At 55.3% G+C, this 111366-nt stretch carries 111 protein-coding genes, 1 other RNA gene and 1 pseudogene (1 of these 113 running past the window's edge); 51 read left to right on the top strand and 62 right to left on the bottom strand.

What is annotated here, in order from left to right:
* The 3 genes from ACW9KT_RS15700 to ACW9KT_RS15690 all read right to left on the bottom strand — a co-directional run.
* Positions 1 to 963 (bottom strand): hypothetical protein (locus ACW9KT_RS15700; RefSeq protein ID WP_457082047.1); only part of this gene is annotated, 963 nt, incomplete at its 3' end.
* Between the two features lie 20 nt (positions 964 to 983).
* On the bottom strand, positions 984 to 2642 hold the full coding sequence (locus ACW9KT_RS15695; RefSeq protein ID WP_457082045.1) for a glycosyltransferase family 39 protein: 1659 nt from the start codon (positions 2640 to 2642) through the stop codon (positions 984 to 986).
* 126 nt (positions 2643 to 2768) lie between these two features.
* Positions 2769 to 4853: a DNA polymerase III subunit gamma/tau gene (locus tag ACW9KT_RS15690; RefSeq protein WP_457082043.1), complete on the bottom strand. Its 2085-nt coding sequence runs from the start codon at positions 4851 to 4853 to the stop codon at positions 2769 to 2771.
* 377 nt (positions 4854 to 5230) lie between these two features.
* Here ACW9KT_RS15690 and ACW9KT_RS15685 point away from each other — a divergent pair, with 377 nt between their 5' ends.
* The 6 genes from ACW9KT_RS15685 (at position 5231) to ACW9KT_RS15660 (ending at position 9856) form a co-directional block, all read left to right on the top strand.
* The gene (locus ACW9KT_RS15685) at positions 5231 to 7420 is read left to right on the top strand and encodes a prolyl oligopeptidase family serine peptidase (protein ID WP_457082041.1); all 2190 of its coding nucleotides are present in this window, start codon (positions 5231 to 5233) and stop codon (positions 7418 to 7420) included.
* Positions 7421 to 7600: 180 nt separating this feature from the next.
* Positions 7601 to 7971: a transfer-messenger RNA gene (gene ssrA / locus ACW9KT_RS15680) on the top strand.
* Positions 7972 to 8023: 52 nt separating this feature from the next.
* Positions 8024 to 8257, top strand: coding sequence for a DUF2442 domain-containing protein (locus ACW9KT_RS15675; protein WP_457082039.1), 234 nt, complete (start codon positions 8024 to 8026; stop codon positions 8255 to 8257).
* Between the two features lie 319 nt (positions 8258 to 8576).
* Entirely contained in the window at positions 8577 to 9194 is a 618-nt protein-coding gene (locus tag ACW9KT_RS15670) for a hypothetical protein (protein ID WP_457082037.1), read from the top strand.
* Between the two features lie 171 nt (positions 9195 to 9365).
* Positions 9366 to 9584, top strand: coding sequence for a hypothetical protein (locus tag ACW9KT_RS15665; RefSeq protein WP_457082036.1), 219 nt, complete (start codon positions 9366 to 9368; stop codon positions 9582 to 9584).
* Positions 9585 to 9622: 38 nt separating this feature from the next.
* On the top strand, positions 9623 to 9856 hold the full coding sequence (locus ACW9KT_RS15660; RefSeq protein WP_457082034.1) for a hypothetical protein: 234 nt from the start codon (positions 9623 to 9625) through the stop codon (positions 9854 to 9856).
* Positions 9857 to 9916: 60 nt separating this feature from the next.
* Here ACW9KT_RS15660 and ACW9KT_RS15655 read toward each other — a convergent pair whose 3' ends face one another.
* The 8 genes from ACW9KT_RS15655 to ACW9KT_RS15620 form a co-directional block, all read right to left on the bottom strand.
* Positions 9917 to 10750 (bottom strand): hypothetical protein, encoded by an 834-nt coding sequence (locus ACW9KT_RS15655; protein WP_457082032.1) that lies wholly within the window; start codon positions 10748 to 10750, stop codon positions 9917 to 9919.
* 31 nt (positions 10751 to 10781) lie between these two features.
* Positions 10782 to 11312 (bottom strand): hypothetical protein, encoded by a 531-nt coding sequence (locus tag ACW9KT_RS15650; protein ID WP_457082030.1) that lies wholly within the window; start codon positions 11310 to 11312, stop codon positions 10782 to 10784.
* An 8-nt stretch (positions 11313 to 11320) separates the two neighbouring features.
* The gene (locus tag ACW9KT_RS15645) at positions 11321 to 11719 is read right to left on the bottom strand and encodes a hypothetical protein (protein WP_457082028.1); all 399 of its coding nucleotides are present in this window, start codon (positions 11717 to 11719) and stop codon (positions 11321 to 11323) included.
* 6 nt (positions 11720 to 11725) lie between these two features.
* Positions 11726 to 12028 carry a hypothetical protein gene (locus tag ACW9KT_RS15640; protein ID WP_457082026.1) on the bottom strand — a complete coding sequence of 101 codons (303 nt, stop codon included), beginning with the start codon at positions 12026 to 12028 and terminating at the stop codon, positions 11726 to 11728.
* Between the two features lie 170 nt (positions 12029 to 12198).
* A complete protein-coding gene (locus ACW9KT_RS15635; protein WP_457082024.1) occupies positions 12199 to 14121 on the bottom strand; it encodes an SGNH/GDSL hydrolase family protein in 1923 nt (640 codons plus the stop codon).
* Between the two features lie 8 nt (positions 14122 to 14129).
* A complete protein-coding gene (locus ACW9KT_RS15630) occupies positions 14130 to 15626 on the bottom strand; it encodes a hypothetical protein (protein ID WP_457082023.1) in 1497 nt (498 codons plus the stop codon).
* Positions 15627 to 15650: 24 nt separating this feature from the next.
* Positions 15651 to 17690 carry a hypothetical protein gene (locus tag ACW9KT_RS15625; protein ID WP_457082021.1) on the bottom strand — a complete coding sequence of 680 codons (2040 nt, stop codon included), beginning with the start codon at positions 17688 to 17690 and terminating at the stop codon, positions 15651 to 15653.
* Positions 17677 to 20499 carry a hypothetical protein gene (locus ACW9KT_RS15620; protein ID WP_457082019.1) on the bottom strand — a complete coding sequence of 941 codons (2823 nt, stop codon included), beginning with the start codon at positions 20497 to 20499 and terminating at the stop codon, positions 17677 to 17679. The genes ACW9KT_RS15625 and ACW9KT_RS15620 overlap by 14 nt, the downstream gene beginning before the upstream one ends.
* A 124-nt stretch (positions 20500 to 20623) precedes the next feature.
* Here ACW9KT_RS15620 and ACW9KT_RS15615 point away from each other — a divergent pair, with 124 nt between their 5' ends.
* Complete coding sequence (locus ACW9KT_RS15615; RefSeq protein WP_457082017.1) at positions 20624 to 20908, top strand: hypothetical protein; 285 nt, start codon at positions 20624 to 20626, stop codon at positions 20906 to 20908.
* Positions 20905 to 21354: a hypothetical protein gene (locus ACW9KT_RS15610; protein ID WP_457082016.1), complete on the top strand. Its 450-nt coding sequence runs from the start codon at positions 20905 to 20907 to the stop codon at positions 21352 to 21354. The genes ACW9KT_RS15615 and ACW9KT_RS15610 overlap by 4 nt, the downstream gene beginning before the upstream one ends.
* On the opposite strand, the gene ACW9KT_RS15605 is transcribed toward ACW9KT_RS15610, so the two are convergent.
* The 12 genes from ACW9KT_RS15605 to ACW9KT_RS15550 form a co-directional block, all read right to left on the bottom strand.
* A complete protein-coding gene (locus ACW9KT_RS15605; protein WP_457082014.1) occupies positions 21351 to 24263 on the bottom strand; it encodes a phage tail tape measure protein in 2913 nt (970 codons plus the stop codon). The genes ACW9KT_RS15610 and ACW9KT_RS15605 overlap by 4 nt on opposite strands.
* Positions 24264 to 24281: 18 nt before the next feature.
* On the bottom strand, positions 24282 to 24506 hold the full coding sequence (locus tag ACW9KT_RS15600) for a hypothetical protein (RefSeq protein WP_457082012.1): 225 nt from the start codon (positions 24504 to 24506) through the stop codon (positions 24282 to 24284).
* A 113-nt stretch (positions 24507 to 24619) separates the two neighbouring features.
* Complete coding sequence (locus ACW9KT_RS15595) at positions 24620 to 25003, bottom strand: hypothetical protein (protein ID WP_457082011.1); 384 nt, start codon at positions 25001 to 25003, stop codon at positions 24620 to 24622.
* A gap of 73 nt (positions 25004 to 25076) precedes the next feature.
* The gene (locus tag ACW9KT_RS15590; protein WP_457082009.1) at positions 25077 to 25550 is read right to left on the bottom strand and encodes a hypothetical protein; all 474 of its coding nucleotides are present in this window, start codon (positions 25548 to 25550) and stop codon (positions 25077 to 25079) included.
* 5 nt (positions 25551 to 25555) lie between these two features.
* Positions 25556 to 25930 carry a tail completion protein gp17 gene (gene gp17, locus ACW9KT_RS15585; RefSeq protein ID WP_457082007.1) on the bottom strand — a complete coding sequence of 125 codons (375 nt, stop codon included), beginning with the start codon at positions 25928 to 25930 and terminating at the stop codon, positions 25556 to 25558.
* On the bottom strand, positions 25930 to 26424 hold the full coding sequence (locus ACW9KT_RS15580; protein ID WP_457082005.1) for an HK97-gp10 family putative phage morphogenesis protein: 495 nt from the start codon (positions 26422 to 26424) through the stop codon (positions 25930 to 25932). Before ACW9KT_RS15580 ends, gp17 begins: the two co-directional genes overlap by 1 nt.
* Entirely contained in the window at positions 26424 to 26840 is a 417-nt protein-coding gene (locus tag ACW9KT_RS15575; RefSeq protein ID WP_457082003.1) for a head-tail adaptor protein, read from the bottom strand. Before ACW9KT_RS15575 ends, ACW9KT_RS15580 begins: the two co-directional genes overlap by 1 nt.
* A complete protein-coding gene (locus ACW9KT_RS15570) occupies positions 26837 to 27412 on the bottom strand; it encodes a head-tail connector protein (RefSeq protein WP_457082001.1) in 576 nt (191 codons plus the stop codon). Before ACW9KT_RS15570 ends, ACW9KT_RS15575 begins: the two co-directional genes overlap by 4 nt.
* Before the next feature lie 6 nt (positions 27413 to 27418).
* Positions 27419 to 27652, bottom strand: coding sequence for a hypothetical protein (locus ACW9KT_RS15565; protein WP_457081999.1), 234 nt, complete (start codon positions 27650 to 27652; stop codon positions 27419 to 27421).
* A 90-nt stretch (positions 27653 to 27742) separates the two neighbouring features.
* Positions 27743 to 29050: a phage major capsid protein gene (locus ACW9KT_RS15560; RefSeq protein WP_457081997.1), complete on the bottom strand. Its 1308-nt coding sequence runs from the start codon at positions 29048 to 29050 to the stop codon at positions 27743 to 27745.
* A gap of 22 nt (positions 29051 to 29072) precedes the next feature.
* Positions 29073 to 29705 carry an HK97 family phage prohead protease gene (locus tag ACW9KT_RS15555; protein ID WP_457081995.1) on the bottom strand — a complete coding sequence of 211 codons (633 nt, stop codon included), beginning with the start codon at positions 29703 to 29705 and terminating at the stop codon, positions 29073 to 29075.
* Positions 29680 to 30996 (bottom strand): phage portal protein, encoded by a 1317-nt coding sequence (locus ACW9KT_RS15550; RefSeq protein ID WP_457081993.1) that lies wholly within the window; start codon positions 30994 to 30996, stop codon positions 29680 to 29682. Before ACW9KT_RS15550 ends, ACW9KT_RS15555 begins: the two co-directional genes overlap by 26 nt.
* A gap of 203 nt (positions 30997 to 31199) precedes the next feature.
* On the opposite strand from ACW9KT_RS15550, the gene ACW9KT_RS15545 reads away from it, so the two are divergent.
* Positions 31200 to 31580: a hypothetical protein gene (locus ACW9KT_RS15545; RefSeq protein WP_457081992.1), complete on the top strand. Its 381-nt coding sequence runs from the start codon at positions 31200 to 31202 to the stop codon at positions 31578 to 31580.
* 512 nt (positions 31581 to 32092) lie between these two features.
* On the opposite strand, the gene ACW9KT_RS15540 is transcribed toward ACW9KT_RS15545, so the two are convergent.
* From ACW9KT_RS15540 to ACW9KT_RS15440, 21 genes are all read right to left on the bottom strand, one after another.
* Complete coding sequence (locus ACW9KT_RS15540) at positions 32093 to 33904, bottom strand: terminase large subunit (protein ID WP_457081990.1); 1812 nt, start codon at positions 33902 to 33904, stop codon at positions 32093 to 32095.
* Positions 33901 to 34380 (bottom strand): phage terminase small subunit P27 family, encoded by a 480-nt coding sequence (locus ACW9KT_RS15535; RefSeq protein WP_457081988.1) that lies wholly within the window; start codon positions 34378 to 34380, stop codon positions 33901 to 33903. Before ACW9KT_RS15535 ends, ACW9KT_RS15540 begins: the two co-directional genes overlap by 4 nt.
* A 2-nt stretch (positions 34381 to 34382) precedes the next feature.
* Positions 34383 to 34682, bottom strand: coding sequence for an Acb2/Tad1 domain-containing protein (locus tag ACW9KT_RS15530; RefSeq protein WP_457081986.1), 300 nt, complete (start codon positions 34680 to 34682; stop codon positions 34383 to 34385).
* Positions 34683 to 34862: 180 nt separating this feature from the next.
* Positions 34863 to 35009 carry an HNH endonuclease gene (locus tag ACW9KT_RS15525; protein WP_457082053.1) on the bottom strand — a complete coding sequence of 49 codons (147 nt, stop codon included), beginning with the start codon at positions 35007 to 35009 and terminating at the stop codon, positions 34863 to 34865.
* Complete coding sequence (locus ACW9KT_RS15520; RefSeq protein ID WP_457082055.1) at positions 34981 to 35670, bottom strand: hypothetical protein; 690 nt, start codon at positions 35668 to 35670, stop codon at positions 34981 to 34983. Before ACW9KT_RS15520 ends, ACW9KT_RS15525 begins: the two co-directional genes overlap by 29 nt.
* 71 nt (positions 35671 to 35741) lie before the next feature.
* The gene (locus tag ACW9KT_RS15515) at positions 35742 to 35924 is read right to left on the bottom strand and encodes a hypothetical protein (RefSeq protein WP_457081984.1); all 183 of its coding nucleotides are present in this window, start codon (positions 35922 to 35924) and stop codon (positions 35742 to 35744) included.
* A gap of 54 nt (positions 35925 to 35978) precedes the next feature.
* Positions 35979 to 36362 carry a VRR-NUC domain-containing protein gene (locus tag ACW9KT_RS15510; protein WP_457081982.1) on the bottom strand — a complete coding sequence of 128 codons (384 nt, stop codon included), beginning with the start codon at positions 36360 to 36362 and terminating at the stop codon, positions 35979 to 35981.
* 185 nt (positions 36363 to 36547) lie between these two features.
* On the bottom strand, positions 36548 to 39016 hold the full coding sequence (locus ACW9KT_RS15505; protein ID WP_457081981.1) for a BT4734/BF3469 family protein: 2469 nt from the start codon (positions 39014 to 39016) through the stop codon (positions 36548 to 36550).
* Positions 39013 to 39195 carry a hypothetical protein gene (locus ACW9KT_RS15500; protein ID WP_457081979.1) on the bottom strand — a complete coding sequence of 61 codons (183 nt, stop codon included), beginning with the start codon at positions 39193 to 39195 and terminating at the stop codon, positions 39013 to 39015. Before ACW9KT_RS15500 ends, ACW9KT_RS15505 begins: the two co-directional genes overlap by 4 nt.
* Entirely contained in the window at positions 39192 to 40622 is a 1431-nt protein-coding gene (locus tag ACW9KT_RS15495; protein WP_457081977.1) for a DEAD/DEAH box helicase, read from the bottom strand. Before ACW9KT_RS15495 ends, ACW9KT_RS15500 begins: the two co-directional genes overlap by 4 nt.
* Positions 40615 to 41166 (bottom strand): hypothetical protein, encoded by a 552-nt coding sequence (locus ACW9KT_RS15490; RefSeq protein WP_457081975.1) that lies wholly within the window; start codon positions 41164 to 41166, stop codon positions 40615 to 40617. The genes ACW9KT_RS15495 and ACW9KT_RS15490 overlap by 8 nt, the downstream gene beginning before the upstream one ends.
* 2 nt (positions 41167 to 41168) lie before the next feature.
* Positions 41169 to 41615 carry a hypothetical protein gene (locus ACW9KT_RS15485; protein WP_457081974.1) on the bottom strand — a complete coding sequence of 149 codons (447 nt, stop codon included), beginning with the start codon at positions 41613 to 41615 and terminating at the stop codon, positions 41169 to 41171.
* 1 nt (position 41616) lies between these two features.
* Positions 41617 to 42750, bottom strand: coding sequence for a DNA polymerase III subunit beta (dnaN, locus tag ACW9KT_RS15480; RefSeq protein ID WP_457081972.1), 1134 nt, complete (start codon positions 42748 to 42750; stop codon positions 41617 to 41619).
* A gap of 7 nt (positions 42751 to 42757) precedes the next feature.
* Positions 42758 to 42988: a hypothetical protein gene (locus ACW9KT_RS15475; protein ID WP_457081970.1), complete on the bottom strand. Its 231-nt coding sequence runs from the start codon at positions 42986 to 42988 to the stop codon at positions 42758 to 42760.
* Positions 42989 to 43033: 45 nt separating this feature from the next.
* Positions 43034 to 43279, bottom strand: coding sequence for a hypothetical protein (locus ACW9KT_RS15470; RefSeq protein WP_457081968.1), 246 nt, complete (start codon positions 43277 to 43279; stop codon positions 43034 to 43036).
* Between the two features lie 99 nt (positions 43280 to 43378).
* Positions 43379 to 44032: a hypothetical protein gene (locus tag ACW9KT_RS15465; protein WP_457081966.1), complete on the bottom strand. Its 654-nt coding sequence runs from the start codon at positions 44030 to 44032 to the stop codon at positions 43379 to 43381.
* A gap of 62 nt (positions 44033 to 44094) precedes the next feature.
* A complete protein-coding gene (locus tag ACW9KT_RS15460; RefSeq protein ID WP_457081964.1) occupies positions 44095 to 44268 on the bottom strand; it encodes a hypothetical protein in 174 nt (57 codons plus the stop codon).
* Between the two features lie 36 nt (positions 44269 to 44304).
* On the bottom strand, positions 44305 to 44610 hold the full coding sequence (locus ACW9KT_RS15455) for a hypothetical protein (protein ID WP_457081962.1): 306 nt from the start codon (positions 44608 to 44610) through the stop codon (positions 44305 to 44307).
* A gap of 102 nt (positions 44611 to 44712) precedes the next feature.
* Positions 44713 to 44952: a hypothetical protein gene (locus ACW9KT_RS15450; RefSeq protein WP_457081960.1), complete on the bottom strand. Its 240-nt coding sequence runs from the start codon at positions 44950 to 44952 to the stop codon at positions 44713 to 44715.
* A 4-nt stretch (positions 44953 to 44956) separates the two neighbouring features.
* Positions 44957 to 45304 carry a hypothetical protein gene (locus ACW9KT_RS15445; protein WP_457081958.1) on the bottom strand — a complete coding sequence of 116 codons (348 nt, stop codon included), beginning with the start codon at positions 45302 to 45304 and terminating at the stop codon, positions 44957 to 44959.
* A 78-nt stretch (positions 45305 to 45382) separates the two neighbouring features.
* On the bottom strand, positions 45383 to 45553 hold the full coding sequence (locus ACW9KT_RS15440) for a hypothetical protein (RefSeq protein WP_457081956.1): 171 nt from the start codon (positions 45551 to 45553) through the stop codon (positions 45383 to 45385).
* A gap of 129 nt (positions 45554 to 45682) precedes the next feature.
* Here ACW9KT_RS15440 and ACW9KT_RS15435 point away from each other — a divergent pair, with 129 nt between their 5' ends.
* The 6 genes from ACW9KT_RS15435 to ACW9KT_RS15410 all read left to right on the top strand — a co-directional run bounded on the left by ACW9KT_RS15435 (position 45683) and on the right by ACW9KT_RS15410 (position 53910).
* Complete coding sequence (locus ACW9KT_RS15435; RefSeq protein WP_457081954.1) at positions 45683 to 46414, top strand: LexA family transcriptional regulator; 732 nt, start codon at positions 45683 to 45685, stop codon at positions 46412 to 46414.
* 33 nt (positions 46415 to 46447) lie between these two features.
* The gene (locus ACW9KT_RS15430; protein WP_457081953.1) at positions 46448 to 47371 is read left to right on the top strand and encodes a hypothetical protein; all 924 of its coding nucleotides are present in this window, start codon (positions 46448 to 46450) and stop codon (positions 47369 to 47371) included.
* 3 nt (positions 47372 to 47374) lie between these two features.
* Positions 47375 to 48730, top strand: a complete 1356-nt coding sequence (locus ACW9KT_RS15425; protein WP_457081951.1) for a phage integrase SAM-like domain-containing protein — start codon at positions 47375 to 47377, stop codon at positions 48728 to 48730.
* Positions 48731 to 49112: 382 nt separating this feature from the next.
* Positions 49113 to 50783, top strand: a complete 1671-nt coding sequence (locus tag ACW9KT_RS15420; protein WP_457081949.1) for a DUF4394 domain-containing protein — start codon at positions 49113 to 49115, stop codon at positions 50781 to 50783.
* A 667-nt stretch (positions 50784 to 51450) separates the two neighbouring features.
* Positions 51451 to 52371: a glycosyl hydrolase gene (locus ACW9KT_RS15415; RefSeq protein ID WP_457081947.1), complete on the top strand. Its 921-nt coding sequence runs from the start codon at positions 51451 to 51453 to the stop codon at positions 52369 to 52371.
* A gap of 309 nt (positions 52372 to 52680) precedes the next feature.
* The gene (locus ACW9KT_RS15410) at positions 52681 to 53910 is read left to right on the top strand and encodes an RICIN domain-containing protein (protein WP_457081945.1); all 1230 of its coding nucleotides are present in this window, start codon (positions 52681 to 52683) and stop codon (positions 53908 to 53910) included.
* 386 nt (positions 53911 to 54296) lie between these two features.
* On the opposite strand, the gene ACW9KT_RS15405 is transcribed toward ACW9KT_RS15410, so the two are convergent.
* Positions 54297 to 54974: a hypothetical protein gene (locus ACW9KT_RS15405; protein WP_457081943.1), complete on the bottom strand. Its 678-nt coding sequence runs from the start codon at positions 54972 to 54974 to the stop codon at positions 54297 to 54299.
* Positions 54975 to 55078: 104 nt separating this feature from the next.
* Positions 55079 to 55348 (bottom strand): hypothetical protein, encoded by a 270-nt coding sequence (locus ACW9KT_RS15400; protein ID WP_457081942.1) that lies wholly within the window; start codon positions 55346 to 55348, stop codon positions 55079 to 55081.
* Between the two features lie 254 nt (positions 55349 to 55602).
* Here ACW9KT_RS15400 and ACW9KT_RS15395 point away from each other — a divergent pair, with 254 nt between their 5' ends.
* Complete coding sequence (locus ACW9KT_RS15395; RefSeq protein WP_457081940.1) at positions 55603 to 55731, top strand: hypothetical protein; 129 nt, start codon at positions 55603 to 55605, stop codon at positions 55729 to 55731.
* Positions 55732 to 56826: 1095 nt separating this feature from the next.
* On the opposite strand, the gene ACW9KT_RS15390 is transcribed toward ACW9KT_RS15395, so the two are convergent.
* Together ACW9KT_RS15390 and ACW9KT_RS15385 are read right to left on the bottom strand one after the other, a co-directional pair.
* On the bottom strand, positions 56827 to 58317 hold the full coding sequence (locus tag ACW9KT_RS15390) for a right-handed parallel beta-helix repeat-containing protein (RefSeq protein ID WP_457081938.1): 1491 nt from the start codon (positions 58315 to 58317) through the stop codon (positions 56827 to 56829).
* Positions 58318 to 58876: 559 nt separating this feature from the next.
* Positions 58877 to 59035, bottom strand: a complete 159-nt coding sequence (locus ACW9KT_RS15385; RefSeq protein WP_457081936.1) for a hypothetical protein — start codon at positions 59033 to 59035, stop codon at positions 58877 to 58879.
* A 492-nt stretch (positions 59036 to 59527) separates the two neighbouring features.
* On the opposite strand from ACW9KT_RS15385, the gene ACW9KT_RS15380 reads away from it, so the two are divergent.
* Positions 59528 to 60202: a hypothetical protein gene (locus ACW9KT_RS15380; RefSeq protein ID WP_457081934.1), complete on the top strand. Its 675-nt coding sequence runs from the start codon at positions 59528 to 59530 to the stop codon at positions 60200 to 60202.
* A gap of 70 nt (positions 60203 to 60272) precedes the next feature.
* Here the strand turns inward: ACW9KT_RS15380 and ACW9KT_RS15375 are convergent, their stop codons facing one another.
* The 3 genes from ACW9KT_RS15375 to ACW9KT_RS15365 are packed head-to-tail and all read right to left on the bottom strand — an operon-like array spanning position 60273 to position 63941.
* Positions 60273 to 61319 carry an adenylate/guanylate cyclase domain-containing protein gene (locus tag ACW9KT_RS15375; RefSeq protein ID WP_457081932.1) on the bottom strand — a complete coding sequence of 349 codons (1047 nt, stop codon included), beginning with the start codon at positions 61317 to 61319 and terminating at the stop codon, positions 60273 to 60275.
* Between the two features lie 10 nt (positions 61320 to 61329).
* Positions 61330 to 61719, bottom strand: coding sequence for a response regulator (locus tag ACW9KT_RS15370; RefSeq protein WP_457081930.1), 390 nt, complete (start codon positions 61717 to 61719; stop codon positions 61330 to 61332).
* Positions 61716 to 63941, bottom strand: coding sequence for an ATP-binding protein (locus ACW9KT_RS15365; RefSeq protein WP_457081928.1), 2226 nt, complete (start codon positions 63939 to 63941; stop codon positions 61716 to 61718). Before ACW9KT_RS15365 ends, ACW9KT_RS15370 begins: the two co-directional genes overlap by 4 nt.
* A 339-nt stretch (positions 63942 to 64280) precedes the next feature.
* Here ACW9KT_RS15365 and ACW9KT_RS15360 point away from each other — a divergent pair, with 339 nt between their 5' ends.
* The 5 genes from ACW9KT_RS15360 (at position 64281) to ACW9KT_RS15340 (ending at position 69205) form a co-directional block, all read left to right on the top strand.
* The gene (locus ACW9KT_RS15360; protein WP_457081926.1) at positions 64281 to 65759 is read left to right on the top strand and encodes a sensor histidine kinase; all 1479 of its coding nucleotides are present in this window, start codon (positions 64281 to 64283) and stop codon (positions 65757 to 65759) included.
* A gap of 301 nt (positions 65760 to 66060) precedes the next feature.
* On the top strand, positions 66061 to 66585 hold the full coding sequence (locus ACW9KT_RS15355) for an RNA polymerase sigma factor (protein WP_457082051.1): 525 nt from the start codon (positions 66061 to 66063) through the stop codon (positions 66583 to 66585).
* Positions 66575 to 67507 (top strand): HEAT repeat domain-containing protein, encoded by a 933-nt coding sequence (locus tag ACW9KT_RS15350; protein ID WP_457081924.1) that lies wholly within the window; start codon positions 66575 to 66577, stop codon positions 67505 to 67507. Before ACW9KT_RS15355 ends, ACW9KT_RS15350 begins: the two co-directional genes overlap by 11 nt.
* Complete coding sequence (locus ACW9KT_RS15345; protein WP_457081922.1) at positions 67455 to 68324, top strand: DUF4097 family beta strand repeat-containing protein; 870 nt, start codon at positions 67455 to 67457, stop codon at positions 68322 to 68324. Before ACW9KT_RS15350 ends, ACW9KT_RS15345 begins: the two co-directional genes overlap by 53 nt.
* Positions 68321 to 69205: a DUF4097 family beta strand repeat-containing protein gene (locus ACW9KT_RS15340; RefSeq protein WP_457081920.1), complete on the top strand. Its 885-nt coding sequence runs from the start codon at positions 68321 to 68323 to the stop codon at positions 69203 to 69205. The genes ACW9KT_RS15345 and ACW9KT_RS15340 overlap by 4 nt, the downstream gene beginning before the upstream one ends.
* A 120-nt stretch (positions 69206 to 69325) precedes the next feature.
* Here ACW9KT_RS15340 and ACW9KT_RS15335 read toward each other — a convergent pair whose 3' ends face one another.
* Complete coding sequence (locus ACW9KT_RS15335) at positions 69326 to 71455, bottom strand: carboxy terminal-processing peptidase (RefSeq protein ID WP_457081918.1); 2130 nt, start codon at positions 71453 to 71455, stop codon at positions 69326 to 69328.
* A gap of 262 nt (positions 71456 to 71717) precedes the next feature.
* Between ACW9KT_RS15335 and ACW9KT_RS15330 the strand changes: the two genes are divergently transcribed.
* The 8 genes from ACW9KT_RS15330 (at position 71718) to ACW9KT_RS15295 (ending at position 79502) form a co-directional block, all read left to right on the top strand.
* Entirely contained in the window at positions 71718 to 72215 is a 498-nt protein-coding gene (locus tag ACW9KT_RS15330) for a MarR family winged helix-turn-helix transcriptional regulator (protein ID WP_457081916.1), read from the top strand.
* Positions 72216 to 72446: 231 nt separating this feature from the next.
* Positions 72447 to 74864 (top strand): outer membrane beta-barrel protein, encoded by a 2418-nt coding sequence (locus tag ACW9KT_RS15325; protein ID WP_457081914.1) that lies wholly within the window; start codon positions 72447 to 72449, stop codon positions 74862 to 74864.
* Positions 74865 to 75009: 145 nt separating this feature from the next.
* Entirely contained in the window at positions 75010 to 75549 is a 540-nt protein-coding gene (locus tag ACW9KT_RS15320) for an RNA polymerase sigma factor (RefSeq protein ID WP_457081912.1), read from the top strand.
* Between the two features lie 5 nt (positions 75550 to 75554).
* Positions 75555 to 76403, top strand: a complete 849-nt coding sequence (locus ACW9KT_RS15315) for a zf-HC2 domain-containing protein (RefSeq protein WP_457081910.1) — start codon at positions 75555 to 75557, stop codon at positions 76401 to 76403.
* Positions 76404 to 76554: 151 nt separating this feature from the next.
* Positions 76555 to 77325 carry a DUF4097 family beta strand repeat-containing protein gene (locus tag ACW9KT_RS15310; protein WP_457081908.1) on the top strand — a complete coding sequence of 257 codons (771 nt, stop codon included), beginning with the start codon at positions 76555 to 76557 and terminating at the stop codon, positions 77323 to 77325.
* 121 nt (positions 77326 to 77446) lie between these two features.
* A complete protein-coding gene (locus ACW9KT_RS15305; protein WP_457081906.1) occupies positions 77447 to 78160 on the top strand; it encodes a hypothetical protein in 714 nt (237 codons plus the stop codon).
* Between the two features lie 432 nt (positions 78161 to 78592).
* Positions 78593 to 78910, top strand: a complete 318-nt coding sequence (locus tag ACW9KT_RS15300) for a hypothetical protein (RefSeq protein WP_457081904.1) — start codon at positions 78593 to 78595, stop codon at positions 78908 to 78910.
* A 238-nt stretch (positions 78911 to 79148) separates the two neighbouring features.
* On the top strand, positions 79149 to 79502 hold the full coding sequence (locus ACW9KT_RS15295; protein ID WP_457081902.1) for a hypothetical protein: 354 nt from the start codon (positions 79149 to 79151) through the stop codon (positions 79500 to 79502).
* Between the two features lie 76 nt (positions 79503 to 79578).
* On the opposite strand, the gene ACW9KT_RS15290 is transcribed toward ACW9KT_RS15295, so the two are convergent.
* The 5 genes from ACW9KT_RS15290 to ACW9KT_RS15270 all read right to left on the bottom strand — a co-directional run bounded on the left by ACW9KT_RS15290 (position 79579) and on the right by ACW9KT_RS15270 (position 83393).
* Complete coding sequence (locus ACW9KT_RS15290) at positions 79579 to 79938, bottom strand: hypothetical protein (RefSeq protein WP_457081900.1); 360 nt, start codon at positions 79936 to 79938, stop codon at positions 79579 to 79581.
* Between the two features lie 27 nt (positions 79939 to 79965).
* Entirely contained in the window at positions 79966 to 80883 is a 918-nt protein-coding gene (gene uvsE, locus ACW9KT_RS15285) for a UV DNA damage repair endonuclease UvsE (protein WP_457081898.1), read from the bottom strand.
* Between the two features lie 78 nt (positions 80884 to 80961).
* A complete protein-coding gene (locus tag ACW9KT_RS15280; RefSeq protein WP_457081896.1) occupies positions 80962 to 81642 on the bottom strand; it encodes a carboxypeptidase-like regulatory domain-containing protein in 681 nt (226 codons plus the stop codon).
* 111 nt (positions 81643 to 81753) lie between these two features.
* The gene (locus ACW9KT_RS15275; RefSeq protein ID WP_457081894.1) at positions 81754 to 82002 is read right to left on the bottom strand and encodes a hypothetical protein; all 249 of its coding nucleotides are present in this window, start codon (positions 82000 to 82002) and stop codon (positions 81754 to 81756) included.
* Positions 82003 to 82154: 152 nt separating this feature from the next.
* Complete coding sequence (locus ACW9KT_RS15270; protein ID WP_457081892.1) at positions 82155 to 83393, bottom strand: metallophosphoesterase; 1239 nt, start codon at positions 83391 to 83393, stop codon at positions 82155 to 82157.
* A 124-nt stretch (positions 83394 to 83517) separates the two neighbouring features.
* On the opposite strand from ACW9KT_RS15270, the gene radC reads away from it, so the two are divergent.
* The 9 genes from radC to ACW9KT_RS15225 all read left to right on the top strand — a co-directional run bounded on the left by radC (position 83518) and on the right by ACW9KT_RS15225 (position 95350).
* Positions 83518 to 84261, top strand: a complete 744-nt coding sequence (gene radC, locus ACW9KT_RS15265) for a RadC family protein (protein ID WP_457081890.1) — start codon at positions 83518 to 83520, stop codon at positions 84259 to 84261.
* Between the two features lie 288 nt (positions 84262 to 84549).
* Positions 84550 to 85170 carry a DUF1684 domain-containing protein gene (locus ACW9KT_RS15260; RefSeq protein ID WP_457081889.1) on the top strand — a complete coding sequence of 207 codons (621 nt, stop codon included), beginning with the start codon at positions 84550 to 84552 and terminating at the stop codon, positions 85168 to 85170.
* A 161-nt stretch (positions 85171 to 85331) separates the two neighbouring features.
* Positions 85332 to 87752, top strand: coding sequence for a phenylalanine--tRNA ligase subunit beta (gene pheT / locus ACW9KT_RS15255; RefSeq protein ID WP_457081887.1), 2421 nt, complete (start codon positions 85332 to 85334; stop codon positions 87750 to 87752).
* Positions 87753 to 87989: 237 nt separating this feature from the next.
* Positions 87990 to 88286 (top strand): hypothetical protein, encoded by a 297-nt coding sequence (locus ACW9KT_RS15250; RefSeq protein WP_457081885.1) that lies wholly within the window; start codon positions 87990 to 87992, stop codon positions 88284 to 88286.
* Positions 88287 to 88314: 28 nt separating this feature from the next.
* Positions 88315 to 88605 carry a cell division protein ZapA gene (locus ACW9KT_RS15245; RefSeq protein WP_457081883.1) on the top strand — a complete coding sequence of 97 codons (291 nt, stop codon included), beginning with the start codon at positions 88315 to 88317 and terminating at the stop codon, positions 88603 to 88605.
* A gap of 112 nt (positions 88606 to 88717) precedes the next feature.
* The gene (rny, locus tag ACW9KT_RS15240; RefSeq protein ID WP_457081881.1) at positions 88718 to 90385 is read left to right on the top strand and encodes a ribonuclease Y; all 1668 of its coding nucleotides are present in this window, start codon (positions 88718 to 88720) and stop codon (positions 90383 to 90385) included.
* A 169-nt stretch (positions 90386 to 90554) separates the two neighbouring features.
* Positions 90555 to 91967 carry an FAD binding domain-containing protein gene (locus ACW9KT_RS15235; RefSeq protein WP_457081879.1) on the top strand — a complete coding sequence of 471 codons (1413 nt, stop codon included), beginning with the start codon at positions 90555 to 90557 and terminating at the stop codon, positions 91965 to 91967.
* 142 nt (positions 91968 to 92109) lie between these two features.
* A complete protein-coding gene (locus tag ACW9KT_RS15230; protein ID WP_457081877.1) occupies positions 92110 to 94416 on the top strand; it encodes a xanthine dehydrogenase molybdopterin binding subunit in 2307 nt (768 codons plus the stop codon).
* Positions 94382 to 95350 carry an XdhC family protein gene (locus ACW9KT_RS15225; RefSeq protein ID WP_457081875.1) on the top strand — a complete coding sequence of 323 codons (969 nt, stop codon included), beginning with the start codon at positions 94382 to 94384 and terminating at the stop codon, positions 95348 to 95350. The genes ACW9KT_RS15230 and ACW9KT_RS15225 overlap by 35 nt, the downstream gene beginning before the upstream one ends.
* Positions 95351 to 95511: 161 nt before the next feature.
* Here ACW9KT_RS15225 and pucL read toward each other — a convergent pair whose 3' ends face one another.
* Positions 95512 to 96378, bottom strand: a complete 867-nt coding sequence (gene pucL, locus ACW9KT_RS15220) for a factor-independent urate hydroxylase (RefSeq protein ID WP_457081873.1) — start codon at positions 96376 to 96378, stop codon at positions 95512 to 95514.
* A gap of 76 nt (positions 96379 to 96454) precedes the next feature.
* On the opposite strand from pucL, the gene allB reads away from it, so the two are divergent.
* From allB to ACW9KT_RS15185, 7 genes are all read left to right on the top strand, one after another.
* Positions 96455 to 97789, top strand: coding sequence for an allantoinase AllB (allB, locus tag ACW9KT_RS15215; protein WP_457081871.1), 1335 nt, complete (start codon positions 96455 to 96457; stop codon positions 97787 to 97789).
* Positions 97790 to 97793: 4 nt separating this feature from the next.
* Positions 97794 to 99038: an allantoate amidohydrolase gene (locus ACW9KT_RS15210; protein WP_457081869.1), complete on the top strand. Its 1245-nt coding sequence runs from the start codon at positions 97794 to 97796 to the stop codon at positions 99036 to 99038.
* Between the two features lie 6 nt (positions 99039 to 99044).
* Entirely contained in the window at positions 99045 to 99791 is a 747-nt protein-coding gene (gene allE, locus ACW9KT_RS15205; RefSeq protein WP_457081867.1) for a (S)-ureidoglycine aminohydrolase, read from the top strand.
* 168 nt (positions 99792 to 99959) lie between these two features.
* Positions 99960 to 100466 (top strand): 2-oxo-4-hydroxy-4-carboxy-5-ureidoimidazoline decarboxylase, encoded by a 507-nt coding sequence (gene uraD / locus ACW9KT_RS15200; protein WP_457081865.1) that lies wholly within the window; start codon positions 99960 to 99962, stop codon positions 100464 to 100466.
* Positions 100463 to 100801, top strand: a complete 339-nt coding sequence (gene uraH, locus ACW9KT_RS15195; protein WP_457081863.1) for a hydroxyisourate hydrolase — start codon at positions 100463 to 100465, stop codon at positions 100799 to 100801. Before uraD ends, uraH begins: the two co-directional genes overlap by 4 nt.
* A 51-nt stretch (positions 100802 to 100852) precedes the next feature.
* Positions 100853 to 102289: a DUF6986 family protein gene (locus ACW9KT_RS15190; protein ID WP_457081862.1), complete on the top strand. Its 1437-nt coding sequence runs from the start codon at positions 100853 to 100855 to the stop codon at positions 102287 to 102289.
* Between the two features lie 215 nt (positions 102290 to 102504).
* Complete coding sequence (locus ACW9KT_RS15185) at positions 102505 to 103203, top strand: hypothetical protein (protein ID WP_457081860.1); 699 nt, start codon at positions 102505 to 102507, stop codon at positions 103201 to 103203.
* A gap of 125 nt (positions 103204 to 103328) precedes the next feature.
* On the opposite strand, the gene ACW9KT_RS15180 is transcribed toward ACW9KT_RS15185, so the two are convergent.
* Together ACW9KT_RS15180 and ACW9KT_RS15175 are read right to left on the bottom strand one after the other, a co-directional pair.
* Positions 103329 to 104102, bottom strand: coding sequence for an FkbM family methyltransferase (locus ACW9KT_RS15180; protein WP_457081858.1), 774 nt, complete (start codon positions 104100 to 104102; stop codon positions 103329 to 103331).
* A gap of 118 nt (positions 104103 to 104220) precedes the next feature.
* On the bottom strand, positions 104221 to 105615 hold the full coding sequence (locus tag ACW9KT_RS15175; protein ID WP_457081856.1) for a mercuric reductase: 1395 nt from the start codon (positions 105613 to 105615) through the stop codon (positions 104221 to 104223).
* A gap of 153 nt (positions 105616 to 105768) precedes the next feature.
* Here ACW9KT_RS15175 and ACW9KT_RS15170 point away from each other — a divergent pair, with 153 nt between their 5' ends.
* Positions 105769 to 106515, top strand: coding sequence for a hypothetical protein (locus ACW9KT_RS15170; protein ID WP_457081854.1), 747 nt, complete (start codon positions 105769 to 105771; stop codon positions 106513 to 106515).
* Positions 106516 to 106794: an Imm27 family immunity protein gene (locus tag ACW9KT_RS15165; protein ID WP_457081852.1), complete on the top strand. Its 279-nt coding sequence runs from the start codon at positions 106516 to 106518 to the stop codon at positions 106792 to 106794.
* Positions 106795 to 106879: 85 nt separating this feature from the next.
* Here ACW9KT_RS15165 and sucD read toward each other — a convergent pair whose 3' ends face one another.
* On the bottom strand, positions 106880 to 107773 hold the full coding sequence (gene sucD, locus ACW9KT_RS15160) for a succinate--CoA ligase subunit alpha (protein ID WP_457081850.1): 894 nt from the start codon (positions 107771 to 107773) through the stop codon (positions 106880 to 106882).
* A gap of 383 nt (positions 107774 to 108156) precedes the next feature.
* Between sucD and ACW9KT_RS15155 the strand changes: the two genes are divergently transcribed.
* The 3 genes and pseudogenes from ACW9KT_RS15155 (at position 108157) to ACW9KT_RS15145 (ending at position 111128) form a co-directional block, all read left to right on the top strand.
* The gene (locus ACW9KT_RS15155; protein WP_457081848.1) at positions 108157 to 109485 is read left to right on the top strand and encodes an erythromycin esterase family protein; all 1329 of its coding nucleotides are present in this window, start codon (positions 108157 to 108159) and stop codon (positions 109483 to 109485) included.
* A gap of 176 nt (positions 109486 to 109661) precedes the next feature.
* Positions 109662 to 110636: pseudogene (locus ACW9KT_RS15150) on the top strand (PLP-dependent cysteine synthase family protein); the annotation flags it as partial.
* A gap of 60 nt (positions 110637 to 110696) precedes the next feature.
* Positions 110697 to 111128, top strand: coding sequence for a response regulator (locus ACW9KT_RS15145; protein ID WP_457081846.1), 432 nt, complete (start codon positions 110697 to 110699; stop codon positions 111126 to 111128).
* 196 nt (positions 111129 to 111324) lie between these two features.
* Here the strand turns inward: ACW9KT_RS15145 and ade are convergent, their stop codons facing one another.
* Positions 111325 to 111366, bottom strand: partial view of an adenine deaminase gene (ade, locus tag ACW9KT_RS15140; RefSeq protein WP_457081845.1) — the 3' portion only. Its footprint extends 1626 nt past the window's final position; the window shows 42 of its 1668 coding nt (coding positions 1627-1668); its start codon lies off the right edge, out of view — the gene reads right to left on this strand; its stop codon occupies positions 111325 to 111327.

Below are 111366 nucleotides of genomic sequence, written 5' to 3'. Positions count from 1 at the left end.
CGTGAGTAAGCCCAAGCCAGCGGCTAGCAGGTAGGGCACGGGCGTAGTCAACCCGATCCAAACCGGTATGTAGTGCCATGGTATCTGATGACCGGGTAGATACTGGCCGAAGTAAAGCACCTTGGAGTGCCAACCGAAGCGGCTCATGCTCTTGAAAATCGCCACAAAATTGGTGAGTGGAGATTCCCAAAGCGCCGGCCACCCAATAACTACCAACAGAGCCGCAGCCAACAAGTAAAGCGCTGCGTTTCCGACAAGTTGCAGCTTCAGTTGGAGTTCATTTTTTGGCCGCAGCAGCACCTCTAGCCCAACCATTCCGAGAGTAAAAGCGACAAGCATAACTCCTGGTATGCGCACATCGATAGCAAGGGCCGTAGCCAAAGCGTGCAGTAGCGCGCGACCGGAGGTAGGACGGCGCAAAAACCAAGTCAAGGTATAGACGCCACTGGTAAAAAGCGCCATGAACACGATGTCCTGCCCATTGTAGAAGGCATCGGCAAACAGGCGGGGCGAGAGTATTAGCACCAAAGCAGCCAGCAAGCCCCAGCGCCAGCTTTGAAAGCGCAGCTTAGCTAGGGCATACAGGGCGTACACCCCCATTACGAAAACCAGGAAGATACCCAAGTGCCGGAGCCAGTAACCTGCCTGCGGATTATTGCGCGTAAAAGCCAGATTCAGTAGGGCCATTGGTACCTCAAAGGCTACGCCGTGGTCGTTCTCGCTGTAGCCTTTCAAAGGCGGGATAAGTCCGGTGCCAGCTTGGCGACGCACCAGCTCCGGGACCACTAGCTCGCCCACGTATTTGATGTTGACCATCGCGTTAAGCCGGTGGCGCGGCTCGTCCACGGAGACGCCATAGTCGCGGTGCAGCAATAGGCCCGTGAGCACCAGCAGTCCAAAGAACAAGACAACCGCTCGGCGCGTGGTGAACAGCGACTGTAGAAACGAACCCAATGAGGACATAAAGCGAAGAATCAGGCCACTTACCAGCGCTTAAATACCGAAAAGATGCGCAAGCCATCAGCCCGGATGGTATGTACCTCCCGGCCCAAACTGTCTGGGTACGTCTTGGGGCGCCCGCCGTAGTAATGATACGCCGTGAGAAAATAGCGCGCTTCCGTGGGTGTTTCGGCCCGGCTGGGAATGTAGCGGAGGCGGGCGCGCTGGCTGGGGGGCAAAATCAGCATGTTGTTGTCCAGGTAGCTTGGATTGCCGCTAATAGTTATCTCCGCGCTGGGGTCGTGGGCAAGTACCCATTCCAGCCCTTCCCGATAAGAGAGGCCCCAGTAATCAAGCTCAAACAGCCGCTCGGCCGAGTTGGGGGGCAAAATGCTGAAATAAACGTACTGGTGCGGATGCAACTTCACCATGCGCACGACAGTGTAAGCTCCTTCCAATCCAACAGTAGCTAGTAGCAGCGCAGCCACCCAGGTCCGCGCCGGCGTCGCGCGGCGCGTCAGTCGATACAAATATTGCAGGCCCCGAGCCGCCATAATCAGTAAGGCCGGATAAATAAAAAACAGATGCCGCCAGGCATTATACAGTATTGAGTTCAGCCCAATAACCAGCAAGGGTGGCACAAGCAGCCACAGTAGCAACAGCAGATTCTGACGATGCTCGGGGGCTCGCAGATAGGTGCGCCAAGGTTGAAGTAAGGGCCGAAACGTGAGCAAAAAGCCCCCCAGCGCCGCCAGCGTATAAGTCAGCGGCGTCGTGACCAGAATCCAGCCTGGAATGTAGTGCCAGGGCAGCGGATCAGCGGGAACTTGAATGATATTGCCCCAATACAACAGGGAGCCCCGAAAAGGGTATTTACTTAAACTGCGAAAGGAGTAGAGTAGATTGTCAATCGGAGCCTCCCAAAGCGCCGGCCAACCGACGAGCACTAGCACCGGCGTAATAACCGCATACAGCAACGTGCCCAATAGCAGCGGTCGGTTAGTCGTGCGTTTCTGGGTTGGCAACAGCAGTTCTAAGCCCACCATACCCACGGTAAAAGCGGCCAACAGCATACCCAAAATGCGGATATCCACTGCTAGGGCCGTGACCAGGGCGTGCAGCAAAGCCCATCGGTAAGAAGGTCGCTGTAAGAAGCGTAGCAAGGTGTAAATGCCAGCGGTAAACAGCGCCATAAAAACGATGTCCTTTGCATTATAAAAACCGTCGGCAAAAAGGCGGGGTGAGAGCACCAGCAGGAGCGCCGTGAGCAAGCCCCACCGCCAGCTTCTCAGGGAAAAGCTGCTGAGCCGGAACAGCGCGTAGGTACCAGCCACGAAAATCAGAAAGATGCATAGGTGCCGCAGAAAATAGGCACTTTGCGAATCGCCCCGCGTAAACACGAAGCTTATTAGCGCCATTGGTATCTCAAACGCTACGCCGTGGTCGTTTTCGATGTAGTTTTTGAGCGGTGGTATAAGGTGGCCGTCAGCCTGATTCTGCACGATGCTGGGCGCCACCAGCTCCGCTATATACTTCACGTTTACCATCCCGTTCAGCCGATCAACCCGCTCGTCAGCGGAGACGCCGTAGTCGCGGTGCAGCAGCAGACCTATCAGCAATAGCAATCCGAAGAAAAGGCCAGTAATAAGTCGCTGATGGCGAGTAGGCAAAAGCTTGTCAATCAGATCATCAAAGAAAGTCAAGCTGATTTAGGGATTAAATGGTAGTAGACACACATACTTGTGTCTTGTCTTTGAAGGATTAAAAACGGATCATCCAGTAACCAACAGCGATGCGAATACGCATCTCTACTAAGTTTGGCCAGTTTGTTAAAAGTCCGTGTCGAGACCTAGGCGCTGCTTCATCTCGCGCAGGGAGGGAAACTTTTCGGCTAGGTACTCAAACTTGTCGGCGGAGGTGTACAGCTTACGCGTGGTCTGAACTTGCTCGGGCATAACAGGCTGCACCGTGAGGCGCGGGTAGCCCGTGCGGCGGCGCAACTCAGTCAGGAACTCCGTGCGAAAATCGTTGAACTGGTCAATCTGAATCGGATTATCAACCACCAACTCAATCACGTGCTGCTCGTTGGCCGTCACGGCCCGGTTCAGAACCGAATACTCGCTCATGCGCTCCTGAGCACGTTTCTCCTCCTTTATTTCCTGCCATACACGCTGCAGCAACTCTCCGTCCACAGTGGGCAGGCCTAATGTCGGGCCACCCGGTTCAGCGAACTCCTGGGGGGCATTTTTGACCTCGGCAGCCTGCTGGGTCACCTGCGCTTTCAAGTCTTTGAGGCTCGGAATTTTGGACGCGCCATTCCGTGGCATCAGCGACGGAGCCAGCGCTGGGGTGGGGGGCAATTTGGGAACCGGTGCCACATGCCCCGGCTCGTGGCCAGCCACGCTGGGCGCGCCGATTTCTATGTGGGGGACTGTGCCGAGCACCTGATGCTGGGTCGTTGGCAAACCGGTTTCTTCGTCCTCAATGCTGGGCGTATCGTGTATCTCCTCCACGCCGCTCTCCACCGGAATTATTTCCTCCGGCTCGGCTGGGGCCGAGACAAGTCCTGCACCCGATAAAGCCGCGCTGGGGGACATTTTGGTCGCTCCGTTGCTCGAAGCTGAGGCTACCGCAGGGGAAGGTGCTGCCGGCTGCACAACGGGCGCATTAGCTACGGCGCCAATGACAGCGCCGGTAGCCATCGGAGCAGCGGCTATACCAGTAGGCTGGGAGGTATTTTGCGGGGGGGCGCTGGTTACACTACTTTTTTTTTTAGCCTCACCGTTGGAGCCAGCACCCAACTCGCGAGCAAACTGCACAGCTCCGTTGAGATATGTTAGCTTCATCAACGTCAGCTCCACGTGCAGGCGCTGATTTTTGGCTTGCTTAAACTCCCGGTCGCACTGGCTCACTAGGTTCAGGGCCGAAAGCAAAAAGGCTAGCGGGGCCGCCTGAGCCTGCTTCACGTAGCGCGCCCTAATGCCCTCCGACACTTCCAGCAGCTGCACCGTCACGGGGTCTTTGCACACTAGCAAACCGCGCAGATGCTCGGCCGCGCCCACCACAAAATTGTGCAGGTCGAAGCCGTTTTGCATGATTTCTTCCAGCAAAAGCAAGGACCCGGAGAGGTTTTCGCTCACCAGAAAATCGACCAGCCGGAAGTAGTACTCATAGTCCAGAATGTGCAGGTTCTGCACCACATCCTGATAGCGCAGGGAATTGCCCGAAAACGTGACCATCTGATCGAAGATGGACAGCGCATCGCGCAAAGCACCATCGGCCTTTTGCGCTACCAAGTGCAGGGCGTCGGGCTCGGCGGTAATTTGCTCTTGCTTAGCAATGTAGCCCAGGTGGCCTACAATGTCATCAACCCGAATTCGGTTGAAATCGAAGATCTGGCAGCGCGATAAAATCGTGGGAATGATCTTGTGGCGCTCGGTGGTAGCCAGGATGAAGATTGCGTAGGAGGGCGGCTCTTCCAGGGTCTTCAAAAAGGCATTGAAGGCCGCGTTGGAGAGCATGTGTACCTCGTCAATAATATAAATCTTGTACTTGCCAGTCTGGGGGGCATAACGCACCTGCTCCACCAGCGAGCGAATATCTTCTACCGAGTTGTTAGAAGCCGCGTCGAGCTCGTGCACGTTGAACGAGGCGTTCTGATTGAACGAGCGGCAGGATTCGCACTGGTCGCAGGCTTCGGTTTCAGGCGAGAGGTTCTGGCAGTTAATGGTCTTGGCCAGAATGCGGGCGCAGGTGGTTTTGCCTACCCCGCGCGGACCACAAAACAGGAAAGCCTGCGCTAAATGGTTGCTGACAATGGCATTCTGCAGCGTGGTAGTTACGTGCTGCTGCCCTACCACGCTCCGAAAAGTGGCAGGACGATACTTACGGGCCGAAACGACGAAATTTTCCATACTTCTTATCTACAAAGATAAGCAATCAAACCGGCGCATCCGACTCCGTTATGGGCATCATACCCCATCAGCACTAGTCCACTATAGCCGTGACAACTACAGTATTGTAATTATATTATATTATTGAATAACAGTGATATAGTAGATTTCTGCGGTAGGTTTCATCAATTTTACAACCTACCTTTTCCGTAATAATGTGCCTTGTGATATTAAGTAGAGAACTAAATGGATAGTTGCCATTAGAATCTCGACTTCAGTGGCACAGCACACATATGCAGGCTTGGCGACAGCATCACTACCCAGTCTCATTCCTCTTCTAGCCCAGACTTTTAACAGTTAATGCCCGAGTCCCATTTCTACTATCAACCAGCACTGTCATGAGAAAAACATTATTGGCTTTTTGTCTGCTTTCATTTCAAGCAGTTGAACTAACATGGGCTCAAACTAATCCGCCAGCGGCGCCCTCAGTTCCCGCTACTGATGAGTACTTCGGTATCAAAGTAGTCGACCCGTACCGCAACCTTGAAAATTTGACTGATCCAGCAGTCCAAACCTGGATGAAGGCTCAAGCTAACTATGCTCGCCTGACACTGGACGCTATTCCGGGTCGGCAACAGTTGATTGATAAAATGAAGGAATTCGACGCACGCAAGGCAGCTCGAGTATCTACGCCAGTAGTTTCCGATAACGATCGGTATTTCTATCTCAAAACTCGCCCCGAGGACCAGCAACCGAAGCTGTATTGCCGCGACGGCTTCAAGGGCAAAGAAGTGTTGCTTTTCGACCCCGAAAATTTCGAAAAGGGGAAAGTGTATACTATCAACGGTTTCTCGCCTTCCTATGATGGTAGTAAAGTAGCCTTTGCGCTGAGCGAGAAAGGCGCTGAATTAGGAGAACTGCGCATTATAAACGTGACCACCCGCCAACTCTTTCCTGAACGGGTTGAGCGCACATCTTTTGGAGATGCTGGCAGCTGGCTGGCCGACAATAGCGGGTTCACTTATACGCCTCTGAACACTACTGACGTGAAGGGTATGGCAGCACGCCTAAATACGCAGAGCTACCTGCATCGCGTTGGCACACCGCAGAGTCAGGACCAACCGGTGTTTTCAGCTAAGCTTTATCCTAAGCTTGACATTAAGTCTGCTGAATATCCCTTTACTGTTATCGACCGAGATACTAAGCTTGTGTATGGTATCCTTAGCAGCGTAGACCGCTATTTATATGGCTACTATGCCCCAACGGTAGCCCTCAATAAGGCGAATATTCCGTGGGAGCCGCTGTGCAAGCCCGAGCAAGAAGTAACCAACTTTGCTACGGACGAGCAGTTTATGTACTTCACAACTTCCAAAGACACCCCGCGCCAAAAAATTATGCGCACTTCAGCTAGCAAGCCCAGCGTAGCGACGGCTGAGGTGCTGGTACCCGAAAGCACTGATGAAGCCATTGACGACGGCCAACTCAGAACTACCAAAGACGGTCTGTACTTTGTGCGCACCAAAAATGGCGTTCAGGCCAAGCTTTTCTTCGTACCCAAGGGTAGCAAAACCGCTCAAGAAATTAAACTTCCTCAGGCAGCTGGTAGCCTCACCTTGGAAACCAAAAATGCACAGTCTAGCGACTTGTGGGTGAACTTGACTGGTTGGACCACTGATCGACTGCGTTACCGCTACGTGGCCGCCACAAAGCAGTTTGCACCTGAGCAGCTATCCTCCGAAGCGAAGTACCCAGAGTATGCCGACTTAGTGGTGGAAGAGCTAATGATACCGTCGCACGATGGCGTGCTGGTACCCCTTTCGCTAGTGTATAAGAAAGGCACACCTCGCAATGGTACAGCCCCAACTCTGATGTATGGCTACGGCGCGTACACCATTTCGACGTCACCAGCCTTCAATCCTTCTCGCCTATTGTGGACCCAGCAGGGTGGGATTGTTGCTTATCTGCACGTGCGTGGCGGGGGTGAGCTAGGCGAAGCGTGGCACAAAGCTGGACAGAAAACTACCAAGCCCAATACTTGGAAAGACCTCATTGCCAGCGCCGAATACCTAGTGAAGAACCAATACACCGCACCGGGCCGCATCGCCATTAATGGTGGTAGTGCGGGGGGCATTCTGGTTGGCCGCGCCATGACCGAGAGGCCCGATTTATTCGCAGCAGCCATTCCACAAGTAGGGTGTATGAATGCTGTGCGCATGGAAGCCTCACCCAACGGGCCGGTGAATGTGCCCGAGTTTGGCACTATAGAGAAGGAGGATGAGTTCAAGGCCCTGCTGGAAATGGATTCATATCATCACCTGAAGGCAGGCACTAAGTATCCGGCTACGCTCGTCACGGCAGGCATGAACGACCCACGCGTTATTGCTTGGCAGCCGGCTAAGTTTGCCGCCCAGTTACAAGCAAGTAATGCTTCGAGCAAACCCGTCTTATTTTTCACTGATTACGAGGCCGGTCACGGTCAAGGCAACTCCAAGCAGAAGCAATTTGAGAGCGTAGCCGATGTACTAGCTTTCGGCCTGTGGCAAACGGGTGCGCCAGCATTTCAGCCAAAAACTGCGGCCTTCAAATAAGATGATAAGCCGCACTGTTGCCTTCCATCAACAGTGCAGCCTAAGCCACCTAATCCTACATCTTTTGAGTATAGCCAATAGAGATTTAGAGGAACAAAAAAGCCCCCCAGCAACGTTTTCTTACTTAGATGCGTACATTCGCACCCCGCTCTTCGGTGCGGGCATCGTTCTTTCTAATTTGGGGCTGACTGGAATTGACAGCTTGTGCAGGTCGCGAGTAAGCGTGTCAGGAGTTGAATGGATCTCCTGTTAAAAAGTCATTCGAACAGTAAATGGCGAGTATAGCTACGCCATGGCTGCTTAGTCTAGGTACTAAGTAATGCCATCGTTCCGCATCCGTCTTCCTTTTCACGGGTGAGCACGGGACGTCGTAAGTAAAGGGATAGTTTGGGCAGAGGTGTGATGCTCAGGCGAAAACAACTGCATCTAAGGGAAATTCAAAGGCCTGATGTGCGCCCGGATTTCCCCGACAATTCAAGCATAGATACACACGTAGAAAGCTCGTCGGTTTCCTTGTCTGGACCAGGGTTCGAATCCCTGCAGCTCCACTGAATAGGCCTTCCTGGTATCGGGGAGGCCTATTTTTATTTATTACCCCCATTTATGTCCCCATTTTACCCCATGGCTACCATCACCAAAGTAGATGTCTCAAAGACCATGATCATGTTTCATCTGTCGGATCACCGTATTCGGGGCTTCACCATTGCTGACCCGGTAGTCGCCTGGCTCTACTCGGCTAGCATGGAACAGCGGGAGGCCTGGGACATCGTGGAGCAAGGCACGGTCGTTAGTTGGCCGGCGCTGAACTTTCAGGTGAGCGTGGAGCAGCTGGGGTAATATTTTTCTTTGAACTATATCCTAGTAGCCAGTGCCTAGAAGGAAAAAAAAGAACCCGCCGCAGAAGCCACAAGGCAAATGCATTTTTTGCCAAGAACCAGGCTTAACCAAGCAACATATCTGGCCGAAATGGATGAGCAAGGTCGTGCCAAAGCATCCACAACACACTCAGTCCTTAACCAAATTAGGCTCAGTTTCGAGCGTTGGGTCCTCCTTTGAAGTCGTTCATCCTACTAGGGCTAAACTCCGACAGGGGAATATAGGCTCTACCAAATTGCGGATGGTATGTCAACCCTGCAACAATGGCTGGATGAGCCGAATGGAGGAGCAAAACAAAGACCTCATTGTCGCTTTAATGATGGATGAGCCTCTAGTATTGTCGGGTGAGCAACAACTAATGCTCGCCTCATGGATTGGGCTAATGACGATTGTCGCTGAGTTCACGGATATTCCGACACACGCTATTCCGTTTAGGGAACGACAGTATTTCCTAGACCACAAACGTCCACCCTCTGATTGGGTCATCTGGATTGGAAAACACCAGTTTGCAGAAGCGTCTAGTTGGGGTTGGCGCTACCTGCATTATGGGTTCAGGATGGAAGCAATCGAAACAACGGGGTCTGAATTAGGGGGGATAGTTCAAAAAGTGGCGGACGAAAACAATGTCATCAATTGCAATATCCAGTCCTCTACCTTTTGTGTCAATGGTTTTGCTTTCATTGCCCTGAGTGCTACTGACGTGAACAACAAAAGAATTATCTCAGGATTTGATATCCCTAGTATGGTAAAAATATGGCCTCCAACGAATACCGATGTGCCTTGGTCATCGGTCGTAGCCATGACGGATGCAGACTTAGAATACCAAAGCGGGGCCCTCTACTATTTCTTTAAGGGCTTGGCTCGTAAAACACTATTGGATCGCGGTATCCCTGGTTAATAAAATAATAAAAAAACCTCTGCCTGGTAAAGGGCAGAGGTTTGAAGGCCGATCTAAGGATAGGATTCGAACCTACGTACTGAGCGTAAAGCCCCGCTGGTACCTACTCCAGTCTACCTCCAATCAGCGTAAGCAAATATACGTTACATTCTGACTGACAGCTAACTTACTGTGTACCCTAACGAGTACGACTTCGAACTAGGCTCAGCGGTGCGTTTCCCGGAGAATGCTAAGCGCTGGTACAAAGTCATCTGGCGGGGCAAAGTGAAGCTCCACACCGGCGCCTTTGCCTACGTCTACCAGCTCGATGACAACCACTGGGATTGCTACTACGCCGATGAGCTATGGGATATGCGGGTTGGCAAGCAGCTGGTCTATGCCCCTAGGTAAGCGGAACACCTCAACTACTACTGCCGTATCTTAGGCCCATGGCTACACCCGAAGAGATAGAACACGCCACGCAAACCCTGCGTCGGTACCCCGCTACGTTTTCTGGCCTGCGTGCCGAAGTACCCGTCTCGGACAGCCGGGCCCTGCAAGATAAATGGCGGGAGAACGTTGATGAGAGCATGCTCGATACGCCCCTGCTCAGCCGGGAGCTGATCTTCGAGCGGCCGACCGTAGAAGCACCCTGGGTGTACATCGATGACGTAACGCGCTAAGCAAAAAGCCCTGACAATGCCGGGGCTTTTTTATACATAATAATACATCACTAGAATAAATCACCCCTTCCGTCTGTGATGCTTGTTGAAGTAGCGCTGCTGTTCCCGGTGCTTGCGCCGCAACTCGGCCAGCTCCCGGTTCTCCTGGCGCTGGTACTGCCGGCGGCGGTAGTTGAGATAGTTCTGGGTAAACCGGGCTTGCTTGTAGCTATAGTGGAAGATGGGCTTGCTCAGTTGAATGGGCCCCTGGGCTTTGGCCGGGGCGCTGAGCAGCAGCAAGGCAAAGGCCACACCCATGCCCGCAATCTGGGCCGGACGCTTGAGCCAACTTAACTTAGTAGAGAAGTTGACACCCACCCAGACGCCCAGCGAGAAGATGATGGCAGCGATAATCGCATACAGGATAAAGGGGCCCGCACCTCTCTTGGCCGTGGCCGTGGCTGAGCTGCCTGCCCCGGGTGCCGCTGCGCCGCCCCGTTGCCCGGCCTTGGTATTGTCCGTGGCCTGAGCATTTTCACCCACTGCTGCCGGCGCTGATTTATCGCCGACTACGGCGGTGGTATTCCCCGTGCCGTAGTTATTGACAACCGTGCAATTTTTGCACTTCGAATTGTCGGTTTTGTTTCCAGACTTTTTGCCCTTCAAAAAAGAAAGCACGCCTTTTTTGCGGGTAGAATCCGCAGCGGGTTTCGTGGTTTTAGTAATAGGCTTTGCACCAAACGGGCTCAGCCACTGGGGTCGACGCACGCGCTCTACTGGCTCGGCCACGGTACCGGTATCGGGCGCAGGGTAATACGTGGGCGCGGATGGCGGTGCACCGCTGGCGCTAACCAGGGGCTTGCTCACAGCGCAGCTGAAGAGCAGCAGGGTAAAGAAGAGGAGAAGTGCTTTCATCGGTCAGAGGAAAAAAGGATACAAGGAATCGCTAGCGCGTGGCCACCTCGCTTAGCACGCCCTCAGGCGAGAGCAGGATCCGGCGCACTGTCGCGGGCTGGGCGATCTTCCAGGGAGTGCGCCGCGCGCCTTTCAGGCTGGCTTTGGGAAATCGGTCGATACCGTGGCGGTTGTTCTGGTTGCCTCCGGCCGTGTGGTAATGCGTGGCATCTTCGCCCACATAAATGCCGACGTGGCTAAAGTCGAACACGAGCACGTCTCCGAGCATCGGCACTACCACGGGCACTCCCCAGGTAAGCCACCAGAACGCCCGCGGCATTTCAGGGTGGCGCTCCGCTACACCGGCCCGCACGGCGGCGATGGCCAGAGCCGTGCCGCACCAGGGCGTCTCGTCATTCTTTATCCAGTCGAAGCGCAGCTCTTTTAGCCACGACATAATAGCTGGGCTATTTTGGCCCCCTACTATTTCCTTTGTGCCCACGAGCTTGAGGACCTCCAGCAGCAACCTAGGGGCGGGCTCGGCTACGAGCCACTGGTATTTTTTGGGTAAGGAAATAGCCATACGCGTGCTTATTCAATAGAGGGAGCGGTGGTACCAGTGGTGCTGTTGGGTCCGTCGTTATAGCCAGAAAGCGGACCGACCTGGGGCATAAGCTTAGCCTTGTCTTCGGGGGGCATGGGCTGGGCAAGCGCGCCGTCCTCATCCTTGGTTTTGCGGTTGAGGTAGAGCTGGGTGATCTTGGCGGAGGTTAGTCCCAGGCCCGTCAGCAGCAGCAGCAGAATGGGGGTATTGTCCGTTTGCTTGCCCTGCACAATGGCGTTGGCCTTCTCCCAGCTCACCAGGACAATGGCCACGTAGTAGCCCAGCAGCGCGAACAGGTTTTTGCTGCTCGGCTCCTTGGTCACAGGATTGTTGACCAAGGCATCGAAGTGGGGTACCAGCAGACGTAGGAGCCAGAGCAGCAGCATACTCGCTTAATTAAGAGGGGTGCGGGGTACGGCCTTCAGGGCTTCCTGCACGGCGATATGCTTATCGATGGCCGCGTGGGACGAAAACAGCGTTTTGTTTTCCCGCTTCAGGTGCTCCACGTCTGACTTCAGATACTTGGTTAGTTCCGAGTAGCCGGCCATTTCCAGTTTCATCAACTCCACGGCCGCGCAGGTGGAGTCCATTTTCTTGTCAATGCCGTCAAGGCTGCGCTTGAGCAGCGAGGTAATGATGCCAATGATGACCGAGGCGATGAGACCGAGAATAAATAGAAGCCATTCGGTAGTCATAAAGCCATCGTAGTTAGCGTAGTATAGTGGCAGCGAAACTACGGGAGCCTCCCGCTGAGGGAAAGGAAAAGTGCAATTTTGGGTAGAGCAGAACCACCTAGCACAAAAAACCCCAGCCTAGTGCTAGGCTGGGGTTCGGTACTCGGGGGCATTCAGACGGAGAGAAGGGGTTAAGCCGTGCGCAGGCTGATGCGGGACAGGTACAGGCCCTTGGTGTTGTCGGCCTCCGCGTAGGCCGTGCCCGGCGTGCCGGCCTGATTCAGAATCTTGAGGAACATCCGCAGGGCGCTGTTGCCGGCTGGGTTCAGGAAGGCCAGGCTCGCCCGCTGCCAGCCGTCGGACTCAGCGGCGAAGGTGGTCGTGTTGCCCGTCTGCCCGGCCACGGCGCCCGTGGCGAAGTTGACCCGCCCCCCGGCGATGAGGGTGCCGAAGTCGGAGGTATAGATTTCGTACGCCAACCAAGGGTAGCCGTTCGCTGAAGGTTTGCCGCTCAAATGCAAGGTCAAACTGGCCCCGGCCGTGACGGCGACCGCGTTGGCCGGGAAAATCTGGTGGTCGGCGGTGGAGTTGGTGCTCGGGCTGAGCATATCCACGTAGGAAGTGCCGTCCGTGTCAAATATGGAAGGAATACCCGCCTTCAGGTTGGCCTTACTCCAATAGGTATTAGTCCAATCGGAGGCGCCGGCCGGCAAGACTTCCGTGCCCGACACGGTGCTGGCGCCTGTGAAGGCGGCGAGGCTCTTGGCAACGGCCGACGCCTGGCGCACATTCGCCAGCGCCGCGTAGCGCACCTGCGCCCCACCGATAGCGATGGCGACGTTGCCCACCGGGTGGGGGTTGGCCGAGGCAGGGTTCCAGCTCGTGCCGTTGTTTAAGCTTACTTCGGCCGCGCTGAAGGTCAATCCTCCCGCGTCCGTCCAGCCCAGCATATTGGTCGTGTCATTCACCGTCACGTTGGTGGGCGGCAGGGCATACGGAACCGGGGCAGAAGCCAATCCTAAGAGCGCCAACAAATGACCTTTGGTTTCGGCGGCCAGGATAGCCGAGCCGGTCTGGGTGGGGTGGATGCCGTCCGTGGTCCAGGTAGCCGGATACGCCAGCTCGGGCACGATGGCCAGATCATTCAGGCGGGTATTAGCGGTCGGGGTCCCGTAGGTGGTACGTAGCCAATTGTTGAAGTCTGCCCGCTGACTTGTGAATGAGGCGCTGTTCTGGTAGTCGCTGGGCGTCAGCGTAGAAAGTAAGACCTTATAGCCCTTGCTGACGGCATCGGTGACAATATCAGCAGTAATCGTTTTTACGGTGGCCAGGGCCGCGTTCAGAGCGGTCTGGTCGGTGCCTGCTACGTGGAAGTTGTTGATAGCGCCCTCTAAGAGCAGCACTTTAACCGCGCCGGGGTTGGCGGCGACAAAAGCGTCGGTGGGCGTGTACACGTCCGCCTGTATCCGTCCCTGAATCTGTTGCAGGGTGTTGGCGCTGATGCCCTTGTCAATCACCGTAAACGTGTTGGGCAGCAGAGCATCTAACTGATTGGGGGCACTCTGCGCGAAGTTGCTCATCACAATGGAATCCCCGATCCAGGTCACGAAGTAGGTTTCGCCGGTGCTGGTCGTCAGGGCTATCCAGGTAAAGCCATCGGCCGTAGCCGACAACACCTTGCCGGTCGCGTAGCCAGGCAGGGATTGCAGGCGGGCCAGAAAGGCCGCGTCTTGCGCCGCCGGGGCCAGGGCCGTTGTGTGCTGCTGCTGGGTAGCGAGCAACGCCGCAATGCCGGTCTTATCACTTTCAGCGGCGGCAGCGAGTTCCAGGAACGTATCGTAGGCCGCGGGCGCCCCGTCTTTGAGGCCGTTGATGGCCGCGGTAATGTCCGCTGGGCTGGCCTTACTGTTGGCGACGGAGAGGGCGTTGGCCGCAGCAGCGGCCGCGTTGCTGGCCGTGGTGGTAGTGGCAACTAGTTCAGCTTCATTGTCGTTGATCGCCGTTTTAAACTCGACGTAGTCGGCTAGCCGAAACTTCTCGTTGTCGTTGAGCTGCTCGTAGGCCACGCCCGGCCGGGCCGCGACTTTGGTAGTAAGAATTCTCTTGGTGGGCATGGACGTAATTAGTTAAGGGGAAATTCAGAGGAGTAGGAGCCGAAACCGGCGCTGGTACTGGAGGTGGGGGCGGCGTTGCTGCCACCGGAGATAGCAGAGGCAGGGCCAGTGAGGATGCCGGCCTCCGCTTTCTTAGTGAAGTGTTGCTGCTTGGCTGCTTCCTCCATGGCCAGGGTCGGCAGCATATCGCGAGGGATATTGTTGGTCTCCGCGAAGTCCAGAATTTTAAAGGTGCCGTCGTTGCACAGGATCTGATTGGTAAAGCGGTCCTGGTTGCAGAACTCACCGGGCGTGTATAGGTCATTGCGCGAGGGCAAGACGAAGGGCCGGCGCCATACCTTATCATCGGGGTTACCGATGCGGTTGGTCTGGTGGAAAGAGACGGCCGCAATCTTATTGTGCGCGACCAGGGGCTTGTTCCAGGCAGGGTTCCACACGGGGATGCGGTCGGCGTTGGCATAGCACTGAATGCCCACGTTGGCGTGCAGCTGCACCTCTCCGGCATACAGCCCTTCCCGGTGCACGCCCCCGTTCACAATGGTATTGTAGCTCATTTCCGGCGCTTCCTGCCCCTGGTAGGAGTAGGAGTTGACCATGCCAATGGAGTAGTTGGCGCAGCGCAGCAGCGTATTGTAGCGGAATTTGAGCGGGCCGCGCGCTCCCTCGCTCAGCAGCCCACCCCCGGCATAGGAGTCGTAGTCGTTTTGGCCCGGCGTGTTGGGCCGGGTGTCCAGGGTTTCGCGGTTGGGCACGTTGAAGTAAGTGCCGTCAATCAGGTTGTGCTCGCAGAAAAACCAGAGGTAATCACCGTAGTAGAGGTTCAGCCCATCCTCCATGCGCGAACCCTCCGGGGTATTCCTCACCTCATTCCAGCTCGTGCGGCCGGTCAGGTTGGTGCGGTTTTCCCCGACAATCTGGAAGTACTGCCACTGAGAAGGCTTCTGGGTCGAGGGCTCGGCCCGCCGCCCGTCGATGTCCAGAAACTGGTTCCGGTTACACTCGTAGTAGCCGTTGTTGGCGGCCCCTACCTTGAAGCCGCCGCCGCCGGTGGCGTAGTTGCTGTTGAAGCGCGCCTGCGATACGTCGTCGCGGTCAAAGATGCGGCCCGGGGCGTTATTGCCCGCCGTGGGCTTGAGGAAGAACACATTGTTGCGCTCCATGGTCGCCCGGCAGTTGCCGGCGGGGCCCCAGGCCACGTGGTCGCGCACCCGAAAGTTATTCCACTGGGCGTTGAAGAGTTGCCCTTGGTTGGCCGTGAGCGCAAAGGCCGAGTCAATCACGGCCGTATCGCCCAGGTACTGAATATTCTGCCCGATGGTGTCGAGCTTGCCATCAGCTACCAGATTATTAAACTGGATAGGGCTGGCCAGCGTCACCCAGTCAATCTGGTTCGGGTCCGGCGGCTCGTACACGCCGCCCACGTGCCGCCCCCCGTTGAGGTAGCGGCCATTCGGCCCGCCCACCACCGCCGGCCCCGAAAACCAGGGCCGCGAGGGAGCAAGCATGGAGCTGCGGCTGCTAGTCATCGCTTAGAACGTGTGATTAATGGAAGCCGGCGGGCTGGCGATACCGGCCGCCGTGTAGGCGATGACAATGAGCGGATACGTTTGGCCCACCGTGGCCCCGTAGAAGCCGTGGCCCTCGCTGTTGAGCGCGTTGATGTTGCCGCCCTTCTGGTTGGCTGGCTCCGTGTTATTGATAAATACTCGGAAATAAGAGCGGCCCGCCACCTCATTCCAGTGCAGGATGGCGTCTTGCTGATTCCCCGGAACGGGCACCACATACAGGCCCGTCGGAGCATCCAGGCTGGTGGGCGCAGGGGGCGTTATGGGTGGGGGAACCACGCTGTCGGTCAGCACCGCCCGGTACCTGAGCTGGCAGGAGGCGGGGCTGCTGGCGTCCAGCGCCGCCACGTAGAAGCGGATAGTATAGGCGTTAGCTCTCTCGGCGGCGCTGCGGTCAAAGATGGCCTTGTTGACCGCCTGCCAATGGGGCGAGCGCGGCAACCATTGGGTACTGCCCTGCCACACTTCGTAGCCGACGCCCGTTTGGCCGTTGCTCTGATCCACGTTATCCAGCTCAAACGGTGCCTCCTCCAAGCTGAAAGGCCCGATCACGGGCAGCCGGTCGGGCCGGTCGGGATACTGGGCGCTGCGGAACGCCTCGTACACCTGGCTGGCGGCCGCTCCGCCGCCTTCCCCTTTCAGGGCGTACTTGGCCTCGGCCTGAACCTTGGTTTCGTAATCGTTGAACTTAGCCAGCAGCGCGCTGCCGCGATCCCACAGCTCCGACAAGGCCGCCCAGACGGTGCTGAAGTAGGCCCCGCCGTAGCTGGTTTTGTCGCCAATCTTGACGGCGGGGGCCAGCTTGGCGTCGGTGATGGAATTGTCGGCCGGTGTGCCACTACCGCCCGCGTTGATCTTATCGCGCAGGGCTTGATCCAGCTTGGCCTCGGGGATGCTACCATCGGGGATGATGGCTGCGTTGTTCTCATCCTGCACCACGACGCCCGCCGCCTTGCTGTTGCTCCACGTCAGCGAGGCACCATTGCGCAAAATAACGGTGCCGGTGCCGATGATGACAAAGGCATTGATGGAGGCTTGGGGCCCATCCAGAATCAGCGTGTTCCCGCTGTTGAAGCGCAGCCACGGGGTGCCCGTTATCCGGGAGTTGTAGAGCGTAACGTTGCCATTGAAGTACACGTTTTCGCCCGAACTGCTGGGCATCTGGAACGTGGTATCCTGCACATACGACGTATTAAAATACAGGGCGCTGATGCCCCCGGTCATAATAATCCGCGCCCCGTTGCCCAGGATGCGGTTATTGGCCAGGATGGTCAGCGACTCGTTGGTCAGGGTCTCCTCCCGCGAAAACAGCACGTAGGAAACCTGCGCCGAGTTATCCGCCGAAATGGCTCCTTTCAGCGTGTTGTGGGCGGTGAGCGTATAGGCGCCCGTGGTGAGGTTGCGGGCGATGCGGTTGACCGGCGAGAGCGCCGCCCCGCCATTACCTGCGCTCAGGCGCGGGTCGTTGCCCTCCACAAAGGTGCCGGCCGTGGTGCCGAAGACGATGCCGGCCAGCTTGTTGAGCAGGTCTGTGGTGAAGTCATTCGTGCTTAAGCCCTTGCCCGTAACCTTGTCTACTTTGCCGCTGAGCCCGTCGCTGAGCTGCTGGGGGCTGACCGTATCAAGCAGGATATCCCAGTTGGCGCCCTGCACCGCCGCGGCCACGGCATTGAAGTTGGCCTTGGGAGCCGCCAGCCGTTGCTCAGAGGTATAGAACCAGCCCAGCTTCACGGGCGTGCTCACGCCCGTCACCAGCTTGCCCCCGTACTGTAGGCCCAGGAGTTCCTTGACCGCGTTGCGGGCCTGCGCATCGCTGTAGCTACCCCCATTGCCGTCCCCACTGGGCACAAAGCCCAGAAAGTAAGCCACCAACTCCGCGATGGTCCAGTTGCCGTTACGCAGGGCCGGGTCCGCTTCGGTGGGGCGCAGGCCCGTGAGCAGGTCCGTGGGCTGCACCTCCTGGAAGGTGCGCAGGCCGGATAATTTTTTCTTAGGAGGCAGCATCTTCGCTCAGCAGGTAAGGGGCTTGGGTACTGGCGCGGCCTTCGGCCACGAGCACAAAATCATCTTCGGTATAGAATGCGCCCACAGGCACGGCCTCGCTCACGCCCAGGGGCAGCAGCGTGCGCAGCTGCACGGCGGTAATGGTCCACTCGGCCGTCTTGACGTTGTAAGTGGCGGTGGGCAGCAGGTACACGGCGGGCCGCAGCTCCATGGGATCGGTGAGCAGATCGCCCGGACGCAGCTCGCCCTGGAGCGGACCGCTGAGCACCTGGGCCGGACCCGACTGCCAGGAGAATCGGTCGCGCACCAGAAAAGCGTGCAGGGGTGCCAGCACGGCGGGCGCACTGAGCAGAAACCACTCTTCGGTAGGAAAGCCGCGGGCGTCGAGCAAGCTGCCGCGCAGGCGCACCTGGGGCGTGTCGGTATGAAAGAGCACCTGGCTCTCATCGTGGCGCGTCACCAGCAGCTCACTCTGCTCGTAGGTTTCATCCACGTACTCCTCCTCGTAGCCCAGCGTGCCCCAACGCAACTCCAGGTTACTGATCTCCACGTCGTAGGCCGCGCGGCCCGCCGGGGCTGTGACCTGTAAAAAGCGCAGCACCACGGCTTCCGCTTCCTGGGTAGTACGGCCGTAGCCGCCCAGCTCCACCGTGACGGCCTGATCCAGTTTGTCAAAGGTGTAGGCCACCAGGCGCTGGGCCCCGATGCCGGGCGTGGCGCCCATGCCCAGCCACTGCTGCCCGTGGCGCAGGCCTACGAGCAGGCGCGGCAGTAAATTCTGGGGCGTATCGGCCGGCAAGGGTTGCAGGCTGCGCAGCGTGGCGGTGAAGCGCACCTGCAAAGGATACAGAAAGCTGCCACCCGTGGGCACGGGCAGCGAGGCCGGGGTTTGAATAAAGTCTGCCGCCTCGGGCGTCGCGCCGGGCGCGGCCCCGCGCAAGAGCAGCGTGCCGGATTCGTTTCGTTTTTGGGCGGGCAGCACCTGCACCGGGGCCGCCCCGCTCCAGCCCTGGGGGCGGCCGGCGGCATCGACCTGTGCGGCATCCAGGGCGTAGTCAGCCAGCAGATTGACCAGCTCGCCCGGCTCAGCCTTGACCAGCACGGACTTGATGGCCCCGCGAATGCTTTTGGTTTGGGCCGCGCGGCGCCAGGCCAGCCGGTTTTCCAGCACCGTAGGCTGGGTAACGGTGCGCAAGAGCGTGCGGGTCAGGGGCGCGAGCTGAGTGCCATCGGGCGCAAACACCCAGTAGGTGAGCGCTTCGGGGCTCAGATCAGCCAGGCGCTCGAGCCACCAGGCCCCGTCCTGCTGCAGGAGGCGCATTTGCTGAACCCCGAGTATTTCCTGCACCACCTTGCCGCAGGAAAAGGGCTTGCCCTTCTCATCCGCGTACTGGGCCACGTCGACAAAGGCTTGCGCCAGTGGGCACTGGCTAGCGAGCCCGCCCCGGGGCAGCAGGGTGCTGAGCACGTGCAGGGGAAAATTCAGATCCAGGCGGGCCAGGCAGTGTTGCAGGACTTGCAGCAAACTCCACTGCCCGCGCAGGGGCCGGCCCTCAGGCCCCGCGAAGGGCACGCCCTCCAAGGCGCCCAGCCCGTCGGTGGCGCGCAGCACGAAGGTGACGGGCGGGGCCAAATGGGCTACCGTGTACTGCTCGGGCAGCAAATAGCCGCGCCAGAATAAGTTGTTATCCAGCAGCAGCTCCACTTGGTAGAGGCGCTCATCGCCCGAGAAGGTGTCGAGCATCTGCCCGGTGTAAGTGAGCAGCAGGCGCAGCTCGCACTCACTGCCCCGCAGCAGGGTGGTGTGCACGTGATCCAGCGCTCCACCGGGCCAGTCCACCGTAACGGCATCAGCCTGGCCAATGATTTTCTCCTCGGGCCCTAGGTAGCCGCGCTCGCGCAGCAATAGTGTTACCCGGCGCTGCTGCTGATCGCGAAAGCACAGGCGGTAGCGCACCCCGTACTGGGCCGTAATGGTGACGCGCACGGTGGCCGAGCAGCCATCGGGGCGCGTTTCGAATACGCGCAGATCGTAGGTGCCGACGGGCAAATCCACAAACACGGGATTGACGCCCTGATCCGCGGGCTGGCCCACGCGCTGGAAGCGCACTTCGCCCTGGGCTCCCAAGGGCACGAGCGTGGCGCTGCCCAGGCCCGAGAGGCCGGCCGGGGTGACGATGGCCGTGACGGTGAGCGTGCAGGCCGGGCGCTGGCAGCTGAGCACATTATCCACATCCTGTGTGAATAAGTCGTTGAGCCCATCAAAGAAAACGCGGCGCTCGGTAAAGGGGGCTACGCCCGGCTCTAGGCAGTAGCGGTCCACTACCTCGTCGCTGGGCTTAGTGTAGACCGTGCAGGTGTCGGCTACGTAGCCAGTAGCTGAATTGAGCGAGACGATGGTGCGGGTCGCCGGGTCGTAGTACTTGTCGGTGTAAGTGAAGCCGCCCCCGAAAGCGGGCTTGCACTGGCGCTTGAGCAGCACGGCATTGGCTGGTGCGTTCGGGTCATTGTCCAGCCCGCCGGCCCCGGTGGGTGGACCCGGCTCAATGGGCGGCAGCGGAGGAATCGGGCACGCCTCCAGATCATTCTGGGTGGAGACCAGGCGGGAAGTGCCATCCAGCGCATCGGCGTGGAAGACATCGATGCGGGTGGTGTGGCGGCAGTAAAAGCCTTCGCGCTGCGTAGTGGAGCCCACGTAGGGGCCGGGGTTCTCCAGCTCCGCCGTGGTTTTTACCTCGTCGCTGTAGGTTTCGGTGTTGTGCACCCAGGACGTGACGCTGTAATCCGCTCCCGAGGGAGTGGGTTTCACGCGCACGGTCCGTTTTAAGAGTATCAACGCCATCGTCCACCAAAGCTACCGGGCAGGGTTGCCCTCGCAGGGGGTGAACAGTGGGTTTTGGTAGAGCAAACAAAAGGGTATTATCTTGGAGGCTATGAAAACTATTCCTCTCTCTTCTGGCGAAAAGCCAGCCGCTACGTTTGCGGTGGAACTGCCTGTAGCCAGCACTCAGGCTTTGCTGTATGCATTAAGTCAAGCTGTAATTAAGCAGCAAGCCCAAATTGACCTCCTAATAGCGACCACCTCTGTTATACTTTCTGAGCAGACGAATACTCCCCTTGCTGATATCGAAGCAAAGGGACTAGAAATGCTACTGGAAAATATGAAGCAAGCCAACGAAGAGTTTAGTCGTGTTATCAAATCTGTTGATAAACGATGAAACTACTAGCCCTACTATTCGCCCTATTATGCAGCTTTGCCTCGTTGGCGCAAACAAACCAAACGGCCCCGTTCAAGGGGGCAAATGTGATTGTTATTCAAACCTCGGATAGCGCCCATATAGCCTTGAAAAAGCTAACTGTTGCTTTTGCAGAACATGATTACGTTATAGAACCAAGCAATTCAGAGATAATTGCTTTGACTTCTAAACCCAGGTCGCTGCCCGGCAATGCTATGCCTGTTGTAACCGTTATGGCTACAGCGACGCAAGGAGGAATAGCTATACGTAGTCAGTACACAGTAACGATGTTAGGCGCAGGCACCTCTACTGGAACCGGGCAATATACAGGGTGCGAGAAGTGTCCCAATAAATTAGTGTTTCGCGAAGGAGAGACTGTAGCGAAAAGCTACCCTAGCGCACAAGGCATACGTTACGAAAAGCGCTAAGGCCCTACCACCCGACCAAACCGGTCTGTGCTATAAGCGACCATTGCGCGGAACTGGGCCGGGCTAATATCGAGTACCATGCGAAGGGTTTTTTCCATCGCCGCCTGCCCCTGAGGGGCTAGCGCGGTGGGCCGCGCAGCAGCTGGAGCAAGCGTGCGCGGTGCGGGAGGAGCAAGACTACCGCCGCCGGTGATTTTTCCTAGGTTAGCGGCGCTGCTTTTAGCAACGGAGCTGGCCACGCCGGCCAGCGCCACCAGACCAATACCCGCCGCAATAGCGGCTGGGCCACCCGCAGGACCGGAAGCAAAGAGCTTATCCAAGCCCAGCTTACCGATACCAATAGCAATGAGCTGCTTACCAAAGGTGCCCATAAAGCCAGCGATAGATTGCAGGATGCTGCTGAATAGCCCTTTGAAGGCATCGCCAGCGGAGGAAACGCCGGTAATGATATCGCCAAAGGCCGTCGCAAACTGTAACCCAACGTCTGCCAACAAAGGGGCTACGGCGGAATTCATCTGCTCCAGCAAGCCTTCCATGCCGGTGTTAAATTCTATCTGCGACTGAATGGCGGCGAGCTGCGCGGGCTGAAGCGAGGCGATGGCAGCCTGGTATGCGGCCGCGGCTTCTTTCGCCTTCTCGGCATAGGAGGTATCGACTGTCAGCGCCTTTGGCAGTGTGGTATCCAGCTTGAGCGGGTTATCTAGGCGAACCTTGCCGATATCCCCATCTTCTGCCTGCTTGGCCGCAATGCGCGCCGCAAACTTTTCATACTCCGTTTCTAGCCCGTTGAGCTGGTTAACAAAGGCACTGACTACTTTGCTATTCGGGGCAAAACCCGCAGCCAGCAAGTCAGGGATTCCCCCACTCAAAATCTTTATCTGATCCTTTATAGGATCAAAATTGACACCCGCCTTTACTTCATTATCGATCTGTTTAAGGCCGTCCCGAATTTTGTCGAGGGCCTTGGTCATTTCATCGCTGGCGCCGGTACCTCCTGTTTTGACAAGGGTTTTATTTAACTCATCGACCTCCTTTTTCGTCTTTTCCACGACGGGCGCAATGCCCTTGAGTTCATCAATCAATCCGCCGACGCCTTTGCGCTGGAATCGCAACTCCTCCAGCTTGGCTTGCAGGTTCGTGATTTCTTCCGCCGTGAGGGGCACAAAGCCGCCGCCCGACTCGTCGAAGAAAGGCTTGACCAACTTGCCGTTCTGGAAATTCTTCAGCGCATTCTGAGCGCCATTTATTTCACCAGTTAGGCGCGCATACTCCTCCCGCTGCTCTTTGAGGTCCTTTTTGTTTTTGATCGCTAGAATAGCCCGCTGCTGCTCAACAAAGCGACGAGCAGCATCCGAGCTGATATCCATGGCCTTGCCGTAGGCATCGAACTGGGTGATGGCAGTGGGGATCTGCTCGCCTACTTTCTGCACGATGCTGCGCAACTCCTCCTGCTCTTTCTTGGTCAGGCTGGTTTTAGCTTTCAGCTCATCGTAGCGCGTGAGCAAGGGGTTGATGCCTTTTTCCAGCGCCTGAAATGCAGTCTGCTGCTCTTTAAAAGAGCCGGCTGTTTCCCTGCTGGAGGCAGCAACAGCGGCCACTGATAAGGCTAGGACGCCAAACGCGGCCACGGCGATACCAACCGGCCCCGCCAGCAAACTAAAGCCGGCAGTCAATGCCGGCAGTGCGACACCTAGCGAGCCCACCGCCACTAGTACCGGACCTACGGCCGCGACCAGGGCGCCGAACGCAACCCCAGCTCGCAGAATACCAGGGTCTAACTGCGCCAGCGAGCTGAGTATCTCAGCCCCCATTTTGGCGATCTTGGTGCCCAGTTCCAAAATGCCACTCTTGGACAACGCGATCTGAAAGCCTTCGAAGGCACTTTTAAGTGCTTCCTTAGCTCCTACAAATCCTTTGTTGAGAATACCACCCTGGGCCGCCGCATTTACTTTGTCAATGCTGGCAGCCATCTTATCGAAGCCCTCGGCACCATCTTTAGCTAAGAGCAGCGCCGTGCGGATGGAGTCGGCCCCAAAAATTTGGGTTCCTAACTGCGTGCGCTGCTGATCGCTAAGGCCTTTAAAAGCCTTTTGCAACTCGCCGGCGATTTCACGTAGCGGCTTCATCTTGCCCTGGGCATCAAAAAACTTGAGCCCTAATTTCTCCATGGCGGCGGCAGCCTCTTTGCTCTGAGGTACCAACCGCTGGATGAACGTCTTAAAGCTGGTGCCAGCATCTGAGCCGGAGCTAAAGCCAGAGGCGGTGATAGCCAGCGCCGTATTGAAATCCTCAAACTGGACGCCTAGCTGCCCGGCAACGCCTCCCGCCTGCCCCAAGGCATCCTTATACGCATCGATAGTAAGCTTACTGGCCAGGGTAGTTCCGGTGATGCTGTTTACCAGACCCGGCAGCTCAGCGGCTGTTCGGTTGAAGTTCTGGAGTACATCGGTAGCAATATCGGCCGACGTGGCCAGCGTGCTCCCCGTCGCCGTCGCCAAATTCACGCTTGCGTCGGCCGCCCCATTGAGAATGTCGGCGGTCGAGGCGCCATTCTTCGACAGGTTTTCAATAGCGGCAGCCGCCTCAGTAGCCGAAAATTTGAGCTTGGGGTCCAAGGCAATATTCTCGGCTTTCTTTTTCAGCTCCGCCAGTTCCTTGCCCGAGGCCTGGGTGGCCGCCTCTACCCGGTTGAAGGCTGCCTCAAAGTTGCCTCCTACGACCCCTGCCGATACCGCCAGCGCCGCTAGGGGTGCCGAGATGGCCACAGTCATTGTCTTGCCAACGTCCTTCATGGCCTCGCCTGCCTGCACTACGCCGCGCAGCTCCCGCTTGGCAGCGGCCATTTTTGCTTTGAATTCTGTTATCTCAGCACCAACTACGACGGAGACGCTGGCTAAAATATTGGCCACAGGAGTAAGGGTATAGAGTTAAAGTAGATCTGCGTCCATTGCATCCATGCGCGCTTCCTGCTCCGCCTGCTCTTCGGGCGTAAGCGGAACGGGCGGCACAAAGGGCGGATCCTTGCGCATCGGCCAAATCTCTTCGGGCTCATAGCCTGGGTGATCGGGCGCGCGGTTGATGTTGGCAATCAAGCTGGCCAGCTTGCGGATAGGCTCCTCCTGATCTTCGAGCCGGCGGAAGTAGCCGCGCACCATGCGGTAATAAGCGGCGGGCGTCAGCTCATCAAATACATCGGGCAGCAGTTGCAGCTCGCCAAAGGCAAAGTCTTCAATTTCCTCCCAGGTGGAGGGCGCTTTGGGCTCGGCTACTGCGCCGCTTTGCTCAACGTCGCCCGGTTCGGGTTTCCCAGTGCCATTGCCCCCAGCATCGTGCTCTGCACCAAGTCCCAGTCGCCCTGGTACATCTCGTCAATCCAGTCTCCCAGCATTTCTGGGGAGAAATCTTCGGGCAGATTGTTCTCGTTTTTGCGCACCTGTAGGCCGCAATAGGCCATGTCACGTAAGGCGCCAATAAGATCTTGGGAAAGCTGCTCGCTAAAGTCGCCGGGCAAATCCTTATGCAAACGAGCATAGGCGCTCAGCGTATTCATGCCAAACTTAAACGTGCGCATTTCGCCACCAATTTCAACAGTGATCACACCGCGGCGGGTATTTACTTCAGGAGCAGGAGTAGACTTGGAAGCTTTCATAAAAAGGGATAGAAGGTGCTAAAGGAGGCAAGCTGAATTCCCTACCCAGCGCACCAGGTAGGGAATCAGGAGCTTAGCCAGCAGGAACTAAAGATTTAGTGAGCGGACCGTCTCCACGAAAGGTGGTGGCGAACTTGCCAATCTCCTTGGTGGTGCCCGACAGGCCATTTTTGGTGAAAAAGATTCTGCCGCTGTAGCGGGCACTGCCTTCCACTGTGCCCAGCGTGAAGCGCAGGAGCAGCTTGCGGCCACCCAGCTGCATGTCGAGCAGGTTTTCGCTGGAAATGTTAGCGTCGGCATCCGCGCCCGTGATCTGGCGCATGGCGCCATTGATAGCACCAGTCCAATCCACGGCGCCGGGCTCGAATTGCTTGAAGCTCACACCGGTTTCCTCGTCCGAGTCGTCGCAGGTCGAGACCTCAATCTCTTCCGTGTTCACGTCTACGCTCACATCATCAGCGCAACGAATACGTGTGTAGGTGCCCGAGCCAGCAGTTTTCTCTAAGTATATGCCGACGTCTTTGCCTTTAATGTTGGTCTTTGCCATAATGGTTAACTAGTAAGAGGGTTGGGAAAATCAAGGAGGTAATCGTGGTGGCGGCTGTAGAGGTCCGCCGGGTTATCGAAGCCATCGATTTCCTGATCGAACTCGATGTAGATCTCGCCCTCTTCGTAGCCGTGCAGGGCCCGGCGCACAGCGCGGGCCAACTGGGTAAGCACCTCGTAGGAGGAGGCATAGAGCGTGAGCTGGTAGCGCAGCCGATCGTAGCCATCGCAGCGGCCGGGCACGCAGGAAATCTGCTGGTAAATGATAGCTGGGCGCGCCAGCCCTTGCGCCAGGCGCAGGGGCTGAATGCGCTGGGCCACGAGGGCGGCCACGGCGGCATTCTCTTTTAATAGCTTAAAAATGAGTTGGCCCGGCTCCATTAGAACTTGATGTTTTTAAAGCCTGTGGCGATGATTTCCGCTACTTCGTCTTTGATGATTTGCACAGTCTGCCCATTCTTGGCATCGAAAGCTGGCCGCATAAAGGGCTGGGCCGCCGTACCGGGATGGTTGACGCCGGCGTAGGCACTACCGCCATAGCTTAGGGCCTTGCCGTTAATGGGCTTGATGCGGTGGGGCGCGGTGCCGTATTCGAGCAAATGGCCGTGGTAGCCCTTGAAGCCCCCACCGCGGCGCGGGCCTACGTAGACCTGCATGCCTTTGCCCCGGCCCCGGCCGTTTATGGCCCCGATGGAGCGGGTCAGATCACCCGTCACGTCGGCATTGGAGGCCAACCGACGGGCTTCCTCGACCATGGGCTTTGCTCCTTTTTTGAGGATGCCCAGCACGGTTTGCGGCCCCAGGCGGCCGGGCAGCGCGTCGAGCACTTGCCCCAGCTCCTTGAAACCCTTAAACTGAAAACTGTTCTTAGCCATTAGCTGAGGGCGAAATCAAACGTGTAAGTGCCGAAGCCTCCCGAGGGAGCATTGACGGGGGGCAAAGCGGATTCAGGTACCTGGCCCCGGCTCACGGCCCGCAGCAGCAGGCCTTGCTTGCGGCCGATTTCATTGACAGCGAGCAGCTGGTAGACCTGCCCCTGGTAGATGACCAGCCAGGAGGCCTGCACGTCGCGGCGAAAGCGGATGGTCATTAGCTCGCGCTGCAGCTGCACTCGCTGCTCAGCCTCGAATACTTCCTGCTGGCCCTGGCTCGTGTCGGCGCGCAGCCCGCCCGACACCGTGGCCACCAGCGCATACTGCGTCAGCTGCGGGGCCGTAGCCCCAAAGCTGTCCGGGGGCTGAGGCACGGGCCGCAGCAAGTCAAAGCGCCGGTCGAGCAGGCCTAAGGTCATAGCACGGGCTCGCGAATCAGGTTCATCAGGTAAGTGGCCGTCAGCGGAATCGACTGCATGCGCAGGGCCGTTTCCACCGGCTGGCGCGAATCGTACCAGTGGCGCACCATGAACTTGAGCCACTGCTTCACGATTTCGGGCACTGCTTCAGCCGATGCGTAGCCGGCCGTGTAGTACACGCGCACGGCCTCGGCAAAGCCGGGCTGCGAGGCGGGTAGCGGCCGCTGGTGCACGTAGAGCACGTCGGGCCGAAACTCACCCAGGGCGTAGGCGCTGGCTTCCAGCTCCACGGCTGGCGTGCCGGCAGCGGGCGTGTAGGCCACTTTGCTCACGGCGCCCACGGGCTGGCGCAGGCCATCGAGTTGAGAACCGAAAGCGGGCCACACGCTGATGTAGGAGGCCTGCATGAGCGCCTGATTGCTTTCCGCCTCAAACGCTTCGCCCGCCGCCCGAATCAGGGCCGTCAGGTAGTCATTGTCTTCGTCGCCATCCACCTGGCAGTGGGCTTTCGCCTCTACCAGGGTCAGGGCCAGGAGCACGGGCAGCGTCAGGCGCTTGGTCAGGGCGTACATCGCAGCTTAGGCTTTTTCAGCGAAACCACCCACAATCAAGGTCTCGGCAAACCGCGCGGGCAGCTCGCCTTCCTCTCCGGGGAAATAACCATAGGACGGATGCGAGCGAAGGAATTTAACCTTCGTCAATTCGTCCGCCGGTGCGGGGGGCACCGTGGGCGTAATCGTCGGCGCAGCACTAGCGTTTTCCGTTACTGGCGGCGCAGTAGCCGTTTGAAGCTTGGTAGTTGACTTTCCCATAAAACACAAGAGAAATGGATGGTTTGGCACCTAAAAGGCCCCGACTGCACGAGTGGCAGCCGGGGCTTTTTAGCACCTAATGGGGTTTGCTTAAGCAACCAAGGCGTCTTTCATGGCCGCGAACGACTGGGCGTTGCGGATGGCCTCGTCGAAGAAAGTCCAGGCGTTGATGCGGATCAGGCCAGCCTTATCCTTGGCGTAGGGGTTCACCAGGAACTCGATACCACCCCACTGACCCATGAGCAGGTCGCGGAAGTTGCCGTAGATCAAGGCCGAAGCCACAGCGTTGGCCGTGCCCTTGGTCAGGTTGCTCGGCACCTGGGTGCTCACGGCGGCGCGGTAGCCGTTCAGTGGGCTTTCGCCGGCTTCCCACACGGGCTGGCCATTCGAGCCTTCAAACTTCTGGGTTGTCTTGAGCTTACCGCGCACCTTGGGGTTGGTGAGGTAGCCCAGCGTGCCGTAGTCAGCGTTGGCAGCGGCTACGGCCGTTTCCAGCGCTACGATGTTCTCCCAAGTAGGAGCAGCACCGTTAGCGCCACCCACGACTGAACCGATGCCAGCCTCATTGAGGATAGCCCTGATGGCCGATAGATCCATCACGCTGGCAATCTGGAAAGCCAGATCATCGCGCAGCATGGCTTCTACCGAGGCAGAGGTTTGCACCAGCAGCTGGCGCGATACTTCCGTGAACACGGGCAAGCGGCGGGGTGACAAGCTCACCTTCCCGATCGTTGGGCTGGATTCGTTGGAATCTTCGTTTTCACCCTTTTCAGCGGCGTTGTCGTTCGGGATGAACTTGGGGAAGTCCACGTTACCCACCAGGCCGTCGAGCATGGTTGCGCCCATCTGGCCCATCACGAGGCGAGCGCGCAGGCGCTCAATAAAGGAGCCGATGTTGGTGGCGATGGCCATGCCGCCCTGATCACCAGCGACGGTGGTCTGACCGGTAGCGGTCATCGCGCGCTGGCCTAAGCCGGCACCGGCGAGCACGGACTGAGGAATGAGCAAGTTGCCCTGAATGTTCAAGCCCGCGGCGCGGTACTGGCGCTCGGCTTCTTGGTGCATCTCGCCCTCGATGCCGTCCAGGGGACGGTCATTCAATTTAGAGTTGATGGCGCGCAAAAACGAGTAGCTGTTTAGATCGCGCTGATCCTGGGTAGAACCACCGTGACGAACGGCCTCCGACGAAGAGCCGGCGTTGATGGCGCGCACGTCTTCGATTTCTTTGGCGCGGGCGATTTTCACGTCCAGCTCTTTTACTTCTTTGGTCAAGGCGTCGAAGCGCTGCTCTTCCGCCTCCGTCAGCTCCCGCTTCTCGGTTTCGGCGGCATCAGTCAGGGCGCGGGCTTCGCCAAGCTTTTTGGCGCGGTCTTCCGTTAGTTCTTTGAACTTTTTCATGGGAAAATGGGGAGGTGAGAAATTAAAAGGTGAGGAGAGTAAGCTGGCGTTGACGCACCGATAAGGGCACACAGGGCGTTACCAGTGGAATGATATTTTCTTGGAAAGCTTCGAGGCTGCGCTTAGCGGCTGAGCTGTCGGCGTAGGCTGGATCCGTGACGGGGCACACATCGGCTACGCGGCTGATTTTCTTCACCGTGCGCACCCACAGGTTGCCGGCTTCGGATTCTTCCAGCACCCAGTCATCGCCGCCCGCGGCCACGCGAAAGGCAAAGGAGGAGCCGACCACGTCGCCGCGCATGATTTTGCGCATCACCCGCACGTGGTCCGGATCCAGCGCGTCGTAGGCTATCTCGTAGTCCAGCCCGCCGTCGGCGTTGCGCGTGAGCTGAAGGGTGCCCGAGCTCACCCGGCCCAGCAGCGTGTCGCGGTTGTGGTTGAAGACGCCAATGCAGTCCGACGTGTCGGCCTCATCAAGGGCCTCCTTGGCGATGATTTCCACGAAGCCGCCCAGATTCTTGGAGCGCACGCCGCAGACAATGGCCTGCCCGGTAAAGTGGGTGGGCGTGCCGTCAGCAGCCAGGCGCAGCTCGACCTTGCCACCTTCTAAAAAGCGTCTTTCCTCGCCGCTAGGCAGCGTTGGGTTCTTTTTCATGTCCTCTTTTAGTGGCAGGCTTGAGCAGTACTTTTTCCAGTAAATCGGTGGGCACCATGTTCAGGGGCACGTAGCGGCGGTCGCCGTCGGGCACGTGGTCGATATCCTCCATGTCGCAGATATCGTTGGGGCTGAGCACCCCGGCCTGGAACAGATCCTTGTAGAACTGGCCCCGCGCGGCCACGTCGCCGCGCAGCAGCGCCGTCGTGTTGTGCTTGATGGAGTAAGTGAGCTTCTGATCTTCGCGCAGCAGCTTGCACTCTACTTCCTGCTCAAAGCGCTCCAGCCAGGGGCCGATGGTGTCCGTGACGAACTCCAGACCCTGGTGCTCGATGTTGTTGTTGGTGGAGCGGGTCAGGATACCAATCTTGTGCTGGGGCACGCGGAAGCCGCGGGCGATGTGGATATCCTGCACGTCGCGGGTTTGCAGAAACTGCGCGTCCGCCGGCGGCATGCCGATGCGGTTATACTTCATGCCCTCGTCGAGGATGACCGTACTGTGCGAGTTTTTCAGCCCGCTGTATTGGCTGTTGAATTGGGCGCGCAGCTTTTCCAGCGCTTCTTTGCTGAGCTTATTGGGGTGCTCAATGGCGCCCCCGACGTTTGCCCCGTTGTTGTAGAAGTTGGAGCCGTACTGCTGGGCCGAAAGACCTAGGCCGAAGTTGTCGCGCATGACGCTCAGCACCGAGCGGCCCGTCACGCCGTTGAAGCCCAGCCCGGCTACGTGCAGCATTTCGTAGCTGTGGCGGGGCTTGGCTTCGCCCAGGATCTGGTAGTAGAGCTCGCCCAAATATTCAATCACGGTGACGTTGCGCGGGTGCACCCAGTGCAGGCCGATGGGGCGCAGCAGGGCATCAAACTCAATGATGGCGTAGGCGTTGCCCCACAGGCAGCACGTAGCGATCATGATCTCGCGAAAGTTGAAAGCCGTCTGGCGCGGGTTGGGCTTCTTTTGCAGCAGCCGGTAGGCGGGGTGCTCAATGGCCTTGCGCTTGCCTCCCTTACCCGTGTCTTCGAGCACGAACAGTGGCAACTGGGCCACCGACTCGGCAATCACGCGAATGCAGGCCCAGACGGCCGAGAGCGTCACGGCCGAATTTTCATTCACCGCAATGCCGCTGCTAGTAGCCGCCGTCAGGTGCCCGCCGGCATCGAGCCAGGCCATAAAGCCCGCATCGGCCGAGTCGTAGCCGCCGGCCCCGACCTGCGTAATGGCGCCGGCCGGTTGGTTCGGGTCGCCTTGCAGCGACTGAGGAGCAGATTTACGGGAGAGAAAGTCGAACAGACCCACGGGCTATGCTTGCTAAGTGGAAGCAAAGTACCCGCAGCGCTGAGCCTAATTCTAGTAAGTCAATCCCTATTGGTAGAGCAAACCATAAAGCACTAGTCGGCTATGTAAATGCGCTAAAATTCAGTGGTAGCACCGATGCTTGGAGGAGAACAAATTGCTTGATTCACTTCCAGTCAGGCAATTTATTATAGATGACTATGACAATGATGCTTACTCATTTGCTGCTACTGCTACAGGCAGGAGACTCTGCTGCCAGTGCAATCCCAAAGGCCCAAGTGCCGACCAATAGCGGCCCCCCAGTCCTGCCTGTTCCCAGTCATATTGAAATTTCTTTATCTGAACAGGTACTGTACTTCGGTTTCTTTTTGATCATTATCGAAGCCCTGTTAATCAAAATAAGGAACATAGAGGACAGTCATGCCCTGCGCTTAATCACCGTAACGCTCATCATCACTAGTATCCTTTTCTTAACGACTGCAGGTTATGGAGATCGCCAGTTAGCGCCTGCAACGGGGCTACTGGGAACGATCGCGGGCTACTTATTGGGCAGGAATAGTAATCAACCGTCAACACCACATGCATGAAAACCTTCTTCCGTTTTCTACTATTTACATGCCTATTTCAAGGAGGATACATAGCGGCATATGGCCAGGGTGATCGCGGTAGGGATCGACCTGAGCGACCTGAGCGACCTGAGCGAGATTTGCCAGAGCGTAATTCGCCAGAGCGTAATATGCCAGGGCGTAATAGACCAGAGCCTATTATGCGAGCACCACCGCCACCGCCACCGCCACCGCAAATACCAGAGGAGAGCATGAAATACAAAGTGTGTCTTCAGAACAATTCCTCAGTTCCAGCTCAATTTTCGTTGAGCTTTACCCAGCAAAGCTGGGGGAGTTTTTATATACCCATAAATCAAAAAGTTTGCTACGACAGCTTCCTTGGAAGTCAGGTTTTCGACACTTTATACATCTATGTGGCCAACCGTGTCTACACACTTACCAGAGGCAGATCATACCAACTGTATATGACGGCAAATGGCTTTCAGGTTGCAACAATGGAGTAAAGTCAATACTACATAACCGCTACAAGGCACCTACAAAAACACGAGATCTTCCTCCTCATACTTGCTAGGGCCTTCTTTGACGTCTGTCATGTACTCGCCCAGCGCCATCACTAGGGCTACCATGCCGTCGACTTTATCCTTGGCTTTGCCCTTGTCGATCTTGATGTTGCCGGCCGCGTCGCGCTGCAGTACTACGTTGCCGTTCATCCAGCTAAGCACCTCATTGCCGCCGTGGTGAATCATGCCCTCCAGCACCAGGCGCTCCAGCTCTTTCGTGGGCGAGCCCATGGAAATAAAGCCCTGCCCAAAAGGCGACATGGCAATGCCTTCAGCCGTCAGATCAATCACGAGCTGTGAGGAGTTGTAGCGGTCGTAGCCGATGCGCTGCACCTGGTACAGTTCGCAGAACTCCAGCACGTGGGCTTTGATAAAGTTGTAGTCGGTGACGTTGCCGGGCGTGGCGAACATCAGCCCCTGCTCCACCCACTGGCGATAAGGCACCCCGTCTTTTTTGGTGCGCTCCTCCACCGTGTCGGCCGGTATCCAGTAGAAGTGCAGGGTTTCAAAGCTGCCATCCGGGTTGGGAAACAGCAGTTCCAGCGCGCAGATATCGCGCACCGAAGCTAGGTCCAGCCCCCCGTAGCAGCTCCGGCCCGCTAGCTCCTCGACCGGTACCGCCGTGGCCCCCAGGGCCCAGAGCTCGGCCGGCAGCCAGGTCTCGGCCGAGTCGGTCCACAGATTCAGGTGCTTGGTTTTAAAGTTCACCTGCAAAGAGGGGGTGCGCACGGCATCCAGGTACTGCTCGCGCAAATACGCCAGGCCCACCGACACGCCCAGGTTGGGGTTAGCTTTCACCCAGCAGCTCTCATCGTTCCAGTCATCGAGCTCCTCGTCGAGCGAGAAGATGATGGCAAAGTAGTGGTCGGCTTCAAACACGCCTTCCAGGATGCTCACGCAGGATTTGCGCAGCTGGGCGCAGGGGCCGAGCTTGTTGAAGCCGGCGGTGGTGATGATGGTGAGCAGGGGCTGGGTGCGGGCCCCGGTAGCTGATTTTAAGACACCATACAGCTCATCGTTGGGGTGGGCGTGGTACTCGTCGATGATGATGCCGTGCGGATTCAGGCCGTCCTCCGTCTTGGCATCAGCCGACATCGGAACCATTTTCGAGAGCGTGGCTGGGGCAAAAATGCTGTGCTGCTGCACCTTGATGCTGCGGGCCAGGGCCGTGGACTTACGGGCCATGTTCTGGGCGTCGCCAAAGACAATGCGGGCCTGCTCTTTCTTGGTAGCCGCCGTGTAAATCTCCGCGCCGGCTTCGCCATCAGCCACGAGCAGCTGCAAGCCCACGCCCGAGCTGAACGTGGACTTACCATTTTTGCGGGCTACTTCCGTGTAGGACTCGCGAAAGCGGCGGGTGCCATCGGCCCGTTTCCAGCCAAAAACGGAGGCAATAATAAACTGCTGCCAGGGCTCCAGCGTCAGGGGCTGGCCAGCCCACTTGCCTTTGTTGTGGGTAAGAAACGAGTAGAACTTGACGGCCGCACCCGCTACTTTTTCACTGAAAAACAGGCCCCGTTCGTGGCCGTTTTCCAGGTCTCGCAGGTGGCGCTCGCAGGCCAGGCGCACGTACTTGCCCACCCGCATGGGCAGCTCACGCAGGGAAGCGCGGTGCACCTCGGCTTTGCGCTGCAGGGCCGCGATCTGATCGGCGTGCTGCTCCCGATCTTTTTCCAGCGAGCGGATGCGCAGCAGAATCGGGCGTAGCTTTTCCTGCACCCCGGCTTCGATGGTGCCGTAGTGCACGGCATCGTGGGCGTACTGGTGCCAGGGGGCGAGGCTCATCCTTTCATATCCTCCATCATCTGGGCAAAGGGATCCTTTCCCTCTTTCTCCCCAATAGCCGACACCTTACTCCGACTCGCCGGCGTCAACCCAAACTCCACCAGCATGCGCATAGCTCGCTTCCAGGCATCGCTGGCAATGGCTACCTCCGGCCGGGGCCGCATGATAAAGCCGTGCTCGGTCATCGCTTTGTAGGTACGACCCGACTTGAGCACCACCTTGCGCGCACCGACCCACTCGGCCAGCGCGTCGGTGAGCAGCATCAGGGCCGGGCCTTCCGCCGCCGTGACCAGCTTCATGCTCAGCAGCACGGCGCCAATCTCGCCCCAGTACTCTTTAGCAGCAGGACTCAGCCAGGCCGGCGGCAGGGGCAGCGCCACGTCGGGCACCGGCTCCTGCTCATTGGTGCGGCAGGGCTGATCCGTGCCTGCCAGCTTCTTAAGCGAGGTGGGTTTGCGGGGGCGTCCTCCGGCCATGGCTACGCGTGGGGCGTACCTTCCACGCCCCGGATTTGTCGATTTTTACTCCGGAGCTCCAACCACATTAAGCCCTCCTCAAATTTGGTGATGGCCAGCGCCGTTTCCCGGCTCGGCAGCTTGGCTGATTGCACCCGTAAGCGGTCGAGCAGGGCCTCAATTACTTCCTCATTGGTGGTACCATCCTGTACCGTGACGAACTGACCATCAATCATTTGCTTTTGAATAAACTGCAGCGTCTGCGGCTGCCCACCTTCGAGGCTTTTTAACTCATAGGTATGGCCGGGCGTGATCGTCGTCATGGGGTAGCAGAGGGAGAATAATGGGAAATGGGGAAAAGAACTTTTGGGGTTGAGTTATGCACGCGCGTCTCTGAGGGGAGGGACTACGGTTATCGCCACATAGGGCCGGAGGATTTTGACCCCCTACCCCCTAGGGCTGTTTCCAGCCTCTGGGGGCACTTTTTATAGCAAAATGTGCCTCTATTGGCTGGAATCGCGGTTTTTGTGACGTCTGCTATGGCCTTCTTTGGCACTCTTGCGGGCATGGCAGGGATTGCACAGGGGTTGCAGGTTGCTGGCCTCAAAGAAGTCCCCATCCTCACGCACAGGCTTGATATGATCCACCATTTGGGCAGCTACGACCTTGCCCTGGGCATGACAGGTGCGGCACAGTGGTTCGGCCTTGAGGATGAGCAGCCGCAGCTTGCGCCAGGCAGGGCTGTCGTAGAGCTTGGTACGTACTACCGGCGCCTGATACTCCCGCTTGAGGGGGGCAGGCTGCCAGGGTCTGGGGGGTGAGCTTTTGGGCAGGCTGGGCATCAAAGCAGGGAGCAAGGGGGTAGTAACCGGGCACGAGGGGCGCCTCATCGAGCAGCTTGAGCGTGAGGCGCGATAGGAGCTCACCCGGGAGCTTACCCTTGAAGTGCTTCGGCGAAAGCGTATAGCGCATCTCGAACTGGGGCAGCTTACAGCCCAGGATGCTGAGCGTAGCCAGGGGCGTTAGGGGGCGCACATCCAAATGCCATTTGCCCCCATTGCGGGCCCTGGGAGGTACCAGCTCAATGCACTGTCCTTGCTTGAGGCCCAGGGCTCTACTTAGATCCTTCGTCAGGTAGACTTTACCCTTAGGGCACACGCTGAGCGTGAGCGGGGGGCGAACAGCACTGGGGGCTTCTACCACCTGGATAGAGACCGTTACGAGGGAGCGAAGCAAGTTGGACTCTATCACGAAGCTAACCGGTTTGGTGCGAGCTATGGGTAGAGCAAACTTGAGGCTAGTGGAATGCAAAAGCCACAAAAGGATAGTTAAAAGTTAATGCACAGATATTGTACAAATCAGCTAACACACAACTAACCTGCCTAGCTGCCCGTATGGCCGCGCTTCTTTAGCTCGGGGTGGGCATTGATAAAGTACTTCAGACTGCCGACAGTGCGGCCTAGGGCGCGGGCGCAGCTCGTGGCGCTGCTATGCCCATAGTGGCGGCGCAGGTAGTGATAGTCGGAGCGGGAATAAGGACGGCGGCGGGTAGCAGCAGGCGACATAGGGTAGCTGTTTGACAGTGGCAGGTTGTTTTGGTAGCGGATTGGGTTGAGTGCTTAAGCGAGGTAATTGGTCAGGTGGTGCTGGTACTCAGCTTCAGTTCGAACGACTTCCACTTGGTAGCCCTGAGCCCTGAGCTGCTCGATGCGTTTGACCTGCCACTTATCGAGGGTGTTGTGGCCCACCTTAAACTCGATATACAAGCCATGAAAGCCGTGACGAGCGACGGCCAGAAACCAGTCGGGTATTCCTTTGACCAGACCGCGCGCCACGTCCTGAGCAGCCTGGATCTGATTCTTTGCCCCGTCGTTGTGGTTCATGTAGCCCAGGCCCCGCAGTGCTGGGTAGGTTTGATTGAAGAACAAGTGACACTTGGCTTGCAGGCCTGATTCGGAGAGTTGAGGAGCCTCGATTAGGGGTAGGAAGGTAGAAGTAGCCATTTTGTACTTAAATGATTAATAGTTGAGTATTTCTAGCATTCTGGCACGAATGGCACGAACGATCCTATTTCTCTCCCTATCTCTCTGTTTTTTAACATTCTTATATTGATCATATAGGAATGTTTATAAATAGAAATACTAGCCGGGAAATAGAGGGCTTCGTGCCATTCGTGCCAAAACCGCCCTTATTCTCTCACGGTAAAACGCACATCGACGTCGCGCTCAGTGGGCAGAAAACCGGCCGTCTGACGCTGCTCATGGTATTCCAGGCCCATGTAATAAGCCCAGTCCTTAAGCCAGCCATTGAAGCGCCGGAGGCTGCACATCTTTTCGTCGAAGCCAGCCACCTCACGGAAAGCGAGCCAGCGCCCCCGGCGCGGGTGCCACTCATCATTGGGCAAATAGGCCTCTGCGAAGTCAGCAAACTCCTCAGCCGTTTTTTGGATTAATTTGCGGCGGTTCAAATTGATGGGTGCCGCTTTACGGATACCTCCCGACAGATAGCGCTGCGCACAACGCAACATCAGGTTGTCGAACAGCATCCACTCCTCCGTGTCCCACTCGTCGAAAAGCTCGTGGCCGAACTCATCCCGGGGGGTGCGACCAGGGCCGAAATAGCTGGCCACCTCCACTTCGACCTTCCGGCCCTCGTGGCTCGCCCCTTCACCGACGAGCGTGTCATTCGTGTTGATCAGCAACTTGGGCACATCGTGGAAGTCGAGGTACTGCTGCTGGCCTCCTTTGGTCTCCACCTCCATGCCGGTGGTGATGATGGAAAACAGCTTTTCGAAAGGCAGCTTCTTAGCATCAAGGTCATCGAGCACCATAACTTCGGTATCGTGACGGATGCGTTGCCAGGCGAACTGACGGTTGATATCGAAGTTCTTACCATCGTGCTTGACCACCGTGCGCAGCTTTTCCAGGGCCTGCACCAGCAAACCTTTACCGGTGCGGCCGGCAGCACCACCTCGGGTGATGGCTTCGTCGCAGAGTACGACGGCGTAGCACTCGGTGCGGGAGCGGTGGCGGTGGAGCAAGTAACCCAGAGCGCTGGCCAGCGAGTCGAGCCGGTCAGCACTACCCGCAGTGATGCAGCTCAGGTAGCGGCCGAACTCACCATAGCTGCTGAGCGCTTCGCCCTGAGGCGTGAGCAGGTTGTAGCCGGTGAAGTCGCGGTCAATGCGCTGCGCTGCCCAGATCCGGCCTGGTAGCTCACTATAAGGCCGGGGCGTAACCGACTTCGCCTTTACCTCTACCCAGACGTTACGAAAGAAGAAGAAGGCGCTTTGCTTGGTATCACGCACAAAGGCGTCACCGACCGCCGGCAAAAATTCAAAGGTGCCCTCCTCAAAAAGCTGACGGTGCTGCTTTTGGATGGCATCTTCCAGCACAATGCGAAACACCCCGTCAAACTCAAAGGGCAGCGTGGCCACGTAGTCGGTCACGTGCTTTTTGATCTCTGCCCGGCTCACCTCCGTCACGACGTTGCTGGCCACGTGCACCGGCACGTAGGCTTTCCCTTGGCGATGCAAGGCGAAACCCTCATCCGCCAGCCAGCTGATATACTTCGGGCGGTTGATCAGCAGCGTGTAGGTATCCTCCTCCTGGCGCTTGCCTTCCTTGTAGATAACATCCCAGAAGGTGAGCAGCTCCCGTTCCTCCTCCGCATAAATGGCCTCCACGGCAAAGCGTACCGCCTCAGCCGGCACGCCCTGGGTGGCCACCAGGCGCTGCACCACGCCGTCGGCGGGCACGTCATCCTTGCGCATTTTCCGCACGCTGTACTGGAGCTGTTCGGGCAGGATGGGCTTGAGCTGCCCGGCCTCGATGCCATCCTCGATCGTCTTCCAGGCATTTTTGGCGTCCGTGACTTCGCGGCAGCCGATGGCCTGGCGCAGCTGCTGGCGTACCTCGTCGGCCGAGAGGAAGCCCGAACCGATGTAGCCCCCGCACAGGAAAGCCATTTTGTTCAGGGTGTGGTGCTTCTGCCCATCGACGGCCCCCAGAATTTTATTGACGGCCGTGCGCAGCGCGGCCTGGCCATAGCCTTCCCCATTGCGCGACGGCTGCCAGCTGGTGGCCGGCATCGCACGGGGCGGCACTGGTGCCGGCTCCTCGAGGGATTCCTCGAAGGTGGCCGAGTCGGGATTATAGAACAGGTTCGGGTCGTAGCTCACGAAGCGTGGGCGCGACACGTCAGGCAAGCTATCCACCCTTAGTTGATAAGCCTGTTGATAATATGCTTCCAGGGCACGAAAGCTGCCGTTATGATCCTCCGTGGGGATGCGCACGATGACGCACAGCCCGGCGCCACTAATGGAGGTGAAGCAGGCGAAAGTGTAGGAGTCCGCTTCAATAGCGGCGCGCACCTTCGCCAGGTCCTGGCCTTCATTGGGGGCACTGTCCACGTCCAGGGCAATCAGGCCGCTGTGGGCTTTCAGGCCCGCATCGCTGCGCTTGGTGAAGGTGCCTGATACGGTAAAATAGGGCACGCGCTTCTTGGCTTCGCGCTGCTCGGTCTTGGTATCGCAGCGCCGCACGAGCTCCACCTGCTCCTGCCACTGACCTTCCTGGATGCCGGCCAGCACCGCGTCGATAGTCATATCGGTGCCGCCAGTAGTAGTATTGATATTGGGATAGATCGAGACCATCATGATGGGCGCTTGGAGAGTTCAGCTTCGATGCGGGCCAGCAGGTCGGCATCGGCAGAGGAGAAGGTGAAGCGGTTGGGGGTGCGTTGGTGATTGAGCTTGCGGGCGCGCAGGAAATGAGCCTGCTCCTTTAGTGTCTTGGTCGACCAGGCCGCAGGACGAGTAATTAGGGTCAGCGTCATGCGGCCTGGCTCAGCTCCCGCTGGCGTTGCAGTTGATGATATACCCAGCCCGGCTTATGCCCCATCAGGTGGGCGTACTCACGCAGCTCAGCCTCGCTCATGCTAATCCAGGCCTTGCGCAGGTGAACCGGTACTTCGGGCTTCGGCGCCTTCAGTTTGACTGTCGCCGGCAGGAAGGACGTGAGCTCCATAAATTCTTCCTGCTTGAGCTCCTGGCTGGCGGAGCTGAAGAAGTGCCCACAACCGCACTCGCGGACGTTGAGCAGGTGCAGCTCCTCACACATCGGGCAGGACTTCATGGGCGGGGCACCTTTCGCCCCACCGCCTTTTTTGCGGTCCGCTGTCATCTCCAGCGCGTGCTCCTCGGGATGCTCCACCGGCCCAAACTCCCGGACGTTGCCCCCCTGATCGATCACGAGGCAGCAATCCTTGCCCGGGGCCGGGCGCAGGCCGCGACCTACCATTTGCAGATAAAGCGCTTTCGACTTGGTTTTGCGGTTGAGCAGCACGCACTCAATAGCCGGCAAATCGAAGCCTTCCGTGAGCAGGTTCACGTTGCAGAGCACGTCGAACTCCGCATTCCGGAATCGCTTAAGCAGGCTTTCGCGCTCGGCCCGGGGCGTCTCGCCATCGACGTGATAGCAGCTGATGCCGGCGGCACGAAAGGCCTCCATAGTCTTCTGGCTGTGCTCCACGTTGATGTTAAAAACGATAGCGCGGGTGCCATTGGCAAAGCGCTGGTAGTTGCTCACTACGCCGGCGTACAACTCCCGCTGGTCGAACTTTAAGTAGAGCGCCTTCTGGTCGTAGTCGCCGGCGATGGTCTTCACGTCATCGGTTTTGGGCTCCAGATCCTTGGGGGTACCGAAGTAGCGCACCGGCGTCAGGTAGCCCTGCTTTTGCAGTTCCGGAATACCGATGGGCGCTACGATGGCATCATACACATCACCCAGGCCGCGGCCATCGAGGCGGTAAGGAGTAGCGGTCAGACCAATAGTGATGGTGTTGGGGTAGCGCTCAAGCAGCTTGAGAAAGGAAGGACTCACGGAGTGGTGAGCCTCATCGACGAGGATAATTTTTGCGGCGGGTAGCTCCCGTTTGAGCAGGGTCTGAATGCTGGCCACCTGCACCATCTGCCGACGATTGGGGCGGGTATTGGCCATGATGATGCCGGCACTGATGCCGAAGCCGGAGCGCCGGCAGCTGATGCGCTCGTAGGCCTGGTCGACGAGCTCCTTGCGGTGGGCCATCCACAGCACGGAGTGGCCGTTGGCCGTGGCCCCATGAATGATGGAGCCGCCGATGGTGGTCTTGCCGCCGCCGGTGGGCACCACCACCAGGATCCGGCGCTTGCCGGCCTTGATGGCGGTGCGCACCTCGTCGATCACCTGGAGCTGGTAGGGGCGTAAAGTTGGGAGGCTAGACATGAGTGCCTCCTTCCTGCGTGAGAGATGGCACCGGTTTAAGACGCTGATCAAAATTCTGCAGGGCAGCCAGGGCCACAGCAGCTACTTCTACCAATTCTTTGCGGTAAGCCTGAGGATTGGCCCTGGGGTGGTTAGCATCATCAAACTGCATTTCCACGCATTCTTTGGCCACTTCGCCCACCTCTTCAGATAAGATCAAAAACCATTCGAATGGCGGACGATTTTGCGGACCAAACTTATTAAGCTGTCGAACTCGCTCTATAAGGATGTCTTTGATAATGGGAGCATGCAGAAAGCGCATATTCTCTACTTGCTCATCCACAGGCCACACACTCGCATCAATCAGCTGGCTCAGCTTCTCATAAGCAGCCTTGTATTGATCGCGCTCCAGTTCCAGCTCATTATAAGGCGCTTGGTCCTCCACCGTAGCCAGCACCCGATCAAGGGCTGCCAGATTGATGCAGTTGGGGACTTGCCCGGTAGCCAGGCTGCGCAGCGTCAGCAAGGCCTGCATGGGGGTCATCATGGTTTGTAGCGTACCCATATTTAGAAGAGGAGGAGCTGGTTAGGATTGGACTGAGGCTGGAGGTCCGCACTGCGCACGGGCTTCCGGATGTATTGGTGAGGCTTCAGGTTCAGGGCCACGCCCAGGGAGCGCAGCTCATCGACGAGCCTGGCCATGTCGTGCAGATCCTGAGCGCTGAGCCGGCTCACCACGTCGGAGTAGGAATCGGGCACCTGCCAGGACTGCAGGCTGTCCATGATGGCCGGGATATCCTCGGCATCGTAGAGCACCAGGCGCACGTTGCTCAGGTCGTACTGGTCTTCGTGGCAGCCCGTGGCCCCCTCCACTTTGGGGAACTGCACCTGCACCCGCATGTCTTCACCAATGACATTATAAGGCAGGCCCATGAGGCGACCCCGCCCGTGGGCAGGGTTCTCGATTTCGACGTTGGCCATTAGGTAGCGGCCCAGGATTTGGATATCAGCCATGCTACACGTAGTTGTTAAGCATGACAGGCATCACCAGCATCAGCACATTTTCCTCATCCTCACCAGCGACAGGCGAGAAAAGGCCGGCCCGGTTGGGGGTGCTCAGGGCCAGTGACACTTGTATCGAGTCCAGGCTGGATAGTACCTCCTGAAAGAAGCGGGCATTAAAGCCTATCTCGAATTCCTCCCCATCGTACTGGCAGGCTAGCTTCTCGCTGGCTTCTCTGTTGAAGTCCAGATCCTCTGCCGACACGGTAAGCTCCGAAGCAGTCAGGCGCAACCTGATCTGATGCGTCGTTCTGTTGGAATAAATGTTCAGGCGCCGCACCGTGTTGAGCAGATCCAGCCGATTGAGCTGCAAGGTGTTCGGATTCGAGACCGGAATCACATTCTCGTAATCCGGGTAGCGCTCGTCGACGAGCCGGCACACTAGGCGAATCTGGTGAAAGCTGAAGATGGCGTTAGTGCTATTGAACTCTACCTTAACCACAGTCTCCTCAGTGCCCAGCGCTCCTTTAAGCAGTCCACAGGCCTTGCGCGGAATGATAACGTTGGCGTTGCGGCTGCTCGTAATATCGGTGCGCTGGTAGCGAATCAGGCGGTGGCCATCGGTGGCCACGAACGTGAGCTGGGTCGGGTACACCTGCACCAGGATACCAGTCATGGCAGGCCGCAGCTCATCGTAGCTAACCGCGAACAAGGTCTTGCTCAGCGCCCGGGCCAGAGCCGACGAAGGAATCTCCAGCGGCTCGGAACCCTTCACCACTGGCACGCGGGGAAAGTCAGTTGCCGACTGACAGGCGAGCTTGTAGCGACCGTTGGAGGTGGCTAGCACGGCGGTATTCTCCTCTTCATTGAGGGTGAAGGTGATGGGCTGATCGGGCAAGCTCTTCAGCGTGTCGAGCAGGACGCGTGCCGGCACGGTGATGCTGCACTCGGTCTTTGCCTCCACGGCCAGCGAGGTGGTGATACTGGTTTCCAGGTCGGAAGCCGTGATGGTGAGCTTGCTGCTCTTAATATCGAAGAGCAGGTTATCCAGGATGGGCACCACCGGATTGCTCGTGATGGCCGGGTTGACTTCTTTGACGGCCCGCAGCAGGGCACTCGACGAAACAATAAATTTATGAGTAGCCATGATCGGGTTAGCCTAGGGAGTTTTCAGTGGAAGAGACAGAGGGGGTAGCGGGCTGGGCATCCTGGAATGCCGGCACTGGCCTAGTGGCCGTGCAGTCGAGCAGCAGGCAGGCCAGGCAGGTGAGCATGACCAGCAGGAAGAGCCGGCGGCGGTCACCAGCGATCTTCTTTTTGCGGGCTTTGCCAGCGTGCTTCTGCTCGCGGGCATACTGGACGTGGGAAGCGAGTTGACTACTCATTATCTTTGGGGTGTTGAAGAGTTAAAAAATGGCGGCGTGTCGTTCCTAGGCGACATGCCGCTTTTGCGTTTGCGCCACCCAGCAGAAGCTGGGCAGGCAGAATTCCTGGGTAGTGGGGTTGTGCTCCAGCCAGCCCGCGCGGGTAGCGCCGGCAACTAATCCCTGAGCCGTGAGCGTCGCCTGCGTCGCCTTGCGCTTCTGCTTCACTGCCCGCTCCGCGCCGGCCATCGTGTACCAAGTGTCGAGCTGAAAAAAAGACTGGAGCAGGTCGGCAAAACGGGCAGGAGACATTCTTCACGGAATAGTTAAATCAGAAACTGTAGGCACTAAAAAGCCCGCCCAGAGGGCGCCCTGGGCGGGCTTTATTGCTCAAGTGAAAGAGGATGGAGGCTAGAAAGGCAACTGTTCGTCACCCTCCTCCACGGCTACTGGTGCCGGTTTTGGGGCGGGCTGGGCTTTGGGCTTTGCAGACTCACGAGGCAGAGGCGCTTGGCCTGAGGGGCTGGCCATCGACTGCTCTACTGCTCCAAAAGGGTCGCCACCGTTGAGCAGAGCATCAAGGGTGATGGGCGTAGCATTGAAAGCAGTTTTTACTTCCTCGCTAACTGGCTTCGGTACCACCGGTGTGACGGCGTATTTGGTCTCCAGCCCTTTGCCTGACTTGCCAATTTTCAGGTCGTAGTTCTTGGGGTGGCCCCAGTCCTCATCGCGGCTCAGCTCAGCCAATGCATTTTTGATTTGAGTCTGGGTCACTTCCAGAATCTGCATTTCCTGGGTGCCGTAGTTGTAGACCTTCATCGCCCAAAACTCCTTAGGGCGCTCGGTGCGGCCATTGTTGTCGCCAGCGCGCATATCGGCAGGGCATGCGCCCGGATTCAGCGCTGAGCGGACGGGCTTGTTATCCGTGCTCCAGTACACCCAACCAATAACGGGATTGGAGAGGATGCGCAGACGATTCTCGCCGTCCTGCAGCTTGGTGTAATTGCCGCCGGCTGGTTTCGGGGCTTCGTAATTGGTGGGGAGGAAGGATAAAGAAGCAGACATAAGAGAAAGGAAAAAAGGGTTGGAGAAATGGGCGAAACTGCCCGGTGAAAAGCGTGAATGGATTAAGCGGCTGCTGCCTGCTGCTGCACCTTCTGCCAGGCCTGCTCTACTTTCTGGGCAGCCAGCTCCTGCACCAGCACCAGGGGAATGCCCAGGGCCAGGCAGGCGCGCTGCAGGGTCAGCTCGGCGGCGCGGGTTTGATTGTAGGCAGTGATGGCAGATTGGGTGGCTTGCATAGCAGATAGCGGTTGAGAAGTGAAAGGGTAGGGGAGTTAGGCGGCGTTGGATTTGTCCCCGAACCAATCCCGGATGGCTTGCTCGGTGACGAGGTATTTCGAGCCGGCCTTGCGGTGGCGGATTCCGCCGTTGCACTCGGCCAGGTTCAGGTACTTGAGCAGGGAGGTGCGGCCCATCTTCATGCGGCCCTCCAATTCTTCCAGGGTATAGACCTGACTCAGCGCGGCCTGCTCAGCATCTTCCTTGGCCCGCTGGGCAGCGGCTGCGGCGATCACTTTCGCCTCTTGCGGGTCGGAAAGCTTCAGGGCGACAGTGCCATCGGGGAGAAAAGTGACGTGCATAAAAGGCGTGCAGTGAAAAGTTCTGGTAACTTGGCGCCCGAAAGAGGGCTATCCCTTGCAGCGAGTCGCTTCTTACTTGGCAGTAGGGCGGCTCGCTTTTTTTTATGCGCAGGCGTTGAGCTGAATGACTTTGCAGGTCTTACCGATGCGGTTCTCCTGCTCGCCTTCCAGCAGCTCGTATAGCTCTTCCTCCAGATCCGGATACTTTTTGCTGAGCGTGGCCTGAATGGCGTTGAAGTTTTCCAGCGGGTGAATCTCCAGCAGGGCCGAGCACAGCACGGCGTTGGCGATGGGCCGCTCGGCCGGATTGACTGGGTTCGTGGGCTTGGGTAGCGTCAGCATCTGCTTAGGCGGCTAAGAGGGTGGACGTTTCGTTTTCCACCACCACGAAGCCGTGCGGATCTAGGAAGCGCAGCACGGCCGTTTCCGCCACCACGTGTTTTCCCCCCAGCTTGCGGGTCGAAAGCTCGCCGCTCGTGATGAGCTGATAGCACTTCACTTTGCCGATGCCCAGACGCTTGCTCAGGCGGTCGTCATAGCCCAGCCCGGGCGTCTGCTTATCGGAAAGAATGTAGCGGCGGGTAAGCACCTGCGCGCGGGCCAGGGCATACGCCTGGCGATCCAGCAGCGACGCATCCTCCACCGTCTCGGGTGTGAGGTTGATTCCGGTGGAGGAAGAGTAAGAGACTTTCATACTTGGCAGTAGGGTTGAAAGAGGGTGAAGAAAAAAGATGAAAAACTAATCAAAACTTATCAGACTAGACAAAAAAAGTTAGGGAGCTGACGCAGCCCACTTCTCAACTATCTCAGAAACAAGTTCAGGAAGGCTGATCTCAACGTTTTCCTGTAGCCTTCTCCCTTTCTCGCGTTTCAAAGCTGCTTTGGCAGCTTCAGAAAGTTTCGCCTGCACATGGTATGGCTTAGGTGTTGGAGTCTTTTTCATGATGTCATATTCTGAACTGGTGTGACAAACATACTACTCAATATTTATCAATACAAAGAATATCAAGAAATATTATTCCGATATGCTCTATATGAGTTTGTTTTGCATCAGTTATTTCTGAAAAATTCCATGAACCCAGCACCTACCCCCCGTTCTACACAAGCCAGTCGGCTTGCCGATCTCCGGAGACAATCGGGCTTATCTCAGCGTGAAGTGGGAGAGAAGGTAGGAGTTAGCAACCCCCGTATCTCTGCTTATGAAGCAGACGCCAATCTGAAAATTAAAATGCCCGTTTTGCGCAAGCTGGCACAGTTATATAAAACGACAGTCGAGTATATCGAGACGGGTAAGCATCCCGCCACAAGTGTACCAGATAGTAGCGCACCACCTATAAAGTCGGATGTATCCTTTATTCATCCCGCTACTCTTGAGGAGTATTTGATTCTGCCCGCCATCCCAGTCAGGGCGCGGGCTTCATTCGTGGAAATGGCCGGCTCCGGCTCCGACTACGGTGACTTGGAAACTATGCGGGCATACAACCCCAGCTCAGAACTACGAAAGGACGGCAGCATTGCCATTGAAATTGACGGCGACTCCATGGAGCCCCAGCTGCGCAGCGGCATGTGGGTGGCCGCTTACCCCATCGACCCCGGTGACTTTAAGTATGTCAGCTCCGGCGTGTACGTAGTGGACTACGGCAGCTCGCTGGTCATCAAGCGCATCAAGGATAACGACCTGCTCACCAACGGCACCCTTACGCTGCACTCCGATAACGCGCAGGCCGGCAGGGTAGTGATCGAGAGTAACGACATCCGCCGGCTGTGGCGGGTAGTGGACGTGATCCGGGCCCGGGTGATCTAGTTACTCCACTTTCTATTAATAAAAGAACTCAAGATGGAAACTGAAAACCCAACTACAGAAATACTAACTGATAAGAAGATAGGTGAAGGTATTTGTGGTATTGTTATGCCAATGAGTGGGTCTGGTGATTATTCAGCAGAGCACTGGGCACAAATAAGAACTATTATTGAAGATGCAGCGGAAGAGGCAGGATTTAAAGCAAGAATAGTTAGCACGAACACCAGTCAAGGTATTATTCAAAGTAATCTGGTTAATAATTTAGATCGGGATGAAATAGTTATTTGTGATTTAAGTAATAACAACCCAAATGTTATGATTGAACTGGGGATGAGAATCGCTTTTGGAAAGCCTTTTATATTGATTAAAGATAATGTAACAAATTTCTCGTCTGATATCGGATTGATTATTCATGAGCTTTATACAAAGGATATGCTATATCCCGAAATGAAAGCTTTTAAAAATAAGCTGAGTGTATTGATAAAAGCAAAGGCGGAGGAGGTTAAGTCTCCTGGCTATAAGTCATTTATATCTACGTTTAGCGTTAAAGAAGTAGATTTCGACGATATTCAATCTGAGAAAATTGGTGTTAAAGAATTACTTACAGAATTAGTGAATTCTATTAATGTTCTAAAGGGTTCAAGAGGGATTGTTAAAAATGAATTTCATAATCCTTATGAAATTTATAATCCATCGCCGTTTACATATGCTGAGAAATTTATTATAATAAAAGGGCTAAAAGAGCATTTAGATTGGTGGAAGGCACACTATCCTGAACGTTATTTAAAAGGTGAATTCTATGGAATGAACCATGCTATAAATAAGATAAATGAGGCCTTAAGAAATGAGTTTCCTCAAGATGCACACCGTTACAATTACCTGTCAGGAGAAATCGACCATAACGTTATAACTAAATATTTGGCCCCATTGGCGTTAGGTACACCAATAAATTGTGCTTAAGCTGTGAACCTGAGCTTTCGCCAGCGCCTGGACCGACCCGACCGGGAGGGGAGGGCCGTGCTTTTTCTGGATGTGACCTGGGATGGCCAGCGCCTGAAGCTGCCCACCGGCGTCAAGTGCAAGCCCGCGCATTTTCAGGAAGACAAGCGGGTGAAGATTGCCACCCGCGAGCCCGACAGCACCCGTCTCAATAACAAGCTCTCCAGCGTGGAGAAGGTCGTCACCAACCTCTTTACCAAGGCCGAAGCCGACGGCTTTCCCGTGACGCCGGAGCTGCTCATGCAAACCGTGGCCAGCCTGGAGGTGGGCCGGCAAAAGAAAACCAAGGCAAAGCCGGCGGCTACACCCAGCTTCGCCCAGCTCTACGCGCTGTGGAAGGCCGAGCACCCTGGCCAGGGCACGGATGCCGCTCGCCGCTACCAGCAGGTGCTCGGCCGCCTCGAGGCCTTTAACCCGGGCCTCACCCTCGACCTGCTCACCAAGGCTACTTTCTTTGAGTACCTGGGCTACTTGCAGGAAGAAGGCTTAAGTGATGGTACCATCTCCGGACACGTCAAATTCCTGCGCGTCTGCTTTCTGCTCAGCGAACGGCCCACCCCCAGCTGGCTCAAGTTCACAGCCCGCTATGGGCGCGCGGCCTCGCTGGGCCGGGATGAGTTTGCCCAGATCCTGCAGCTCACGGACCTGCCCGCCTACTTGCAGCGGGAAAAGGAGCGCACCGTGTTTCAGACCCTGCTGCTGCTGCGCGATTCGGATTTGCGCAAGCTCAAAGCGCACCACGTGAGCCTGGAAGATATCGCCGGCGTAGGGCGGGTGCACGTGCTGCGCCTCTACCAAACCAAAACCAACGAATACCTGACCCTGCCGCTGTCGCCCGAAGCGGCCCGCATCTGGGAAGCCTGGCAGGGCAAGGTGCCGGTAGTAGTGCAGCAAAAGCGTAACCTCTTTATTAAGGAGTTGGCCCAAGCGGCGGGCCTGACCCGAGGCCACGTGCGGGTGCGCTTTAAGATGGGCAAGCCCGAGGAGGAAGTCTTACCCATCTGGCAAGCCATCACCACCCACACGCCCCGGCACACGGGCGCCGATTTGGTGCTCTGGGGCAGCGACGGGGATCAGAACCTAAAGGAGCTGGCCCTGGGCCACACGGTCGGCATGAGCGCCTACGGCTACGACTCGCTGGAGCGCTACGCCCCCCTGCTGCTCCGGGCCTGGCAACGGGTGGGGGCAGCCATGGTTTTTGCCCCCAATCCTGCCGACAGTTTACGGACGAATACGGACGTTTGTGCCCCGCCGGCAGTGGGCATAAACCTGTCTCCGGTACGTTTGCTGCGCGTTAGCGTCCGCACGCAGTCGGAATGACGAAACCCTGCAGCTCCACAAAAAAGGCCTCCCCGGTATCGGGGAGGCCTTTTTTGTTTACTACTGTCAGTTCTACTGCCATATTCTCGCTTTTTGATTATGGCCATCATTATCAAAGTAGACGTCTTGCAGACCATGATCCTGTTTACCTCTCCGATCATTCTATCTAACCACAATGTGGTGATTCGTGCCAGTGGAAGCCAAGGCGGGGCCCGGTAAACTCACCTCGCCACTCAATAAACAAAGCCCTGGCAGCGTCGAGACTTTTTGTGTGGATAACTATTTGGTCGGCTCCTCACATCCAAAAGGCAACGGTCACCGTAGGGGATAGACAACAGCGTTGTTCTATTCATTCTTGTCATTTTTATATTTTCTCGGTTCTATGTTAAAAACCTCTTCCCTCGCCAAGTGGGGCGTGGCTGTCCTTCTGTTGTCCTCCTTAACCAGTTGTGAGGATATCCTGGAGCAGTACTTTCCCAAACCCACCCCGCCATCCACTCCTACGTTTCCTGGCTTGGATCTGGACATTCCCTTCTACACCCTGTCGGGCGGCACCAAGCTGGATGCGTATTCTACAAAAGCCCCGTCGACCCGTACGGGCTCGGTTTCGATCACGGGCTTAGCTAGTGGCGAGACCCTATTAGCTATAGATTTTCGGCCCGCCACGGGGCAACTCTACGGGGTGAGCAGCGGCAGTCGCCTCTACATAATTAACCAGAACACGGGTGCCGCCAGCGCTATCGGTAGCGGGGCCTTTACCCCGGCCGTAGCCGGCAATCTGGTGGGGTTTGACTTCAACCCTACGGTAGACCGCATTCGTTTAGTCACGTCGACTGGCCAGAATTTGCGCCTGAACCCCGAGACGGGCACTGTCGCCGCCACCGATGGGGTGCTGAACGGGGCCGCCGGGGCTACCATTACGGGCGCGGCCTACACCAACAACACCGCTTTGGCCAGCACCACGGTCCTTTACACCCTGGACCCCGCCACCGATAAGCTCTACCGCCAGGACCCTCCCAATGAGGGGAAGCTCGTGGAGGTGGGAGCTTTGAACCTGAACATCAGCGGCGACGGCGGCTTTGACATTGATGCTAAGTCTGGTACGGCCTTAGGACTCTTTGCGACCGATGGCGGCACGACCTTATTCACGGTCAATACCCAGACCGGTGCTACCCAGACGCTGGCCAAGTATGAGTCCAGCTTGGGCTATACGGGCTTGGCTATTCCCACCCAGCCGGTAGCCTACGCCGTCTATGGTTCAGCGGATCAGGATGCTCCCGGCCAGCCGTATTTTGCCGTTAACGATTTGTTTATTTTCGATCTCTCGAATCCGGCTGATAACATCCGCAAACGCATTACGGGCTTGCCTCGGAACGAGGAAATAATCGGGGTAGACTTCCGGCCCGCCAACGGCCAGCTCTACGTGCTGACGAGGCAACAAGGCGAGCTCCAACTTACTAGTAGCGCGCGGCTCTTTGCGCTGAATGCCGCTACGGCCGCCGCCGCTCTGGTCGGCACACTGAGCACCAACATAAATGGCTTCAGCTTTGGCTTTGACTTTAACCCAGTAGTCGACCGCATTCGCATTGTGAGCAGTTCGGGGCAGAACCTGCGGGTAAACCCCGCCAATGGTGTGGCCACCGTAGATGGGAGCATAAATCCTGGGGCCCCGTTTTTGGTGTCTGCCGCCTACGATAACAGCTTTGCCGGTGCGACCGCTACCAAGCTATATGTTGTAGGCCTCACTCGCGATCCTTCGAATAGTTTTGATCCGCTTATGTCCGTACTGTATGAGCAGAATTCCCCGAATGCAGGAACAGTGACGAAAATCGGAGACTTGGGTAGCGGGGTCACAACAGCAGATAACCTAGATATTGGTGGCACAAGCAACATAGCGTATTCCATTATTGGAAGCACTGGCGCCGGGGCACACTTGCACAATATTGATTTGGCTACGGGCACGGCGCGGCGCGCCAATAATTTCAACTTTAGAAGAGTTGATAATGATGGGCTTCAACGGCTGAGGGGCCTGGCCATCGGGCCTGGCTTCTAACTATCATTGCTGACTTCTATATAAAATTAAAAGCCCCGCACTACACGGGGCTTTTATTTAGCTATATGTACCCCGGCGCTTACGACTTCGAACTCGGTACACCTAAGTATGACCCCGACATTCCCCCTAGGTAAGCTAACCCTAAGGCGAGAGGAAGAAGAGTACCAACGGCGAAGGAAATCTTAGAAGCGCAGGATAGCTATTCGCTTTGACCCTAGCTGAAGGTATACTGATCCAAAAAGCCCCAGCATTGCAGAGGCTTTTTGTTTGTGGAGGCACGACGGGAAAGCACTTGGGGCGCTGAAGGAAGCGCGAATCACGGCGCAAAAGAAAAAGTCTACAAGTGCAACTAAACGCTACCTCTAATTCTTCCTGGTAGAGTTGTAACTACCCCTCTGCTTATAGGACTGAGCCAATAGGAAGGTGGGAGAATGAGCTGCAGTAGGGGTGCACCTTGAACTGCAGGCTAATACGTTATTTTCTAGGAAAAGTTCTTTTTTCTACGAAAGATGCAACGGAAATATAATATTTCATAGTCACAAATAGGAACACTTCTTCCTGGCAGGTTTCCAAGATAGGGGGAATTTAAGGCATTAGTTCGCCTTAATCGTTATCTCATGAAACACTATTTTACCCCCAAATATCCCTTAAATCAGCACCCATTGCCTTGCTGGTCTGGATGCTCTTGCTGCTGGCGGGCGGCTTGGCCGCGCAACCTTCCGGTACCGTTTTCCAAGGACCAATTACTGTGACTTCCGGCGACACCATTAGGGGGAACTATCAAAGTCTGGATTCAAAAGTGCCCGCCATTACGATCGCCACGACACAACCCGTCGTGATCGAGAACTGCATTATTAAAGGTGCAGGACAACTCATTAAGTCCTCCATAGATAATGTTGACTTAACTGTTCGTGATACCCAAGGCTACGGGCTGCCCCAGACGGAGTTCATCGACAGTCCAACTCGCTTCGTCCAGGTCAGGAAGGTTGTTAATTTGATAGTTGAGCATAATTACCTCCAGCAGTGCACAGGTATCCATGTCGATGAGTTTGCTAATATTCCCGATCGTATACCGGGCAAAACCGTCAAGGTGCGCTATAATCGAGCGAAAAATATTGATGGACGCACCGCCCGTGACCCTCAAACTGGTAGAGTATTCTTGCAGGCTCAATTCGTACAATTGGCTGGCGTACGGGATTTACCCGGAGTAGAAATTGCCTGGAACGAAATAATAAACGAGCCCAATAACAGTCGCGTCGAAGATAATATTAGCATGTTCTACTCGTCAGGTACCAGTGCGAGCCCGATCAGGATTTATCACAACTATATTCAAGGATCTTATCCGATTCCCGCCACCGAACAAAACTATTCTGGTGGTGGAATAATGGTGAGTGAAACAGGGGACATAAAGGATCTTAACGAAAACACAGTAGGAGCCTTCGTTGAGGTTTATGAAAATCAAGTCGTCGGTACCAATCACTATGGTATTGCATTTACCGGTGGCCATGATTGTAAGGTCTACAATAATAAGATCATTTCCAGCAGTGTTTTCGAGCCGGCCTTACCAACTGGTCCCGTTCCTCTTTAAGCCAATGTAGGCATCTTCGCCTATAACCATGACGCGGCGGCTGGGTCTGCCCCAACCTCTTTGTATTATAATAATCAGGTCTACAATAATACGATTGGCTACATCAATCGAAATAATTCATCTGTAGCGGGTACTAACCTTCCATTAGAAACTCCCGGACTTAATGACGAAAACGGTCAGACTACCTTTTCCTCAAATACTCATCACGATAACATAGTATTGCAAGGGGCTATTCCCAAATCTATGGAGGTATCTGAATACAATGCTTGGGTTGCAAAATAGAATGCAAACCCAATCAAGGTTGGCCCATTGACTCCGCCCATTGCCGATGGCATCTACCGGCTCCGCATTGTGTACAGCCAAGCGCTACTGACAGTACTTAACGGATCAACTCTCAATGATGCGGCAATTGTAACGCAGCCCGGCACGGGCCAAGATTATCAGCACTGGCAGGTAACAGCGATCGGAGGCGGCCTGTATAAGCTGCTGGCCGTGCACAGTAACAAGGCACTGGAAGTTCAAGGTGGTAGCTCCGATCCAGGGGCCGTCATCCAGCAATACAATTATAATGACGGCAGGGGCCAGAAATGGCGGATTGAGTCAAGTGTGGCTGGAAACTATAGAATAGTTAATAATTACAGTGGGTTGTCGCTGGATGTGAGTGGCGGAGGGCAGACCGTGACCCAGTGGCCGTCCCATAATGACCCTAACCAGCAGTGGCAACTGGAACCAGTCACTCCCGCTCCAGCTAATCTAGTTTCGAATCCCAGCTTTGAGCAAGATGGTGCTTCCACCTCCACCCCTCAGGGGTGGTTTACCAACGATAATGCCTCGGCCGACTACGTCGAGAACGACGGCATGGCCCAGCACGGCTCCTACCACGGCACCCACTGGAGCAGCAGTAATTATAAGGTCTACACGTATCAAGTTATTACGGGCCTAACGCCGGGATTCTATACCTTGCGGGCGTGGGTGAAACGCAGTGAAGGGCTGTCGCACACCACGATGCTAGCCACCAACTTTGGAGGGGCGCCCTACGAGGAATATATCTCACCCACGGTCACCGGTCCCGACCCTGGTGCTTGGCGGCAGGTGCAGATTACGGGTCTGAGTGTGACCAACGGGCAGTGTGAGATTGCCTTTTACTCCGATGGGACCGGGAGTCAACCCAACGCAGGCCAGTGGATGCACTTCGATAACGTCGAGTTTTTCAAGCAGTCCAGCACCCCATCCGCTACGAGCAGCGCCAGTTTAATGCGGGCCGCTACTCCGGCCGCACCGGCCGGCTCTCGCTTGGAACTATATCCTAACCCAGCTCAGGATCAGGTAACAGTGAGCAGCTCCTTTGCTCAGGCCCGGGAGGTGGAAGTGACGATTCTGACTGCGCAAGGCAAAAAAGCCGCTTCCTATCGCCACCAGGTACCGGCTGGCAGTGCCCAGTTCAGCGTACCCACCTGTGCGCTACCCGCGGGCATGTATTTGCTGCAAGTGCAGGATGGAACGCAGCGGCAAACCCAACGTCTAGTCGTGACTCATTAATCTCTGCTTAGACGACTCAAGAAGAAAAAGCCCCGACGATGCAGGGGCTTTTTCTTCTGATTCTCTGCCACTGCCGTGCGTAGCACACGGGCTATGCGCTAGTCCACTGCCCGCCAGTCCATAGCAAAAAAGTGGGTGATGCGGCAACCCAATAAAGTTGGGTTCCAAGTCCATACCTGCCCCTGGATGAATTACGCGCCCCAACGAACCCCGTCAACGGCATGGAAAGCGCCCGCCGCTCCTTTGCTTCCGCCATAGCGGTGCTCGCGAAGCTGGCAGGCCACATACACAGTGAGGTGCTGGTAATTAAACTAAAAACGCTTTAGCAGTAAGGCGTTTGCCTTCCAATACAAAAAACCGGCATTATTGGCGCTCTTTTGCGAGCGCTACGGCTTAGCTGGCTCGAACAAATAAGTGAGGCCCAGCGTAGCGCCCCTACCCAGCGTGAAGCCCCAGACGGTGAACGGGGGAATCTGCAGGTTTTTGTTAACGACCACTTCTGTACTCAGTGCCACCTTCGGCCCCAACTGATAGCGCAGACTAATACCCCCCACCAGATGTGGGGACGTCGAGCTAACGGGAGTATAGTGGAAGTCTTCCTGGCTTGTAGCAGACGTTCGGGTAATCGTTTCGGACGACTGGCCATGCACCCAGGCCACCCCTAGCAACCAATCAAACTGTAGGGGCCGCTGCGGGCGGCTACGGCTGAAGCGCGCCAGCAACGCGAGGGCTGTACTCGTGGTTTTCTCCTTGCTTCGAATGCTAACGGTCTCACCATCAATTACGCTCTCGCCCCCGTTTCTTTCCTCTATGCGCTGCCCATATTGCAGTTCGGCTTGCAGGGCGAGCCGGGGTTTGAGGTAATAGCCACCTGCCACATACATGGGGCGCAACTGCGAATGGGGGCGGTTGATGGTGTAGTACTGGTGGAAAGCAGCACCGCCCCCTACGTACCAGCGTCCTTCCAACCTCGCCGAATCAGGGGCCTGGCCCCAAGCCGTGCCTTGACAAAATAAGAGTGCTAAGGGTCCAAGAAACAGAGTAGCGAGGTTGGAGTTTTTCATACCTCAACAATACAACAAAGTCCCGATGATGCTGAAGCTTTTTTTGTGACGCTTATAGTGACTTTACGGCGATATGAACCGTGAGAAATGGTCTCATGATTCAGCTAGCAGTTCTCACGGTTGCAGCTCATCCCCTTCCGCTGGTGATGCTTGTTGAAGTAGCGCTGCTGCTCCCGGTGATTGCGCCGCAGCGCCGCCAATTCCCGCCGCTCCTGGCGCTGGTACTGCCGGCGGCGGTAGTTGAGATAGTTCTGGGTAAACCGGGCTTGCTTGTAGCTATAGTGGAAGATGGGCTTGCTCAGTTGAATGGGGCCCTGAAGCTTTGGCTGGCGCGCTGAGCAGCAGCAGGGCGAAGGCCACACCCATGCCGGCATTCTGGGCCGGGCGCTTGAGCCAGCCTAACCTCGAAGCGAAGCGAGAAGATGATAGCGGCTAGTAATGTATAGAGAAAGAATGGCTTTTCGGTATGCTATATTTTTGCATTTAAACACCGCCGAAATTAGCTACAACAACCTAATCATTCGCGCCTGCCTCGGGTGGTTACTATGAAGATTTTGTTACACTATACCTTTTTTGCTAAACAATACGTTACTTCACTGCTATCAAGCAAAACTGTTACATTGCTGCTATGAGGCATCTACTATTTATAAACCTCGGCTGGCTGGTAGCCTTAGCAGGGTTATTGGCTGCCATTCCCCTCGGTAAGCTAACCCGGCAACGGGAGCAGGAAGCGCACCGCCGTCAATCCAATATCTAACAATTAGCCTGAACATCACGTCGTGCTCCAAGGGCAATGTCAGGATTTTTCTTTGTAAGTATAGCCGGATTTCAAGACAATATAGATCAATTATAAGATATTGGCACACTGTATGCTCTAGAGTGGGTAATATTTTACTTTGCTACTGTGAGTCATATACTTATTACCTATATCGGTTGGCTAGTTGCGTTGGTTGGATTATTAGTTGCTATACCTCTGGGTAGGCTAACTCTTCAGCGAGAGGAAGCACAGTATCGCCGTAAGTCTGGTCTCTATCAGCATGGAATAGACATTCCTCCTGGGTCTATCGCTGAACGCACACAGATCAAATAGTCCCGGCATCGTCGGGGCTGTTTTTATATATGAGTATAAGTTACGAATGATAGTTATCCTTTCTTCTATAGTACTTATTTAAAGTAGATCTGCTGCAAGCGAAGCTCCAGTCCCAAGCCTGCTAGCTCCAGCTGCTACCTAACGCTGGTACTGCCTAGAAGTGGGTTGCAAACCCTTGAAAGGGTAGTATGCAGTTGTTTTATATGATAAAATAATTTAGTTGTGCGCTGGACATGCCTTCCAGCGCTTCCTGCATGGCGATGTGCTTATCAATAGTTACGTGGGAGGCAATTAGAGTCCGTTTTCTTTCTTCAGGGCTTTCGCATAACTCTTCAAGTGCTTGGCTAGTTCTGAGTAGCCGACGAGTTCAGGCTTCATCAGTCCCATCGCTTCGCAACTGTAATCCAGCTTCTTATTAATGCTATCAAGGCTGCGCTTAAGCAGAAAGGCTAGCAAACTAATAAATACGGAAGCTACAAGATCTTTAACCTCTTCGGTGCTTATAAGCCTTCTTAGCTAGCATAGAAAAGTGTATATGAAGCTAAGGAAGCCATCGGGCGAGGGAAAGAAAAGCGCAATTTTGGGTAGAAGAGATTCCTGTGCGCCCCAACTCCTATTTACTATTGAGGAGAGCAAGCTCAAACCCGCGGCCTGTGTAAGCAGATAGAGGTTGCTCAGGCCACCGGCCGTACAAAAAACACATAAAAAAGCCCCCTCGGGAAGAGGAGGCTTTTTATGTGCTAAGGCCTACTAACTACAGCATTATTTAGTCGGGCCTACTTTGAAGCTTAATGTAGGTAGTTTACTCAGCCAGGCGTCACGCAGATAATCTTCTGCCGCTTTGCTGGGCCGCAGGCCGCCCGTGTTGCTGGTCGTATGGTCGAATTTGGGGGCGCTCGTAACCGGGTCATCACCACTGTAAAAGCGGTTGTTGCGCAGCAGTGTCATGCCCGTCAGCATGCCTATATCGTTGCGGCTATCGACGTGCTGATGTGGCGGCTTCCAGGTCTCGCGGTATTCCGGTCCCAGGCCATCCGCCGAATTACCCTTTGGTCGTGGGCCGCGGTGGTTCTCATCCGGCCGCCAGTACATAGCGCCGATACTGTTGTTTTCCACGATGTTACCCCCATTCTCCGTTTCGGTGAATCGGTTGACGAAAATACCACAGTTACCCCAGGGGTAGAGCAAACCAGCATTCACACCAGTGCGGAACATATTGCCGTTGAGAATAGTATTGTGGTGAATCCAGTTATTGCGCCCGCCTGAGGAGGCAATGCCATACTCATTCACGCGCACCAGCGTGTTATTATAGACGTTGCAGTAGTCGGTGAATTCCAGCATCATCCCGCCATTAGTAATGCCGTGTAGTTGCCGGTTGGTGGCAAAGTTAGTGTCGATAACGCGGATGGCGTAGGGCGACACGTAGCAGCCGTCGAGCAGGTTATCGTGGATTAGAATGCGGTTCAGTGCTGTGCCCTTGACTCGAAATAAGTTGAGCAAATCTTCCGGGTACGACTTGTCCGGGTCGTTGAAAATTCGATTGTAGGCGATTTCGCAGCCCGGCCCCACAGTTTTTTTACCGTCGCCAGTTGCCTGGAAAAATTGGTATTGGATACGCCCCACGGGCCAGGCAGGAAAGTCAGTTTGGGTGAAGCGGCCGTCGATGTTAATGAAAATATTTCGCAGGCATTTGAACACGCAGCCCTGCTGGTAGTCGGGCACCAGAAAGCTGCCCATGCCCTCGACGTAATTATTTTTAAAAACGGCAAAAGAAGCATTGCCTTTATCGTATGCGCGGCCTTTCGTGACCCACTGGCCGGCGGGTTTAATACCCACGAAATATGAATCCTCGATAGTAATGCGGTGGGGCGCCGCGCTGCCGCGAATGGCGTGGTTTTTCGTCCAGAACTTGCACCCTCTAATGATAACTTCTCGCGTCGTATTGTTGAGGATGCATTGCGTAAATCCGCCATCGGTCGGTGTAGGTCGCTTGGGTTCGCGCAGGTTGCGAAACTTCAGTCCTTCGAGGATGAGGGGTGGGTCGGCTGCCGATCCAGTTACTACATACTGTTCGTCTATCCAGTCATCCTCAGCCACAAATTTCGGCGGGATGAAGATGCCCTTCGCGTCGTGTCGGCCTCCACTAGGATAGGTGGCAGTGGGCGGCACGTAGCTTATCGTGCCACACAGTAAGCCCAAGGAAATCAACCCAGCGGAAACGAGCCGGCTCGTTTTTTTGCTTATTGTAATCATCTTATAAAACTAGCTTCCGGTTTATGGTCGTCTCCGGTGACTAAACATTAGTTGTGGCATTACCCTCAGTGTGCTGGAATTTGTAACTGGTTTGCGGGTCTAGCCCGTAGAGGAAATAATATAGGCTGTAAGTTTGCTGCGCCACCGCGCTGTTATTGAGCCGAGTGCAGTAATGCTTTGCCCCGCTTATCGACGGGTGCAAGTAAACACAAAAACGTTTGGGCTACCCCCTAGCAGCGGATTCATCAGCAGTTGCTCAGGGGACCCACGAGAGACGCGGTTAACAGGTCATTGCTGCTGTTAATCAGGCGCGGCTACACACTTATTTCACCCGCTGCTCTTCGGTAAGGCCGACAATAGCTCGCCTAGCCGTTTGCTAATACGTGAACGCTGTGCCTGCAGATTAACGTGCATCTTTCTATGTGTTGGAGATGGTAGGTGAGTTGCGCAGCATTGTGGGCAGCCAGAATGACCGTGTCTGTTTCAACACCAGTTATTGATAACTAGCTGCTGATTTTCAAGGCTTGCGGGGCAATGCATTGGGCAAGAAATACAACGCTTACTTTACTTCGTGGCTGAACTTGACGGTGCCTCGTAACTCCCCTTTCAGGGCATAGCGCAAGTCAGCTTTAACCTTTGTATAGTTGTCAAACTGGCTGCGCACCTTATTAGTAGTGGTCACCACATTGCCTTTGGCTATGATAAGCAGCGAAGCCAAGTCGATTACACCATCCCTTATGTTGCCAGTGGTATTAGGGGAGTCTTTTTGTTTATGTTATTATTCTTATCATTAATGCGCGTGCTCGCTTCTGAGCAGATGGTTTTAGGTAAGCATTTAATTGAGTAATTGGTGGGCTACAATACTCAGCGATTACAGCCAGCAAAACCAAACGAGAGAGTAAAGCAAAGTTTAAGTATGGACGTTAATTAATTTGAAAAAAGCTCCTGTTTTAGTCTTCAATCTTACAGGTAGCAACTCACCTTGTTTTCTGATAATAGTAAAGAGAATTGTATAAAATATTATTGAAATAATTTAAATAAAAAACTGCTAGTTTCTTATCTTCACTATAGCCATTGCTGCATGCCAAACGCCTGTAGCGGCTCTGATTACCAACAATTAATAAGCTTGTTTGAGCGGCGTACATAGTAGCCAATAGTTATGCGCCTACAAACCCAGCAACTACCAATCAAGCCCGCACATCCTCTATTTATGAATAACAAATACATTTTGGGCTCTCGTGTGAAAACCGTATCAGTGACTGTATTGGGGCTTATGTTGAGCCTTGGCAGCTGCGGCTGGAAAGGGATGGTAGCTGACGCAGCAACTGAACCCAAGCAAACCGCTGGACAGCAGGTAGCGGCTTTAAGGCAACTGCCCGAAGAAGTAGTGGCCTCGCCAGTGCTGCAAGAGCTACCAGGTACAGTTACCATAAGTCGGCAATACCCGTTGCTGGCCCACACCAAAGGCCGTATCAAACGCTTGTTTTTCCAGCCCGGGCAATATGTTCGTAAAGGCGATATTCTGGTGAAGGGCTACGATCACAATTTCGTAGTGGCTCCTACGCATGCTTTAGTAGCTGAACGGCTGATTGACGGCATGACCTATATGACGCCCAATACAGTGGTGGCCTCCATGATGGAAGTGCAGCCTTTTCAGATCCAATTAACGCCCCCCACTCCATTTACGCAGGCTGTGGCGCCGGGCTGGGAGGCCAGACTAAGCCGCTGGGGCAGCGAAGCAGTGGCTGCTGGTGGGGTAGTAGTAGGGACGTATCTGAATACCGATGGCTCGCTGATGGTGGACTTGCGCCTGCGTAGCTTGTCGGGTGGGCCACTGCCGGTGGGTACAAAAATTAGGGCCGTGCTGGCGCCGCCCCATATTTAGCCAACCGTGCTATTACGGGGCGCTAGCGTCCGTAAGCGAATAAAAAGGCCCCCATTGCCCCCGCGCTCGGCTATGATATGACTTCGTAGGTCATGACGGGCTGAGACTTGTTCTTGAGGGTGAACTCCTGCACTGGCTGGCATTGAAAGGATTCTTTCACGCGTTGGTAAGTGCCTTCGGTAATTAAAATCTGACCAGGGTGCGCTACTGATTGCAGCCGCTGTCCTAAGTTTACTACATCGCCAATTATGGTGTAATCGAGGCGCTTAAGCGAGGCGGAACCGATATTGCCCGACACTACTTCGCCCGTACTAATGCCGATGGCTACATCGGGGCGAAAGGTAATGCCCTCGGGCAGGGGCTCTGAGTTGTTCTGGAGGAGAGTGCGCACCGACAGCGCCGCATCGATAGCGCGGTCGAGGTGATACTCATCGCGAAAAACGGCCATCACCGCGTCGCCCATAAACTTGTCGATGTAGCCGCCCTGAGCAATAATCTCCTTCACCATCTGGTCAAAGTAAAGGTTGAGCAAGCGCACCAACGCATCAGCTGGTAGCTTTTCGGCCAGCGCCGTGAAGCCGCAGATGTCGATAAACACTACTGTGGCTTCCACGTTTTCGCTCACCAGCAAGCGGTTTTCCAAGTCGGGGCGGGCCATGAAGTTGATGACGGTCTCGTCCACGTACATTTTCAGGATGTTGTTTTCCTGAATAGCTCGCAAAGTTTCCTGGAGCTGACGCACGTGGCTGATGGTTTTCTCCAGTGTGACTTCTAGGTCCCGAAAGTCCACGGGCTTGCACACGAAGTCAAATGCCCCCCGGTTCATCGCCGAGCGGATATTGGCCATATCTGCATACGCCGACACCATCACGGTCTTGATTACCGGGTTCACCTCCTGCAACTTCGTGAGCAGCGTGAGCCCATCCATGACGGGCATGTTGATATCGGAGAGCACAATATCTACGTCTGGCTGCTCCTTAAGCTGATCCAGGGCCTGCTGGCCATCGTGGGCAAACCGAAATTCGTAGATACCCTCACGAATTTTGCGCCTGAACTTTTGCTTAATAAGTAACTCTAAATCAGCCTCATCATCTACTACCAGTATGTTGGTTTTCATATAGTGGCCTTCAGGAGTTATTCAGAGGGATAAGTTTCTGCCTTAATACGGCAAAATCAATAGGTTTTGATAAGAAATCGTTGGCCCCCAGCTGCATGGCTGTCGTGTAGCTGTCGGCGTCGCCGTAAGCGGTAATCATCATCACCATGGGGGGCGGATTTGGGTGATCCTGCTTTATTTGGCGCAGCAGTTCTAGCCCACTCATGCCGGGCATATTGATATCGGAGAGAATAAGCACTACCTCGGAGTAGTGCTGCTCCTGCTGTAGGTAAGCTAAGGCTTCTTCGCCGGAAAAAGCGAACGTAAAGGCGAAAGTGCCCTCGCGGATTTCGCGCCGGAAGCGTTGCTCAAACAGTAGGCGCACGTCCGCCTCATCATCGACCACCAGGATCTTTCTCATATAGAAAGGGTTAGCTTCTGAGTTTTCTCTTTATTCAGGGGCAAGGAAATAGTGAATTCGGTGTATTCGCCTTCTTTGGTGGCTAAGCTTACAGAGCCACCGTGGCCTTTAGTAATAATATCATAGCTGAGCGAGAGGCCTAGACCGGTGCCTTCGCCGGGCGGCTTCGTAGTGAAAAAGGGCTGGAAGATTTTCTGCCGCATGCCTTCTGGAATCCCCATTCCATTATCCCGAACCCGAATAATTACCTGACCATTGGGCTGCTGCTTGGTGCTCACGCAAACCTCAGGTCGGTAATTAGGCTGCCCCATTTTCTGCCGCTGCTGCACGGCATAAAATGCATTATTAAACAGATTCAGCAACACCCGACCAATTTCCTGCGGTACCACTTCCACCTGGCCCAACCCCGGATCGAGATCGGTGGTGAGGGTGGCGTTAAAGTCTTTGTGCTTGGCGCGCAGGCCATGGTAGGCTAGGCGCAGGTACTCGTCGCAGAGGGTATTCAGGTTGGTGGGTTGGCGCTCGCCCCGGCTGGCCCGCGAGTGTTCCAGCATTCCCTTTACTATACTATCAGCGCGTTTGCCATGGAAGGTAATTTTGTCGAGATTTTGGGTAAGCTCGTTTACCAGCTCAGTGGCAAGCGTTTTGTCCTTGCCGGACAGGGTCAATAGGGGGCCTTCTCTCAGTTCCGCGAGCAGCTCCACGCCCACCTCGGCGAAGTTATTGACGAAGTTTAAGGGGTTCTGAATCTCGTGGGCAATGCCGGCCGTCAGCTCGCCTAAGCTGGCCATTTTCTCACTTTGAATAAGCTGGTGCTGCATGGCTTGCAGGTTGGTGAGGGTAAGCTGCAGGGCCGCAGTGCGCTGCTGCACCTGTCGTTCCAACGTTTCGTTCTGCTGGGCTAGCAGCACCTGCTTTTCTTCTTGTTGGGTAATAGTTTGGGCTGAAAGCCGCCGCACCTGAGCTAGCTTAATGGCAAGCAGGCGACTATCGAGGGCAAACCGGCAGGCCAAAAAGAGCGAGATAGCTAGAACCGGACTTAGGAAAGCCGAAAAAGTGAGCACCGTGTGCAAGGGAATCCACAGCACTTGAACGGTTAGTACCTCGGGGTAAAACTTAACCAGCGAAGCAAAAATGAGCAGTAACGTGAGAGTAATACCAAACCCAATGGCGATAATGCCTGCCGCGCGCCGCGCTTGACGCAAGGCCCCCAGCGTAATGCGCAGCTGCTCGGCCGTAACCAGCAGCATGAACCCGACAGTAGGATACCAGCTCACCCCATGCATAAAAGTGAGCAGGAGTATGCTCAGCACGTTAATCGCCCAAAGTCCGTAGTAGATAGGCCCCACCCGGACGTTGAAAAAGCTGTACAGGGCCCGCACCGCCAGCATACTTCCTGTGTGCAGACTCGCGTAGGAGAAAATGTCCATGGCCACCCGCACATCATGCCGACGAATTTCATCCAGGAAGCCTGTACAGAAAAAGCTGGCGCCCTCGGCCATGGTGTAGAGCGCAAAATAGTAGTTGGCGCGCTGGGCCGGGTTGTACACATAAAAGGCGAGGTGCAGCAGGCTAAGCAGAAGCAAAGCGCCGAACAGCAACAGGTCCGCATTTTTGTACTTGGCCTCCATGCTGATGGTTTCCATGAGCTGGGGCAAGCCATTGAGGTGGGCCTGGAAGAAGAAGGGCACAAAAAAGTCGCTGAGGGAGCCCACGGGAGCCCAGGCTGCAAAGCGTACGGCTAGCACTTGCTCCGCTTGGTCGGTCAGGTGAAGCTCGATGGGCTCACCATCGGGCCAGTAGGCCACCACCTCGCTGGGAGAAGAACTTAGGGTTCCATAGCGCCGCAGCAGCTTGCCGTTGAGGTAAATTTCAGAGGCCGTATACTGGTACACCCGCAGCACCAGTGTCTGATGATGAAGGCTGGGTCCGGCCCGGAAGCGCAGCCGCAGCCAGCCTACACCTTCTTGCACCTGCGGCAGCTGCTGTACGCTCAGCGTTGGGTTGATGGGCTGCCACCCGCGGTCATCTATGTTGAGTTGGGCCCAGGCCGGGTTATCACCAGCCCGAAATGTCCAGCCTTTGTCCAGAACGAAGCCGTCGGGGGGCATTTTATCAAGCGACACAACCGGCGCCGACTGGGCCGCGGCTATGCTAGTAAAGCATAGGGCGCACAGCACCAGGAGCAGCAAGAAGGCTTGTATCGGCCGGGAGCAACGCATAATAGGCGAAAGTGCTTCTAACACAAAGGCAATAAAAACCTGGCGGAAACCACCAGTCTTATTAGGCGGGTTATTATAGCTTCCAGCCGGCATCTTTGCAAGCCTGAACCGTAGTCCTACCACTGTAACTGCCTTGCTTGATATTCCGAAAGCGGCACAGTTATCTTTAAATATAGTATGATTATAAATGGAATAGTTATAAATGAATCCATTTCGCTTAAATTACCCATTCTGGGGTCCTTGGCTCGCTGTTCATTTAATTATATGCAACGATAACGCAACTCGCGCGTCAAGTCAATGACTCCAGTGCATCCCCATTCTTAGTCAGTTGATCTTGCTATGCTCACACTTCACAAGTCGGCTGGAGATAGTAGTTCGGGTGGGGTTGGCGCCATGCTGGTTCGGCCCTTGGTTCAGCTCTGGCACTGGCTTATAAATATCGGCGTGCATCCGGAGCTTAGCGTTTGGCAATGGAAGCGGGTGCGCCTGCTCAATGGCATCAGCTGCGTCACCATTGCTATCTACGCCGGCTATGTCCTGATCTTTTTCAACTCGCCTGACTGGCTGACTTTTCGGATTTGCCTGTGCGGCGTGTTTCTGAATCTGCCGCCCTTATTCCTCAATTACTACCGCCGCTACGATGCCTCCGCATACTACTGCATTCTGAGTGTGCTGCTGCTGTGCTCATTTATTGCCATTGCCCGCAAGCACGATGGCGTCGAGTACTACCTGATTTCCAACAGCCTCGTGGCTATGCTATTTTTCCGCAGCTTCTGGAGAATACTTTTTTTATTCTCGCTCAATGTAGTAGCGTTTTTCCTCGTGCGCTACGCCATGACGATTGTCAAGCCTTTTTTGTACGTGGAAAACAGCATTTATTTCTACAACGTGAACGTGGTGCTGTTCTTCCTGACGCTGTTTTTTGTGGTGTATTATTTCCGGGCCGAGAATTTTCGGCAGGAACAGCTACTCACCCAGCAGAATGAATCCCTGGCTCAATCGCTGGAACACCTGCAAAACACTCAGGCGCAGCTGGTGCAGCAAGAAAAGCTGGCCTCGCTGGGTGCCCTAACCGCCGGCATTGCCCACGAGATTCAAAACCCCCTGAACTTCGTCGATAATTTTTCGGAGGTGGGCACGGAGCTGGTAGAGGAGCTACGGAGCGAACTGGCCCACGAGTCGCTATCTGATAAAGGCAAGCATGTGGTAGGGATGCTGCTGGACGATATTTCCCAAACCCAGAAGAAGGTAAATGAGCACGCCGACCGGGCCAGCAATATCGTGAAGGGCATGTTGCTGCACTCGCGGGCCAGCCGGGGCGAGCGCCAGCTCACCAACCTCAATGCCTTGGCCGACGAATACTTGCGTTTAGCTTACCACGGCCTGCGCGCCAAGCACAAAGACTTTAACGCTATTCTCTCCACCGATTTTAACCTGCATTTGAGCCCGGTACGCGTGGTGGTAGAAGATATCAGGCGGGTGCTGTTGAACCTGTTTAGCAACGCTTTCTATGCCGTGCACAAGCGAACTACCCTCACGGCGCCCGGCACATATCAGCCAACCGTATCGGTGAGCACGCAGCGGGCCGGCGATGGTGTGCTGCTGCGGGTGCGCGACAATGGAACCGGCATACCAGCCGAGATTCGGGATAAAATATTTCACCCCTTCTTCACTACCAAGCCGCCCGGCGAGGGCACGGGTCTGGGTCTCTCGCTCAGCTACGACATTATTAAAAGCCACGGCGGTACCCTCACGGTAAGTTCGGTGCCGAATGAGTACACTGAGTTTACGGTGTGGCTACCGGATACGTCTGCCTAAAAAGCCCCCAAACGCGGTGTAGAGATACATATTTGTGTCTCGTCGTTGTTAAGTTGCGGTGGGGTACGTTGTTCAACGGCGAGACACAAATATATGTCTCTACACCGCGTTCATATACTTTTAAAAAAGCCCCCCAGACGTATTCGTCCGCGTTTTAAAACAGGATAAATACGTCTGGGGGGCTTTTTCTGAAAAAAGTTGCCGACTTCGTGTAACCTTCGGCAGTTGGCGCAGTGTCCACATCAAATAAGCTCAAAAAACCATCTCCTCCCGGTTGGACTCGCTCTCAGACAATGCACTTATGCTTCGGGTGAAGGCCGGAGACGTGGACCGGATGGGGCTGCTCTTTGAGCGCTACCACCGCAAGCTGTTTGGTTTTCTGTATCACATGCTGGGCCAGGCCGATGCTAGCGAAGACCTGGTGCAGACGGTGTTCTACCGGATGCTGAAATACCGTCACACCTTCACTGGCGACGGGGAATTCAGAACCTGGATGTATCACTTGGCCCGCAACGTACTGGCCGACCATGTGAAGAAAAACCGCCACTCCGTGCGCCACGCCGACGTGGCGGATTACGCCGAGAAAATCGGTGGGGGAGTGGGGGCCGATGAGCGGCTACAGCGCGAGCAGGAAGTAGCTACCCTGCACAGCGCCCTGGCCAAGCTCAGCGCCGAAAACCGGGAGGTGCTGGTGCTAAGTCGCTTTCAGGAGCTGAAATACGAGGAAATAGCCCGCGTGATGAACACCACCGAAGGCGCCGTGAAAGTACGGGTGCACCGGGCCATGAATGAGCTGAAAACAATCTATCTGCGAATTGAAAACTGACGGGAAGGCCATGAACTGCGACCATAACAAAGAACAATTACCCGATTACCTGAACCATCAGCTGCCTGATGCCGAGCGGTTTGCCATGGAAGCGCACATGGCCAAGTGCCCGGCGTGCCGCGAGGAGCTGCAAGCCATGGAGCAGATGTGGCAGATGCTGGGCAGCGTGCCCGTGCCGGAGCCCAGCGAAAACCTGCGCCCCGAGTTCTACGCCATGCTCGCCTCCTTCAAAGAAACCATGCCTACGGCGCCAGCCCATCCGCTGGGGGGCATTTGGCAGTGGCTGCAACAGCTGCTAATGCCTCAGCAAGCAGTCCGCGTGGTTTACGGACTTTGCTTGCTCGTCTTGGGTGGACTCGCGGGGTATTGGCTGAACAACCAGAAAACGGCCGCTACTAGTGACCAGCAGCAACTGGCCGCGCTGAGCACGCAGGTAGAGCAGATGCGCCAAATGATGCTGCTTTCGCTCATCAAAAACCCCTCGGCTACCGAGCGGCTACGGGCCGTGAGCTACACCAAGGAAATAAGCGGCCCCAACGACCGCGTAATTGAAGCCCTGCTGAGCACGCTTAACCACGACGACAACGTGAATGTGCGCCTCGCCACCCTAGAAGCTTTGGCCGACCTGGCCGATGAACCCAAAGTACGCATGGGCCTGGTGCAGTCGCTGCCGCAGCAAGAGTCGCCGCTGGTACAGTCGGCCCTGGCCGATGTGATGGTACTGCTGCAAGAAAAGCGCTCGGTGCAGCCCTTGCGCCGCCTGCTCCAGCAGCCCGACCTAAACCAGACGGTGAAAGACAAGATCAAGGAAAGCATCAAAAACCTATCTAATGGCCAGCCCGCTGCGCCTTCAACCTCAACTGACCACAATGAAACGCTCACTAATCCCCGGCCTAATCGTATTGCTAGTACTCTTGTCTAGCTGCCAGCTTTGGGCCCAAGACCGCGAAGACAAAGAAACCATCAACAAGGAGTTTGCCCTCACCGGCGACGCCAGCCGCAGCACCCTGGCCGTGTACAACATCTTCGGCTCGGTGCGGGTGCAAGGATACAATGGCAATAAAGTGGTAGTCGAGGCCACCAAGATCATCAAAGCCGACGACGCTCAAGGACTGGCCCAAGGCAAGAAAGAAGTAAAGCTCGGCTTTGAGCAGCGCGGCGACAGTGTCATCGTCTACATCGCGGAGCCCTACGACTCACGGCCCCGCCGCAACCAGAACATCAACCGCGAGGACGTAGACTACCACGCCCACTTCGACTTTGTGGTAAAAGTGCCCCAGCAGATGAACGTGCACGTTTCCACGGTGAATGAAGGCGAAGTAAACGTGCAGGATGTGGGCGGCGCACTGAAGGCCTACAACGTGAATGGTGCCATCACGCTCAAAAACGTGCGCGGCACCACCAAGGCCCGCACTGTGAATGGTAACGTGGAAGCCACCTACGCCGCCAATCCACCCGAAGCTTCGTCCTACAACACCATCAACGGGGACATCAAAGTAAGCTACCCCGCTGACTTATCGGCCGATGTACACTTTAAAAGCATGCACGGCGAGTTGTACACCGACTTTCCCGAAGTGGAAGCACTACCAGTACAAGTAAGCCAGAACAAGCAGAGTACCGGCAACGGCACCAAGTATAAACTCACCAAGGACACCGTTGTGCGCCTGGGCAAGGGCGGAAAAGACTTCCGCTTCGAAACCCTGAATGGCGACGTGACCATCAAACAGCAACCCAAATGAACTTCCTATTGCATAGTCAATCCCGCCTTCGCCACACGTTACGAGCTAGTCTGCTAGTCCTGCTGCTAAGCACCTCACTGCCGCTGTTGGCCCAAACAAGAGAGAAAGTTAAAGAACAAGTAAATGAGCAAACTAAGGAGCAAGTAGTAGTGCCCCTGACCTCGCCTGGTAAGCCCGGTTTGCTAAGTGTAAAACTCGTCGGCGGCTCTATAAGTGTAGTGGGCCACAATGGAAAAGACGTCGTGATTGACGCCTCCGCCCGCGGTAGCCGCCGGGGCAGATCAACGGCTGAAAACGCTGAGGGCCTGCGCCGCATTGACCGCAACCCCAGCTTTGACCTAACGGCCGAGGAACGAGATAATAAGGTTACCATCAAAACCAACTCCTGGCAGCAAGGCATTGACTTGGTGATCAAAGTGCCCCAGCAGTTTTCGCTGAAAATAGGCACCGTGCAAGACGGTGACATTGTAGTCGAGAACGTGAGCGGAGAGCTGGAAGTCAGCAATGTAAACGGCAGTGTAACCCTGAAGCAAGTGTCGGGTTCGGCGGTGGCCAATACAGTGAATGGCTCCGTGGTAGCTACGTTCAAAAACATTACGAGTGGAGCGCCGATGGCTTTCTCAACCGTTAATGGCAAAGTCGATGTCACGCTGCCTACCAATGCCAAGGCCGCGCTAAAGATGAAATCCGATTTTGGCGAAGTGTACAGCGACTTTGAAATGGCAGCCGAGAAAAGCACTCCAAAGGTTAACAGGACAGCTCAGAATGGCACCTACCGCGTAAGCACCGACGACTGGACCTACGGCAAAATCAACGGCGGCGGCGCCGAGATAATGATGAAGTCATTGAACGGTAACTTGTATATCCGTAAAGCCAAATAGGGCAGACGTCCCGTACCCGGTAGGCACAACGTGGCCCGGACATTAGCCCAGCGTCCCACTGCTTATTCCAAGCAAATGAGATACGAAGCTAACGTCCGGGCCATGGCTTATAAATGCCCCCTAGAGTGCGTCCTGAATCACGGCAACGGCCTCACGCAAAGCCAAATCCTTGCGCAGGGGCTTCACAAAGCGATTGGCCCGGTTTATCTGGGTGGTGTCGGCAGTTGGGGCTGGGGCTTTGAGCAGGTCAATGGCCAAGTCCGGCAGAAGCTTCTGCGATTCTTTGTACTTGTCGGCAGCCGCTTTGGTTTGCTCCTGCTGGGCCCGATAAGCATCTAGGCTCAGCGAGACGCGGGTATCTTTCTTCCGCTTTTGCATCCGCTCCACCGATTCGGTAATAAGACGCAAGCCTGGATTGGTAGAAACACGGTTGTTGCTAGCCGCAGCCAGTTGCTTCAGCGAAGCAGCCCCCGACCAGGGACGGAAAGGAGCAGGAGCAATTTCATCCCAAGGCAACGGGAAGTCGGTGTCTTGTTCACCTTCCCCGAGAGTGCTGTAAGCATCCGGTACTACTACATCGGGCGTCACGCCTTTAAACTGTGTGGAGCCACCATTGATGCGGTAGTACTTCTGCACCGTCAGTTTCAGCGAGCCAAATGGCTTCAGGCTGTTGAAGGTGCTGGGCAGTACCTGGTCGAGGTCGAATATCTGCTGCACGGTGCCTTTGCCATAGGTTGTGTTGCCAAGCACAAGGCCCCGCTGATGATCCTGAATAGCTGCGGCCAAGATTTCGGAGGCCGAGGCGCTGTACTTATTTACCAATACAACTAATGGCCCATCATACTGTACACGGGGGTCGGGATCGGCCAGAATCTGGGCGGGGCGCTCCCGACTCTTTATCTGCACCATGGGACCGGTTTTCACGAATAAGCCCGCCATCTCGACGGCATCTTGCAAGGAGCCGCCGCCATTAAAGCGCAAATCCAGTACTACGCCCTGTATGCCGGCCTGCTTAAGCTTTTCTAACTCCTTTTTTACATCGTCTGCCGAGCTGCGGCCGCCGTTGTGGTTGAAATCAGCATAGAAGCTGGGCAGTAGAATGTAGCCAATTTTGCGGCCCCGATCATTTACCACCGCTGACTGGGCATAGGTTTCTTCAATAACGACCACGTCGCGGATGATGCTGATAATGTGAGTACTGGCGTCGGGCTTGCGCACCGTCAGGCGAACCTCCGTGCCTTTCTTGCCCCGAATCAGCTTCACGACCTTATCCATGCGCATCCCACTAATGTCCACGGGCTCGGCGGAACCCTGGGCTACGCGCAGAATGATGTCGCCAATTTTCAGCTCGCCTTGGCGATAAGCCGCGCTGCCAGGCACAATATCGGCTACTGAAATTTGCCCATCTTTTTCATTTAGCAAAGCGCCAGTGCCTTCTAAGCGGCCAGTGAGGGCCAGATCAAAGTTTTCCTTGGCCTGGGGGGCAAAATACTCCGTGTGTGGATCGTAGGTATTAGCAAGGGTGGAGGCGAAAGCAGCCAGCCGGTCGTCGGCTTCGGTTTTCTGCATATCGCTAAACCACTCATCATAATACTTTAATACGCGCTTGCGGGCATCGGCTTCCAACTCGGCGGGAGTGCGCTTAGTTATCGGACCCACATTGGTGGCGGCCAACGGCTTCTCCGCTTTTTTAGCCTGCTCGTCCATCATCTCCGACACTTGTACCAGCGTTTGGTACTTGAGCAACCGACGCCAGTATTCGCGGCGCTCGGCCGGGGTAGCGGCGTATTCGAGCTTGTCGGGGTCGGTTTCAAACGGCTCAGCCACGGTCAGGTCGAAGGGCTGGGCCAGCAACTCGCGGTACATGGTCTGCACTTCGCGGGTGCGCTGCTCGATAAGCTTAGTGCTTAAGTCTATAAAGGCATGTGAGCCTTTCTTGATTTCGTCATCGAGGGCGTCCTGATACTGGCGCAGCTGCTTTACATCGTCTTGCAGCAAGAATCGGCGTCCCGAGTCGAGGCGCTTCAGATACAGCTTAAATATCCGGCGCGAGAGGTTATCGTCAACCGCTTGGGGTTGAAAATGCGCCTCGCTTAGGCCTTGCACCAGCGTTTTGAGCAGCACTTCATCTTTAGGCCCCTGGGTGCGGGTAGTGCCAAACCAGGAGGGAGGTGCGTTGAAAGCGGTTAAACCCGAAATGCCGAGCAGCAGAACGGCACCATAAACAGCAACAGGTCGGAAGGAGAGCATAACAAGGTAGATAAAGACGACAGACGTTGGGAGCAATAATCTCCCCGTTTTTCAACTGAGAAGATAGCTAATATTCCGGCCAAACACTGCGGGAATGGAATAAGACAAGGATGGATAATCCACTAAGCAGGTTGTTTCCAGGCCAATAATTATTTCGACTACGGTGCCTAAACTAAATCATTATGATATATCATTAAAAATTATTTTGTTTGGATGCAACTCCGATGACATATCATAGTCTGTAACTACGAAATCTTTCGTGATGCTAAACGAAATACTTTTTTACTCCCTCGACCGGGCCATCCGGCAGTACCGCAAGTTCGCTCAGACCAACATTGATCGGGCGGGCATTGACATTACGGTAGACCAATGGCTGGTGCTGCGCGTGATTGACGAGCATGATGATTTAACGCAAGCAGATATTGCTGACCGAGTATTTAAGGATCAAGCTTCGGTGGCCCGCATTATTGCCCTGCTGCTAAAGCGGGGCCTTTTAAAGTCAGAACCACTACCCAACGATGGTCGGCGCAGCCGCCTGCGGGTAACGGCGGCAGGGCAGGACACGCTAGTGGCCGTGCAGCCGGTAGTACTTAGCAACCGGGCCACTGCCCTCAACGGGTTGAGCGAAGCTACGCTCAACCAGCTGCGGCAGAGCCTGGAGCGCATCTATACAAATTGTCTGTCTCCCCAGGCAGAATCAGCGGAAACACCTGATGTATCACCTACTGCTTCAGCCCTCAGTGGCCCCGATGCGCAGTAAACCTCTTTCTCTATGCTTAAAAGTTATCGGCCTCCGCCACCGTAACTAAGCCGCTTTCCCTGCCTTCTGACTGGCAAGCTAGCTGCCTGCTCCTTTACCGCTAGTCCGGCGTCCAAAAATGGTCGCCCTCCTCACTGTGTCCATACTTTTCTCCCTTCAACCATGGTAGTCTCCCCCTTTTATCGTCGTTTATTAAGCCATAGGCACGTTATTCTCGTTTTTTTAGTCAGTTTGCTGACCAGCTTTGAGGCCTTTGCGCAAGGCCGAGTGAGTGGTACCGTGCGCAGCGGCGACGCCGGAACCGCCATCGAATATGCCACCGTTACGCTGCACCGCGCCGCCGATTCGGCGATGGTCAAAACTGAGTTCAGCGATGCCCAGGGGGCATTTCGCTTTGAACAAGCCGTGCCGGGGCGCTATTTAGTGTCGGCGGCGCAGGTAGGGTTCGTACGAGCTTGGTCGGGACCATTTGAGGTAGGAGCCGCCGATCAGACGTTGCCTGCATTGGTGCTCAAAGCCAGCCAAGCAACCGCCTTGAAGGAAGTAACCGTAATCGGCCAAAAGCCGCTGTATGAGCGCCTAGCCGACCGCACCGTGGTAAACGTCGAAGGCTCGACGCTGGCGGCTGGCAACACTACCTTGGATGTGCTCAACCGAGCGCCGGGCGTGACGGTGGATGGCAGCGACAATCTGGCCCTGCGCGGCAAGCAGGGCGTGCTGGTACTCATCGACGGTAAGCGCCAGCCCATGACCGGCACGGAGCTAGCGGATTATTTACGCGCCTTACCGGCTGATCAGCTCAAAAGCATCGAACTGATAACCAACCCACCGGCCAAATACGACGCGCAAGGCGGCGCCGGCATCATTGCTATCAACCTCAAGAAAGACCAGCGCCAGGGCACCAACGGCTCCGTAAACGCCAGTTATGGCCGCAGTGAATTGGATAGAGGGGAGTACGATAAGTTTACGGGGGGCTTTTCCTTCAATAATCGGCGTAAGGGCTTGAATACTTTTGGCTCTTACACCTATTCCGACCGCGAAAACATTGGGAAGCTGGATATCTATCGGGATTTTTTCGATAATAGCACGGGCAGTAAGGTGCTCATCGGCAGCAGCGACCAAATAAATAGTGGCTTCGGTAGATCCAAGACGCACAGCGGGCGGGTGGGCTTCGATTACAACCTCTCAGAGCGGACAGTGATTGGAACGGCATTTAGCGGACTTTCGAATAAGAGCCCTGGTCTGTCAGTTAATACTACATCGCTCCTTGATGGCTCAGGTGCAATTGTCGATGTGTATGATGCCAATACCGATCGGGATTTTCGCTCGGCTAACGGCACGGCCAACCTGAACTTCAAGCATACCTTCGCCGACTCAGCCAATAGCCGCGAGCTAACGGCCGACGTGGACTACGCCCGATACACCCGCGACCAATTGCAGGCGCAACGCACTAATTTCTTGATGCAGGAGCGTCCAAATAATCTATTGGTAGGCGACCAAAAAGGTGAATTAGCTATTATGTCGGCGAAAACGGATTATGTACAGCCCTTACCTGGCAAATCACGATTGGAGGCAGGGGCGAAGTTCAGCCGCGTCACGTCGGATAACGATGTGGTCTTTCGGAATACGGAAGGCAACGTCACGACTATTGATTTGAACCTCACCAACCGGTTCAAATACGATGAAAATATTGGTGCGGCGTACGTCAATCTCAACCGCACTCTCGCCAAAACTACCTTGCAAGCGGGCCTGCGGGTGGAGACTACCCGTGCCATCGGCCGCCAGGAAGTGGGCGACAGCACCTTTCGGCGCAACTATACCCAACTATTTCCCAGTGCGGCCCTTAAGCGAACCCTAAGCGAGCAGCACGAAATGAACCTAAGCTTGAGTCGGCGTATCAATCGTCCTTCGTACGGGCAGCTCAATCCGTTTCGCGTCATTATCAACCCGACTACCTCAGGCGCAGGTAACCCCAATCTGCTGCCAGAAACCAGCTACAATGCGGAGCTTTCACACACTTTCAAGCAGAAATTTACTTCTACTCTCAGCTACAGCCGCACCGACCAGCCCATTATCAACGTAGTGCAGCCCGAAACAGACTCGACTGTGATATCGACGAACGTGAACCTGAGTCGGCAGGACTACTACGCCCTGACGCTGACGGCGCCTCTGCAACCCAAGAAATGGTGGCAGATTTATAACAACGCCGTGTTCTACTACAACCGCTTTGTGGGCAACCTAGCCGGCACTAGTCTCAACGCGGGCCGGCCCGCGTTTACGCTCACCAGCAATAGCACCTTCACCTTCGACAAGGGTTGGGGTGGCGAAATAAACGCCAGTTTTCAGTCGGGCGAGCGGTACGGGTTCTTTCGTTTGCAGCCCACCGGGCAGGTTTCGTTGGGTATTCAGAAGTCGGTATGGGAGCGGAAAGGCAATATCAAGCTGAACGTAGCAGACGTGTTTTTTACTCAAAGATTGCGGGCTACGTCCTCTTACGATAACTACGTGGAGCGCTTCTACCAGCGTCGAGATTCACGCATGGCTACCCTGGCCTTTACTTATCGCTTTGGCAACGACAAGGTGGCACCCACGCGCCGCCGTCAGGGTGGAGCCGAAGACGAGAAGCGCCGCGCCGGCGGTGGAGCTTGATAGCCCGAACTGCGGTTAGTTGTAAAAAGCCCCCCGGTAGCGCTACTGGGGGCTTTTTTATGTATTCGAAAAAATACTTCTGTACCCTTGTAACGATTAGCTCAACTCCCGGTACTCCCTGCAAATCAACCCCAATATCCTAACGGTGGAAACCAGAAGCGACGAAGATTTAATGGCAGCCGTCCAGGCCGACGACCTCGATCAGGTGGTGCCGTTGTTTGAGCGCTATCAGAAGCCGTTGTTCAACTTTTTGTACCGCCTTACCAATGATTACGAAGCCAGCCAGGACCTCACCCAAACTGTGTTTGAACGCCTGCTGAAGTATCGGGCCAGCTACCGGCCCGGTCAGCCTTTCCGGGCCTGGGCCTACCAGCTAGCCCGCAACGTGCACACCGACCACTGGCAGCGCAGCCAAAAGATGCGCACCACCGACGTGGTGGAAGTAGAGAGTAAGAGAGTATTTGGCTCCGCTGCCTTTACCCAGATGGCCACCCAAGACCGCGAGGAGGCTCTACACGAAGCCATGGCGCTTCTAGCTCCGCCCCAACGTGAAATCCTGGTGCTGCACCGCTTCCAGGGCTTCAGCTACGAGGAAATTGCGGACATGCTGGGCTGCACTGCTGGCGCCGCCAAAGTAAAAGCGCATCGGGCCTTGCAAGCCCTGCGCACCATCTATTTCAACTAACGACCATGAATACCACGCCTAACTCTGCCGATTGCCTCGATGTAGCCGACCTACTGGTGGATTACGCCGAGCAGACTTTGCCCCCGGAGCAAACGGCCCGAATGGCCGCCCACCTAGCCCAGTGCCCTCGCTGCCAAGAGCGCGTAGCCCAATTGCAAGAGCTGGGGGGCAAATTGGAAGCTGTAGAAACAGTAACCCCGCCGCTAGCATTGCGCACCAACTTTATGGCCGCCTTAGCGCAGGAAAAAGCAGCGCTGACCAACACAAATGCAGAGGCCGGTGAGGCCAAAGTGATTCGTATGGAGCCTGCTACAGCCACCTCGGCCGGCGGTTGGTGGATGCGCATCGCCGCTAGCTTAGTGCTGCTGGCCGCGGGCATACTGCTCGGGAACTTGTGGCGGCCACTCTCGCCGGAAGTGGCGGCCGTAACGACTGCCGAGACTACGGCTGTTCAGCAGCGGTTTCATGCCCTAAACGGTGACCCTACAGCGCCCACGCTCTCGGCTAGCGACCGGATTCAACTGGTGAGCGAACTGGCGGGTGATGCCACAGGCACGAGCGACCCCGTGGTGCAGGTGCTGATCAATACCCTAAATTTTGACCCTAACATCAACGTGCGTCTTGCTGCCGGCCAGGCTCTTTACCGCCTCCGCGAAGACCCCAGAGTGGGGGAGGCGTTCATTCAGTCCCTGACCATCCAAACCGACCCCAACGTGCAGATTATGCTCATTGAGCTGCTGGTCGATATGCGCGAGCAACGGGCCGTGCCCGAACTGGAGCGCCTCTCGCAGCGCCGCGATGCCCTGCCCATTGTGCGGCAGCAAGCCGAATCGGGCCTAGGTCTGCTGATTTAAAGTGCCTGATGGGTCTGCATAAGCACCCTATTTATTAGTCATAAACACACCAAGTTTTCAATTTTTCCTTACGAACCTGGGCTGAAAATGCCCCCCGGAAGTCGCGGTTGCGGGTGCGTTCGATTTCTCTCTGTCCTCTACTTCCCCTGTCATGAAAAAGACTCTCATTCTCACCCTGTGCTACCTGCTGGCCGCTAGTCCGGCCCTGTTGGCTCAGGAATACAAACTCAAACTCAACGGCAAGACCAACAAGATTGTGTTGGATATGCAAGGCGCCGAAGTAAAGCTGGAAGGCTACAATGGCAACGAGCTAATTATTCGGGGCAACGGCTACGAGCCTGCGCCCAAGCGCGCCGAGGGCTTGCGCGCAGTGTACAATGCCGCTGAAGACAATACCCGCATTGGTCTGTCCGTCACGGAAAAGGATAATACGGTGCGCATCGTGCAGGCTTCCCGCAAGAGCACCGACTACGTGATTCGGGTACCGCGGCAGGCATCAGTAGTGTTCAACCAAAACCAGTTTGGCGGCGGCGACTTCAGAGCTACCGACATCAACGGCGACGTGGAAGCCAATATGAAAACTGGCGATGCCGAGCTGCTAAACATGGGCGGCGGCGTAGTCGCCAACAGTGTCAGCGGCAACGTGACGGTACGCTACTCGGCCGTCGGCAAATCGCCCAGTGCCATCTCTATCGTCAGCGGCGATGTCGATGTCACGATGCCCGCCAATAGCAAGACGACGCTGCAACTGCGCACCATTTCGGGTGAGGTATACACCGACTTTGACATCTCGATGGGCAAAGATGCTGGCGACCTGCGCCGGGTGGGTGGTCAGACCGTGGGCGGCTCCGTGAACGGGGGCGGTACCAACGTGTCGCTCCAATCAGTGAGCGGCGACATTTTCGTCCGCAAAGCCAAGTAAAGTGCTGACGAGTGAGATTGTGAAGCTATCATAAGAGTAGAAACACACCCTTCACAATCCCACTCTTCACCCTTCCCTACATCAGCCTTCACAATCTCATCACTTCACAATCTCACTCGTCATGAAACTCTTCCTGCTACTGGGCGCCATCGTTGCCCTCCTGCTGGGCACTGGCCCCGCCCAAGCCCAGAAAATCATTGAGAAAAAAGCCCCTCTGAGCAATAATCAGCGCCTGGTGCTGGATTTGCAACACGCCTCCACCATCCGCATCAAAGGCGGAAGTGGCAAAGAAGTAGCCGTAATAGCGGCCGTCAACATCAACAATAACAAGCTCAATGAGGCCTTACTACTGACGCTTACCTCCGAAGGCGAGGAAGTAAAAGTTAAGTCGGCTTTCGATAAGGAGATGGTGCGCAATGGCCAAGCGTCCGACTGCCCCGATGGTGAGGGCTACAGCATGTGGAATGATGATAGAGACAAAAACGGCAACGGTGGATACCGCCTCTGCATCCGCGTCGACTACGAGATAGAAGTACCCGCCGGCGCTACCGTGAAGGTGAACACAATCAGCGGCAATATTGAGGTAACAGGTCTGAACGGGCCCCTGGATGCTAAATCCATCAGCGGCTTCGTGGACGTAACCTGGCCACCTACGAAAGGCGCAGATGTAGCACTCAAAACCATTACGGGCGAAGTGTATACCAACCAAGATATTGCCCTCAACGGTCAGAAAAACAACTCGCCAGTAGGATATCAGGTGCGCGGTCAGCTAGGCAATAGTGGTCCAATGGTAAAACTCGAATCTATCAGCGGCGACGTGTTTTTCCGCAAGTAGCAGTAGGCAAGATCGGCCTCTAACTCCCTCATTTGCCCCCCAACTTTCCAAGTACTAGTGTGCTAGCTGCGTTGCTCCCCACCGCGACTCACTGGCCCTAGCTGGAAAGCTGGGGGGCAAATCTGTGTAAAAGTGGGTTGGACAATGGCCATAAGGCTATGGAAATACCCCATGAAATCATCGCTTTTTGGTAGGCAAACAAAGAAAAATTAGAATTAATATTTCGGTAATAGTAATTTGTAAAATACTGTTTCAGTGCGGTGTTGGAGATATTAGTGGGAGGTCTGTGTAGAATTGATTTGGCTAAAAAAATAATTTAGTAACCTAAACAGTAAGCGTACCGTTTAGGGCTTGCAATTATCTTCCAACCACTAGGAAGTTTGCACCTGTCATCGGTGTCGATGAATTTACTCTCCATTTAAAATTAATAACATGAAAAAGTCATTTGTATTAGTTGCTTTGCTGTTTGCTGGAATCACTGCTGCTAACGCCCAGACCACTACTGGCATGAGCACGCCGCCTCCAACTACAACCCAGAGCACCACTACCCAGACGCAGACAACCCCTGCTACGAACGCTACAATCAGCACTACGCCTGCTACGCCTACCGCACCTGTGCAGAGCAGCACAACTGTAGAAACGCAGAGCACAACTACTGCTCCAGCCTACCCTGCCACCACTCAGCAGCCTGTTGATACGAAAGTTAAAAACAAAAAGAAAAAGTCTAAGACCAAGGTTGATCCTTCGTAATAAGGATATTCAACCTTTTTTGAGTTGCTTTGACAAAGCCCGTTCTATGCTATAGAACGGGCTTTGTTTTTTGTTTAAAAAAGAAAAACAAAGTTCACTTCGTAAGTATTTTATTAACCCTCATTAAAATTCTATAAATAACAAAATTGTATACAATAGCTGAATTTAGCTTAAATACGTAGATACTATGGCAGCCAATATTTTCTGCATACTTCATCACGTAATTACGCTGCCAGACATGAAAATTAAACTTCTTTTCTCGGCCCTATTGCTAGGTGGTGCGGCGCACGCTCAAACCACTCCTACTACCACCTCACCGGCCCCTGTTATGCCCCCCGCCTCGGTGCCTCAGTCGGCTACGCCCGCCTCCCCATCTCCGCAGATGCCTCCGCCTATCGGCACCATCGATACTAATTCTGGTCCGCTGCCCACCTCCCAACAGCCCCGCCAAGACCGCGTGCGCAACCGGCAAACGGTGATGGATGGTCAGCCTTCTCCGAGTGTAAAAACCAAGGAAGAGAGGCGCGCCTCACGTACCAACACCAAAAAGACCCGCCCCGCACGTACTTCCAGAGCTACTGACCCGCAATAAGATACCGTAAACAAGATACAAAAAAGCCCCCCAGAGATGCTCTGGGGGGCTTTTTTGTATCTTGTTTATCTGCTGACTAGCTTTTTAGCTTAGCTCCGTGCTGTAATAGCAGGTCGCCCAGGGCGCGGAGGGCAGTTTGCGCATCGGGAGTGGCGTGGGTGGCAGCTTGCAGGGTTTGGGAGCCTAGCATATCGAGAGAGCGGCCCACGGCCTCACCATCAATCCCGTTGGTGTCGCTGAGGATAGACTGGAGGTTACCTAGCTCCCGGTCGATGTCCTGGAACTCTGGGATGCCACTTTGCTGAAGTATTTCCTGCCAGGCGTCGATGTTGGTGTGCGCGGTGCTTAGGGGCAGGGCCGTGAGGCCGCCGTGCAGGGCGTGCACGGTACCAGCAAGTAGGTCAGCGCCGGTCTGGGGGGCATTTGGCTGTTTCATAAGAAGGGAAAAAGGGAAGTAAATGCGCTATGCTGAAGTAGCTACTGGGGCAGGGGCAGCTAAACCTAGCTCGCGCAGAATGGCTACGGCGCGCAGGGCGCTGGCTTCTTTGTCCTTGATTTCGAGCATGATATCCACATCAAGGCCGTTGAGATGAGTTAGGAACTCCCGGAACCGATCTTCTACTATTGAGGAAGTATGCTTGCCTTTACGCTCCCCAAGCTGCTGGGAGCTGTAATCCATCATCAGCACGCCGTCGCGGGTAGGGTGCCAGGTGCCGGCGGCCAGGCGCAAAGCCTCTTGCATAGGCTCTTCGTGGTTGAGGCACTCATGATGAAAGTTGTCGAAGAGGATGGGAATACCCACGGCCTCGTGCACCCGCAGACAGTCGCGTAGGCTGAACAGGCGGTCGTCGTTTTCAATCACCAAGCGCACCTGCACGGCTTCAGGCAGGGTGCGATAAGTTGCAATGAAGCGCTCAATGGCCACATCGCGGTCACCGTAAAGGCCGCCTACGTGAATTTGCAGCTTCGCGGTGCTATCTAGGCCCATCAAGTCGAGCATGGAGCCCTGGTACACGAGCTCGGCAATGCTGCGCTCCACAATACCCGGATCGGGCGAGTTGAGCACCACAAACTGATCGGGGTGGAAGGACACGCGCATTTGCTCGGCCTTGATATAATCGCCGATAGCTCGGAACTGGGGGGCAAATTCCGTCTGCCACGGATATGTGTTTACGGCATGGGAGCCAAAGGGCACGATGCCAGAGCCAATCCGGAAGAAGAGCAGGCCATGCTGGACATTATACTCCAGAATACGCTGCAAGCAAGTCAGGTTGTTGGTAACGGTAGTTACCAGGCGCTCATCGTTGTAGGAAGCCAGCCGAAAGGTGGTGGCGGCGCTGCAGTCGAGCGTTTCGTTCACGCAGGGATACCCGATTTTCATACCTGGCCTTACGTGCGTTGCGCGCTGCCTGTTGTGCCAGGTGGTCGGGCATTGGCTATTGCAGTCTAGAAACCGCCCTTACTCGTAGCCCCGGTTATCCTTAAAGTTGCGGTTGTAGCGCTCCCGGTCGCGACGGGCCTGCTCCATTTTCTTCTTTAGGGCCTCCTGCTGCTGTAGCTCTTCAAGCTTGCGCCGCGCCTTGCCCTCCCGCGACAGCGCATCGTAGAGCATACTGGCAGGATTTTCCAGCGTCGCCACGGGCGCTTTGGGCGCCGTAGAGTCGACGGGGAAGAGGGGCTTAGGCGGTGGGGGGCGTTTTACGGCGTTGGCGGGCGGCTCGGGGCGGCGCACGTTGCGCAAAGCTTTTTTGATTTGGGCATCGGCCGGGCGGCCTTCCTGCACCCGCACTTCCCCCAGCTGAATGCTGGCGCGGTCCATTTTTACCTGCACAATCAGCTGGGAAAGACCCGAGCGGCCCAGGGCCAGGCGCTTGGTTTGGAAGCCCAGGGAAATAAATTCCAAGGTGTCGGTGTACGCCACGTCGATGCGGAAGTCGCCGTCGTTGTTGGCTACCACGCCGGTTTTGCTGCCCTTAATGCGCACCGTAGTTCCGGGTATGGGCTTGCCGTCGGCGGCGTTGGTAATGGTACCCGACACGCGCAGCTGAGCCGAAGCCGACAAGGCCAGCAAGAGGCCCACAACCAGCAGTAGGGCAGCTTTATTCCAAAATCCGGGGAGTAAACGGGGCAGTGAAACCATCAACTATTCTAACGCAACCAGACTGCAAGGTAGCCAACTACAGAGTCAAAAAAAGCCCACACCGTTGCAGGTGCGGGCTTGGATTAACTTAAAAACGAGCCGTGAGGTTCGTTATTCCGACTTGATCTTAGCTTCCCCGTCGGAGTCCATCTTCACTTTGGAGCCGTCGGCACGCTTCACTTTTACGTCGCCGTCGGCTTCGGTTTTTACCTTGGTGCCATCGGCGTATTCGGTTTTCATGTCGCCGTCATCATCGACTTTGGTTACGCCGCGGTCATCGGTTTCGGCAGTATTTTCACTGGAGCAGGAAGCAAAGGTGAGCGCGCCAGCGCAGGAGAGAAGCAGGAAGATCTTTTTCATATCAGAAGGGGTGAAAGGGATAAAGACCTGAAAAACAAGTCTTGCCCGCTATACGGCTCCGGTTGCTGGGCCGTTGTCGAGGTGAAGTTTGCTCCTAAAAAAGCCCCCCAGCTACTTGGCTGGGGGGCTTTTCTCCTAACTCATTAAAAGGCTTACGCCCGTCGCAGCTCAAACACAGTTATTTCGGGCAGGAAGCCCACCCGGCCCGGATAGCCCAGAAAGCCTAGTCCAGTATTTACATATAAATACTGTTGGCCCTGCTTGTATAGGCCAGCCCATTGCTTGTACACGTACTGCACGGGGCTCCACTTAAAGAAGGGCAGGTTCACACCGAACTGCATGCCGTGGGTGTGGCCCGAAAGTGTGAGGTCGATGTCGGGATATTTCAATACTTCGCCTTCCCAGTGTGAGGGGTCGTGGGAGAGGAGGATTTTGAAGGGTGCATCGCCGCTGGCCGCGTGGGCTTTGGGCAGGTTGCCATACTTGGGAAAGCGCATCTGAGCACCCCAGTTCTGCACGCCCAGCACGGCTATTTTCTCGCCGTCGCGCTCGATGGTGTGGCTCTCATCCATCAACAGGCGCCACCCAATTTTGGCGTGGTTCCGGGCCAGACGGGCCAGATTTTCACGCTTGGCTTCGGGGCTGGGCCACTGCACGTAGTCGCCGTAGTCGTGGTTGCCGAAAACAGAGAATTTGGGCAGCTTGGATTGAATCTGGGCCAGCGTATCGATGTGCATTTCAACTTCCGTGGCCACATTATTTACCAAGTCGCCGGTCATGAAAATAAGGTCGGCCTGCTGCTTATTGATCATCCGAACGGCCCGCTGCAAAGGCTCCCGTGAGCTGAAGCTGCCCGTGTGCAAGTCCGAAATCTGGAGCACCTTGAAGCCGTCAAAGGCTGCCGGCAGGTTGGGAAAGCGCAGGGTTACCCGCTTCACCTGATACGCCGTAGCACCCCGCAGCATTCCCCAGATAAAGGCTACAAATGGAACTCCAGCCACAATTAGGGCTAAGCCACTCAAAAACTGACTGCGCGTGATGGGCGAGCCAGTGCCCGCAGAATCGCGCTGTGTAAACTGGCGCACAATCCAGCGCCCCAACCGGATCAGGTCTTCGGGAAGCAAAAACAGGACAACGACCATTTTGGCCAGAAGAAGGCCTACTAAAGCGCTGGATAAATACGTTTTATACGGCGCGGGCCCCTCATGCCGGGTAGAGATGGCCCAAATAGCCAAAATCCAAGACAGGGCCGTAACCAACCAATAAATCGTTCCGGCAATGCGGCGTCCGCTAATAGCGCTAGCCGGGACAATCGTGCGAATGGCTTGATAACCATACCATTCAGCTAATACCAGAAAAAGAATAAAAGGGAAACTGAGGAGTCGTGACATGCAGGTGAGTAGAAGGAATGCCGGCAGCTTTGGTTTAGTTATTGGAGCTAGCGGGTAAGAACAGGGTAGACGGCTGAGTACAATTTTTACTTTATTCGCCAGCCCTCAGCAACAATAGTGCAGTATGAAATCAGTTGACAATCTGGCGGAAGATGCGGCCGCCCCCATCCGTTACGTAGCGCCTACCTCTTTTGGTATTAAAAGTTGGGCCGAGGAGGACCGGCCGCGCGAAAAGCTCCTGCAAAAAGGTCGCACCGCCCTCTCCGACGCCGAGCTGATGGGCATCCTGCTAGGCTCAGGCACAGCCAAGCTCTCGGCCGTGGATGTGGCGAAGTTGATCTTGAACGCCGTGGGCAACGACTTGAACGAGCTAGCCAAATTGTCGGTGAAGGAATTGATGCGCCACAAAGGCATCGGCGAGGCCAAAGCTATTACCATCATTGCGGCTTTGGAGCTGGGCAGGCGGCGCAAGGAAACAGCCGCTGCGGCCCGCACCACCATCACCTGCTCTCGCGATATTTACCAGCTTATCCGGCCCAACCTCCAGGATTTGCCCCACGAAGAATTTTGGGTGATTCTGCTCAACCGGGCCAACGTAGTCATGCGCAAACAGCCCATCAGCAGCGGGGGCGTAGCCGGCACCGTCGCCGACCCGAAGATGATTTTCAAGCACGCGCTGGAGCAGCTGGCTAGCTCTATTATCCTGGTGCACAACCACCCCAGCGGCAACCAGAAGCCCAGCGCTGCCGATATTGCCCTCACCCGCAAGCTTAAAGAAGCCGGCCAGTTCCTCGACCTGCCCATCCTCGACCACCTCATCTATACCGACCACGGCTACTACAGCTTCGCCGACGAAGGAGTGCTGTAAAAAACGAGCTTGAATAAGGCGAACTTTAAATCATCTGTCATCCTGACGAAGGAAGGACCTTATCAAGCCAGAAGAATGATCGTAACAACGGCTCTTTCTAGTGTAGTAAGATCCTTTCTTTGTCAGGATGACAAACGATTGAGATTCAATGATGAGACGCAGGCGTAGGTTGAGCACGAACCAGTATAAATCATCAATTACTATAAAAAAGCCCCCCAGCAGCTCTAGGGGGCTTTTCTGCTTCAAACCTAGCAAGAGCCGCCGCGCCCCGGTATCTTTGCTGTTACCATGCGCCTCAATCCCAAGCTTTTTATCTTTCTCGGCCTGCTCCTCGTGCTCGGCTATTTCCTCCAAGACCTCGTGCTGAACGATGAGCAGTACGTAGCGCGCATCGAGAAGGCCCGCCACGCCAAAGACGACGAGTTCCGCCGTGTACAAGGCTCGCCGCTTTCCGCCGAGCAGCGCCAGGTGTTCGACAGCCTGCACTACTACGCGCCCAACAAAACCTACCGCATAACGGCTCAGTTTGAGTTTTTTCCCGTGCGCGACACCATTGCCATGCGCCTCACCGATGGCAAGGCCGAAAAGTACCTGCGTTGGGGTCGTGCATCTTTTGAGTGGCAAAAAGAAGCCCAGCGCCTCACCGTTTTCCGCAAAGCCAACGGCCCCGATACGACCCTTTTCATTCCCTTCACCGACAAAACCAACGGCTTCGACACCTACGGCGGCGGCCGCTACCTCGATGCGGAACCCGTAGCCGAAGGCGACGACGAGATTGTGCTGGACTTTAACACGGCTTACAATCCTTTCTGCGCCTATAATGCGTCGTTTGCCTGCCCAGTGCCGCCCGCTGAGAATATTTTATCGGTGTACATCAAAGCCGGGGAAAAGTCTTTTCACAAGGACTAACTGCTCTTCGCGCAGCGGGCGTAAGTCTAGGCTAAAGCCGGCAGCATACGCAAAACTCTTCGGGCTGGGGTGCTTTTTGGCCCGCTTCGCAAATCCCTACCTTTGCTATCTCGGCCGGATGTGAAATACAACCCCCGAGCTCCTGACAACGACTGTTTTTTATGAAAATCTCCCTCGACTGGCTTCGTACCCTCATTCCCACTGATAAATCGGCCACTGAGCTGGCTGCCCTGCTCACCGGCTCGGGCCTGGAAGTGGAAGGCGTAGAGGAGCTGGAAAGCATACCAGGTGGCCTGCGCGGCGTAGTAATCGGCGAAGTATTGACCTGCGAAAAGCACCCCGACGCCGACAAGCTCAGCCTGACCACCGTAGCCGTGGGCGACGCCACGCCGCGCCAGATCGTGTGCGGAGCTTCCAACGTAGCCGCGGGCCAGAAGGTAGTGGTAGCCCTAGAAGGCGCCACCCTGCACCCGGCCCAGGGCGAGCCATTCAAAATCAAGAAATCCAAGATTCGCGGCGCCGCTTCCGAAGGCATGATTTGCGCCGAGGACGAAATCGGTCTCGGCACGTCCCACGCTGGCATCATGGTCCTTGATACGGATCTGCCCAACGGCACCCCAGCCGCCGAGTACTTTGGTCTGGGTTCTGATGCCGTGCTGGAAATCGGCCTGACGCCCAACCGCGCCGACGCTGCCTCCCACTACGGCGTGGCCCGCGAGTTGCGCGCCCTCTTGCAGCAGCCCTGCCACCTGCCTGACATAAGCGCATTTTTGCCCCCCACAGAGGCTGCGCAGAACGTGCAAGTGCTGATTGAAGACGAAGAAGCTTGTCCGCGCTACGCCGGCTTGCTGCTGGAAAACGTGCAGGTGGGCCCGTCGCCGGAGTGGCTGCAGCGGCGCCTGCGCAGCATTGGCTTATCGCCCATCAATAACGTGGTAGACGTAACCAACTTCGTGCTGCACGAGCTGGGTCAGCCCCTTCACGCCTTCGACGCCAACCAGATTCCTGGGGGGCAAATTCGGGTAAAGCGCGCCGCTGAAGGTGAGAAGTTCACGACTCTGGACGGCACCGAGCGCACCCTGCGCGCTGAGGATCTGGTGATTGCCGGTGGGGGCGGGGAGCCACTGGCCCTGGCTGGAGTATTCGGGGGGCAAATTTCCGGCGTGAGCGCCGCCACCCAGCGCGTGTTTCTGGAAAGTGCCTACTTCGCGCCCGCCGTGGTGCGCCGCACCAGCCAAACCCATCAACTCAAAACCGACGCTTCTTTCCGCTTCGAGCGCGGCACCGATCCGCACATGGTGCCCGTGGCTTTGCAACGGGCTGCCCTGCTGCTCCAGGAAGTAGCTGGAGCTATCATTGCTGCGCCCGTCGTGGATGAGTACCCCAAGCATGTGCTGCCTTTCACTGTGCGCCTACGTTTCTCGCGAGTGGAGCGCCTAATTGGTCAGTACATCGCGCCGGAGCAAATCCGCCAGATTCTGAGTGACTTAGACATCACCATTCAAAACGAAAACGGCGACGATTGGTGGTTGATAGTGCCACCTTTCAAGGTGGATGTGACCCGCGAGGCTGATGTGATCGAGGAAATCCTGCGCATCTACGGCTACAACAATGTGGCTTTGCGCCCGTACAATTCGGCTTCCTTCCTAGCCAAATTCCCGAATCCAGACCCGGAGATTCTGCGCCAGAACACGGCCCGTTTGCTCAGCGGCCAGGGCTTCTCGGAAATCATTACCAACTCCATCACCAACGCCCGCTATTTCGAAGCTGAAGGCGAAACCAACGAGGCCTTAGTGCGGGTGCTGAACTACAACAGCGCCGACCTGAACGTGATGCGCCCCACTGTGCTACACAGTGCCCTGGAAGTAATCCGCTACAACCTCAACCGCAGACAGCGCGACCTGAAGCTCTACGAGTTCGGCAAAACCTACTTCCGCAAATCCGACGGTCAATACGAGGAGAAAAACACGCTAGCAATTCTGCTCACCGGCAACGCCACCGCCGAAACTTGGCAGCACAGAGCCGAGAAAGCTACCTTCCACCACCTGGCCGGCGCTGTGCAGCAAGTTCTGACGGCTCTGGGCCACGCCACGCCGACTTCCCAGCCCGTACAGCACCCGTACCTGGCGGGCGGCCTCACGTTGCTGGCGCAAAACCAACCAGTCGCTCACCTGGGGGGCGTTTCCGCCGGCGTGCTTAAGCGCCTCGACGTAAATCAGCCCGTGTGGTACGCCGAACTGGACTGGGATTGGCTGGTGAAGAAGTACAAGAATGCCCTCGTGGCCCGCGAGATGCCCAAGTTCCCGGAGGTGCGCCGCGACCTGTCGCTGGTGGTAGACAAAGCCGTGACCTTCGACCAGCTACGCCAGATTGCCCAGCGCGCCGAGCGCAAGCTGCTGCACGGCGTGAACGTATTCGACGTGTACGAGGGCGACAAACTGCCGGAAGGCAAGAAGTCCTACTCCGTCAGCTTCAACTTGCAGGACCAAACCCAAACGCTCACTGACCAAGCTATTGATGGCGTGATGCAGCGTTTGATTCAGCAATTCGAAAAGCAGGCGGGCGCAGTAATCCGCCGTTAGAGTAAGTGTACAGGAAGCAAAAAAGAACGTCATGCTGAGCTTGTCGAAGCATCTCGCGTGTTTAGCTTGATTAGTAATCCAGCATCAGCCAGCGAGATGCTTCGACAAGCTCAGCATGACGTTCTGGAAGCTCAAGGAAACCGAAGTTTGGCTTACAGGTGATTTCCTGCCAAATTGCTTGAGCGAAGCAGACGACGAATTTACTGTGGCGCTTATTTATCAAAATAATTCTCTTGCATGGCCTCCTCTCAGCAGCTTGCTCAACTAGACCGCCTGGAGCGGCAGGTAACCAGCTTAGTGGCTGCCTATCAGCAGTTGCGCGAGGAACTGGCCGATGCTCAAACGACTATCCAGCAACTCCACGCCGACGTGCGCGACCGGGAGCGGCAGCTTAAGGATTTCCAGAATCAGGAGAATATCGCTAAACTTGTCCATACCATAGCAGAGGAACCTGCCAACGCCAACGAGCTTAAACTGCGCCTAAACGAATATATCCGCGAGATTGATAAGTGCCTTGCCTATTTGAGGGAGTAACGACCATCGAACATGTAGATGTCTGCTGATGAGTGATTTATCCATAAAAATCCGTATTGCTGAACGGGACTACCCCATGCGCGTTAGCCCCTTGGAAGAGGAGCGTCTGCGCCTGGCTGGGCGTCAGCTCAACGAACGAATTAAGGAATTTCGCGAACAGTATGGCATTCAGGACAAGCAAGACTTGCTAGCCATGATTGCCCTATCCACGATGGCTGACGGCTTAAAAGTCAGTAAAGAGAAGGATGGCACTGATGCAGCTCTTACTGAGCGTATTACACGCTTAGATAAGCTGCTTTCGTCGCTGGTGCTCGGCTGAGCACTGGCGCAGTTTTATGCCCGACCGGGCGGGGCACATGCTCCGTCATTCGGTGACTGTTGGGCAGATTTTTTTGTTATGGTTTATTAGTACCCCCTAAAAACCATAACTCATGCCCAACTACATAATCTATATTGTTCTAGCTGCCGTCGTTGCCCTTGTGGCCGGCGTGGTGCTAGGACGCCTGCTAGCCGGCAAGGCTAGGCAGGACCATGAAGCCCAGGCGCAAGCCCGCGCCCAGCAGCTTCTTCAGGAGGCAGAAGAGAAGGCCAACCGTGTCCGCGACGAGCGTATTCAGCAATCCAAAGACAAGTTTCGCCAGCTCAAAAACGAGTTTGAGCAGGAAAGCAAGCGTCAGAAGCAAGTCTTAGAGCAGGAACTAACCGAGCGTCGGGCCACCGTACTAGAGCAGGAGCAGAGCATCAAGCGTCTCACCGAAACCACTCAGAAGCAACTCGAGCAGCTCCAGCGCAAAGAGCAAGACCTTGACAACCTGCGTGAAAAGTTGCAAAATGAAGCCCAGCAGCAGCGCGAACGCCTTGAGAGCCAAGAAGAAAAGCGCCGTGTTACCATCGAAGCTCAGCAGGCCAAACTCCAACAGAAAGAGCACGACCTCGACGCCCGCATCCACGATGTTCAGCATCAGCTCGAAACCATTGCTAACCTCTCGGCGGCTGAAGCCCGCGAGCAGCTGGTAGAGTCGCTGAAGAATGAGGCTCAGATTCAGGCTTCGTCTTACATCAAAGATGTGGTAGCCCAAGCCAAGCTGTCGGCAACGAAGGACGCTAAAAAAGTTGTACTGGAAACGATTCAGCGCACTGCTGCTGAGCACGCTATCGAGAACTGCGTGTCGATTTTTAACATCGAATCGGACGACGTTAAAGGTAAAATCATTGGCCGGGAAGGCCGCAATATTCGCGCTCTGGAAGCGGCTACGGGCGTGGAAATCATTGTAGACGATACGCCCGAGGCTATTATCATTTCCGGCTTTGACCCCGTGCGCCGTGAGGTAGCGCGCTTGTCTTTGCACCTGCTGGTAAAAGATGGCCGTATCCACCCCGCCCGCATTGAGGAGATTGTAGCCAAAACCCGCAAAAACATCGACGAGGAAATCGTGGAAATCGGCGAGCGGACTATTATTGACCTAGGCATTCACGGTTTGCACCCCGAGCTGATCAAGATGGTCGGCCGGATGCGTTTCCGCTCATCTTATGGCCAGAATTTGCTCCAGCACTCTCGCGAAGTAGCTAACCTCTGCGCCACCATGGCCGCCGAGCTGGGCCTGAATGTGAAGCACGCTAAGCGTGCCGGCCTCCTGCACGACATTGGTAAAGTAAGCACCGAAGAACCCGAGCTGCCCCACGCCATTCTGGGTATGGAGCTAGCCAAGAAGTACAAGGAGCACCCCGACGTAATCAACGCCATCGGTGCTCACCACGACGAGATTGAGATGACCGCCATGGTTTCGCCCCTGGTGCAGGCCTGCGACGCCATCAGCGGCTCCCGCCCCGGCGCCCGCCGCGAGATGATGGAAAGCTATATCAAGCGCCTCAAGCAGCTGGAAGAAACGGCCGTGGGCTTCGAGGGTGTGCTTCAGTGCTACGCCATCCAGGCCGGCCGTGAGCTGCGCGTGATGGTGAACGCCGACAACGTAACAGACGACCGGGCTCAGGAACTGAGCTACGAAATCTCCCAGAAGATCGAGAAGGAGATGCAGTATCCCGGCCAGATCAAGATTACTGTGATTCGGGAAATGCGCGCTGTGGCGTACGCCAAGTAGCGTCGCGGCTCTAGTCAGGAAAAAGCCCCCCAGCATCCGATGCTGGGGGGCTTTTCTGTGCTCAACAGCCAAGAAGCAAGGTTTAGCTTCCAAGTTTACTGCATTCGATAAACCACTATTATGTCGCTCAAATAAAGTAACTTCCGCAACCACCTCAAATGCTTTTGCCTTGCTGAAGTTTATTCTCAACAATCAAGAAGTAAGTACGGACTTGCCGGCGGGCACGGTGCTGCTGGACTATGTGCGTTACGACCAGCACCTACCAGGCACCAAGATAGGGTGTCGGGAAGGCGATTGCGGCGCATGCACGGTGCTGGTAGGCGAACTAGCAGATGATCAGGTGCGCTACCGCTCCTTTACTTCCTGCCTTACACCACTCGGCAATGTGCAGGGCAAGCACGTGGTGACGGTGGAGGGAATTAATATGGGAGGCCTAAACCCAATTCAGCAGGCTATGGTAGATGAATCGGCGACGCAATGCGGTTTCTGCACGCCGGGCTTTGTAGTTTCCTTAGCGGGCTTCTGCCTTAGCGGACAAAAGCCAACTACCCAGAACGCTATTGCGGCCGTAGACGGCAACATCTGCCGCTGCACGGGCTATAAATCCATTGAGCGAGCCGCTGCCAAAGTAGCTCAGTTGCTGGCCGCAAGCGAAGGCGAGAAGCCAACAGATTGCGTAACTCAGCAGCAGATTTTGCCCGACTATTTTACTTCCATCAAAGGCCGTCTGCGTGCATTGGCTGCGAATAGCACACCCAACGGGCACGTCCTCAACGGTACGCTACAGTTTGTTGGCGGCGGAACTGATCTATACGTGCAGAAACATGACCAGATGAAAGAGTTAGCCGCTCGCTTTCTCTTCAATCAAACCGACTTACAAGGGATTGCCCGCCAGGAAAACCGCTGCGTCATTGGCGGCGCGGCCACGGTGAGCGACTTAGCCGAGTCGGCGGTAATGCAAGAGTGTTTCCCCGCGTTTCGTCCCTTTCTGCGGTTGGTATCATCGACGCCCATTCGCAACATGGCCACGGTGGCGGGCAACTTCGTCAATGCTTCTCCCATTGGCGATCTGACGATTATGTTCCTGGCCCTGGACGCGCATTTGGTTCTCAGCGACGGCCATACGGCGCGCGAAATCCCGTTGCGCCAGTTCTACCAAGGCTACAAAGTCTTAGCAAAAGCCCCCCAGGAGAACATTACGGCCATCTGGTTTGAGATGCCTACCGCTAATACTCGCTTTAACTTCGAGAAGGTCAGCAAGCGTACCCACTTGGATATTGCCAGCGTCAACTCAGCGTGTCATTTTACGGTGCAAGATGGCTTCATTATAAAAGCTGGACTTTCTGCTGGTGGCGTTGGCCCAATTCCTATGCTTCTCCACAAGGCTTCAGAGTACTTGGTAGGCAGGGAGGTTTCGGAGGAGCTTATTCAAAAAGCGCTGGAAATAGCACAGACCGAAATCGCGCCCATTAGCGACGCTCGCGGCACTGAAACCTACAAGCGACTTCTACTAAACCAGTTGATTAAAGCACATTTCTTGGCATTGTTTCCACAGTTGAATGTGCAGGAATTGATGCGATAGCCATATACCTTCCAAAATAGAACGTCATGCAGAGCGACAGCGAAGCATCTCGCTCGCGCCGTTAGATTACTACTCCTAACATCAGCACGCGAGGTGCCTCGCTGTCGCTCTGCATGACGCTCATTAATCAGCAGTTACTACGATGAAAAACATAGATTCCGGTAACCATACAAAAGGGCAGTCAGTCTACCTGGATGACATTCCGTTGGTGGCCGGGACTCTATTTGGCGCCGTATTTAGCTCGCCAGTCGCGCACGGTCACATTCAGCAACTGCACTTAACGGAGGCCGCGCAGCAACCCGGCGTGGTGCGCATTTTCACGCACCAGGATATTACTGGCGAGAACCAAATTGGCGGCATCATTCCCGATGAGCCGTTGCTGGCGGAGCACGAAGTAGATTTCTGCGGAATGCCGATTGCCTTCGTGGTGGCTACGTCGGATGAAGCGGCGCGGGCGGCAGTGAAGAAAATCAAGGTTGATATCGCGCCGCTGCCGGTGATTACGGATCCGCGCGTGGCGCACGCTCAGGGTGAGCTGATTGTGCCACCGCGCACCTTCCGCTTGGGCGATACCGCGCAGGCTTGGGAGCAATGCGAATATGTATTTGAAGGTACAGCTGATACTAACGGCCAAGAACACCTCTACATCGAAACCCAGTGCGCCTATGCTATTCCGCAGGAAAACGGCGAATTGAAAATCTATTCTTCTACCCAAAGCCCCACGGCAGGGCAGCGCATGGCGGCGCGGGTGTTGGGTGTGCCCATGCACCAGTTGGAGGTAGATGTGATTCGACTGGGGGGCGGATTTGGGGGCAAAGAGGACCAAGCCAATGCTTGGGTGGCCCTGTGCGCGCTGGCCGCGCATCATCTGCGCCGTCCGGTGAAATATGTGCTGCACCGGCTTGAGGATATGGCCATGACCGGCAAGCGCCACCCATACTCTTCCGACTTTAAAATCGGGCTGGATAAAGACCTTAAAATCATTGCCTATGAGGTAGACTTCTACCAGAATGCCGGGGCCGCCGCCGACCTGTCGCCGGCCATTATGGAGCGGACCTTATTTCATACGACCAGCACGTATTTCATTCCTAATGTGCGGGCCACGGCCTTCAGTTGCCGCACACATTTGCCCCCCAACACCGCTTTCCGGGGCTTTGGTGGGCCGCAAGCCAAGTTTGTGATGGAAGCCGCTATTGCTACGGCTGCCGAGAAGCTTGGCGTAGAGGCCTGCGTCATTCAAAAGAAGAACTTAAACCAAACCGGCGACGAGTTCCCTTTCGGGCAGAAAGCTGTGAGCGAGGCGCGCGCCTGCTGGCATAAGGCGGAAGAACTGTATGAGGTAGAGAAGCTGTGGCAGGAGGTGGAAGCCTTTAATGCGGCCAATATTCTTTACAAAAAAGGCTTAGCGCTGATGCCGGTTTGCTTTGGTATCTCATTTACCAACACGTCTATGAATCAGGCGCGGGCGCTGGTGCACGTGTACTATGACGGCAGCGTGAAAGTGAGCACCGGCGCCGTGGAAATGGGGCAGGGCGTGAACACCAAAATGCTGCAAGTAGCGGCCCAAACGCTTTCTATCAGTCCGGGCAAGGTGCGCCTGCAAACCACTAGTACCAACCGAATTGCTAATACTTCTCCCTCCGCGGCCAGCGCCACCGCCGACCTGAATGGTAAGGCCGTGCAGCTGGCTTGCCAAGCCATTGTGCAGCGCCTGAAAGAAGTAGCAGCCCAGGTGCTGCAAGCGCCCGAAGCCACCATTGAGCTTCAGGATGAACAAGTGCTGCTCAACGGCCAAGCGACGGATCTTGACTGGAAAAAGCTGGTGACGGCCGCTTTTCTGAAGCGCGTGAGCTTATCGGAGCACGCCCACTATGCCACGCCTGATGTGCACTTCGATAAAACCACCGAAAAAGGGCACCCTTTCGCGTATCACGTTTACGGCACGGCCATCACCACTGTGACCGTGGATTGTCTGCGCGGCACGTACAAGGTAGACGCGGTGCGGGTAGTGCACGACTTTGGGCGCAGCATGAACCCCGCCGTGGACCGCGGGCAGATTGAGGGCGGTATCGTGCAGGGTATAGGCTGGATGACGCTGGAAGAGCTGCTCTATGACCCCGCCGGCCGGCTTCGCTCCAATACGCTCTCCACGTACAAAATACCCGATATCTACTCGGTGCCGAAGGAAATTGCTATTGAGCCTTTGCAAACCGAGCAGGACAACCTCGCTATCTTCCGCTCCAAGGCCGTGGGCGAGCCACCGTTTATGTATGGCATTGGCACCTATTTCGCCCTGCGCAACGCCATTAAAGCCTTCAACCCGACCTCACCTATTGCCTTCGATGCCCCAATGACACCCGAGAAAGTGTTGCTCGGGCTGTATCCGTCGGCAGCCACAGGTACTCAACAAGTGCATGAACAGAGCCTGCGCCACGTGGCAGCTTCTTAGCGAAAGTCTGCGCCGGGGCGGTCCGGCCATGTTGCTGTATGTGGTACAGAGCCAAGGTAGTAGTCCGGGCCGGCAAGGCTTTGCTATGAGCGTAGACGCGCACGGTGCTATGCAGGGCTCTATTGGCGGTGGCATTATGGAGCATAAGCTGGTACAGCTAGCCCGCGAGCGGCTCGCGCAACCGTTGCCCACTAGCTCTCTACACCGTCAAATTCACAACAAAAAAGCCCCCCAAGACCAAAGCGGCATGATTTGCTCCGGCGAGCAAACGGTGCTGCTTTATCCCGTGCGCCCCACCGAGGCAGATGCTATTCAGCAACTGATCTCGGCTTTGGAACAGGAGCAACCCGGCACGCTGACCCTGACGCCGGGGGGCATTTCTTTCGAGATCAGCAAACAGCCCGCGCAAGATTATCTGTTTCAACAGGAGTCAGATTCGGCGTGGATTTATCAGGAAAAAATTGGCCGCAAGAATCAGCTGCACCTCATCGGCGGCGGCCACTGCGCCTTAGCTTTATCGCGCTTAGTACAATCGCTGGATTTTCGGGTGCAGCTCTACGAAGACAGGCCGCAGCTCAACACTTTCTTAGCGAACGATTACGTCCACGAAAAAACAATCGTCGCGAGCTACGCCGACTTGCAAGCGCTGCTACCCGAAGGCGAAAACCAATACGTAGTTATCATGACCGTAGGCTACCGCACCGACGATATTGCTGTGCGGGCGTTGCTGGGCAAAAAGCTGCGATTCTTAGGCTTGTTAGGCAGCCAAAAAAAGATAGAAAAGATGTTCGCTGACTACCGGGCGGAAGGATTTTCGCCCGATCAATTACAGCAAATACAGGCTCCAGTTGGCTTGCCTATTCATAGCCAAACACCAGAGGAAATAGCCATCAGCATCGCTGCGCAATTGATTGCGGTGAAGAATTCTAGGTAGAAGTTGTTCCGTTAAGTCTTTCAGATATGGACGTCATGCAGAGCGGAGCGAAGCATCTCGCTCGCTCCGTAGGAGTCACCATTGCAACGAAGCGGGCGAGATGCTTCGTTATTGCTCTGCATGACGTGCTGGTGGGCTTTTTTAAGGTCTAGTAAAGCCAGTTATTCCCGTACAACGGTGCCTGTGATATAACCGAATGGCTCGTCGGTGGCGATGAAAATTTCGTTGCTATTCTCCATTCCAAACTGCTCCAAGTTGAACGGAATGTGATGCTTGTTGGGCATGATGAGGCTGACTTCCTTCACTACCTCATTCTCCAGCAGAATTTGCTCCCCAATGGCATAAAGCGTTTGCTGCACCGACTGGCTTTTGTGCCCCGCAAACGTGCGCAGCAGCGCAGTACGAATCTTTTGGTAAGTGGCTTCGAAATCTAAATCGGGGCGGGTGTAGGGCCAGGTGGCTTCGCACTTGGTAGCCAGAATGCGGTCGGTGGTTTCTTTCAGAACGGTGTACTCGTCTTTGATATATTTCTCGAAGGCTGAATCGGTGGTTTTTAGGAGCAGCAAATCCTGGAGGCCTGCGGAAACTTGTACGTCTTGGGCGGTTTGGGTGATGATGGCGCGGCGCTTCTCAGTGCTGCCGCCGGTGAAGGCGTGGGTGTGTGCTTCTCCATCAAAAGACATGCGCTGCCAACCGTGCTCCACTATCTCAATTTTTACTTTGCTTACCTGCGGATTTCGCGTGAAAAAGAAGTGGGCCAGATGAATGCCGAAGGCCTCAATAGTGGACGTGAAGTGCTTTTTAGCCAGCGCGTACACGGTGTTCTTCTGGGTATCGGTGGGCAGAATTTGGGAATTGTCGCCGAGCGTGTGGGCCGTTTCGAAATCGCCTTCCAGCGCTACACTCACCGAAATCTGGCGAAACTCGTGGTGGTCGGCGTGGCGGATAATCTTCGATAGATTAATCGCGTTTTTGCCGTAGGCATTAATTCCTAGTTTGATACCCATCATCGTTAGCTTATTGCGCATGGAAAGATTTCCAATCTAGAAAATTATCCTGCTAGATTGAAGGACCAATCCTGTCCATTGCCATTCTGCCCCTTGTATGCTGGATGCAGCTATAAAAAGTAAAAACGTAGTGACTCTGCAGGGCGTGCGGGAGGCGTTGGTGTTGCTGCAAGATGGCCGCATCGTAGATGTGGTGCCCGCGGATACCGCCGTCGACTGCCCAATTCAGGACGTGCAGGAAAAGGCGCTGCTGCCAGGCCTGATCGACCCGCACGTGCACATCAACGAGCCCGGTCGCACCGAGTGGGAAGGCTTTGATACGGCTACCCGCGCCGCCCTAGCTGGCGGCCTGACTGTGCTGGTTGATATGCCGCTAAACTCCGCTCCGGTCACGACCTCAGTGGCGAACCTAGCATTGAAACTAGCAGCTACAAAAGGTCAGCTGCATACCAATTGCGGGTTTTGGGGAGGCATCGTGCCGGGCAATACAGCGGAAATAGAAGGGCTGATTGCCCACGGTGTGTTGGGGTTTAAAGCCTTCCTGACCCACTCGGGCATCGATGATTTTCCCAACGCTACTGAGCACGATCTGCGTCAAGCTATGCCTATTCTGGCGCGCTACGGCCTGCCGCTGCTGGTGCACTGTGAGCTAAGTACCGACGACGAAGCGTGGAAATCCGGGGATAAACGGTCTTACCAAAACTACCTCGCCTCACGCCCCAAACAATGGGAAGACGAAGCCATAGCGTTGATGATTCAGCTGTGCGAGGAATATAATTGCCCCACGCACATCGTGCATTTGTCGTCGGCTAACTCTATTGCGCCACTTGCGGCGGCCAAGGCTAAAGGCTTGCCGCTGACCGTAGAAACTGGGCAGCATTATCTGTTTTTTAACGCTGAGGAAATTGAAGACGGCCAGACACAGTTCAAATGCGCTCCACCGATTCGGGGGCGGGCTAACAACGACCAGCTATGGCAGGCTTTGCAGTCGGGCATAATCGACTTTGTAGCGACCGACCACTCGCCCGCGCCGCCCGATTTGAAGCAGCTGGAAAGTGGAGATTTCACGACGGCCTGGGGTGGTGTTGCATCGTTGCAGTTGGCTTTGCCCGTGCTCTGGACAACAGCCCAAAAGCGCGGCGCCGATTTGACGGACCTCGCCCGATGGCTGAGCACCAACCCCGCCAAGCTAATCGGCCAGCAGAACCGCAAAGGCCAGATTGCGAAAGGCTACGATGCCGACTTGCTAGTGCTGGCGCCCGATCAAACCTTTACCGTGACGGCTGATATGCTGCACCATCGGCACAAGGTGTCGCCCTATATTGGGCAGGAGCTACGAGGCGTAGTTGAGCAGACATTTCTCAAAGGTTGCGCGGTGTACATTCGTCCCAACTTCACGCACCTCAGTGAGGGTGAAATCATTACGCGCTAGCTGTATGGAGGCATACGTACACCGCGCGGAGAAAATTCTACAGCGTATCGATGCCCTTGCGTCCATCAGCGAAGATGCAAACTGCGTGACGCGCACTTTCGGAACAGCGGCTTTTTTGGCGGGTAGCGCTTTGGTAAAAAGCTGGATGGAAGCGGCCGGCTTGAGTACTCGCCTCGACAACATCGGCAACGTGCGGGGCCGGCTGGCCAGTACTCGTCCCGCCGCGAAAACCTTTGTCATTGCCTCGCATATTGATACGGTGGTCAATGCCGGTAAATTCGATGGGCCGCTGGGTGTGTTGCTGGGACTGGATTTGCTGGAACAGCTGGCGCAACAGCATGTTGAGCCACCATTTCATGTGGAGCTTATTGCGTTTAGCGACGAAGAAGGCTGTCGGTTTCACACCACCTATTTGGGCAGTAAAGTTGTGGGGGGCTTTTTTGAGCCTAACCTACTCCAAAAGCAGGACGCGGCGGGCATAAACCTAGCAACTGCCTTAGCAACTATGGGCTGCGATGCGCAGCAGTTGGCGCACGATGCTATTCTCCCTGCCGATTGGCTCGGTTACTTCGAAGTGCATATCGAACAAGGGCCGGTATTATTTGAGCGCAATATTCCCGTGGCACTCGTGACGGCTATTGCCGGGCAGCAGCGGATAGAACTGATTTTTAAAGGTATGGCAGGTCATGCAGGCACGGTGCCCATGAGTATGCGCCAGGATGCCTTATGCTGCGCCGCTGAAGTGGTTTTGGCAGTGGAAAAGTTTGGCTTAGCGCATCAGCAGGCGCTGGTTGCGACGGTGGGCAAGCTCGATATCCGTCACGCGGCCAGCAACGTGATACCCGGCGAAGTGGTGTGCAGCCTAGATCTGCGGAGTGCGGATGAAGCGCGCCTAGCTTGGGCCTCCCAAGAACTGCGGGAAAAGGTAGAAGCAATTGCACAGCAGCGTAATATCAGGCTGGACTGGCACCCCGTTCAGCAAACCGCTCCCGTAACCTGCGATGCTGCTTTGAATAGCCATCTATCCCGTGCCATTGCTGACTCTGGCTATCCAGTAGTGCCGCTCGTCAGTGGGGCCGGCCACGACGCGGTACCCCTATCGCAAGTCGCACCGGCTACTATGCTGTTCGTGCGGTGCTTTAAAGGTATCAGCCACAATCCCCTGGAAAACGTGGAGCTGCCCGATCTAGCGGCCGCGCTGCGTGTAGCCGAGCGTTTCCTTACCCAACTCATTACCCACCATTCGTAACCCCTCATGGAAATTTCCGCTTTAACCCGTTCCGTCGTCAAGCGGAACCACGCCGTCATCAGTCCCGATGGCTACATCAACAGCAACGTGCCGGGCTGGACGGGCTGCACCGTGAACGTAATTATCAACGAGCAAATGGGCGCTCGACTCTGCCAAACGCTCGTTACGTTGCAGGCTGGGGGGCAATTGGTGGGTAAAACCCAGGCTTCACAGATCTTCTTCTACCTCGTAGAAGGCCAGATCCAAGTAACAGTGGATGGGGAGAAGCGGACGCTGAGCACCGGTGAGTTCGTGTACGTTCCCATCGGCAAGGAATACCAGTTTGAAAACCCTACTGCAGGCACTCAGATTCTCACTTTTCACAAAGTGTACGAGCCGCTAGAAGGCCACGAAATACCCGGCGTTTTGTTCGGCGAGAAAGACGATAACAAAGCGCCTATCTATATGAACGATGAGGCCCTGCGCATTCAGGTGCTGCTTCCCGACCACTTCGGCTTCGATATGGCTGTAAACATCTTCACCTACCAGACGGGGGGCAATTTGCCCATGGTCGAAACCCATATCATGGAGCACGGCCTGCTCTACCTCCAAGGCCAGGGTATCTATATGCTCGACCACGAGTGGTACCCCATCAAAAAAGGCGACTCTATTTGGATGGCACCCTACTGCCAACAGTGGTTCACCGCCATGGGAAAAGAGCCCGCCGTGTACATCTACTACAAAAACGTCAACCGCTTCCCGACAGTGGTTTGATTATACCCTCTCTAGTACGTCATGCAGAGCGGAGCGAAGCATCTCGCGTGCTGACGTTGCCAAGCTAATGAACGAAGCGAGCGAGATGCTTCGCTCCGCTCTGCATGACATTCTTTATGATGGTCACTTTTAGTGCGACTGCTTTTGATTTGAATAGATTCGTAGAGCATGACCCTAGTTGAACTCAATACCTTGCCTAAACCGGCGCTGAGCGATGCTCTGCGTAAATGCTGCGGTAGCACGGCTTGGGTAGAGGCTATGGCCGATATATTTCCGGTGCCGGATAAGGAAACTCTGTTTGAGCAATCCGCTAGCATCTGGCACAGCCTTTCTGAGCACGATTGGCGCGAGGCATTTACTCATCATCCGAAGATTGGGAACATCAATTCGCTAAAGGAAAAGTTTTTCAGTACCAGCACTTGGGCTGCTGGCGAACAGGCGGCGGTGCAGCAATCTTCGCAAGCCGTGTTGGAGGCTTTGGCCAAGGGAAACACGCGCTACGAGGAGAAATTCGGCTATATTTTCATCGTCTGCGCTACCGGCAAATCGGCGGAGGAAATGCTGACGTTGTTGCAGGCTAGGTTACCGAACGAGCCCCCACAGGAAATCAAAATTGCTATGGGCGAGCAAGCAAAAATCACTCAGATTCGGCTGGAAAAGCTGTTAGCAACATGAGCCAGATTACCACCCATATTCTCGATACGACCAAAGGAAAACCCGCCCAGGGCGTTACCATCGTGCTTTACGGACAGCAGCAAGAAACCTGGCAGGAGCTAGCGCGAGGCGCTACCAACCAAGACGGCCGCGTAGCTGATTTGCTGCCGAAAAATGAGCTGCTACCGCTGGGTATCTACAAGCTGAAGTTCTTCACCCAAGCATACTTTGACCAACAGGCTACGACTGCTTTTTATCCGTTCGTCGAGATTGTTTTTGCCGTCACTGCGTCGGAGCATTACCATGTGCCGTTGCTTCTAAACCCTTTTGGTTACTCCACTTACCGCGGTTCCTGAAGCTAACGAATCGGCAGCTTTCATTCCATCCAAATTTGCCCCCTACTGCATATGAAACTCAGCATACAAGACTCCGACAAAGAGCAGCTATTAAATCAGCTTGGCGTCGCTAACCTTAAGTTTCAGCAAACCTACCCCGGCGACAGGCCTGACCGGCAGCCCGTGCATACGGTATATGGCGGCGCTAATCTGTTCAAATCGGATACGTGTGTGCGCATGGGCGACATTGCCCTGAACAACCTGCGCACTTATGCGCCCAACTTTGTGGAGCTAGCCAACGTGCTTCAGCTCAAAGGCTATGAGCACCTGCCGAAGTCGGGGAAAGACATTGTTGAGCTAACGGCCAAGCTGAATGCTTTGTCGCCGGAAGACTGCAAGAAGGAGGTGGCCTGGCTGGCATATTCGGTGTACAATAAAATTGTTGCCAAGCTCAAGTCCGAGCCCGTTGAGGACTTTCGAATAGACTTTGAAGACGGCTTCGGCAACCGTCCCGATGCAGAGGAAGATGCCACGGCCGTGCAGGCTGCCAATGAAGTAGCAGTAGGCATGCAGAACGGCACATTGTCGCCATTCATTGGCATTCGCATTAAGCCCTTCACTGAAGATTTGAAGCAGCGCGGTGTTCGGACGCTCGACATTTTTCTGACGACGCTCCTTGAGAAAACTGGCGGTAAACTGCCCGACAACTTCGTGGTGATGCTGCCCAAAGTGACCATTCCGGAGCAAATGACGACGATGGTGCGCTTGTTCGAAATCCTGGAAAAGGCGAACAATTTGCCCCCCGGCACCTTGCAGATGGAAACCATGGTGGAGGCGACCCAAATCATTATGGATGAGGAAGGCCGCAACCCGCTGATGCGCATCATTCGGGCTAGTGAAGGCCGCTGCGTCGCCGCCCACTTCGGCACCTACGATTACACGGCTTCGGCCGGCATCACGGCGCGCTACCAGACAATGGCGCACCCCGTGTGCGATTTTGCCCACCACATGACCAAAGTAGCGCTAGGCGGCACCGGTATATTCCTCTCCGACGGCGCTACCAACGTAATGCCCATTGGTCCGCACCGGGGCGAGAACCTGACGTTTGAGCAGCAAAAGGAAAACCGCGAATCGGTGCACAATGCATGGCGACAGGGTTTCCACCACACCACACACTCGCTCATCAACGGCCTCTACCAAGGCTGGGACCTGAACCCAGCGCAGCTACCCATGCGCTACGCCGCTACCTATGCCTTCTTCCTGAGCAGCTACGAGGACGCGGTATTTCGCCTGAAAAGCTTCGTAGAACGCGCCGCTATTTCTACCCTCACCGGCGACATTTTCGACGATGCCGCTACAGGTCAAGGCTTACTCAACTTCTTCCTGAAAGCCCTGAACTGTGGAGCAATTACAGAAGAGGAAATCACTGCTACCGGCCTGACAAAAGAAGAAATTAACACGCGCTCTTTCTTCCGCATTCTAGAAGGTCGAAGAAAGCAGAAGGTGTAAGGCCTGCTGGAAAATGAGCAGCGAATCAAATTATGTGAGGTTTTCAAGCAAAAGCCCCTCAGAATTATTATCTGGGGGCTTTTGCCTAGGTTTCTAATCTGATTATTAAACAGCTTATATAGACTAAGATTACCTACAAAAGCTCTATTCATTTGTCACTACCTCGCGCGGCCTTAGTTCTAGTATTACTCGGCTTATCAAGCTGCTCAGTGTATGTGCCTCTCCAACCCAGTACACCTTTATTGCGCGACAAAGGCGAAGCTGAAGCCGCCGCCAGCCTATACCTCTCGGGCCGACTAGAAGGTTCGGTGGCATACTCGCCTGCCCGCCATGTAGTGGTACGCGCCGCAGGCGGACTGCGACCCCAAAGGGGTGATTCTACGCACTTTTGCATCCAACAATTCGAACTGGGTGCCGGCACATACTGGCCACTCTCCGAGCGGTGGCTAGTAGGAGCCATGGGAGGCTACGGACGAGGCCAGAGCAGCCGGCGCTATACTCGCAGTGATATCGATTTCTCGAACCCCGGCACAGCTATACGATTCAACTATGAGGCCCGCTTTCATAAAATTTACGGCGAGGGTTTCGTCGCATATGAAGGTCAGTGGGCCACAGTAGGAGCAGCGTATCGGCTGTCGCAGGTAGGGTTTTCTTCACTGACTAACAACGGCTTGCCGATAGATCTGCGACGCATGATTCGAAGCGAGCCGATGTTATTTATGCGCTTTGGCAACCGAACTGGTTTTCTGCCGTGGGGGCAGTTTCAACTGGCCGTGAGCACGTCCGCATCGCCCGGGTATCGCGCCAACACACCCGCTGAGATAAAATTAGATGACATCAAGCAAGGGCGCGTTTTCACTTCCGTAGGGTTTGTTATTTATCCGCACCGCTTTAAGAAGTTCGCCGAAGACTGACTAACTCACTAAAAGCAGTCCTCGGGATTGTTTGACACAACGATTATCAGTCACCCTTAGCTTGCTTTGGAGGCATTTTCGAGAAGTTTAGAAATAGGGTTGATGACAGAAGTGATGCCGGACGATCACTTTACCGTTTTCACGTAGATGTCACCAAAATCAGTATCGATAAACTCTGGGCTCTGGATGTGTTGCCGCATCTGCTCAAAGGAAATCCATTGCGGCAGTGCCCACTCTAATTCCTCACCGATGGAGTAGTTGCAGCGCATAGCGGGCGATAGGCTATGGAGCTTGGTTAAGCAATCCAGCGCTTTCTGCGTTTGTTCCGGAGTGGTGTACTCGAAGGATATGATTTCAATGGGCGTACTCAGTCCTTTCAGCACTTCAAACTCATACCCCTCTACATCAATCTTGATAAACCTGGGCTTACCAAACTGTTTGATGAGAGCGTCGAGGGTCGTTATTTGTACCGTAGCGGTTTCCTCCCAAGTGTGTTCTTTGAAGCGGCCACTATTCCGTACGCTATCAATCCAGTCGGTGGAAAAGGAAGAAAATACGTGCGCACTCGAAATAAACATCTGCGCCTCCGTTTCCTCGGCTCCTAAACCTTTAGGAATGAGCGTGATAGTATCACCAAATTTTCTGGTCAGATACCGAACAAGATTCGGCTGGGGCTCGACTGCCACAATGTTGATCCCCTGATTTATTAGCGGCTCGATGCGATTGCCCATGTTAGCGCCTACGTCGAAATAGGTGTCGCCGGGCTGAAGAAATTGAAGGTAGAAATTGCGACGCTTCAGCAGTAACTCTTTTTCCTGCTGGGTCTTAAAAAATGATTTGATCAACATCACATTGTCAAATCCCACCACATTCATAATTGTCCTTTTTAGCGTATCCATTAGCCAAGTAGATAGGTCGTACTGGGTGATAGATCTCGGGTAGCATTAAGCAAACTACCGCTATTCGGTAGTTACAAATGGGGACGTAAGTTGCTATGGCTTAAATGTATAGAATAATCTATGGTTTTCTCAAATAAGTAAAAGCATTATTTAAGGCCTCAGCCCAGAGCGGGTGGGCAAAAATCATCTCTTGCAGCACCTGATACTTTAGCTTGCCCGTCATGGCTAGCTGGAGCATGGTCATGATTTCGCCGCCCTCGGCACATAGTATAGCGGCCCCAATGATCAGGTCTTTATCGTCTACCATCACCTTGAAAAAGCCCCCCAGCCGCCCTGTTTCGCGGGCCCGGCCGATGGTAGAAACCGGCATGACGGCCACGCGGTACGGTATCTTTTTTTCCTTGGCTTGCTCTTCCGATAAGCCGATGCGACCTAGTTGCGGATCGGTGAAGACGGTGTAGGGTAAGGGGCGCTGCTTGGCCGAGCGGGATTTGCCCTCCAGCAGCGCATCGCGCACAATGCGGTAGTCGTCGTAGCTGAGGTGGGTGAATTGGGGGCCACCGTGCACGTCGCCAAGGGCGTACACGCCGCGCACGTTGGTTTGGAGGCGACTATTTACTTGGATGTAGCCTTTCTCATCTACTCGCACGCCGGCCGCTGCCAGGTTGAGCTTGTCGGAGTTGGGCGTGCGGCCAGTAGCTATCAGCAGGTGCGTGCCGCGTAGGCGGCGCTCCGCGCCATCGGTAGTGCGGGCTGATACGGTAATTTGCCCCCCAGCGCCCCGGGAAGAGCGGTAGGCTTTGGCGCCAAGTATAAATTCTATGCCTTCCTCCTCCAGCAACTCTTGTAGCGTGGCGCGCACGTCGGCGTCTTCGTGCTCCAGCACTTGCTCGCCCGATTCGATGATTGTAACGCGGCTGCCGAAGCGTCTGAACATCTGTCCAAATTCCAGCCCAATGTAGCCTCCACCCAATATCAGCAGGTGCTCGGGTAACTCGGTCAGGTTCATGAGTTCGGTGGTGGTCAGGAAGCCTGTTTCGGCGAGGCCCTCTACCTTCGGAATAGCGGCGCGGGTTCCGGTATTGATGAATATGAGCGGAGCAATCAACTCACGTTCCGGGCCGCTTTCTAGGGCTACACGCAGGCTGCGGGGGCCGGTGAATACTGCCCGGCCTTGAAGCACGGTAATATTGGGCTGTTCCTGGGTAAGATTCTTGCGCACGCCAGCGCGCATTTGCCCGATCACGTCCTCCTTGCGGGCTATTACCACACTCATATCTACTTGGTGGGCATTTGTTTGCACACCAAAGGCGGCGGCAGTGCGTACTTGGTGGGCGCGCTCGGCCGAGGCGAGCATAGTTTTGACCGGCGAGCAGCCATAATTAATGCAGGAGCCGCCCAGCAAGTTTTCCTCAATCAGCACCACGCGTCGGCCCGCGCTAGCCAGGGCAGTAGCCAAAGGGTTGCCGGCCTGGCCGCTGCCGATAATTACAGCATCAAAAGAATCAGACATAGAATGCGGAAATCGGGAGTGATAAGAGGGGGAATGCGCGGGGCTGCACTATTTTTGCCCCCCAGACTGCTACCTATACGGCTCAGCTTAGGAGCCGACCAATCTGGAAAGAAGGCAGCTAGTCTGCTTGTCTCTAACAATAATCCCCACCTTGTGGCTAACCAATTCTTGCGTCGCCTTGCCCTTCTTGCCATTTTGCCGATGCTGAGTGCCTGTACCTCTTTGTACTTCCCACCGCCGCCCAATGTGCCCCTACTCACTCAGAAAGGCGAATTCAGCGGCGGTATCCATACGAATCTGGACAACAACTTGGCGATACAAGGTGCCTACGCCGTGGGTGAGCACATAGGGGTGATGGGTACGTTTACGACGCTGCATACCGACAAAAAACGTAAAGCGGAAGACCACACGTTTGCCGAAATAGCCGGTGGCTACTTTACCCGCCTGCCCGATAAGCGCGCCCTCGAAGCCTATGTAGGCATCGGGGCGGGCTCCACCAAGCGCACTGATTTCAAGACCGAAAACGGAATAAAAACCACGACGCGCACGGTAGAAGGCGACCTAAACAAGTACTTCTTGCAGGTAAACTACAGCTCAAAAGAGAAGAAGTCGTTTCGCCTCTTCGGCAATGAGTTTCCAGTTTCCTACGGCACGGCGCTACGTTTGAGCTACCTGGAGCTGAGCGACCTGCGTGTGGATGGCCTAGCCACTACACCCGAGGACAACGTCTTCGTGGAGCCCATCACCTTCACCCGCGTGCAGGTCGCCGGCCCGGTGCAGCTGCAATTAATTAGCGGTGGTATGTTTGGCTTGCGCAGCCAGAAATATTTAAAGGCATCCAACTCAGTCTTTAATTTCGGCGTGGTCGTAAATGTTGGCGGGCAGAGCGGGAAAAAGTAAATGCAAATTAAGAAGGAGGAAGTAGCGTTAATTGGCTCTTGGGTATTCAATGGCAAGCAAATTATTGAAGATCGAATTTCGAAGCGAATTCACTTCTTAATCACAAATCACCTTCTTAAGCTAAAAATTGATAAAAGCGGTTGGACTACACTTTATAGAGATCCAACTGATAATAGGTACTGGGAATTAATTTATCCGGACAGTGAAATGCAAGGTGGAGGGCCACAAGCGTTGATTGTCTTATCGGATGATGAAGCGAAACTTAAATACGGCTTCTAGTAACGGTATTGCTTTGTACTAACAAATACATAAAAAGCCCCCCAGATACTTTCTGGGGGGCTTTTTATATTATAACGCTCAAAATCTATGCAGTCACCTGCTCGCCTTGCAATACACGAAGCATGGTGTCGCCAATTTCGGCGGGAGAGTCGACTACGTGGATACCACACTTGCGCATAATGGCCATTTTAGCAGCGGCCGTATCATCAGCGCCACCTACGATGGCACCTGCGTGGCCCATGCGACGGCCGGGAGGTGCGGTTTGGCCGGCGATGAAGCCTACAACGGGCTTCTTATTGCCGGTTTCCCGAATCCAGCGAGCAGCTTCAGCTTCCATGCCACCGCCGATTTCACCGATCATCACGATGCCTTCGGTCTCGGGGTCGTTCATGAGCAGCTCCACGGCTTCTTTGGTGGTAGTGCCGATGATTGGGTCACCACCGATGCCGATAGCCGTGGTCTGGCCTAAGCCAGCTTTGGTGAGTTGGTCAACCGCTTCATATGTCAGCGTACCCGACTTCGAAACGATACCGATTTTGCCTTTAGTGAAAATAAAGCCGGGCATGATACCCACTTTGCACTCGCCGGCGGTCATTACGCCGGGGCAGTTTGGCCCAATCATGCGCAGACCTTCGCGGCCTTTTAGGTACTCCTTTACCGCAATCATGTCCTTGGTTGGGATGCCTTCGGTGATGGTCACGATGACCTTAATGCCAGCATCAGCAGCTTCCATGATGGCATCGGCAGCGAAAGCCGGGGGCACGAAAATAATGCTCGTGTCGGCACCAGCTTGCTCTACGGCTTCGGCAACGGTGTTGAACACCGGACGGTCGAGGTGGGTAGTGCCGCCTTTACCGGGCGTTACGCCGCCTACTACGTTGGTGCCGTACTCAATCATCTGCTGAGCATGAAACGAGCCTTCGGAGCCCGTAAAGCCTTGCACAATCACTTTGGAATCCTTATTGACCAGAACACTCATAAGAGAAGGGTTAGGAGGAAAATGCGATATAGGGTGGTAATCAGGAATGACTTAGTAAGTCATCGGTCCGCAAAAGTAGGCTTTTTTGGGGGGGAGGCAAGCCAATTATGGATACGATGCTCATATGACTCCGGTTAAGCTTCTGATAGAGATAGTATGGGTTGCCGTAGCTATAATCATCAAGGTAAGTAGTGTTGTGCTAATGTGGATTTTTCCTAGCTCGGCAGCAACCTTTTTTATTTTATCAAGTTTCATACGAAATATAAAAGGTTGTTATTAAATAGCTACTATAGGCTATGATAAGGCTGTTTATTGGAGCTACCGAGTGGCGATTGACTATGTAATGGTTGGGAGTTGGGGGAGGAGTAGGCTAAAAGGCGATTATGAGAAATATAAGGTTTGCATTACTGTTAAGCTTCTGTTGGTGCCTGGCGGCGTGTAATAAGAGCGACAATGACATAACTCCGGCTACCAGCGTTAGCCCGATTACCATTCCGGATGCTGGGGTAACGCGTCTGGAAACAGAGCAAGATTTGACTCCGCTGCTCACAAGCCTGAGTGCTGCCCGCTATGCGTTATTAGGTGAAGCTTCTCATGGCACCGCCGAGTTTTATACTTGGCGCGCTGTCCTTAGCAAGCGCCTGATTCAGGAAAAGGGATTCACTATAATTGCTGTAGAAGGCGACTGGCCAGCTATTTATGAGTTAAATAGATATGTTAAAGGAACTAGTAAAGCCACTTCAGCTAAGCAGGTTCTAGAGCAATACAGCCGTTGGCCAACCTGGCTGTGGGCCAATCAGGAAGTAGCGGAGCTAGCCGAGTGGCTACGTACCTATAACCTAAGTCAAACTGCTTCCCGCCAGGTTGGCTTCTTTGGCTTGGATCTGTATAGCCTGTGGGAATCACTGGAAAGTATTCGTACCGATTTTCCCGAAGCCGACCCGACTACCCTAAGTACCGTGAATTCGGCCTTGCAGTGTTTGCAGAGCTATAACAAGAGCGAGGAAGCCTACGGTCGGGCTACGTTGCAAGGAAGAAGCTGCGCCTCGGAGATAAATGCCGTGCTAACAGCTGTGCGCAATCAGATGAAAACGCTGCCAGCTACACACGAAGAAGCCTTCAATGCTGAGCAAAATGCGCTGGTTGCCGTAAACGCCGAGCGTTATTATCGGACGGCAGTACGCAGCAACGCAGACTCGTGGAATATTCGGGACAGGCACATGATGGAAACCATCAATCGGCTGATGAGCTTTCACGGAACAACTGCTAAGATCATCGTGTGGGAACACAATACCCACGTGGGAGATGCGCGCTACACTGAAATGGAAGCCCGTGGCGAGGTAAATGTAGGGCAGCTAACCCGTGAGCAGCACTCTGCGAAAGGCGTATTTATAGTAGGAGCGGGCACTTACGAAGGCACCGTAATAGCTTCTCCATACTGGGGAGGGCCCGTGACTACCCTACCGGTTCCTGCGGCGCAACCTAACTCTTGGGAGGCTGCCATGCATAGTAAGGAGCCCCGCAATAAGCTGATCCTATTACAAAGCTGGCGCTCCGATAAAAACCTGACGCAATACCGTGGGCATAGAGCCATTGGTGTGGTATATGACCCTAGCCAGGAGAGAGGCAATTATGTGCCAAGCGACCTGCCTAACCGCTATGATGCTTTCCTATTCATCGACCGAACACAAGCCTTGCATCCACTGCGCTAGGCTACATAAATAAGCCAGTAAATAATGGGCCTATCAGGTCTAATATCCAGCTGAAAACACCCCCTGACTTTTTGAGCTTACGCTTGCCTAATTTGGAAAGGCAGGGATTTTCCTAAGGCTAAGAAGGTAAATTCGTACCTTTGTGGTCCACCCAATTACCCTGCGTACCCAACTGTATGTATCTGAATAACATAGTTGAAGCCATCGGCAACACACCTCTAGTAAAACTGAACAAAGTAGCCGACGGCATCAAGGGCACGGTGCTGGCCAAGGTTGAATATTTTAATCCGGGCAACTCCGTGAAAGACCGCATGGCGGTACGCATGGTAGAAGATGCAGAAAAAGCGGGTCTACTTAAGCCCGGCGGCACCATCATCGAAGGTACCAGCGGCAACACTGGTATGGGCCTAGCGCTAGCGGCCATACACAAAGGCTATAAGTGCATCTTCGTGATGAGCGACAAGCAAAGCAAGGAGAAGCAGGATATTTTGCGGGCTGTAGGTGCCGAGGTGGTCATTTGCCCCGTAGATGTTGCTCCCGAAGACCCACGCTCTTACTATTCGGTAGCGCGGCGCTTGAATGCGGAGACTCCTAACTCCTTTTATCCGAATCAGTACGACAACCTTTCCAACACGGCTGCCCATTATGAAGGCACTGGCCCCGAGTTGTGGGCTCAAACCGATGGAAAGATTACTCACTTGGCTTGCGGCGTGGGCACGGGCGGCACGATCTGTGGTACTAGCAAGTATCTGAAAGAGCAAAATCCGAATCTGGTAACTGTTGGCTTGGATACATATGGCTCAGTGTTCAAGAAGTACAAGGAGACCGGCATTTTCGACGAAAACGAGATTTATCCTTACAAAACCGAAGGTATTGGCGAGGATATTCTGCCCAAGAACGTGGACTTCGACCAAATCGATCTGTTCATCAAGGTAACCGACCAAGACGCGGCGGTAATGACGCGGCGCTTAGCCAAGGAAGAAGGTTTATTTGTGGGTTGGTCGTGCGGTTCGGCAGTGTATGGGGCGCTGGAATATGCGCGCGAGCACTTGAAGGAAGAAGATACCATGGTCATTGTCCTGCCTGACCACGGAACCCGCTACTTAGGAAAGATTTACAACGACGACTGGATGCGTGAGCAGGGCTGGCTATAAAAAAATCTTTATTGCTGGCTCCCGGTTTAGTGTGCTACGATAGAAATACAACGACCTATGACCGTGACTAAAAAGCTGCGCAATATTGTGCTGGTGGACGATAACGAAACCACCTGTTTTCTGAATAACCGCTTGCTCAACCGGTTGGCTGTAGCTGACAATGTGCTGGTTTTTACCCGCGCTCAACAAGCCTACGACTACTTTTGGGGTGAGGGCCGCAACTTAGAGAGCCCCACGCCCAACGATACGCCGGCCTTGGTCTTTGTTGACTTAAAGATGCCGGGCATGGATGGGTTCGAGTTCTTGCAACGTTACAGCGCTTTACCCACCGACGTAAAATCGCGCACCGTATTGGCCGTACTCACCACCTCCATGCACGCCGCCGATACGGCCCGCGTAGCCCAGTACCCCGACGTAGAATATTTAGCTAAGCCACTGACTGAAGAGAAGCTGAATAAGTTGATGCAGAAGCGTTTCGCAGAAGCATAAAGCTTGAGCTAATTTATTTGCAAAAAAGACGCTGCATTAGAATGCAGTGGCTTTTCTATTATGCGCTCATACTCCTGTGCGATTATGCAGAGCGGAGCGAAGCATCTCGCGTGTTTAGCTGGATTAGTAACCTCTTATCAGCACGCGAGATGCTTCGCTCCGCTCTGCATGACCGCCTAATTGAATAAGTTAGCGTTTATACTACCGCTTCTACAAAACGGAAAGCTTCGCCATCGAA

The organism is Hymenobacter sp. HD11105, assembly GCF_054051685.1.
This window is presented reverse-complemented; position numbering and strand designations above follow the sequence as displayed.

Bases quoted from the DNA above. Each gene is read 5' to 3' on its own strand.
- ACW9KT_RS15535 (WP_457081988.1), bottom strand. From the start codon at position 34,380: ATGGCCGGAGGACGCCCCCGCAAACCCACCTCGCTTAAGAAGCTGGCA.
- sucD (WP_457081850.1), bottom strand. From the start codon at position 107,773: ATGAGTGTTCTGGTCAATAAGGATTCCAAAGTGATTGTGCAAGGCTTT.
- ACW9KT_RS15495 (WP_457081977.1), bottom strand. From the start codon at position 40,622: ATGTCTAGCCTCCCAACTTTACGCCCCTACCAGCTCCAGGTGATCGAC.
- ACW9KT_RS15635 (WP_457082024.1), bottom strand. From the start codon at position 14,121: ATGCCCACCAAGAGAATTCTTACTACCAAAGTCGCGGCCCGGCCGGGC.
- ACW9KT_RS15580 (WP_457082005.1), bottom strand. From the start codon at position 26,424: ATGGCTAAGAACAGTTTTCAGTTTAAGGGTTTCAAGGAGCTGGGGCAA.
- ACW9KT_RS15300 (WP_457081904.1), top strand. From the start codon at position 78,593: ATGAAAAAGTCATTTGTATTAGTTGCTTTGCTGTTTGCTGGAATCACT.
- ACW9KT_RS15440 (WP_457081956.1), bottom strand. From the start codon at position 45,553: ATGAAAAAGACTCCAACACCTAAGCCATACCATGTGCAGGCGAAACTT.
- ACW9KT_RS15390 (WP_457081938.1), bottom strand. From the start codon at position 58,317: ATGATTACAATAAGCAAAAAAACGAGCCGGCTCGTTTCCGCTGGGTTG.
- ACW9KT_RS15225 (WP_457081875.1), top strand. From the start codon at position 94,382: ATGAACAGAGCCTGCGCCACGTGGCAGCTTCTTAGCGAAAGTCTGCGC.
- ACW9KT_RS15380 (WP_457081934.1), top strand. From the start codon at position 59,528: ATGAATAACAAATACATTTTGGGCTCTCGTGTGAAAACCGTATCAGTG.
- ACW9KT_RS15230 (WP_457081877.1), top strand. From the start codon at position 92,110: ATGAAAAACATAGATTCCGGTAACCATACAAAAGGGCAGTCAGTCTAC.
- ACW9KT_RS15685 (WP_457082041.1), top strand. From the start codon at position 5,231: ATGAGAAAAACATTATTGGCTTTTTGTCTGCTTTCATTTCAAGCAGTT.
- ACW9KT_RS15435 (WP_457081954.1), top strand. From the start codon at position 45,683: ATGAACCCAGCACCTACCCCCCGTTCTACACAAGCCAGTCGGCTTGCC.
- ACW9KT_RS15355 (WP_457082051.1), top strand. From the start codon at position 66,061: ATGCTTCGGGTGAAGGCCGGAGACGTGGACCGGATGGGGCTGCTCTTT.
- ACW9KT_RS15650 (WP_457082030.1), bottom strand. From the start codon at position 11,312: ATGGCTATTTCCTTACCCAAAAAATACCAGTGGCTCGTAGCCGAGCCC.
- allB (WP_457081871.1), top strand. From the start codon at position 96,455: ATGCTGGATGCAGCTATAAAAAGTAAAAACGTAGTGACTCTGCAGGGC.
- uraD (WP_457081865.1), top strand. From the start codon at position 99,960: ATGACCCTAGTTGAACTCAATACCTTGCCTAAACCGGCGCTGAGCGAT.
- ACW9KT_RS15430 (WP_457081953.1), top strand. From the start codon at position 46,448: ATGGAAACTGAAAACCCAACTACAGAAATACTAACTGATAAGAAGATA.
- ACW9KT_RS15310 (WP_457081908.1), top strand. From the start codon at position 76,555: ATGAAAAAGACTCTCATTCTCACCCTGTGCTACCTGCTGGCCGCTAGT.
- ACW9KT_RS15245 (WP_457081883.1), top strand. From the start codon at position 88,315: ATGAGTGATTTATCCATAAAAATCCGTATTGCTGAACGGGACTACCCC.
- ACW9KT_RS15270 (WP_457081892.1), bottom strand. From the start codon at position 83,393: ATGTCACGACTCCTCAGTTTCCCTTTTATTCTTTTTCTGGTATTAGCT.
- ACW9KT_RS15475 (WP_457081970.1), bottom strand. From the start codon at position 42,988: ATGAGTAGTCAACTCGCTTCCCACGTCCAGTATGCCCGCGAGCAGAAG.
- pheT (WP_457081887.1), top strand. From the start codon at position 85,332: ATGAAAATCTCCCTCGACTGGCTTCGTACCCTCATTCCCACTGATAAA.
- ACW9KT_RS15295 (WP_457081902.1), top strand. From the start codon at position 79,149: ATGAAAATTAAACTTCTTTTCTCGGCCCTATTGCTAGGTGGTGCGGCG.
- ACW9KT_RS15515 (WP_457081984.1), bottom strand. From the start codon at position 35,924: ATGTCGCCTGCTGCTACCCGCCGCCGTCCTTATTCCCGCTCCGACTAT.
- ACW9KT_RS15575 (WP_457082003.1), bottom strand. From the start codon at position 26,840: ATGACCTTAGGCCTGCTCGACCGGCGCTTTGACTTGCTGCGGCCCGTG.
- ACW9KT_RS15555 (WP_457081995.1), bottom strand. From the start codon at position 29,705: ATGAAAAAGAACCCAACGCTGCCTAGCGGCGAGGAAAGACGCTTTTTA.
- ACW9KT_RS15610 (WP_457082016.1), top strand. From the start codon at position 20,905: ATGAAACTACTAGCCCTACTATTCGCCCTATTATGCAGCTTTGCCTCG.
- ACW9KT_RS15540 (WP_457081990.1), bottom strand. From the start codon at position 33,904: ATGAGCCTCGCCCCCTGGCACCAGTACGCCCACGATGCCGTGCACTAC.
- ACW9KT_RS15470 (WP_457081968.1), bottom strand. From the start codon at position 43,279: ATGTCTCCTGCCCGTTTTGCCGACCTGCTCCAGTCTTTTTTTCAGCTC.
- ACW9KT_RS15330 (WP_457081916.1), top strand. From the start codon at position 71,718: ATGCTAAACGAAATACTTTTTTACTCCCTCGACCGGGCCATCCGGCAG.
- ACW9KT_RS15315 (WP_457081910.1), top strand. From the start codon at position 75,555: ATGAATACCACGCCTAACTCTGCCGATTGCCTCGATGTAGCCGACCTA.
- ACW9KT_RS15460 (WP_457081964.1), bottom strand. From the start codon at position 44,268: ATGCAAGCCACCCAATCTGCCATCACTGCCTACAATCAAACCCGCGCC.
- ACW9KT_RS15500 (WP_457081979.1), bottom strand. From the start codon at position 39,195: ATGACGCTGACCCTAATTACTCGTCCTGCGGCCTGGTCGACCAAGACA.
- ACW9KT_RS15365 (WP_457081928.1), bottom strand. From the start codon at position 63,941: ATGCGTTGCTCCCGGCCGATACAAGCCTTCTTGCTGCTCCTGGTGCTG.
- ACW9KT_RS15670 (WP_457082037.1), top strand. From the start codon at position 8,577: ATGGAGGAGCAAAACAAAGACCTCATTGTCGCTTTAATGATGGATGAG.
- ACW9KT_RS15530 (WP_457081986.1), bottom strand. From the start codon at position 34,682: ATGACGACGATCACGCCCGGCCATACCTATGAGTTAAAAAGCCTCGAA.
- ACW9KT_RS15210 (WP_457081869.1), top strand. From the start codon at position 97,794: ATGGAGGCATACGTACACCGCGCGGAGAAAATTCTACAGCGTATCGAT.
- ACW9KT_RS15155 (WP_457081848.1), top strand. From the start codon at position 108,157: ATGAGAAATATAAGGTTTGCATTACTGTTAAGCTTCTGTTGGTGCCTG.
- ACW9KT_RS15510 (WP_457081982.1), bottom strand. From the start codon at position 36,362: ATGGCTACTTCTACCTTCCTACCCCTAATCGAGGCTCCTCAACTCTCC.
- ACW9KT_RS15565 (WP_457081999.1), bottom strand. From the start codon at position 27,652: ATGGGAAAGTCAACTACCAAGCTTCAAACGGCTACTGCGCCGCCAGTA.
- ACW9KT_RS15335 (WP_457081918.1), bottom strand. From the start codon at position 71,455: ATGCTCTCCTTCCGACCTGTTGCTGTTTATGGTGCCGTTCTGCTGCTC.
- ACW9KT_RS15675 (WP_457082039.1), top strand. From the start codon at position 8,024: ATGTCCCCATTTTACCCCATGGCTACCATCACCAAAGTAGATGTCTCA.
- ACW9KT_RS15145 (WP_457081846.1), top strand. From the start codon at position 110,697: ATGACCGTGACTAAAAAGCTGCGCAATATTGTGCTGGTGGACGATAAC.
- ACW9KT_RS15405 (WP_457081943.1), bottom strand. From the start codon at position 54,974: ATGAAAAACTCCAACCTCGCTACTCTGTTTCTTGGACCCTTAGCACTC.
- ACW9KT_RS15450 (WP_457081960.1), bottom strand. From the start codon at position 44,952: ATGCTGACGCTACCCAAGCCCACGAACCCAGTCAATCCGGCCGAGCGG.
- ACW9KT_RS15280 (WP_457081896.1), bottom strand. From the start codon at position 81,642: ATGGTTTCACTGCCCCGTTTACTCCCCGGATTTTGGAATAAAGCTGCC.
- pucL (WP_457081873.1), bottom strand. From the start codon at position 96,378: ATGCGCAATAAGCTAACGATGATGGGTATCAAACTAGGAATTAATGCC.
- ACW9KT_RS15525 (WP_457082053.1), bottom strand. From the start codon at position 35,009: ATGGTGGATCATATCAAGCCTGTGCGTGAGGATGGGGACTTCTTTGAG.
- ACW9KT_RS15180 (WP_457081858.1), bottom strand. From the start codon at position 104,102: ATGGATACGCTAAAAAGGACAATTATGAATGTGGTGGGATTTGACAAT.
- ACW9KT_RS15645 (WP_457082028.1), bottom strand. From the start codon at position 11,719: ATGCTGCTGCTCTGGCTCCTACGTCTGCTGGTACCCCACTTCGATGCC.
- ACW9KT_RS15690 (WP_457082043.1), bottom strand. From the start codon at position 4,853: ATGGAAAATTTCGTCGTTTCGGCCCGTAAGTATCGTCCTGCCACTTTT.
- ACW9KT_RS15165 (WP_457081852.1), top strand. From the start codon at position 106,516: ATGCAAATTAAGAAGGAGGAAGTAGCGTTAATTGGCTCTTGGGTATTC.
- ACW9KT_RS15340 (WP_457081920.1), top strand. From the start codon at position 68,321: ATGAACTTCCTATTGCATAGTCAATCCCGCCTTCGCCACACGTTACGA.
- ACW9KT_RS15190 (WP_457081862.1), top strand. From the start codon at position 100,853: ATGAAACTCAGCATACAAGACTCCGACAAAGAGCAGCTATTAAATCAG.
- ACW9KT_RS15590 (WP_457082009.1), bottom strand. From the start codon at position 25,550: ATGGCAAAGACCAACATTAAAGGCAAAGACGTCGGCATATACTTAGAG.
- ACW9KT_RS15655 (WP_457082032.1), bottom strand. From the start codon at position 10,750: ATGAAAGCACTTCTCCTCTTCTTTACCCTGCTGCTCTTCAGCTGCGCT.
- ACW9KT_RS15630 (WP_457082023.1), bottom strand. From the start codon at position 15,626: ATGCTTGCTCCCTCGCGGCCCTGGTTTTCGGGGCCGGCGGTGGTGGGC.
- ACW9KT_RS15375 (WP_457081932.1), bottom strand. From the start codon at position 61,319: ATGAAAACCAACATACTGGTAGTAGATGATGAGGCTGATTTAGAGTTA.
- ACW9KT_RS15400 (WP_457081942.1), bottom strand. From the start codon at position 55,348: ATGCCGGCATGGGTGTGGCCTTCGCCCTGCTGCTGCTCAGCGCGCCAG.
- ACW9KT_RS15420 (WP_457081949.1), top strand. From the start codon at position 49,113: ATGTTAAAAACCTCTTCCCTCGCCAAGTGGGGCGTGGCTGTCCTTCTG.
- ACW9KT_RS15455 (WP_457081962.1), bottom strand. From the start codon at position 44,610: ATGCACGTCACTTTTCTCCCCGATGGCACTGTCGCCCTGAAGCTTTCC.
- dnaN (WP_457081972.1), bottom strand. From the start codon at position 42,750: ATGGCTACTCATAAATTTATTGTTTCGTCGAGTGCCCTGCTGCGGGCC.
- ACW9KT_RS15290 (WP_457081900.1), bottom strand. From the start codon at position 79,938: ATGAAACAGCCAAATGCCCCCCAGACCGGCGCTGACCTACTTGCTGGT.
- ACW9KT_RS15545 (WP_457081992.1), top strand. From the start codon at position 31,200: ATGATGCTTACTCATTTGCTGCTACTGCTACAGGCAGGAGACTCTGCT.
- ACW9KT_RS15395 (WP_457081940.1), top strand. From the start codon at position 55,603: ATGAGGCATCTACTATTTATAAACCTCGGCTGGCTGGTAGCCTTAGCA.
- ACW9KT_RS15595 (WP_457082011.1), bottom strand. From the start codon at position 25,003: ATGAAAGCTTCCAAGTCTACTCCTGCTCCTGAAGTAAATACCCGCCGC.
- rny (WP_457081881.1), top strand. From the start codon at position 88,718: ATGCCCAACTACATAATCTATATTGTTCTAGCTGCCGTCGTTGCCCTT.
- ACW9KT_RS15360 (WP_457081926.1), top strand. From the start codon at position 64,281: ATGCTCACACTTCACAAGTCGGCTGGAGATAGTAGTTCGGGTGGGGTT.
- ACW9KT_RS15250 (WP_457081885.1), top strand. From the start codon at position 87,990: ATGGCCTCCTCTCAGCAGCTTGCTCAACTAGACCGCCTGGAGCGGCAG.
- ACW9KT_RS15445 (WP_457081958.1), bottom strand. From the start codon at position 45,304: ATGAAAGTCTCTTACTCTTCCTCCACCGGAATCAACCTCACACCCGAG.
- ACW9KT_RS15305 (WP_457081906.1), top strand. From the start codon at position 77,447: ATGAAACTCTTCCTGCTACTGGGCGCCATCGTTGCCCTCCTGCTGGGC.
- ACW9KT_RS15370 (WP_457081930.1), bottom strand. From the start codon at position 61,719: ATGAGAAAGATCCTGGTGGTCGATGATGAGGCGGACGTGCGCCTACTG.
- ACW9KT_RS15275 (WP_457081894.1), bottom strand. From the start codon at position 82,002: ATGAAAAAGATCTTCCTGCTTCTCTCCTGCGCTGGCGCGCTCACCTTT.
- ACW9KT_RS15640 (WP_457082026.1), bottom strand. From the start codon at position 12,028: ATGACTACCGAATGGCTTCTATTTATTCTCGGTCTCATCGCCTCGGTC.
- ACW9KT_RS15615 (WP_457082017.1), top strand. From the start codon at position 20,624: ATGAAAACTATTCCTCTCTCTTCTGGCGAAAAGCCAGCCGCTACGTTT.
- ACW9KT_RS15465 (WP_457081966.1), bottom strand. From the start codon at position 44,032: ATGTCTGCTTCTTTATCCTTCCTCCCCACCAATTACGAAGCCCCGAAA.
- allE (WP_457081867.1), top strand. From the start codon at position 99,045: ATGGAAATTTCCGCTTTAACCCGTTCCGTCGTCAAGCGGAACCACGCC.
- ACW9KT_RS15345 (WP_457081922.1), top strand. From the start codon at position 67,455: ATGAAACGCTCACTAATCCCCGGCCTAATCGTATTGCTAGTACTCTTG.
- uraH (WP_457081863.1), top strand. From the start codon at position 100,463: ATGAGCCAGATTACCACCCATATTCTCGATACGACCAAAGGAAAACCC.
- radC (WP_457081890.1), top strand. From the start codon at position 83,518: ATGAAATCAGTTGACAATCTGGCGGAAGATGCGGCCGCCCCCATCCGT.
- ACW9KT_RS15260 (WP_457081889.1), top strand. From the start codon at position 84,550: ATGCGCCTCAATCCCAAGCTTTTTATCTTTCTCGGCCTGCTCCTCGTG.
- ACW9KT_RS15570 (WP_457082001.1), bottom strand. From the start codon at position 27,412: ATGTACGCCCTGACCAAGCGCCTGACGCTGCCCGTGCTCCTGGCCCTG.
- ACW9KT_RS15660 (WP_457082034.1), top strand. From the start codon at position 9,623: ATGGCTACACCCGAAGAGATAGAACACGCCACGCAAACCCTGCGTCGG.
- ACW9KT_RS15175 (WP_457081856.1), bottom strand. From the start codon at position 105,615: ATGTCTGATTCTTTTGATGCTGTAATTATCGGCAGCGGCCAGGCCGGC.
- ACW9KT_RS15490 (WP_457081975.1), bottom strand. From the start codon at position 41,166: ATGGGTACGCTACAAACCATGATGACCCCCATGCAGGCCTTGCTGACG.
- uvsE (WP_457081898.1), bottom strand. From the start codon at position 80,883: ATGAAAATCGGGTATCCCTGCGTGAACGAAACGCTCGACTGCAGCGCC.
- ACW9KT_RS15485 (WP_457081974.1), bottom strand. From the start codon at position 41,615: ATGGCTGATATCCAAATCCTGGGCCGCTACCTAATGGCCAACGTCGAA.
- ACW9KT_RS15505 (WP_457081981.1), bottom strand. From the start codon at position 39,016: ATGATGGTCTCGATCTATCCCAATATCAATACTACTACTGGCGGCACC.
- gp17 (WP_457082007.1), bottom strand. From the start codon at position 25,930: ATGGAGCCGGGCCAACTCATTTTTAAGCTATTAAAAGAGAATGCCGCC.
- ACW9KT_RS15560 (WP_457081997.1), bottom strand. From the start codon at position 29,050: ATGAAAAAGTTCAAAGAACTAACGGAAGACCGCGCCAAAAAGCTTGGC.
- ACW9KT_RS15625 (WP_457082021.1), bottom strand. From the start codon at position 17,690: ATGCTGCCTCCTAAGAAAAAATTATCCGGCCTGCGCACCTTCCAGGAG.